This window comes from Rhodococcus sp. MurmanLake-1, from assembly GCF_056945715.1.
In genome coordinates, this window is record NZ_JBWZNF010000001.1 from 1267140 (window position 1) to 1349430 (window position 82291).

The window sequence follows — 82291 nt, forward strand, 5'->3', positions numbered from 1 at the left end:
TGGCTCATCCACACCGGCTGCGTCGCGGGAAGTCCGTCGTGCAGCAACCCACCGGATACCGCGATGTCGGTACGACCGTATTCGCGGGTACCGGTCTCGGCAACGGTGCCGCCGAGGGCGCCTGCCATTGCCTGGAATCCGTAGCAGATTCCGAAAACCGGGATGTCGTGATCAAAAAGTGCGGGATCGAGCTTGGGAGCACCGTCTGCGTAGACACTCGAGGGCCCGCCCGAGAGCACAACAGCCAAGGGGTTCTTGGCCACGATCTCCTCGACGGTCGTGGTGTGCGGAATCACCTCCGAGTAGACCTTGGCTTCGCGAACTCGCCGTGCGATCAACTGCGCGTACTGCGCTCCGAAGTCGACGACAAGAACTGGTCTCTGCTGCTCGATATCTGCCACAGGTGCAGTCTAATCGCCGCAGCCAGCGCTTCTGCGCATGCATGGACTCAGCCCGCTCCTCGGCCGAGTGAGCGCGAGGTACGTCACTACAAAGGCCGACCCTCCGGACTGCGCGGCGACCTCGGGGCGAACTAGACCACCGTCCAGGTCAACGATGCCCCAATCGCCAGCACCTTAGCTTCGGCAATCAAAACGGCGACATCATCGCAGGCCAGAGCCCGAAATGGACGGAGGGTGAATTTTCTGGACGTTTGACCGATTCGACTGAACCAAACGTCCAGTAAAGGTAATCTCGCCCGTCAAGTGATCAGGATCACGATCGCAAACGGCCGGCGCCGCCGAACGGCGCTCACCTCGAGGAGGACCTGTGCGTCGATTCATACGACGACTCGCCATACCTGTCGCGGCTGTGACGGCTGCCGCCGGACTTCTAGTCCTCGGCACGCCGGCCACTGCTGACGAAGCCCCGCCGACCACCTTCACCGGCACGACCGACAATCTGATCTTCACGAAGAGTGTCATCGGGAACGCGGCAGTTCACCCGGGTGACACCGTCACGTACAAGACCGAGATCAAGCACAACGAAAGCGGCATCGAACGGTCGATCGCAAAGATCCGTGACATCCCGCCCGCAGGATTCGTCCTCGTGCCGGGCAGCGCCAAGGCCACCTACCTGGGTGTGACCAACCGGGCGACGATCAGCAACGAATCAGATGGCGGAGTCTCAGCGAAGTGCTCGAGCGGCTGCACCTTCCTTGTCGGTGGATTCGTCGTCAAGAAGAACCAACCCGTCACGCTCGAAGCGACCTACACGGTCCCTGTCGGCACAGCGTTCGGGACGTACGACAGCGGCATGCTCTTCGACGTCAACGCCTTCAGCACGCAGCAGGGCCTCAACCCGATCAACGTCAACGTCCAGGTCGTCGACCCGTCTGTCGCCACCGGAACCACACTGGTTGCACCGGCAACGGCGAAGGTCGGCACGCCGGTCGACCTGACCGCGACGGTTGCGCCGTCCGACGCGAGCGGTACCGTCCAGTTCAAGGACGGCAGCAACGACATCGGCTCACCCGTCCCGGTCTCGGGCGGTAGCGCCACCCTCTCCCACACCTTCGACAGCGTCGGCGCCCACGACATCACAGCCGCGTACAACGCCGGTCCGGGATTCCACAGCTCGACCTCCGGAGTCCAGACCGTCGACGTCTCCGCGGACACCACCACCACGATCTCGGCTCCGAACGCCGCATTGGTCGGTGACAGCATCACCGTGAGCGCCGTCGTCACACCGGCGAACGCCGTGGGCACGGTGCAGTTCAAGGACGGCGACACCAACCTCGGCGCACCGGTGGCCGTGGTCGACGGAACGGCTTCCCTGACCCGTAGCTACGACGCCTCCGGCACGCACAGCTTCACCGCAGTGTTCACCGGAGAGGCCGGCTACGGCGATTCAGTGTCCACCGCAACCCAACTCGACGTCAGTGACCCGGACTGGGGAACCACCACCACCGTTGTCGAACCGCTCACAGCAGTCGTCGGTGAACCGACCAACCTCTCGGCCACCGTCTCCCCCATCCCGAGCAGCGGAACCGTGACGTTCAAGGTCGACGGCGCCGAGGTCGGTACCGCACCCGTCGGCACGGGTGACGGCGTCGCGATCCTCCCACACACCTTCGCATCAGCCGGTGCCGCAGCCGTGGTTGCCGAGTTCTCCGGCGGAACCGGATTCATCGCCTCCACGTCCACGTCGTTCACGGTGAACGTCACCGATCCCGAGCCCGCCCGCGCGGACACCACGACAGTCCTGACTGTCAGCGGCTCCGCTCAGGTCGGAAAGACATTGCAACTCAAGGCCACCGTTGCACCCGGAACAGCAAACGGAATGATCCAGTTCAAGTCCGGCACGACGCCCATCGGCGCACCCGTTGCCGTCGTCAACGGCGTCGCGACGCTCACGCACACCTTCGACGACGAGGGAACGTTCGGCCTCACTGCCAACTTCGTCGGCGACGCCGGCTGGAAGAACTCCGTCTCCGGCCCGACGGTCGTACAGGTCGGCACCGCGCCGACCGACGGCGGCGGCACCGGAAGCGTGGACACCGGTTCACTCAGTGGCATCATCCCACTCTTCGGAAGCTAGTCCCCCACATCAGCTTTGGACACCACTCCCGTACCCAGCTCAGGAGAATCCATGTTCGCGCATTCCAGACGCCGCATCGCGGCGCCGATAGCCGTCACGGCACTCGCCAGTGGCGTCATCCTCGCGGGAATCCCCGCGTCAGCGGCCCCGGTGACAACAACTTTCGGAACGAGTTGCCTCGCAACCCCGTCCGCCGTCGCCGGTCCGACCACGCAGTCCCAGTCCGGTTCGGTCATCGTCGACGCACCGGAGAGCGTCGGAGCGGGTGAGACCTTCGAGGTCACCATCCAACCCGGTCCCATCGCCTTCCCCGGATCGGCTTCGGGGGCGACCGTCCAGAACGTCTCCCGCATCAAGGTCGACGTCGACGTTCCCGCGAACGCCACCTTGGTGGAAGCCACCATCGTTCCCGGAACTTCGGCAGGGCTCAGCGGTGTCGCGCCGAACATCCTGCGTGTCAACGAGAACGGCAACGTCGATCCCAACGGAACGATTCTGCGTCTCTCCGGAAACAACCAGGTCATCGGCAACAGCCCCAGCTCGAGCATCAACTCCGAGGGCGGCATCGTCGTCAAGGCGACCGGCAAGAACGTCGACGGCTCCAACAATGCCGACGGCTACACCCAGTTCCAACTCCCCCAGGTCAAGGCCATTCTCAAGGCCGGCGATTCAGGGGACGTCGCGATGAAGGTACGCACCGGCGGTAGCGCAGGAGCATGGAACAACGATCGCAACTTCCTCACATTCCTCCCCAAGGCCACCCTGGTCATCACCGCTTGGGCGCCTACGCGGTGCACCCCTCGTGACGCTGAGAACGGTCCTCTCAACAGCGGCGCAGGCCCCCTCGCCACGACACGGATCATCGAGGCGGACAAGGCGACCACCACCACAGTCGTCGGACCGGCCAACGCCAAGAACGGAACTCCTGTCACTCTGTCGGCCAACGTGAGCGGCGGCGCAAACGGTGGAACCGTCCAGTTCTTCGACGGCGACAACCCCCTCGGGGACGCGGTGCCGGTCACCGGAGGGTCGGCAAGCATCTCCCCGACCTTCACCGAGGACGGACCGCACTCCATCACCGCGAGCTACAGCGGTGCACCCGGATTCCTGGCGTCGACGTCGGCGTCGGCCAAGATCGTGACCGTCACGACCGATGCGCCGCCTGACGCCGTGACCACTACCGCAACGGTTTCGCCGTCTACCGCGAAGGTCGGTCAGGACGTCAACCTCACCGCCAAGGTCGATCCGCAGGGCACCGGCGGCACCGTCGACTTCATCGTCGACGGCACCGAAACGCTGACTGCCACGGTCGGAACAGACGGAGTTGCCATCGCTCCGTACACCTTCACCTCGACAGGAACGCACAAGGTTGTCGCGAAGTTCACGGGTTCACCAGGATTCGCGCCGTCCGCTGCCCCGGCATTCCCGGTCAGTGTCACGACTCCGGCTCCCGCTGACGTCGAGACGTCCACGGTTCTCGACGCGGTCGGAACTGTCCAGAAGAACACCCCGGTGACACTCAAGGCAACGGTCGATCCGGCCGGGGCCACGGGCAAGGTCCAGTTCAAGGTCGGTGACACCCTCATCGGTGGACCGGTCGACGTGGTCAACGGTGTCGCAACGGTACCGGCCACGTTCTACAACTCGGGGACCTACAGTGTCACTGCCGAATTCGTGGGTGCTTCGGGCTACACGTCCTCGGCCTCCGCGCCGCAGACCCTGACCGTCCCCGGTGATACCGACGGCGGACCCGGTGGCGGAACCGGCAGCCTCGACCTCGGCACCCTCTTCGGGTCGCTGGGCGGCTGAGAAGGTGGGCTGACGATCTGAAACTGCAAAAGGGGCGTGCCGTCGAATCCTCGACGACACGCCCCTTTTCGGTTCGCGGTGAACTATCCGGCAGCAGGCTCCGCCGGAACGGCTGTAGCCGTCTTGCCGCCGGTGATCTTCACGATCGGCAGAACCAGCGCGGCTGGAGCCGACGCCGGCACCACGGGCGACTTGGGTGCAATCGGAGCCAAGCGTTCGTAGCCGCTGCCCTGGGCGGGACGCAGGTCGGTCTCTCCCTTGTTCGGCCACAGCGAGGCCGATCGCTCGGCCTGAGCGGCGATGGTCAGCGACGGATTCACGCCGAGATTGGCCGAGACCGCTGCGCCGTCGACGACGCTGAGCGTCGGGTAGCCGTACACGCGGTGGTACGGATCGATGACGCCGTGATCGGAATCCGACGCGATTGCGCAACCACCCAGGAAGTGCGCGGTCAAAGGAACGTTGAAGATCTCGCCCCATGTGCCGCCTGCGACGCCGTCGATCTTCGCGGCAACTCGACGCGTCGCCTCGTTGCCCTCGGGAATCCACGTCGGGTTCGGCTGACCGTGGCCCTGCTTGCTGGTGACCTTGCGTCGACCGAACAGGCCCTTCTTCGTGTACGTGGTGATCGAGTTGTCGAGGTTCTGCATGACCAACGCAATGATCGTGCGCTCGCTCCAGTCCTTGACAGTCAGCATGCGCAGCATCTGGTACGGGTTCTTCGCGACCACACCGAGGAACTTGATCCACCGCGGTGTCGAGCCACCGCCATCCGTCATCAAGGTCTGCAGCAGTCCCATCGCGTTGGAACCCTTGCCGTAGCGGACCGGCTCGATGTGGGTGTCACTACTCGGGTGGAACGACGACGTGATCGCCACTCCGCGGGTCAGGTCGAGTGCAGGATCGACCTTGTACTTTCCTGCGCCGACGATGGATTCGGAGTTTGTTCGAGTCAGCTCGCCGAGCTTGTCGGAGAGCTTGGGCAGAGCGCCGGTGTCCTTCATGTCGAAGAGCAGATGCTGAGTGCCCCACGTTCCGGCCGCGAGAATCACGTTCGCAGCCGTGTAGGTGCGGCGGTTCTTTCGCCCGAATGCACCGGTTCGCTCGGTGAACACATCCCACGAACCGTCGCGAGCCTCACGAAGTCCGGACACGGTTGTCATCGGAATGATCTCGGCGCCGGCTGTCTCGGCAAGGCCCAGGTAGTTCTTGAGGAGAGTGTTCTTCGCTCCGTGACGGCAACCCGTCATGCACTCGCCACACTCGATGCAACCGGTGCGCTCGGGTCCGACGCCACCGAAGTACGGGTCCTTCGCCTTCTTGCCCGGCTCACCGAAGTAGACGCCGACAGGGGTCTGGATGAACGTGTCGCCGACGCCCATGTCGTCGGCGACCGACTTCATGATCTCGTCAGCGGGCGTCATGTGCGGGTTCTGCACGACGCCGAGCATCTTCTGAGCCTGCTCGTAGTACGGGGTGAGCTCACTTCGCCAGTCGGTGATGTGCGCCCACTGCTTGTCCTGGAAGAACGGCTCCGGCGGCTGGTAGAGCGTATTGGCGTAGTTCAACGACCCCCCGCCGACGCCTGCGCCCGCAAGGATGAGGCAGTCGCGCAGCAGATGCACGCGCTGAATGCCGAAGCAACCCAGCTTCGGAGCCCAGAGGAACTTCTTGAGATCCCAGCTGGTCTTCGCGAAATCTTCGTCGGCATACCGTCGGCCGGCTTCGATGACGCCGACCTTGTAGCCCTTCTCCACGAGACGAAGCGCGCTCACGCTTCCGCCGAACCCGGATCCGACGATCAGTACGTCGTAGTCCGTTGCCCGTTGCTTGCCCATCAGGACACCTCCACCGTGAACCGTAGTTACCCGCCAGTATGCACCTATCCCTTGTGACTACCACCACAAGGGGCCCCATAAGCGTAACCGCAAGTATCAGGAACGGAAGAAAGTCCTGCACAACGAACTGTGGCCCCGGTTCACGAAGAACCGGGGCCACAGAAAGGTACAAACTACGCGCGGACCGTCAGCCCGACCTTCTGGAACTCCTTGAGGTCGGAGTACCCGGCCTTGGCCATCGACCGACGAAGACCGCCGACGAAGTTCAGAGAACCGTACGGATCGTCCGAAGGACCGCTCAGGACCTGATCCAGGCTCGGACGCTCGCCGTAGGAAACCGGAAGAAGCGCTCCACGCGGAACCGAAGGATGAGCCGCAGCGGACGGCCAGTACCAGCCGCCACCCGGCGCCTCGGCGGACACGGCCAGCGGCGTGCCCAGAACGGCAGCGTCGGCACCGCAGGCGATGGCCTTCGCCAGATCACCCGAAGTTGCGATGTCACCGTCGGCGATGACGTGGACGTAGCGTCCACCCGTCTCGTCGAGGTAGTCGCGCCTGGCTGCTGCAGCGTCGGCAATGGCCGTGGCCATCGGAACGCCGATACCCAGGACCTCACCGGTGGTGGTTGCACCCTCGGTGGAGCCGTACCCGACGATGACACCGGCAGCGCCGGTACGCATCAGGTGCAGCGCGGTGCGGTGGTCACTGACCCCACCAGCGACAACCGGAACGTCGAGTTCCGAGATGAACGTCTTGAGGTTCAGCGGTTCCTGCTCGGTGTGCACGACGTGCTCGGCCGAGATGATCGTCCCGTGGACGACCAGCAGGTCGATTCCGGCCTTGATCAGCTCGGGCGTCAGTGCGCGCGCATTCTGCGGACTGACCCGAACGGCAGTGGTGACCCCCGAATCACGGACCTGCGCCACCGCAGCAGCCAGAAGACCCGCCTGCAGCGGTGCCGCGTGCAGCTCCTGCAAGTAGCGGATGGCTGCGTCGACGCCACCGTCCTTCTCGGCGATCTCGACGAGACGCCGGAGCTTCTCCTCGACATCGGGGTGACGGCCCCACAGGCCTTCACCGTTGATGACACCGAGGCCGCCGCGCTTACCCAGCTCGATCGCGAAGGTCGGCGAGACCAACGCGTCGGTGGGATGTGCGAGGACTGGGATGTCGAACCTGTAAGCGTCGAGCTGCCAAGCAGTCGACACCTCCTTCGACGAACGGGTTCGCCGGGAGGGAACGATGTTCACATCGTCCAACTCGTAGGTACGTCGGGCCGTTCGACCCATGCCGATCTCAACGAGGTCGCGCACGCGCGCCCCTTTCTCGTGTACTGGTTGCTAACGAGCGGTGTAGTTGGGTGCTTCGACAGTCATCGTGATGTCGTGCGGATGGCTTTCCTTCAAACCGGCCGCCGTGATCTGGACGAACTGAGCGTTCTGCAGGTGCTCGATCGTCGCCGACCCCGTGTAACCCATGGCAGCGCGCAGACCACCGGTGAGCTGGTGCGTCACCTGGGAAAGCGGGCCACGGAACGGAACACGTCCTTCGATGCCTTCCGGAACCAACTTGTCCTCGGAAAGTACATCGTCCTGGAAGTACCGGTCCTTGGAGTACGACTTGGCCTCGCCACGCGATTGCATCGCGCCGAGCGAACCCATACCGCGGTAGCTCTTGAACTGCTTGCCGCCGACCAGGATCAGTTCGCCGGGCGATTCAGCGGTACCGGCCAGGAGCGAACCCAGCATGGCCGTCGAGGCACCCGCGGCAAGAGCCTTCGCGATGTCACCGGAGAACTGGAGTCCACCGTCAGCGATGACGGGCACACCCAGAGGCTTGCACGCGGCAACCGCTTCCAGGATGGCCGTGACCTGAGGGGCACCGACGCCGGCGATGACGCGGGTGGTGCAGATGGAACCAGGGCCGACTCCGACCTTGACGGCATCGACACCAGCTTCGACCAGTGCCAGAGCACCCGCGCGCGTAGCGACGTTGCCACCGATGATCTGAACCCGCTCACCCAGTTCACGCTTGAGCTTGGCGATCATGTCGAGAACGTTGGACGAATGACCGTGCGCACTGTCAACCACGAGTACGTCCACACCGGCATCGGTGAGCGCCATCGCACGCTGGAAGGCGTCGTCGCCTGCACCGACTGCAGCGCCGACGAGCAGTCGACCGTCACGGTCCTTGGTAGCGTCCGGATGCTGCTCGGTCTTGACGAAGTCCTTGACCGTGATCAGGCCGGTGAGCTTGCCGTTGCCGTCGACGATCGGCAGCTTCTCGATCTTGTGCCGACGAAGAAGGCCCAGTGCCACGTCTGCGGTGACGCCTTCCTGAGCGGTGATCAGCGGCATCTTGGTCATGATCTCGACGACCGGACGATTCTGGTCGACCTCGAAACGCATGTCACGGTTCGTGACGATGCCGACCAGCTGGCCGGCGTCGTCGGTGACCGGCAGACCCGAGATGCGGAAGCGAGCGCACTTCGCGTCGACCTCACCCATCGTGTCGGTCGGCTTACACGTGACGGGATCGGTCACCATGCCGGCCTCGGAGCGCTTGACGGTCTCGACCTGTCCTGCCTGAACCTCGACGGACGAGTTGCGGTGCAGAACACCCATGCCGCCGGCGCGTGCCATCGCAATTGCCATGCGCGACTCGGTGACGGTGTCCATCGCAGAACTGACCAACGGAATCCGCAGACGGATGTCGCGGGTCAGTTGACTGGACGTGTCGACCTGGCTCGGGATGACGTCGGACGCAGCAGGCAACAGCAGCACGTCGTCGTAAGTCAGTCCCAGCATTGCGACCTTGTTGGGGTCGTCTCCTCCGGTGTGTACATGTCCTGCAGAACTACTCATGCGGTCAGGACCCTCCATGGACCTAGATTCGCCCAGGGCGACCGCTGTAGCAGCCGCCTCGAAACGGATTACGAAAGCTGGATATCGGATAGAAGGCGCCTGCACGGAAAGAAATTCCTGGCACCTTTTCCCGGCGTTGCACACCATGGTATCGGCTCACTCAAAGGTCCGAACCATCCCACCCACGCTGCGGGTACGCGTAACAAGTGGCGCTGACCCCCCTGACCTGCGTACCGTGGTGCTGTGCGTGATCAACTGCCCCCCGGTCTGCCGCCAGATCCCTTCGCCGGCGACCCAGCTGACCCCTCCGCGGCTCTCGATGCCATCGAGCCGGGTCAACCACTCGACCCCCACGAACGCCAGGCGGTCGAGGAGGATCTCGCTGACCTCGCCGTCTACGAGGCACTCCTCGCTCACCGCGGCATCCGCGGTCTCGTAGTGTGCTGCGAAGACTGCCAACAAGATCACTACCACGACTGGGACATGCTGCGCGCAAACCTGCTGCAGCTCCTCGTGGACGGAACCGTCCGCCCCCACGAGCCTGCCTACGACCCGATGCCTGAGGCATATGTCACGTGGGACTACTGCCGTGGATACGCCGACGCGTCGATGAACGAGGCGATGCACGGCGACGGTTTCGACAGCTGAGCGAAACCCCACCAGGTTCATACGAAAGTGGCCGACAAGCAATTGCTTGTCGGCCACTTTCGTATGAACTTGGACCGCAACGATGCGATCAGAGCGGGAACCTCAGGGTGGGGGTGAAGAAGAATCACCCGACGGCGACGAGGCCGGGGCCAGTGACGTCGTTGTCGTGGTGGTCGTCGTGGTCGTGGTAGTCGTCGTGGGCGACGATGACGGTGTAGACGACGCCGCGCTTGGACCAGGCGCTTGCATGATTCCAGGGTCGGGCGTTGTCGTTGTGGTCACGCCGCCAGACAACTGAGGGTTGGCCGGATTGACTGAAGTCCCCGGAATCGCCGTGGGAGAGGTGGCAAGCGAGGATTGCTGATCGGACGTCAACGGCGGTACTGCGGGTGACGTGGTCTCCTGGACCTGCGTCATCAACTTGCCCCAACGCTCGACGAGATCCGTCTTGTCCTGCGAGTCCTTGACCGCATCGGCACGGTGAGCTGCGTTGTCCAGCACCATCTTTGCCGCGGGAATGTCCCCGGCGGCCAACAGACGCTCGGCCTTTTCCAGCTCGGATGTCGTGTCGATCTTCGCGACCGTCGAGTTGGCCTCGTCGGCGAAGACGACCTGCTTGACGCCCCAGAGGGCATCGCCGGGCTGGGCGTCGTACGCCATCGCTGTGGCACCACCGAAGACCACTGCTGCAACAGCTGCTGCGGCGGCGATCGGGCGGACCACACGCAATCGGGAACGGGAACGTGAACGCTGACGATCGGAGAAGCCGGACGGCGTCGCTGTGATTGCAGCGATGACATCGTCCAACAAAGGACCCTCGGGCATCGGAGTCGCAACGACATCGTCACGCCATTGCGAGAGAATCAACGCAAGTTCGTACTGTTCGGTGCTATCGGTTGCTACCGGCCCGCCACTCGAAATGGACTCGATCAGCGCATCGTCACGCCGAACCGCAGCCAAGTCCACTGGCGTACCGTCGTCGGCGAGATCACCGAGATTCGAAGCGTCACGCCCCTCGTCTCTAGCCAAAGCTCTCACCTGCTTTCGTTACTTCTTTTTTCAGTTTCGCGATCGCCCTGTGCTGAGCGACTCGTACAGCTCCGGCGGTACTACCGACGGCGACGGCCGTTTCCTCGGCCGACATCCCGACCACCAGGCGAAGTATCAAGATTTCTCGATGCTTCTCCGGAAGTGTGCCGAGAAGTTCATGCATCTGTCTGCTGGACTCCGAATCGAGTGCTCGCTGTTCGGGACCATCATCCAGTGCTATTACATCCGGTACTTCGGAAACGGGCTCCGACTTGTTACGGGCGGAACTTCTATGTGCGTCCGCAACCTTGTGCGCGGCAATTCCGTACACAAAGGCCATGAACGGGCGTCCCTGGTCTTGATAACGCGGCAGCGCGGTCATCACGGCCAGACACACTTCCTGCGCGACGTCGTCAGCGGACAGGTGTCCCCGCTCGGCCGCACCCACTCGACCGCGGCAGTAGCGCACCACCATCGGTCGGATGTTCTCCAGAACCAAAGCTAGAGCTGTACGGTCGCCCTGCGCAGCAGCGGCGACCGCGGTGTCCAACTCATCGCTCGTATTTGTCATCGTCAGCGAAAATCCTGGCGTTACAGTGGCACCTCCCGAGCGGGTGTGCTCCCGCTCTCAGCGGAACCCTCTAAGAGTAACCATCCGGACCGGCTGGTCTCCGCATGCCCGCCCAGCAGTCGCGATATCGAAACAGCCCTGTGGGAATCGTTCGCGAGAGACTTCGGGTGGATCGATTACGACAAAGGTAGGAGTGATCCACCGCGCATCGCAATCAGATCGCCGATCTCACGGGCACTCGGCGAGGCCCTCCCGCCGCTCACGCCCTCGATCAGCAGCGACGACGCCCAGGCCAGGGGCAGCAGGCCGTATTGCTGACACCGCGCCAGCACTTCCGCTGCCGACTCCACCGCCGAGCTCGGGTCTGTTCCGGTCAGCGCGGCGCTGCGCAGTAGATCCGACTTCACGCGGTGCCGGACGGACTCCGATTTCCCCGACAATTCGACGGCGCGTTCTGCGTGTCTGCGGGCGCGCGCGAAGTCACCTCCTGCCAGAGCCAGTTCCGCCGAGACCCATTCGATCCGAATTTCCTGCCGCCACAGCCCGCCCTCGCCGCCCAGACGGGTCCGACATTCCGCCAGCAGGCGCCAGCCGAGCGGAAGCCGGCCACAGCCGAGGGCGTCCGCGGCCAGACCGGTCAGAGCGTCACAGGCAGCCTCTGGATCGACTGGCAGACCGCCGACGATCGCCAGTGCGCGCCCGTCCCACGTCGACGCGAGTGCATGACGTCCACTCTGGCGAAGAAACGACGCCCTCGTACTGGCGGACAGAGAGGCAAGAACTCGATCCGAGTGCGTCGAGGACCCCGTCGTGAGCCGATCGAGGACATCCAATGCTGCCCGCGCCCTCGCGTAGTGCCCCTGACCACCCAGAATTACTGCCGTTGTCCACCAATCCCGGGTAGAGCACGGCGCCGGGAGACGGTCAAGGTCCGGATCCGCACCGAATGCGGCGGATTCGAGAGTCCCGGGACGGCCAGGTGACTCAGTGAACGAAGGCGATTCAGGGGGCTCAGGTGTCGACACAGGTAGATCATCGCAGCAGCGCCAGCAGACAAGCGCCTGACCGATGCCGTTTGCCGCACGGGAAGACGAAAAGGCAAGTTTGTCGGAGTTAATCAGATATTCAACTGAGATTTGCCGAATGTACTCGTAATGATATTTAACGGGCATATATCCGTGACGTTAACTGCGCACTACTTATTGGACAGATGTCCTAGTTGAAACTTGGGCACTAAGTCCCGAAATGGAGTACGACCCTGCCCGCGCAATATCGGACAAATGACGCAAACCGAGCCGACGGGCTGAGTGTTTTCGCCGGGCGATCAGCAGCAAACATATCCCTGATCTGTGGGTTTCGCATCTCGAGCAGCCAGGCTTGCCTGCCACCACCTCGATCGACCCGATTTCAACATCGGCGCAGCACAACGCATGAGAGACCCGAAATGTAAATATATACTTCGTTAACTCTCGCATTTCGATATATGCCGATCGCCACTGAACGAGCCTATTGACGCGATTTACTCAGCACCCTTACGGTTAGCAAGCGTGAACGATTCAGAAGGCCCGGATAACCTCCGGGCAACTTGGTCCGCTCGTTGATCAACGCGAGCTTGCAGTAAGGAGTCAACATGCCTGCACCGAATCACCTTCCAGGCCCCAACGCAGACATCTGGGACTGGCAGATGCACGGTCTGTGCCGCGGAGTCGACTCCTCCATGTTCTTCCATCCCGATGGCGAACGCGGTAGAGCACGTGCCCAGCGCGAAACCCGCGCAAAAGAGATGTGCCGTCAGTGCCCGGTACTGATGCAGTGCCGCAGCCACGCGCTGACCGTCGCCGAGCCGTACGGCATCTGGGGAGGAATGTCGGAAACCGAACGTGAACTACATGCGCGCCACCGTCGCACCACCCGCATAGCTTCCTGATACACGTAGGTCGAGTGCACAAGGCCCCCGAGAGTTTTCGGGGGCTTTTGCTTGTTTACATCAGCTCCTGAAAAGAATTTCCGACTCCGACCCATCCTGTCGACAACCGACTCCGAATGCCTTCTGACAGTGCACCTCAGCACATCCCTTCAGGAAGGCAGACCCATGAACACCTCTACTCGAGTTCTGGCAGTCACCGCAGCAGCCTCTTTCGCCGTCTTCGGCGTCGTCGGTTGCTCCTCCGACGACAACGATTCGTCGACCGACACGTCCAGCGCCGCCATGACGTCTTCTGCCATGGGATCGAGCATGTCTCCCAGCAGCGCGATGGCGGAGCCTGCTTCTGATCTGGTCGGTGCCGGTTGTGCCGACTATGCAGCCGCAGTGCCGAGCGGCGCCGGATCGGTCAGCGGAATGGCCCAGGATCCGGTTGCCACAGCGGCATCCAACAATCCGTTGCTCACCACCTTGACCGCGGCAGTCTCCGGCCAGCTCAACCCGGACGTCAATCTGGTCGACACTCTCAACGGCGGCGAGTTCACCGTCTTCGCGCCGATCGACTCGGCATTCGCCAAGATCGACCCCGCGACGATCGACAGCCTCAAGACGGACAGCGCCACGCTGACCAAGATCCTCACCTACCACGTGGTTCCCGGCCAGATCGCTCCTGACGCGATCGACGGAACGCACCCCACCGCCGAGGGCGGAACGGTCACCGTCACCGGATCCGGTGACAACATCAAGGTCAACGACGCAACTGTCGTCTGCGGTGGAGTCAAGACCGCAAACGCCACCGTCTACCTCATCGATTCGGTGCTGATGCCGCAGTAGTCCCCACCTGCTGTGCGCCTTTATTAACCCCCCGCGGTTAATAAAGGCGCACGGCGGCCAACGGCGGGCCGAGAGAAAAGAACCGGACATGCACGCTACGGTTGTACGCGATGAAGCGAGACAACTCTTCGTGAGCGAGCCAGACCATGCGTCGGATGCGGCCGACGCATGCCCGACGGACAATTCTGCGGCCCGCACCGCGCGAATCGTGGAATCACGCGAGCTGGCAGTGATCCTCGCGAACGTGGCCGGTGGCGACCAGAGCGCCTTTGCCGAGTTCTACGACCGAACCAGCTCCCGTGTCTACGGCATGGTTCTCCGTGTACTCCGTGATCCAGGCTTCTCCGAGGAAGCGGTCCAAGAGGTCTACCTCCAAGCCTGGAAATCGGCCGACAGCTTCGATCCTGCCAAGGGGTCCGCACTCTCCTGGCTTCTGACGCTTGCCCACCGCCGCGCGGTGGATCGCGTGCGCTCCGAACAGTCGAGTTCGGATCGACAGGCTCTCTACGACACCACCAATGCCACTCCCGAGTTCGACGTCGTCAGCGACGAAGTGACACGAAGAGACGAGCATCGTGCTGTCACCGACTGTCTCGAAACGCTGACGGACACTCAGCGCCAATCGGTGACTCTCGCCTATTACGGCGGCCGAACGTACCGCGAGGTGGCCGAAGATCTCGGCGTGGCGATTCCCACGATCAAGTCGCGAATTCGCGACGGACTACTGCGCCTACGTGGATGTTTGGGGGTGATGTGAGATGGACGAAGAGCTGATCGACTACGCGTACGCCTACGCGATCGATGCGTTGGACCTCGACGAGCGCCGTGAGGTCGACAGACGACTTGCCGCTTCGGACTCCGCGACCCGCGCCGAATTCGACGCCCAGGTCCGACTCACCTCCGAAACCATGGCCGCGATGACCGTCGTCGACGCCGTCGAGCCCCCGCCGTCACTGCGCAGCAGCGTCCTCGCCTCGATCGCAGAACAGACCGCGGCTCCCAACGCCCCGGTTTCGCTGGCCGAGCGTCGTAACCGTCGACGCCCGTGGACCATGGCTCTTGCGGCGGCCGCCGCAGTCGCAATCCTGGTCGGCGGCATCGGAATCGGACGCACGCTGTCCGACAACACGCCGCCGCAGAACCCCGCATCCGAAATCATGGCAGCACCCGACGTTCATGCCACGACGCGTGACATCCCGGGCGGCGGTAGTGCCACGACGCTGTTCTCGCCCTCCGAAGACGCCGCAGTCCTCGTGATGAACGATGTGACTCCCCCGAGTCCGGATACCGTCTACCAGATGTGGCTGGTGCCGGGCGACACCGACGACACCACGATGATCCCGATGGGGACGATGGCTCCGAGCGACGTCAAACCCACTACCCAGGTGGTGCTCGACGGCATCGGCCCGAACACGAAGTTGGCGTTCACGGTCGAACCGCCCGGCGGATCGCAGCAGCCCACCAGCGAGCCGTTCGCAACGATCCCGCTCATCTGATCGCCAGACGAAAGAAGAGATCCCCCACCGGAATCCGGTGGGGGATCTCTTCTTTGTCGAAACTACGAGCAGCGAGCTAGTGGCTGTGACCGTGTCCGGTGTCGGCAACTGCCTCGGTCGGCTTCTCGACGACAGCGCTCTCGGTCGTGAGGATCATGCGCGCGACGGAAGCGGCGTTGACCACTGCCGAGCGAGTGACCTTGACCGGGTCGACGACGCCGTCGGCAAGCAGGTTGCCGTAGGTGAGGGTGGCAGCGTTGAAGCCTTCGCCCTTGGTCATCTCGGCGACCTTGCTGACAACGACGGATCCGTCGATGCCTGCGTTGCTGGAGATCCAGAACAACGGAGCGTTGAGGGCTTCACGGACCACGGCAACGCCGGTGGCCTCGTCACCCGACAGGCCGAGGTTCCCGATCAGAGCCGTACCGGCCTGAACGAGAGCCGATCCGCCACCGGGGACGATGCCCTCGGCAACTGCTGCCTTGGCTGCGTTGACCGCATCCTCGACGCGGAACTTGCGTTCCTTGAGATCGGTTTCGGTGGCTGCGCCGACCTTGATGACGGCCACGCCGCCGGACAGCTTCGCCAGACGCTCTTCGAGCTTCTCGCGGTCCCAATCCGAATCGGTGTTCTCGATCTCGCGACGCAACTGCGCGACGCGGGTCGCGATGTCGTCAGCGGTGCCGGCACCGTCGACGATGACCGTCTCGTCCTTGGTGACGACAACGCGGCGAGCGCTGCCGAGCAGGTCGAGGCCGGCTTCCTTCAGGGAGAGGCCGACGTCGGTGTTGATGACGGTGCCTGCCGTGACGACTGCGAGGTCGTCGAGGAATGCCTTGCGACGATCACCGAAGAACGGCGCCTTGACGGCGACGGCCTTGATGGTCTTGCGGATGGAGTTGACCACCAGGGTGGAGAGAACTTCACCCTCGACGTCCTCGGCGATGATCAAGAGCGGCTTGCCAGATTCGGCAACCTTCTCGAGCAGCGGCAGGAAGTCGGGAAGTGAGCTGATCTTCTCGCGGAAGAGCAGGATCAACGCGTCTTCGTAGACGGCCTTCTGCGCATCGATGTCGGTGACGAAGTAGGGCGAGAGGTAGCCCTTGTCGAACTGAACGCCTTCGGTGACAACGAGTTCGGTTGCAACGGTGGAGGATTCCTCGACCGTCACGACGCCGTCGGTTCCGACACGGGTAAGTGCCTCGCCGACGAGCTTGCCGATCTCTTCGTCACGCGAGGAGACGGTGGCGACCTGGGCGATCGACTTCTCGCCCTCGACCGGGGTGGCCGCGGCGAGCAGTTCCTCGACGACCTTGTCGGCTGCGGCGTTGATGCCGACGCCGAGCGCCATCGGGTTCGCGCCCGCTGCGATGTTCTTGAGTCCGCCGCGGACGATGGCCTGGGCCAGAACGGTCGCGGTCGTGGTGCCGTCGCCGGCAACATCGTTGGTCTTGGTGGCGACGCTCTTGACGAGCTGCGCGCCGAGGTTCTCGAAGGGATCTTCGAGCTCGATCTCACGAGCGATGCTCACACCGTCGTTGGTGACGGTGGGGCCGCCGAATGCCTTGGCGAGCACGACGTGGCGTCCACGCGGGCCCAAGGTCACCTTGACGGCGTCGGCTAGCTTGTCGACTCCGGCTTCGAGAGCGCGGCGTGCGGTCTCGTTGAACGCAATTTGCTTGGACATCTGTTCTGTCAGCTCCTGAATCTTCGGGGCGTGAACGCATTCCGCCCCGGGATCCTGTGTGGACTCCGGGGCGGATCACGTGTGTCTTACTTGGAGACGACAGCCAGCACGTCGCGTGCCGACAGGATCAGGTATTCCTGGCCGGCGTACTTGATCTCGGTTCCGCCGTACTTGGAGTAGATGACCGTGTCACCCTCCTTGACGTCGACCGGGATGCGGTTGCCCTGCTCGTTGACGCGGCCTTCGCCGACTGCAACGACGGTGCCCTCCTGGGGCTTTTCCTTGGCTGTGTCAGGAATGACCAGGCCGGAAGCCGTCGTCGTTTCAGCCTCGTTGGCCTGGACGAGGATCTTGTCCTCGAGCGGCTTGATGTTGACGCTCGCCACGATGAGCCCTCCACTTTGGGGTATGTGCGTCCGAGGCGATCCTCGGACAGCTGTTTGGGTATGCCGTTTACGGCGCGTCACTGCAGTCCCGTCGTCGCGGGTGCCGGAACTCGATCAGCGCCAATTGGCACTCTATACGTGAGAGTGCCAACCCTCAAGGACTGGGCGCATTTTTCTCTTCGTCCAGAGCGAAACAGGACAGCCGTCCACCACGTTCACCTATTGTTCACTTCGTGACGAACATCAATCGCCGTAGTTTTCTGACCTTCGCCGGACTCGGCGCCGTCGGCGCGGTCAGCCTTGGCAAGCCGTGGGGCCTGCAATACGCAGGCGCGTCGACCATTCCGACGTCAGGTCCCGGCACCACTCTCGAGTCCGTGTCCACGCCCGTCAGCAGCAGCGGCTACACCAGGCTCACTGCCGGTCCCGGTTGGGCGAACATCGTGCGCAGCGAGTTGGCCGAGCCGAAGTCAGGACGCGAGGACCGACGCACCGCGCTCGCCTCACTCGTGCAGTTGACCGACGTCCACATCGTCGACGCCCAGTCCCCCATGCGCTTCGAATACGTCCATCAGATCACCGGCTCGGCGTTCCGCCCCCAGGAGACCTTGACGGCGCACGGGCTGATTTCGCTTGTCCGACGAGTCAATTCGATCGGAAGCGGCCCGCACACCTCGCGCCCCTTCGATGCCGTGGTCACCACCGGCGACAACACGGACAACAAGGAATTCGCCGAACTCGACTGGTTCCTCACCTCACTCAACGGCGGAACCGTCGTCGCCAACACCGGCGCCAAGGACCGCTACGAGGGTGTGCAGAACTCGGGTGCCGATCTGTACTGGAACCCCGAGTCACCGATGCTCGATATGTACAAGAAGGCCGGCTTCCCGGAGATTCCGGACTTCTTCGGGGCCGCGTTCACTCCCGTGTCGAGCCCCGGCCTGAACACCCCTTGGTACTGCGTGTTCGGCAACCACGACGATTCGGTGTCGGGGACGGTGCCAAGCGGCATCCCACCGCTCGAAGCGATGTACACGGGATCTCTCAAATTCGAGGTGCCCGGTTCACCGGAGCAGGCCAAGCAGATCGACATCGCCACCAAGTTCGATCCCAGTGCGATTCCCGGAATCCTGTCCGCCTTCACGACGCCGCCGCGCCAGGTCACCCCCGACCCGTCGCGCGCACCGTTCACACCCCGGCAGTTCATCGCCGCACACCTTGATCCCGCGCACACCGGCCCCGGCCCTGTCGGGCACGGTTTCGCCCCCGACGCCGGCGAAACCGGTATCGGCTACTACTCGTTCCAGATCGTACCGGGCGTCGTCGGCATCAGCATGGACTCCACCAACCGCGCAGGCCTTGTCGACGGTTCGCTGGGCGCCGCTCAGTTCCAGTGGATCGAGAACACCCTGCGCGCCGGCAGCAGCACCTACTACGACGCCGCGGGCTCTCGCGTCACCGAGTCGCGCAGTGACACCTATTTCGTGCTGTTCAGTCACCACACGAGCGACACGATGGACAATCTCATTCCCGACCCCGAGAACGTCCTCGAGCCGCGCCTGCGCGGTTCACAGCTTCTGGACTTGCTGCATCGTTTCCCGAACGTACTTGCCTGGGTGAACGGACACACCCACGAGAACAAGATCACCCCGTGGCCCGGCGCGACCCCCGAGCAGGGCTTCTGGGAGATCAACACCGCCTCTCACATCGACTACCCACAGCTCGGGCGCATCATCGAGATCGCGGACAATCACGACGGAACGGTGTCGTTGCTTGCGACGCTCTTCGAAGCGGAAAGTCCCAATTCAGTCGAGTACAGCGACAAGTCGGCAGCCGGGCTCGCCTCGCTGTACCGCGAACTGTCGTTCAACGACATCCACCGCGACCCGAAGTTGACGGGTACCGGCGTCGACCAGAACGTCGAATTGTTGGTCCACACCGGACGATGACTCCGATTGCCGCAGTGTCCTAGGTGATTTCAGGTCCGCTCGAAGGCGAGCGGTGCGCTTTCGCCCACGACACTGCGGCAACCACGAATCGAACGCCGAATCCGATCAACACCAGATTGCAGACGATCTGAAGGCTCACGAGTCCCCTGGCAAGGTCCGTCTGTGCAGCGATGTCGCCGAAGCCGACGGTCGAGAACACCGACAGCGAAAAGTACAGGGCCGCCATACGCGACAGCGGTTCGGTGAAACTGCCGGCACTCGCATGCTCGACCGAAAAATAGGTGATGGACACCAACAGCAAGTAGGTCGGCATCACGACCGCCACTGCTTCGACCGCTTGCAGAGAAGGCACATCGGAACGCAGAATTCGACGCACCTGCCAGGTCGTCACGGCAAGCACCGCGGCCCCTCCACCGATCAAGAGGAAAATCGCACCCACTGTGTGGACATCGATCCACGGCAGGAAGAAGTACGCACATCCGAAGGCGATCATCGTCAGCGTGGGTCGAAGCACCGCACCCCGGATCAGCGCGCGTCGTCGATCCCGGTCGATGTGGGGAGAATCGCCATTTTTCCGCATGAATCAATGATCGACAATTTCGCAGGTAAAACCACCCTTTCGGTCCGAAAAGGGTGTCATGGAGACAAAAAGCACTGAGCAATCCTCACGAACCTTCTGTAACGTTCATATAACGGCGGTCGATTGAACATTGACCGGTATTGACTGTGAGGAGGTGCGCGATGAGTTGTTCACTGGGAATTTCCACTGGATCTTCCGGTGTCTATTCAGCACTCGTCGACACCGATACCAGCACAAACGCGCCAGGAGCGGTGCCTGCCGAGACTCGCTTCGTCTCGGCGGATCAGGCCAATTCCAACGTCGGTGACCTCGTCAGGGCGTCCATCAAGCTGATGACGACGCAGGTAACGGACGGAACTGAAGCGCCGCGCTCGATCGGTGTCAGCTATCGCACGGACGACCAGCTCGCGAGCATCAGGTCATCTCTCTCGCGCTCGCCGAAGCAGGTCCGTGCCATCCCCGAACCTGCCGCCGTACACGCGTATCTCGCCGAGACCGGGAAAACCGAGCGGTACGACACGACAGCTCAGGTGGACGTCGGCGATCAGGGTCTGACGGTGTCCGTCGTCGATCACACCGGTGAAGTTCTGCATTCCGACCGTATCGACGCCCTCGCGGGGGCCGGAATCGACCGGGCATTGGTCGACTTCGTGACGGAGAAGGCGCCAGGGCACCTGCGCCGGTACACCGACGCGGAACTTCTTGCTGCCCGGTGCCACGTCGCGAAAGAGCAACTGTCCACCGCCGCCAAGGTGACCATCGACCTTCCCGTCGATGCAATGGCGATCACGCGCGACGAGTTCGAAGCCATCATCGCCCCGGATATCGAGCGCGCCGTCACCTTCATCCGGGAAGTCGTGAACGGCTCACCGCGGCCGGTCGGTGCCGTTGTGCTCATCGGCGGTGGCGCACACATTCCGGCCGTGCGGTCCGCCGTCGCCGCTGCCGTCGACCTCCCCTTGGTCGAGATCGTCGAGCCCGAGACTGCGGCAACCAAAGGTGCTGCACTCCTGGCAGATTCGATCACCGCAATTCGTTTCCCCTTGCTGGGCTCCGGAAGTGACCAGCGCTCGGGATCCACCGCCAAGGTCTCGGGAGCTTTGATCGGCGCGCTCGTGGTCGGCGGACTGGTACTCGGCTACGGCGCAAAGGAATTGGTGCCGACCGACGACACCGCGGTCTCGCCTGTCGGAACCGGTTCGACCACGACGACGGTGAGCCCCGAAGCGACGCCGAGCACCGGATCGACGATCATCCCCTCGCATGATCCTCTGCCTTCGGTAGTGGGCAGCACTTTCCCGCAGTACGGCTATCCCACAACGCCGTTCGACTCACAGCCGTTCGACACGCACTCGTACACAACGCATCAGTACACGCTTCCGCCGGCGCCGATACCGGACACGTCGACGACAACCACACCGCCGACGACGACCACGACCACGACCACCCCGAATTGGCCGACCATCCCCGGAATCACGCTGCCCGATCCACCGGCGTGGTGGCCGACGCTTCCGGACACCGAGGCGACTCCCCCGGTCGATCCGACCGAGGCAAACCCCGGCGGCGGTCTCGGCCCGGGTGAGAGCGGCGGCGAAAACCCGACGACGCCGGAAAATCCTGGATCCGGTTCTACCGAAACCGAACTCACCACCCCCGGTGGTGATCCGACGACAAAACCCGGTGAACCGAATACCTCGACGCCCGAACCCGGCCCCGCGACCACACCGGATCGGGAACCGGTCCCAGTCGGTTGATTCTCAGCGCATCAACTGGCTGACCGAGACCGACAGCCCCGGGTCCGTGGCAACACTCAATTCCGAAGGGCCTGCACCGTTTCCGATCAGGTGGGCAGCCAACGAAGCGATCATCACGCCGTTGTCCGTGCACAGTCGAGGTTTCGGAATGCGCAACGTGATGCCGGCTTCGGCGCAGCGCTGCTCGGCGAGTGAACGGATACGTGAATTGGCCGTGGCGCCGCCGCCGAGAACCAACGTGTCGACCCCGACGTCCTTGGCTGCACGCACTGCCTTCAGCGTCAGGACGTCGGCAACCGCTTCCTGGAACGAGGCAGCGATGTCCGGGATCGAAAAGGCCTCGCCTGCGCGCTCTTTCGATTCGACATAGCGGGCGACGGACGTCTTGAGTCCCGAGAACGAGAAGTCGTGCCGCGAATCGCGCGGGCCGGTCATGCCGCGGGGGAAGGCGATTGCGTTCCGATCTCCCTCTTGCGCAGCAGCATCGAGTGCCGGTCCGCCCGGAAAGCCGAGCCCGAGCAGTCTGGCCACCTTGTCGAAGGCCTCACCGGCGGCGTCGTCGACAGTCGTGCCCAGTTCGACAATGGGCTTGCCCAGATCTTCGACGTGAAGCAGGTGCGTGTGACCGCCGGAGACCAGCAATGCGACGCACGAGGGCAACGGACCGTGCTCGAGAGTGTCAACCGAGACGTGACCACCGAGATGATTGACCGCATAGAACGGGATGTTCCAGGCTGCGGCATAGGCTTTCGCGGCGGCGACACCGACCAGTAGCGCACCGGCCAGGCCGGGTCCGATGGTGACGGCAAGTGCGTCGGGCTTCTCGATACCGGCGGCAGCAAGGGCACGGCGCATCGTCGGCACTATCGCCTCGAGGTGAGCCCGCGAGGCTACTTCGGGAACCACTCCCCCGTACCTGGCGTGCTGATCCACGCTCGATGCCACCTCGTCGGCCAACAGGTCGCAGGTTCCGTCACCGTTCCAGCGAACGATACCGACACCTGTTTCGTCGCAAGAGCTTTCGACACCCATGACGATCATGCTTGCTGCTCCTCAATTTCGCGGACACCGAGCACGGCGGGCCGTCTCATCGTGTACGCATCTGCCCCACTGGGCTGGTAGTACTTCTTTCGTGTTCCGACGATCTCGAATCCTTCGCGCCGGTACAGCGCGATGGCAGGGTCGTTGTCGGTGCGCACTTCCAGGAACACCGGACACTGCCGTGAATCCGCCAGGGTCAGAAGCGCATCGAGCAACGCGCCGCCGATTCCCAGTCGCTGAGCCGAGGGATCGGTACCGATGGTGTGAACCTCGGCCTCCATGTTCGGCGACGCGCCCAACAACGCGACTCCGGCGTAGCCGAGGACGTGACCGTCGGGTTCCCTGGCAACGAAGTAATGATTATGTGCGCCCGCAAGTTCCGAGACGAACGCTTGCGCGCTCCAGGGTCCGTCGCCCGCGAACAACGCGCGCTCCAACTCCCCGCACCGTTCGGCGTCATCGACGTTCATCGGCTCGATGCTGTACTTCATCTGCTCGGTCTCACTTGCCACGTTCTGCGAGGGTCTTCGCATCCGGGCGTCGGAGGTACAGCGGCTCGAGCGGGGCCGGAACCGATCCGGCCAGAATCTCGCGAGCAGCGACTGTGACCAAGCCGGCCGGTGAGGGTGTCTCCGCCGGGTCGACGGGCAGATCGAAGAAGTCCACGTGCGAAGCAGATCCGGCAATCAGCGTCGAAGGCGAAGGATCGACGTCGCCGGCGGAATTCACAGCCGGCCCTTCAACGCGCACTCCGCCGTCGTAGCGCGCCCAGTAGATCTCGCGACGCCTCGCGTCAGTCACGACGAGCAGGCTCTGTGTGGTCGGTACCGCAGCCGCGATGGCGTCGAGGCTGCACACGCCGTACACGGGAACACCGAGTGCATCACCGAAGGCAGCGCCTGTCGCCATGCCGACACGCAGTCCGGTGTACGGCCCCGGCCCGACACCCACGACGACGGCGTTCAACTCTGCCGGCGTGAGCCCGGCCTCGGCGAGGCATTCGAGGACGTGAGGGGTCAAGACCTCGGCGTGCGCACGAGGATTGACCGTGACACGCACGGCAAGCGTCTCCACTGTGCCCGGTGACTCGGTGCCAGGCGACTCGGTGCCCGGTGACTCTGCGTCCGGTGACGGAGCAGACAGGGAGACGACACCGGCAGTGACTGCCGGAGTGGAGGTGTCAATTGCGAGAACAAGCACGATTTCTCAGGGTACCCGCACGTGAAGAACTACTTCCGGCCCGGGAGGGTCACGACGTCCATAACACCAAACGCCGTTTCACGACGTCTGCGACACAAAACGCCGTTTCACGACGTCCAGGACCAACTCGCAGTCCGCACATCCGATTCAGGTTCCCGATGAAGCTGCACTCGCAAGTGTCGTTCGACGAGCCTTTCCACGACGTCACCACCCCATTCGACCACCACCACTGCATCGGTGAGGTCGGTGTCGAGGTCGAGGGCATCGAGTTCGTCGAGCGCATGCGGTCCGCTGTCTCCCAGCCGGTATGCGTCGACGTGGATCATGCCGACGGGAACTCCGCCGCCGGGGCGGGTGCCCGGACGATGCTCACGAGCGATGACAAACGTCGGGGACGTCACCCGGCCCTGCACTCCGAGCCCGGCGCCGATTCCGCGCGTCAACGCGGTCTTGCCCGCCCCGAGTGGCCCGTCCAGCACCACCAGGTCGCCGGCAACAAGTCCCGCCGCCAACCGTCGGCCGAAAGCCTCGGTATCCTCGGCCGTTTCCAACCTGATCTGTCCGGATTCGGGAAGTCCCGTGGCGTTCTCAGCCGACATCGGACCGCTCTTCTACCTGTGCACGCTGCACCAGCTTGTCGATTGCGTCCGTCACGATCGCCGGGAACTCGAGCTGCACCAGATGGCCGGCCCCGTGAACTCTCACGAGTTCAGACTCGGGGAGATCGGCAGCGAGACGCTTGGAGCTGATGAACGGAATCATCATGTCTTGATCGCCGCAGATCACGACTGCCGGTGTGTGCGCGAGCACCTCGAGGGACGCGGACTCGTCGTGCAGTTCCAACGTCCGCAAGAAATTGACGATGGTCACGACCGAGGTCCGGTCGAGCATGCCGTCCGACAGCTCATGCAGTCGTGGGCTGACATCGGTGCCGTACGACGCTGCACGCAGGATCGGCGTGATCAGTACTCGCGCAGCGCCCCGGGCGTGCTGAACCACTCCTGGCGAGGTGCGCACTGCCAACCGGAACCCGTCGATGATCGGATTCTGCAGATTGCGGGTCAGACCGGTCTCGGCCAGCCCTGCCGCCGTCGTCGCGACCAGCCCGACGCCGATGACTCGGCCATCGAACCATTCGGGTCGCTGACCGGCAAGCGCGAGCACCGTCATGCCGCCCATCGAGTGGCCGACGAGAACTATCGGTCCCTTGGGCACTTTGGCCTCGACGACAGTCGCGAGGTCGCGGCCCAGCTGCGAGACCGTGCAACTCTTCGAACGCGGCATACCTGAATCTCCGTGTCCGCGCTGGTCGTAGAACACCATGCGAACCTTGTTGCCCCATCGCTCTTCGAGTTGGCGGCGCTGGAAATGCCAGGACAGCGCACTCAGGCAGTACCCGTGCACGAAAACGACTGTCAGCGGAGCGTCATCCGGTCCCACTTCGCGAACTGCCAGCTCGACGCCGTCCTCGGTGCGCACCGTGCTCTTGCGGTCGCGCGTCATGAGGTCGAAGTCCTCGTCCGCGTAGATTTCCCGGCCCGGACGCGTCGCGGTCTTGAATGCATTCACGCCGGCCATCGAGCCGAGCGCCACAGCACTGAGCAGGCCACCGAGAATGCTCATCTTTCCTGCAGTCTTCATGACGTCTCTCCCCCGATGTACGTACGCACAGTGCGTCCACGTATTCCGGTCACGACCTCGTAGTGAATGGTGTCGAGTACGTCGGCCCAGGCCTGCGCGTTGGGTTCGCCGTGATCGCCGTTGCCGAAGAAGATCGCGGTGTCGCCTTCGCGAACTCCGTCGCCGTCCGGCCCCAGGTCCACCAACACCTGGTCCATGCAGATCCGCCCGACGGCCTGGCGACGCTTGCCGCCCAACTGCACTTCGAACTTGCCGCTCAGTAAGCGAGTCAGACCGTCGGCGTAGCCGACGGGAAGCAGCGCAAGAGTGGTGTCGTGCGGTGCGACCCACTGATGCCCGTAGGAGACGCCCTCTCCGGCGGCCACCTTCTTCAACAGAATCACCTTCGCTCGCAGCGTCATCGCCGGTCGTAAACCGAAATCTCCGAGTTCGGGCACCGGAGACAATCCATATATCGCGATTCCGGGTCGAACCATGTCAAATTGCAGGTCAGGACGGGTGACTGTAGCGGCGGAGTTGGAAAGATGAACAACTTCGGGTTCGAATCCGCGAGCGCGGACGTCGGCAACCGCTTCGATCAAACGCTGCTTCTGCATGTCGATGACGTCATGATGCGGTTCGTCCGAGTGTGCAAGATGGGAGAACACTCCGCGCAGCCTGATCGTGCCCTCGTCCCGGGCAGTGGCGAGGTCGTCGAGCATCTGCGGCCACTCGGTTCTCGAGACGCCGTTGCGATTGAGACCGGTGTCCACCTTGAGCGTCACGGTCGCCTGTTGTCCCAGAACCCGTGCCGCGTCGACGACAGCAGCCAGGTGCCGCGGCGAGGACACGCCGATCTCGACGTCGGACCGGATCGCCGAGGAGAAATCGGCGTCGAGGCCGTGCAGCCAGGCCAGGACGGGAGCGGTGATGCCTGCCTCGCGAAGGACCAGTGCCTCCGCGATGGTGGTGACGCCGAGTTCCCGGGCTCCGGCCGACAGTGCCGTCCGCGCAACCGCAACTGCGCCGTGGTTGTATCCGTCCGCCTTGATGACCGCCATCAACGCTGCATCACCGGCAAATTCACGCAGGACACGCACGTTGTGCGCGATCGCGTCCAGATCGACGACTGCCTCCGTCTGCGGCCCTACTGCGTCGTCGAGTCGGCTCGCCTTCCCCTCCGCAGGCTCCTTCGGTGCTCTTCCCTGGGCAAGCGTCATGGCGACAATCCTGCCACCCGCGCAGAATCGGACACGTGTTCGGGTTTGAACACCCTCAATCAAGGGCAAAAGAGCGAAGCACACGCACCGACTCGCGCAGACCTCCCAGCAGCGGCGAAGCCGAAATCGGTGCTCCGGCGACATCGCTCTGACCGCCGGCAGCGGCGATGTTCGCAGCCAACGCGTGAGCCCGCGCCCCGACGGCCCCGGCTTCGAGAGGGCTCAGACCCGCCGCCAGCAACGCGCCGATCACACCGGAGAGGATGTCACCCGAGCCTGCGGTCGACGCCCAGGAGCCGCCGGCGTCGTTGACCAGGACCTCACCGCCGGGATCCGAGATCACCGTCGTATGGCCTTTCAGCAGAATCGTGACTCCGAGGCGTTCGGCGAGAGCACGCGTGGCCGCGATTCTGTCGTCGCTGAGTGGTGTGAATCGTGCGAACTCGCCGGCGTGGGGCGTCAGAAGAGTCGGCGCGGTCCGGGCTGCGACAAGTTCGGGACGTTGAGCGAGGAGGGTAAGTCCGTCCGCATCGACGACAACGGGTACATCGGTAGCCAGTACCGACGCCAGAAGCCGCGCGGCGTCGTCGTCGGTACCCATACCGGGTCCGACCACCCAGGCCTGAACCCGCCCGGCGGCTTGGAACGTCTCACTCGCAATCACCTCCGGGAACCGGGCGAGCACCTCGGCGGCGCCGTGCCCGGCGTAGCGAACCAGTCCGGAGGTCGCGGTCACCGCGGCGCCGGTGCAGAGCACTCCCGCGCCGGGATACTGCTCACTTCCCGCAACGATGCCCACCACACCCTGCGAGTACTTGTCGTCCTCCGCGCCTGGCACCGGCCACAGCGCACCGACCTCGGCCGGATCGAGCGAACCGAACGCCGGTTCGCCGACGCTCAGTCCGATATCCACGAGTTCGACACGACCGCACAGCGGAGCCGCGAGTACGTGTACCGGCTTGAGCGCACCGAATGTGACCGTCACATCAGCGGAAACCGACGGGCCGTCCACTGCGCCGGTGTTCGCGTCGACGCCGCTCGGAAGATCGACCGCCACGATCGGTGCTTCCACCTGGCCGACGAGCTCGGCTGCGTCAGGCCTCAGACCGCCGTGCCCGGAAATCCCGACGATGCCGTCGATCACCAGATCCGGCGACCCGACTTCGGCAGCGACTCGGCCACCGGCCTTCAGGAGAGCGTCGAGGCCCGACCGATGAGCGCGCGCCGGATCGAGCAACACGGCCCGAACACTCACACCTCGTTTGCGGAGCAACGCACCCGCCCACAGGGCATCACCGCCGTTGTCGCCGGTACCGACCAGAAGCGTCACCGACCGATGCGCGACCGATCCTGTACGGGAACGTAATTCGTCCGCGACGACTCGCGCGAGACCGTACGCCGCTCGACGCATCAGCACTCCGTCGGGCAGCTTGTCGAGCAGCGGCGCCTCCGCTGCTCGCACCTGATCGGCTGTGTAGTACCCACGCATGTCGGAACCCTTCAGTTGCCGTCGCTACCCTCGAAACCATGAAATCACGTCTTCGCCCGGCAATCGCGGGACTCGTCCTCGCTCTCGGCCTGGTCGGGTGCAGTTCCGGCACCGACTCCACACCATCTGCGGCCGAAACGACGGCGAGCGGACCCGTGGTGACCATCTCCGGGATGGCGTACTCCCCCGCTTCCATCACCGTGAACGTCGGCGACACCGTCACGTGGGTATTCGACGACAACGGAATGGCCCACGACGTCAACGGCCTCGGAGACGCCAAGGGCAAACTCCGCAGCCCACTCAAGAAATCGGGAACTTACACCTACACGTTCACCGAACCCGGAACCTACGACTACACCTGTACACCGCATCCCGAGATGCGCGGAACCGTCGTCGTCGAGACGCCGTAACGCACTCGGGCCCCACAGTCTTTCGACTGCGGGGCCCGAATTTCACTACGAAAACTACTCGACCGTAACCGATTTCGCCAGGTTACGCGGCTTGTCGACGTCGTATCCGCGCGCCGCGGCAACCTCGGCCGCAAAGATCTGCAACGGAACCGTGGACAGCAACGGCTGCAGCAGAGTCGGTGACGCGGGAATCTCGATCAGGTGATCCGCGTGCGCCGCGGCGACGGTATCGCCTTCCTCCGCGATGACGATAGTCGTTGCCCCGCGCGCCTTGATCTCCTGAATGTTGGACACCAACTTCGAGTGCAGGACAGCGCGACCCTGCGGCGACGGCATGACGATGATGACCGGAAGGTCCTCCTCGATCAGCGCGATCGGGCCGTGCTTGAGCTCACCGGCGGCAAAGCCCTCGGCGTGCATGTATGCAAGCTCCTTGAGCTTGAGCGCACCCTCGAGCGCCACCGGGTAGCCGACGTGACGCCCCAGGAACAGCACGGTCGACGCGTGCGCGAACTGGCGTGCCAACGCGCGCACCGGTTCTGCCGTCTCGAGCACCTTGCTGACCAACGCGGGCATAGCTTCGAGGTCGGCGTACTCGCGCGCAACCTCGTCCGGATACTTGGTGCCGCGAGCCTGCGCCAAAGCCAAACCGACGAGGTAGTTCGCGGTCACCTGCGCCAGGAAGGCCTTGGTCGACGCAACCGCGATTTCCGGTCCTGCCCGCGTGTAGAGAACGGCGTCGGCTTCGCGCGGGATCTGTGCACCGTTGGTGTTGCAGATCGCCAGGACGCGTGCCTTCTGATCCTTGGCGTGCTTGACAGCTTCGAGTGTGTCCGCCGTCTCCCCCGACTGCGAGATCGCGACAACAAGCGTCGAGCGATCCAGAACCGGGTCGCGGTAACGGAATTCGCTGGCGAGTTCGACCTCGACAGGTAGACGCGTCCAATGCTCGATCGCGTACTTCGCCAACAGTCCGGAGTGGTAGGCACTACCGCAGGCGACGACAAACACCTTGTCGACGTCGCGCAGTTCCTGATCGGACAACCGCTGCTCGTCGAGGACGATCTTCCCGTTCTCGAAGTGGCCGAGGAGCGTGTCGGCGACAGCGGTCGGCTGCTCTTCGATCTCCTTGAGCATGAAGTAGTCGTGACCACCCTTTTCGGCGGCCGCGAGATCCCAGTCGATGCGGAACGGGCGCCCCTCTGCCTCGTTGCCCGCGAAGTCGGAGATCCGATAGCTGTCCGCAGTGATCACCACTGCCTGATCCTGTCCGAGTTCAACCGCATCGCGTGTGTGCTCGATGAACGCAGCGACGTCGGAGCCGAGGAACATCTCGCCCTCACCGACACCGACGACGAGCGGCGTCGAGCGTCGGGCGGCGACAATCGTGTCCGCGTGGTCGGCGTGCGTGAAGACGAGCGTGAACGCACCTTCCAACCGACGAACCACCGACAGCGCACTCTCGATGAAATCACCTGCCGTCGGCCCCTGGGCGTACGCCCGGGCTACCAGGTGAACTGCCACCTCGGAATCCGTGTCGCTCTGAAGCTCGACGCCTGCAGCCTCGAGCTCCGCACGCAGCGGGGCGAAATTCTCGATGATTCCGTTGTGAACGACAGCCAGCTTGCCCGACGCATCACGATGCGGATGCGCATTACGGTCGGTCGGACGCCCATGCGTCGCCCACCGGGTATGACCCATACCCGACGTACCGACAAAGTGATCCGCGCCGTACTCGCCGAGCTCCGCCTCGAGGTTGGCCAACTTACCGGCCTTACGCTCGATCTCGACCCCACCGGTTCCGTCGAGAATCGCGATTCCCGACGAGTCGTACCCGCGATACTCCATTCGCCGTAAAGCCTCCACCACAACGCCCAGAGCTGGGCGGTGGCCGACGTATCCCACGATTCCGCACATGGTGACTCAGGGTACTTGGACATCGGCGGTGGGCGCATTTTGCGGTTCCACAGACATCCCCCAGCCGGTTGCAGCGTCGGCTCCGCATACACGAGACGGCTCATCGGATAACGTCTTCAACCGTGGCACCGAAACTGAAGACACTGACCCGTGAGCTGTCCAAGCGCGGCCCGCACCGAGTTCTCCGCGGCAACCTCGCCCTGGCCGGACAGCCGGGTGTCGTGTACACGCCGGAAACCGGTTTCAATCTCCCCGCCGTTGCCTTCGCGCACGGGTGGATGGTCGGGTCCCACAAGTACGAGCAGACACTCCAGCACCTCGCTTCCTGGGGAATTGTCGCAGCGGCGCCCGACAGCGAACGCGGTCCGGTCCCGTCCCATCTCGGCTTGGCTGCAGATCTTCGAGCGACGCTCGACATCTGCGTCGGCGTACGACTCGGCCCTGGCCAGATCAGCGTCCACCCCGATCGAGTCGCCTTTGCCGGTCACGGCATGGGCGCTGGCGCGGCGGTACTGGCCGCAGCGCAGCGCGGGGATGTCGGTGCGGTAGCCGCGCTGTTCCCGGCCCCGACAGCACCCAAGGCGGAGAACTACGCGTCGAAGATCACAGCGCCCGGATTGATCCTTGCCGGCCAAGACGACGTCGATTCCTTGACCAGCAATGCGCGCCCGCTGAGCGTGGAGTGGGGCGGTCCCGTCGTCGCACGCACCGTGAACGACGGCCAAGACGCCGGACTGATCGAAGGCCGCCGACTCCTCGGAGCCCTGGGCCTCGGTGGATCCGAGCGCAAGACACAGTCCGCCACACGGTGCCTGCTCACGGGCTTCCTGTTGTTCCATCTGACCGGCGACAAGAAGTACCAGGACTTTGCTGATCCTGATGTCGAGATTCCACACACGGCGCCGTTGCTCCCGGTTGAACCTCACTCCGACGCGCGGGCCAGCCAGCTGTTGCGTAAGTAGGAGTCCGTGCCCGCCCCCGACTCCGGCGGCGAGCACGGCTTCGTCGGCGTCGTCGTCGGCTCTGACGCGGATCGCAGATACGGGCCGGATCTGACCGACCCTTCCGTGTCGTTATCGGCAGACGTCGTTTCGGACGGCGGCTCCTGGCGCGATTCCTCGCTCGCCACTGCCGCTCTGCGCTCACGGAAGTCGTCGAGTTGAGAATCGAGAGTTCGACGGATCTCTTCGAAGGGCGCGTGAACGGACTTCACAGCGGACCAGCTCCGGCCAGCTCAGCGCCCGTCTCTCCGTCGGGGCCGGCGATCGACTCGTCCGGGACTGTGACAGGCGGCTCCGGGTCCGGCGCGGGCGAGACTTCGGCGGTGGTTTCAACCGGTATCTCGGGCTGGGGAATATCGGGCTGGGGAATTTCGGGTTGGGGAATTTCGGGTTGAAGTGTCGCGGGCTGGGACGCTTCTTGCGGGTATGTCTCCTGCATGACCGCGTCCTGACCGGCATCAAAAACTATTCTCGGCCAACCGTTTTCGTCCAACTCCACGGCGACCGACACAGAGTTCCCGTCAGCACCGGCGACATCGAGACTCACCCCACGACCGTCGGGCGCAATCGAGAAGCCCCATGTGTTGCCGCCGATCGAGAAAGAGATCGGCGCAGCCGCGGCACCGGATTCGATCGTCTCGGCGACCGGCAAGGTCGACGGGAAGGCGTCTGTCACCCACTGAGTCGCGGCATCAAAAGCATCGCCTACCGCGCTCGCACACTGCGCGCACGCCCTGTCGAATTCGTCGCGGGCATCCAGATACGCCGAGCGAAAAACGGTGTCCAGCCATGGCGCCGCGCCACGACCGCTGGAAGCGACGTGAGCCAGCTGATCGATCTCCCCCGCACCCAGACCGCCGATGGTCGCCCGGTCGAGGCTGGCCACCTTGAAAGCTTTGTCTGCCAAAGCCGTTCGAACAGTCCGCGCAAGTTCGTCGGCTAGCGTGATCAACAGTGGCGCCGAATCCGCATCGGACCGAGCTTCGCGCCGCGCGGCGAAGACCTGATCGACGACCGCATCCACGCCGGAAACATTCCACACTGCGGGAAGATTCTCGGCCAGGACCGTCAGCATCGCGATCTCCGCGACCGAACCGTCCACCGCCGCAGCCATGTCCGACATGTCTCGCGTCAGTGCCGCGATATCGATGCCCGCCTCTGCGCGATATGCATCCTCATAGGAGGTAAGCATCCGTTCTTCGAAACCCAACCGAGTGGCCAGGTCGTGAAATCGGCCGAAGAACTGCAGTCCGCTAGCGCCCGCTTCCAGAATTTCGTCGGGATGAGCATGTGAATCACGCAGTGCAAGAATATCTTCGAAAGAACACGGGCCGTTCGGTACTGCCTGGGCTGTAAGGCTGTTCGGTATCACGAGGCCGACCCGCCGGAGTCCCGCACCCGCCGCGCACCCTCGCGATCCGCCTCAGTGATTGCCTCAGCCGAAGAGGAAAGCCGGCGCGCCAACGTATCGAGAAGATCCGCACGGCCAGTCAAGCGAGAATTCAGGACCGCCAATGCCGACGCCAACGCGGCTCCGTGCTCGGCGTAGTCACGGCCCGAAGCGGCACCGCCCCATCGCAAACGCTTGATCGGCTCGGCAGAATCGCGCAGACCCTGGGCCACCGACACCGCATGACGTGCCAATTCATCTGTTCCAGCGCGGTCGACATCCACGAGCGCCCCCAAGTTTCAACGGAACCACTCGCACGTCGAGCGGCCTTTGACTCCTTGGACGCAGCGGGGCGCAATTGCGTTCCCTCTAAACGCGAACGCGTAATGAGGGGGCTACACCGAACCGACGATCTCGGCCAACTCGTCAGCCAGCTTCTGCGCGAGCGGAAGTTCAGTGGCCTCGACCATGACGCGGACCAGTTGCTCTGTCCCGGACGGGCGCAGGAGCACTCGACCACCGTCACCGAGAACGCGCTCGGCGTCCGCGACTGCTGCAAGTACCGACGGCGACGCTGCGACTGCCGCCTTGTCCCCGACCTTCACGTTGATCAGCACTTGCGGGAGGGTGGTCATCGTTGCAGCCAGTACGGATGCCGACTTACGCGTACGAGCCATGCGTCCGAGCAGCCTGAGACCGGTGAGAATTCCGTCGCCCGTGGTGCCGAACGCCGGCAACACAACATGGCCTGACTGCTCGCCACCGAGGCTGTACCCGCCCGCGCGCAATTCCTCCAAGACGTAGCGGTCGCCTACCGCAGCAGTCACGATGTTGATGCCTGCCTCGCGCATCGCGATGTGCAAACCGAGATTGCTCATGACAGTCGCGACGAGAGTGTTCTCGACCAACTCCCCGGCCTCGTTCATCGCGATCGCCAGAACAGCCATGATCGCGTCACCGTCGACCACCGCGCCGGTCTCGTCGACGGCCAAGCAACGGTCGGCGTCGCCGTCGTGCGCGAGGCCTAGGTCCGCCCCGTGATCGACTACGGCTTTCTGAAGATTCTCCAGGTGCGTCGATCCGCAGCCGTCGTTGATGTTGAGGCCGTCGGGATCTGCGCTGATCGCGATGACGCGAGCGCCCGCTGCTGCGTAGGCAACCGGTGCGAGCGCGGAAGCAGCGCCGTTGGCGCAGTCGACGACAACGGTAAGTCCAGCGAGTGGCTCGCTCGCCGCGCTCGCCAGATGCGCAAGGTACAGCTGAGCGGCGTCGTCGACCGCACGGACTCGGCCGATGCCGGCACCTGTCGGAAGGACCGGCGGCGCAGTGCCGTCGAGTGCAGCCTCGATCGCCACCTCGACAGCGTCATCCAACTTGTGCCCACCGGCCGCGAAAATCTTGATTCCGTTGTCCGGCATGGGATTATGCGATGCAGAAATCATGACACCGAGACTGGCGTCGAGCTTTGCCGTCAAGTATGCAACTGCCGGAGTCGGAAGGATACCCACGTCGAGCACGTCGACGCCTGCGGAACTCAACCCGGCCGTCACCGCGGCTTGAAGCATCTCACCGCTGGCGCGAGGATCGCGGCCGATCACGGCGGTCGGACGGGCATCCGAAGTGCCGGCTGTCAGTACGCTCGCCGCGGCAGCCGCCAATCTCAATGCAAGATCTGCAGTCAGATCCGAATTGGCAAGTCCACGAACACCGTCAGTACCGAACAACCGACCCATAGAATGACTCCTGAATCCTGTGAACCTCGAGAATGAAACTCGAGAATGGAATTTCTCCGAGAAACACAAGAGCGAGCGTCCGGTAACGATGGACGCCCGCTCTTGTGGTGAACAGGTGCCGAAGCAGACCCGTCGGGTCAACCTCGGCAAAGCATCAGCGCTTGGAGTACTGCGATGCCTTACGGGCCTTCTTCAGGCCGTACTTCTTACGCTCGACCGCGCGGGCGTCACGCGTCAGGAAGCCTGCACGCTTGAGGGCCGGACGATCATCAGGGGTTACCTCGATGAGTGCGCGCGCGATAGCCAGACGCAGTGCGCCTGCCTGACCGGACGGGCCGCCACCGTGCAGCAGTGCAATGATGTCGAAAGACTCGGGACGCTCGACGAGCACCAGCGGAGCCTTGATCAGCTGCTGGTGAACCTTGTTGGGGAAGTAATCCTCCAACGTACGGCCGTTGAGCTTGAACTGACCGGTACCGGGAGTCATCCGGACGCGAACGACAGCCTCCTTGCGGCGACCGACGGTCTGGACCGGGCGATCGAGGACGATCGGTGCGAGCGTAGCTGCAGCAACCTCTTCGACGACCTCGACTGCGTCAGCGGCGACAAGCTCTTCCACTGCTTCGATGTTCTCTTCGGACACGTTCTGCTCTTCCGGCGATGTCACTGTGCGACCTGCTTGATCTCGAACGGCACCGGCTGCTGCGCGGTGTGGGGGTGATTCGGGCCCGCGTAGACCTTGAGCTTGCTGCTCATTGCGCGGCCGAGCTTCGTCTTGGGGAGCATGCCGACAATGGCCTTCTCGACGAGACGATCGGGAGTCCTGTCGAGGACCTCACCGACAGTGCGGGACTTCAGGCCACCCGGGAATCCGGAGTGGTGGTAAACGTTCTTGCCCTGCAGCTTGTTGCCGCTGATGGCAACCTTCTCAGCGTTGATGATGACAACGAAGTCACCACCGTCGATGTGCGGCGCGTAGGTGGGCTTGTGCTTGCCACGCAGCAAGTTCGCTGCCTGAACGGCAAGACGGCCGAGCACCACGTCAGTGGCGTCGATGACGTGCCACGAGTGGGTCACATCTCCGGCCTTCGGGGTGTACGTAGACACAGATCTTCCTCGTCTTAATTCATTCCACTGCTGACCATGTGCGTATCGCGTAAACGATCCTCGGCGGCCAGTTGAGACCCGAGAACCGCCGGTCTCCACGCATTTCTGCCGGAGCCCTACGGCACGCCACCGATAGACGATACCGGTCTACCCGCTGCCAGGTCAAAGCGCAGCCATCTCCGCCGACAATGCCCTCGTCCGGAACCAGCAGGTAAGCGATCGACATGCGACTGCCCCGGCAACCTGACGGTACCGGGGCAGTCGGGGTGTCGTCACGACATGAATGTTGTCAGCGACCGAACCCGTTTGCGGCGATCCGGTCAGCTTCCTGCATCTTCTCCGAGCCGCTCGCCGTCGCTCCGGCGATCTGCGCGAGAACCATGTTCAGTTCTTCGGACGCCTGGGCCCAGCGGCGCTGTGCGTCGTTCCAGGCTTCGGAACCTGCCCCTTCCCAGCCTGCTTGCAGCTTGTCGACGACAACCTTGATGTCGCCCTGCTTGTCGTTGATCGCTTTTGCCTGCTGTTTCATCTGATCGGACAGCATTGCGAGGCCGCCGAAGTCGTACTTGATCCTGTCGGACATAACTGCTCCCGGTTCGGTGTGACTGGAGAGAACTTTGTGAGAACTACTGGCTGAGGACTGCTTGATCGAACGGCGAAGAACTGACGGTCAGGACATGTTCACCGTCGCGCCGCGAAGCGAGCTGACGTTGTCGTCTTCGGTCGAGTCGAAGGTTCCCGCAGCCTGTTTGATCTGCTCGCAGATGTCGGTCAGAGCAGTGTCCAACTTCAGGGCCGCGCTGTTGTATCGCTCCATGATTCCTGCGTATTCGACCTGCGCCGCACCGTTCCACGAATTGTGCGAAGCGTCGGCCTCCGACCGAACAGCGTTGACCAGTCCCCTGATGTCACCGAGATGTCCGTCGATGGTCCCCGCCGAATCGATCAATTCAGCGGTAGTTGCGGTAAAGCCCATGTCGTCCCCCTGGATTCGGTGAGTACCGTTCGGTATCGGCGACCACCCACGACGGCTTGTCCGTCGGATGTGCACCGGGGTCGAGCGGAACTCCCTGATGTGCGCTACACATACTTTGACGCGACCTCCGTGCCAACGGTTCCGGCCCGATCGAAGAATGTTTGCAGAACCGACCGATCCGGTCAGGGCGTGAATTCGAGTGACTGCCACATCCGCAGGCAGTCCGCTTCGAGACTGTCCCACTCACCGACCAGATACTGGCAGCCGATACTCACTTGCCGACCGTTGTCGACGTACACGCGCCAACGCACCTCGGAGAAATCGTCCGGAAACTCGACGTACACCACTGCCTGTTTTCCTGCGGCATCGTCGATCACAGAAAACTCTCCGAACCGCAATGGGTCCTCGAACGCCGAAAACTGCTGACGCAAAGCGGCTTCGACGGAATCGAATCCAGCACCTTCCGCAAGACGTTTCTCGATGACCACGATCTTGCGATCAGCGCCGGAACTGGGTATCAAATCGGTGCGCCCGCTCGAGGTCCCTCGTGACAGAAGCTTCCAATCGGAAGGCAGCTCTGCTGCAACGCTCCCCACCTCCACACGCGTGAGTTCCGGCGTGACACCGGACTCGATCGACGGAATCGAAGTCTTCGGCGCAGGCTTTTCCTGCTCTTTCGACGCCTCCACGATCTCGACTTTGTCTTCCGCCGCAGCTGCGACCGAGTCCGCCAACCGAGAATCGCCTCGGTCGCGAGTGGACACCACGACCGTTGCCGCGACCGCAGCGACGACGGCGAGCACCGCAAGCGCCGCCGCGAACCATCGACGGCCTCCGTGCCACCCGCCGACTCGACGGGGCGAGGAGGCAGTCGAGTCCACGGAAGGAATCGACATCGCGCCATCCGGATCGCCTACCCACCCGGCGCCAAAAGCTGAATTGTCGACGATTCGACCGGAACTGTCCCGCGCAGTTGTCTGGCGAACGAGCGTCCGAGGATCCGCCAGAGACGACGCCACCCGACTCTCGTCCAGAATTCGAATGCTCGCATGGCCGTGGGCATTCGTCGACCCACGTTCGAGCGAAGCCGCAACGGCATGGGAGCGCGGCCCGACCAACACCACAGCGTCCCGAACCGACAAGTCCCCGATTCCGGAAAACAACCCCGCAACGTCTGCGATCGCCGAGCTTTGTGCCCCGTCGATTCGGAGTTCACCGTCGACCTCAACGACAACAGAAGCGACCACCATTCCGCCACGCAGTTCGAGGACGACACACCGTGATCGCCAGGCTGTACGAGCCGACCTCGCCGCCGCGACCGACGTCGGAACGAGGACGACGTCGTGCGCCACTCGCCGTGCGGCATCGAGCAATCGCCGCCTGCGTGGGGCACCCCAGTCCGAGGGATGACTGAGATAGAGGATGTCTGCATCGACGATTCCGCACCCGTCCATCGCACTGGAGATCAGCCTGGCCAGCTCCAAGACGGTGGGGACAATCCGACCATCTACGTCGACATAATCGTCGTCGACGTAATCGATCGCATTTTCACCGGTCGTACCGGGACCCGACGCCGGTTCGCGTCTGAGGGCTGCACTGCAACAGAATTCGCGTTGACCCGAGACGACCCAGATATTGGATGCACCCCAATGTAGCGAGACCGACACCAAGGACGGAACGGTCACAGCGGTGGCATCCACGGAACTTGGACAAGTTGGGTTTGCGACCGAGAAACGTAGACCCCACGACCTTCCGGCAATGCCGACGCGCGGACGGTGCCGACGAGATTTCCCTCGTCGCGACTTCCGCTCATGATCAATCCGGCCGGTGCCATGTCGCGAATTCTCGCAATGACCGGCTCGTAGAGTGCTCTGGCCGCGCCACCGGAACGGCGGGCAATCACGAGGTGTAAACCGATGTCCTTGGAATGCGGAATGTACTCGAGCAACGGCGCCACCGGATTACCACTCGGTGTGGCCACAAGGTCGTAGTCGTCGATCAGTACATAAATCTCCGGCCCACTCCACCACGACCTTTCCCGCAATTGCTGCTGTGTTGTTTCGGCGTTCGGCATTCTGGCGGCGACGATCCGAGCCAAGTCGACCATCAACTCACCGAAGGTCGTCGACGACGCCGAGTAACCGCCGAGGTGATTCCCTTCGACCACTCCGAGTAGGGAATGCCGATAGTCACCGATAATCAGCTTGGCCTGCGCCGGTGTGTTCGACGCGATGATCCCTTCCGCTATTCCGCGCAGAAGAGATGTCTTGCCACACGCGGTGTCGCCGAATATCAAGAGGTGCGGGTGTTCCCGGAAGTCCATGTACACCGGGGCGAGGTCGGTCTCACCGAGCCCGATCGGCACGGTGAGGCACCGACCGTCGGCCGCACTCGGTGAGGGCCACCGGGTTCCGACAGCTTCGAGAAGTTCTGCCCGCGAGTACGAATCCGGAAGCATCCGCACGGTGGGCGCCGGGCGCGAATTCGACATGGCTGCAATATGTTCGACCGTCGACGCCACAGACCCACCGGAATTCTCACTACCTGGCGAACCGTCGATTCGAGGTAGTCCGGTGAGAAGATGAAGTCCGTCGCGGGTGATGCCACGACCCGGTCGACCTTCCGGCACCAGGCTGGCTTTCTGGCGACCCGCATCCGAATCTCCCGGATCACCCAATCGAAGTTCGATGCGAGTACCCAGTTGATCCTTGAGTGCCGGCCGGATCTCGGCCCACCTCGACGTCGTGACGATCACGTGCACACCGAAGGACAAACCTTGACCGGCGAGCATGTTGATCTGAGGCTCGAGTGATTCGAAATCCGAACGAACGCTGGGCCAACCATCGACGACGAGGAAGACGTCACCGTACGGGTCATCTCGGAGTCCCGCCGCCACACCTTCCCCGGCAGGATCAGCTGTTCGCAATCCTCGGAAATCAGCCATGGAGTCGATGCCGAGGTCACGAAACAGTCGCTCTCGTTTCGCGACCACACCGAGTACCTCGGCAACCGTGCGGCGGACGCGGTCGGAATCCAAGCGGTTTGCCACCGATCCGACGTGCGGCAGATCTTTCAATCCGAGGAGCGTTCCACCGCCGAAGTCGAGGCAGTAGAACTGAATCTGTTCCGGCGTGTGCGTCATGCTCAGAGACAAGATCAACGTGCGCAAGGCCGTCGACTTTCCCGACTGCGGGCCGCCGACGATCGCGAGGTTGCCCGTTGATCCGTTCAGATCGGCGACGAGAAGATCGCGGCGCTGATCGAACGGCCTGTCGACTACGCCGAAGGGTGCGCTCAGATTTCCGCGAGGTTGATCACCGGCCGCCCACCGCGGCAACAACTGGTCAAGCGTCGGGGATGCCTCGAGCGGCGGTAACCACACCTCGTGCGCGCGTGGACCGTGAGAGCGCATTCGGTCGACGAGGACTCCCATGAGAGTACGTGCATCGTCACCGATTTCACCCATGTCGATGACATCGGGCTCGACGGGAACGACAACAGCCTCTGGCCCGACCACGGGCGTCGCGGTAAACGGCAGCGGCGCGAGTTCGACGGGGGAATCTACCGAGAATCGAGTGGGCACTGTCCGCTCGCCCTCGTACGGGCCTGACACGTATGCACCTTGGAAGCGAACGATCTCGGCAGAATCGGACTTCAGGTATCCCGCACCGGGTGTGCCCGGCAGGTGATAAGCATCGGGAACGCCGAGAACGGAACGAGACTCGTTCGCCGAGAAAGTTTTCAAACCGACGCGATACGAAAGATGGCTGTCGAGACCCCGAAGCTTTCCTTCGTCGAGCCGCTGACTGGCCAGCAGCAGGTGAATATGAAGTGACCTGCCCAATCGCCCGATGGCCACGAACAATTCGGCAAATTCCGGCTGTTGACTGAGCAGTTCGGAAAACTCGTCGACAACCACGAAGAGTGCAGGCAACGGATCGAGTGCAGCGCCGGCCAGCCTCGCCTTCTCGTAGTCAGACACGTTTGCGAAGTTTCCTGCCGCACGCAGCAGTTCCTGTCGACGATTCATTTCGCCGGCGAGCGCGTCCTTCATACGATCGACCATCGCCAATTCCTCGGCAAGGTTGGTGATGATCGCAGCAACGTGCGGCGCCTCCTCCAGGCCGAGAAAGGTTGCACCACCTTTGAAGTCGATCAGGACGAGGTTCAGTGCGTTGGGTGAGTGCGTCGCGATCAGGCCGAGTACCAAGGTTCGCAGGAACTCCGACTTACCAGAACCGGTGGCTCCGATACACAGCCCGTGCGGACCCATACCGTTCTCGGCCGACTCCTTCAGATCCAGTTCGACAGGGTTTCCATCTTGTCCGACACCGATCGGCACGCGGAGTCGGTCGCGCCCCTGACGTGGCAGCCAGCCATGCTCAGGATTGAACCTCGCAACATTTCCTATCCCCAACATCTGGCTCCAGGTCCGAAGGGATCGGTCGTCGTCAGTTGCGTCCACGGCGTTCTGCGATGCCGCACGGAACGGTGCGATGCGACGTCCGAACGACTGCGCCAGGCTCGTCGTCGCGGCGTCAGGCGTCGCAAAGTTCTCGACTCCTGCGCTGCTCACCGCGCCGATCTGATCGCTACCGACGACCAGTCGCAAACCACGCGCCGCCGCCAGCCGCGGGCAGAACCCGCACAGGTCGAGGACGGTCACCGAGTCGAGCCCGGTTTCGGACAACAGGCCGGTGTCACCTTCGAGCAAGCCACCGTCCACGACCAACACGAGATGCGGAACGCCCGCACTCGCTGGAGTGTTGCGAGCAAATCGAGCACGCATCGAAAGCGTTTCCCCGAGGGAACTTTCGAACTCGAGATACGAACCGAACACCATGCGTGAAGTGCCGGCGCCGTCCTGAGATTCCGGGTGTTGCACGTGTGGGAGCCACTTGACCCACTCCCACTCGGCTTCGGTATCGGGACCGCACACCACTGCAACTTGGACGGTGTCCGGACCGTGGAAAGTGCACAGCTGCATCAACATCGAGCGGACGAGCGCTCGAGCGGAATCCCTCTGCCCCTCAATGGACATCGCAGCAAATCCGCGAAGCGAGACGGCGGTCGGCAGGTCTTTTACAACCGAATGCGCACGGACGAATCGCCGAAGTGAGACAGCAGCGACGGGTTCGAGATCCTCGACCGGCCCCGTCTCCGGAGATACAAGCCTGGTGGCCAATCGCTGTGTACCCAGACCGACCCGAACGTGGCAGTAGTCCGAGTCGGTGATCTGACGTTCCCACATCCGCACAGTCCCGGCCAGTGTCCAAAGCTGCGACGGCTCGGGATTGCTCCACTCGAGAGCAGCACGCTGCGCACCAGACGTCGCAGCAACATCGCTGCGCATCTGATCCAGGTACCGCAGGTAGTCCTTGCGGTCCTCGTTCGCTTCGGACGCTCGTGCCCCACCGCTACGACCGCCCCCGGCGAGCATCCCGAGCATCGACACCATCATCATGACCGGAAACAGCAGAGACATCGGATTGCGCGCCATGCCGGAAGAGAACATCAGCGCCACCATGCCGATCATGGCAACCACCATGATCACCGGAAGTAGTTTGGTCAGTAGGTTTCCCGGCGTGACGCGAGGAATCTCCGGTGGGGCCTGAAGCGTCACCTCGCCGCCCGGTGTACGCGGCGATTCACGGCGCGCTCGACGCCCAAATCTGACAGTGCTCAATTCACCCACCCCCATCGGTGCTGCAGCTGTTGCCGCCACGCGCCTCGTCCGACTACCGCCGGCCCGCCCCCCCAAGGCGTAGTCACGCAATTGCAAGAGAGTAGATCACAACACCGACACTCGGGTCGGTGCCACCTGTTGTCTGCGCTGTCGCCGACACAGGCGCACAGTTCATGTCGTATTGTTCGGGTGAACTGGGGTGACGTGACAGGGGAATCGCGTCATGGGAGGGGACAGATCTTGACCAGCACCACTGAAACCAGCGCTGCGCACACCGCAAACGGACGACGCGCGACCCATTCTGCCGAACTGTGCAGGTTGACGGTACTTTCAGCCCATTCGCAGGTGGATCTTGCGGTGCCGCTTCGTGTTCCACTCGCGGTGGTCATTCCGGGCATTGTGGACACAATTGTCAACCACAGCAATTTCAACGAGTTCGACCACAGCGCCGAACAATTCGAGCCCGTCGACTGGACTCTGTCGAAAGTCGGCAGGGCACCGCTGGCACCGACGCTGTCGCTGCACGAGCATGGAATCCGCGATGGGGAATTGCTCGTACTCGAGGCCGCGGACACCGCTGCCCCGCCCCCACTCTTCGACGACATCATGTACACCGTCGCGGCGACGGATGCAGACATCTACCGACGGTGGACTCCGATCACCGCGCGCATTGTCGGCTCGTCCGCCGCCCTCGTCGCTGCGCTCGTCGCGGCCCTCGCCCTGGTCCTCGGCGATACAGGTCTGATCGGCGCTGTCTGCGGTGGAGTGACGTCTTTGGTGCTCACCGTCGCCGCCGTCGTGGCAGCGCGGGTGTACGGAGACACGGCAAGCTCCATCACGCTCGGATGCACAGCGGTGCCACTGGCGTTCGTCTCCGGCGCACTCTGCGTACCCGGCACTGTTCTTTCTGCTCATCTCCTTCTCGGTTCGGCATTCGCAGCCGCGGTGAGTCTGATCTGCCTCCGTTTGTGCGGTGCCGGATTAGCCGTCTTCACCGCACTTCTCGTCGTCCTCCTTGCTGCGGTGGGCACCTTCGCCGTCGCGACGACGCTTCCCGAGGCGCGCACCGCGACCGTCAGCAGCGCGGTGATTGCTGCAGATTTGATCGTTCTCACGTTCACCGCTCGACTGTCGATGCTGTTCGCGCGACTACCGCTTCCCCCGGTTCCGACGCCGAGTAATCCCCTCGACGACGATCGCGACGGACTGCCCGAGCCCGAACTGCCCGGGCTGACCGAGTTGACTGAAAGGGCAGGGCGGGCTCGTAGCTACCTGACCGGACTGATCGTGGCCACGTCAGTGGTCGCGCTCACTGCCGCAGTCGCGCTCGCGTGGTCCTGGACCGGTCAGGGAATCGTCTGGGCGAACCTTGCTCTCGCATTCGCGACGGCCGCCGTGCTGATGTTTCGCGGGCGCACCTACGCGGGCGCACATCAGGCGGTCCCACTCATCTCGGCAGGCATCTCGGTGGTTCTCGCTCTCCTGGGCGGCATGGCATGGACCCATCGCGACCATGCATTGGTCGTCTTCGCCATCACGATGACTGTTCTCCTCCTGTCACTGATTCTGGGAATCCTCGCCCCCCAGAACACATTCAGCCCCGTGATGCGACGCGTGGCCGAACTGTTGGACCTCGCTGCGATTGCAGCAATCGTTCCGCTGATCTGCTGGGTCAGTGGGCTCTTCGCGCTCATGCGCGGTCTCTGAGCGATCGGATCTCGATGGTGATTCGACGCGCGACGAACATCTGTGCCGCACTCGTGATCGTTGTCTTCACAGTTCTCGCCGGGGCGGGTGGCGCATCGAGTGCGGTTCCTTCCCCCATCGATCCTGCAATGCTGCCGGAGGACGGTCCACCCACACCTCCCCAACCCACCGAACAACGAACCCTGTGCGTCCCCGCCGTAGCGGGTGGTGACGGCGCGGATATTCCACGTTCTCAACAGGATCTCGGATTCGATTCGGTGTGGTCGATCACCCGAGGGGCAGGGCAGCGAATTGCTGTCATCGACACCGGCGTCAGCAGACATCCCCGGCTACCGGCCCTCGAAGGCGGCGGTGACTATGTCGGGACCTCCGACGGCACCGACGATTGTGACTCACACGGAACAGTCGTCGCCGGTCTCATCGCCGCCGAGCAGGTCGACGGTTCCGGATTTTCCGGAGCTGCGCCGGACGCACAGATCATCTCGATCAGGCAGTCCAGTGCCGCTTTCTCGGTGGCCGGCCAACGCGAAGACCCTGCCGTAGCCGAGAATTCGTCTGGCTACGGAAACGTCGACACCATGGCACTGGCCGTACGTCACGCTGCTGACTTGGGTGCAAGCGTTATCAACATCTCCGAGGTCGCTTGCAAGCCCGCCGGCGACGGGATCAACGACCAACGACTGGGCGCTGCAATCGAATACGCCACGATCGCGAAGAACGCCGTAGTCGTCGCTGCTGCAGGGAACGTCGGATCCGGAGGTTGCAAGAACCAGAATCCACCGCCGGATCCCCTCGATCCCCAAGCCGATCCATGGAACTCGGTTACGACTATTGCCAGTCCTGCCTGGTACGACGACTATGTCCTCACCGTCGGGTCGGTCGACCCCAATGGCACCGCCAGCTCCTTCAGCCTCGGCGGTCCATGGGTAGACGTTGCGGCGCCCGGCACCGGAATCATCTCACTTCACCCGACGTCGCCTGGTCTGACCAACGGAGTCTACGGTTCCGACGGCGCCGTACAGTCGTTCAACGGGACCAGTTTCGCTGCGCCCTATGTCGCGGCAACCGCCGCGCTGGTCCGATCGGTTCACCCGGAACTGACTGCACTTCAGGTCATGCAACGTATCGAAGCCACCGCCCACGCCCCGGCGCAGGGTTGGAATCCCTACGTCGGTCACGGCGTCATCGATCCACTCGCCGCGGTAACGGGCGAATTGGCACCGGGGGAACGCGTCAAGGTCAATCATCAGTCGGTAACGATCGATCCCCTACCCACGCCGCCGACCCCCGACAACCGATCTCGCGACGCGGCACTCGTCGGAGCCGGAACGGTCGGCACCCTAGCCCTACTGACGCTATTGGCGTCGATGCCCATTTGTCGAGTAATTCGTCGGAGACTTCCCGAACGACGGGACGTCGATCTCTGAACCGTCAACGGTGTTCAGTTCACTGGAGCGGCCGGCGTTGAATCGGGGGCGACTCCGTCGTGAGCTATCAGTGCATTGCTCTTCTCGAGCGCCGGACCTGATGCAAGTAGATCGAGCATCTGCCAAGGCGCACGATCAGGCGTTCGCGTCAATCCGAGCGCGCGAGCAGAGGTTTCGTCCGGCACTCCGTATTTCACACCGGTATCCGCTACGTAGAACACTCCGTCGTGTCTGGTGCTGTTCGTCTCGATTCCAGTCGCTTGAACAAAACCGCCGAAGCCCTGTTCGACGTGGACGCTGTCGAGATTGTCGCCCGATCCGTCCGCCTGCGCCAAGGACACCAACTTGCCACCCTCCGGGATCGGAACCTGCAATCCAGCGACGAGTTTCAATGTTGCAGAACTACTTTCGCCGCCGTCGACCGCAGGTGAGGGAGCCCATTCCAGACATCCGACAGGTGCGCCATGATCATCGACGATCTCCGGAACCACCTGCGGCAAAGAGTCGACGGCCAGCTCCCTCACCGAGGGAATACGACTGATGGCATCAGGGGTGACGCTCGCGATCCCGGTGGCGCCCTGCGAATCCGAGAAGTAGATCAGTTGGGCGAGCGCCGCACCGACCTTCTGGATACCGTTCTCGAGCACCACGTAGTACTGCAGGTCCGCGCCCACCGAAACCTGAACGACGGAGCCGACAGTCTTGTTCTGCAGCGGGAACCGGGGCGCTGATCCCAGTTCGCGGATTCGCGGAGCCTCGATGCGCGGAACTTCGGGGATCGAATTGAGAAATCCGGCACTGATCGGTCGCGCCTGTGCTCCTTCCAGCCCCAAAGCCCGCATGATCGCCGGATTGTCCACATCGATTTTCGCTCGCTTCCCGTCGTATACGAGAAAGTGATCGGAACCCGACTTCACCAGGAATGCACGGTCCCTCGTCAGATATGTCGTGTTTTCACCGACATTGGACGAGCCGACCAGGACCGAAGTCGTCAACGATTTTCTCCCGTCGGATCCGACGGAATCGCATACCGTCCACAAGGCGTTGCTCGGGTCGGCTGATTCCGGCAGCGCGGACGGTGCGCCGGGAATGCCGACGAGCGCGCCCCTCGGTTTCGCCTCGACCTCAGACGCCTTGACAATTGCCGGTTTTCCTGGCGAACCCAGAATCAGTCGGGCGGAGGCCAAGTTCAGCACAGGGCGAAAAGTACCCTCCATGGCGACGAACATTGCGCCAGATTCCTTTGCAACAACGATTTCTGCATCGCCGATTTTATCCTGAGGTCGAAACAGAGCGAGTACCGCGCAACCCGCCAATCCCAGTGCAGCGAGGACTATTCCGACGGTGAAGGCGCGGGACTGTGACCGCATCGGATCGTGAAGCATCCGCACGTCTCGTCTGACCAGCGCATGTTCCATCCGCCTGACCAAGAATCGGTACCCGTTGACCTGCCAGCGCGTGGTAGGTGTTGCAGCCATCATTCCCCCCGTGCCTTACATCCCCTTGCGAAGACACAGTACAGTTTGGCTGGGGCGGAAATTTTCGGGTAGTTCGCAGGTCAGGTATCGGGGAGGAACCGTGGACCGATCGCGGTTGAAGCATTGGCCGTCGTCACACAGGATTTCGACGCACGAATTCGTGTCGGCACAGATTCTCGGAATCAGTGCAGGCGGAATCGCGATGGCCAGTGGGCTGGATTGGCTCTGGGCGCTGGCAATCGGTTGTGTGGTTGCCGGATCAATGCTCCTCCATGTGGGCGGTTGGTCGGTAATGTCCTGGATTGTCAAGTACTTTCGCTATTTGCGCCGCAAGGACGTCGACGGCAGCACGATCGTCAGTTTTCACACTCCCTCCGAACAGTCGATCGGGCTCCGAGTGGACGGATCTTCACTCGTCGCCGTCGTCGAGATCGCTCCCCCACGCGACTACCTGACCAGGATCGGGCGTCATTCATTCGACGCTTCCCACCTTCTGCCCACGGCAGCCCTGGTCAATTGTCTGTATCAGCACGACATCTCACTCACCGGCATCGACATTGTCAGTCATGGATACCGCGCCGCATCAGGAACGCCGGCCACCGAAGTCTACGAACGTCTCATCGGGCCACTACCAGCCACCGCCACCAGAAGTGTTTGGCTTGCACTACGTTTCGACGCTTTGGAGGGTGGTGCGGCAGTCGAACGCCGAGGCGGGGGCGAACAGGGCGCGGGCCGCGCGATCGCTGTTGCCGCCAATCGTGTCATCCGGGTGCTCGATTCGGCGGGATGCAAGGCGCGGATCCTGACCGCACCGGAGATCGCGTCGTCCACTGCCCAGGTCACAAGAGGAGTCGCCAGCCACGAGGTCACCGAAACGTGGCGAAGTACCCCCTTGCCTGGTGTGTCCAACGTCGGATACGGAATCGAACCCCGTTTCATCACCACCTCGACCCTGACCCGAGTATGGGCAGTGGCAACGGTCGGGACGTCCGTGACAATTCGGTTGCGCCCCACGGGCGAACGCGGAGAAGCGAAGGTCAGTGCGACATGTCGCTTCACCACGCGCAATCCACCTGAGAACGCACCGCTGGCCGGTTTGGTCTCGCTTCGTGGGCGCCAGCGCGACGGATTGCTGACCAACCTGCCAACCGCATTGGCCGCGCTGGACCGCATCACGCCGCACATTCGCATGGACGGGGGCACACTCGACTCACTCGCTCTACCTCTTGCCGGGTGCGGCCAGCTCATCGGCTCGGACCGAAACGGGCACGGTGTCGCGGCCAGAATTTCGGGGCCGGGCGTCAACACCGTTTTTGTCGCCGGCGAACTCTATCTGGCTCAGCAATTGATCTTTCGAGCCATCGCGACCGGCGCACTGGTACTCATCCACACCGATCGACCGGAAGCATGGACCGCGCTCACCGACTCCATGGGAGTGCCTGACCGACTCCGCGTGTCCGGGCAGGGTGGTGGGCTCGAGGGCGCTTTCAACACTGTCGTGTTCGACGGAGTCGAGGGGTTACCGCCGCGTGCCGGCGTGACCGCGATCTACGTGTACGGACATCCACGCCAATGGCCTCGGATCGACCCTGAAATCTCGATAGTCCAGCCATTCGCACTCGGTGACAAGATCACAGTCGAAACCGGCCGCACGCGCGTCGAACTGACTCTGGTAACCATTGCTTCCGAGACCTCGTTCATCGGCCGTCCTCGAGCCGGCGACGCTCACCAGATGGCGTGATCGCGTATGTCCAAGATCAGCCAGGATAGGGATCACTCGCACGCTGCATCCGCAATCCGCTCCCCCACCAATGCAATTCACGAATCATCTTCTCGCTCGCATCGATCGCGATCGAATCGACGCCGTACGGCTCGTGTCCGAATTGCTTGCGTACCCGGTGAATGGTCACGCTTTGACGCACCGAGACCATGTGCAGCTCCGCCACTACTTGCCTCAGTTGTTCGACGGCCCGAACACCACCTGAAATCCCGCCGTAGGACACGAATCCGATCGGCTTGGCACGCCACTCGTGTTTCACGGAATCGAATGCGGTCTTGAGGGCAGCCGGGTACCCGTGGTTGTATTCGGAGGTCACAGCAACAACCGCGTCGGCTCGTCCGATTCGCTGGCGGAAAACCTCCGTGGCAGGTGAATCCGAGAAATCCTGGGGCAACGACAGCTCTCTGAGGTCGATCACCGATACGTTCCACGACGGGTTCGCGGTTGCGCGCTCGACAAACCAATCCGCCACTGCTCGTCCTATTCGCCCCTCGCGGACCGAACCTACGATGACTTCGACCTTCAAAGGTGCCATGAACGTCGATGCTAGCGACTCGTCACGCAGTGATCCCGTCCGTGATGAGTGCGGCCAGTTCCCGATACGCGCTGGCATCGTCCAACCCGGTAGCCCGATAGACCGCGCGTTGCTGGATCCGAACCATTGTCGCTGCGGCCGCATCAGCGACAAATGACGCGTGTACCCGCCGGAATGCGCCCGAATCCACCCCCTCGACGATGAGCGCTCGCACACGATCCGCGGCGATCGACGTGTTCTTCTCGTAAACCTGACTCGCCGACACCGATTCAGCCAGGTCTTCCATGAATTGACGGGACGCCGCGGTCAGTTGATCACCGACTGCTTCGAGATACACCGCGACTCGACGAGTCGGTGCCGCTTCGGCAGCGACGGCACTCTCCACCGCATCGGTCGCCGCACGGAAGAAGTGCACCGTCACAGCCCGCACCAGATCCTCTTTGCCGGCCGCCACGGTGTACAAGGTGCTCTTGGAGCAGTGCAGACGAGCTGAGATCTCGTCGAGCGTGAGGTGGGCGAAACCCTCGCTCAAGAACAGTTCGACCAATTGATCGAACAACTCTGCCCTGCGCGCAGTCGTCTTGTGAACCAGCCTTGCCATACGCAAGACAGTACTGCAGTATCGTTCTCAGTACTACTACCTAGCTAGGAGCCGACCGTGCCCGTCGAACGCCTGATGCCCAGCCAAGAAGCTCGCGATCTCATCGAACTGACGCGTGATGTCGCGGACAAGGTACTCGCGCCCAAGGTCAACGAATACGAGAAGGCCGAGAAGTATCCCGAAGGCGTATTCCCCGCACTCGGACAGGCAGGCCTGCTGAGCCTTCCGTATCCCGAGGAATTCGGTGGCGGCGATCAGCCGTACGAGGTGTACCTCCAAGTCCTCGAAGAAATCGCCTCGCGCTGGGCAGCGGTTGCAGTGGCGGTGAGCGTGCACAGCCTCTCATGCTTCCCACTGTTCACCTTCGGCACCGACGAACAGAAGGCCCGCTGGCTGCCGGACATGCTGGGCGGCAACACCATCGGCGCATACAGCCTTTCCGAAGCGCAGGCCGGATCCGACGCCGCCGCATTGTCGTGCAAGGCGACGGCCACCGACGGTGGCTATCGCATCAACGGCTCGAAGGCCTGGATCACCAACGGCGGCAAGGCAGACTTCTACAACCTCTTCGCCCGCACCAGTGACGACGGCTCTCGCGGCATCTCCTGCCTCCTGGTGGACAAGGACACCGAAGGCCTCAGCTTCGGCAAGCCCGAGGAGAAGATGGGACTGCGCGCGGTCCCCACTGCATCCGCGAATTACGACGACGCCTTCGTCCCTGACGAGCGGTTGATCGGTCAGCGCGGCCAGGGATTGCCGATCGCCTTCAGCGCGCTCGACTCCGGCCGGCTCGGAATCGCTGCTGTTGCCGTCGGAATCGCTCAGGGCGCACTCGACGACGCGGTCGCTTACGCGAAGGAGCGCAAGGCATTCGGCAAGCGGATCATCGATCACCAGGGCCTCGGATTCGTCCTCGCGGACATGGCGGCCGCAGTTGACTCCGCGCGAGCCACTTACCTCGATGCAGCCCGCCGCCGCGACGCCGGAGTTCCGTATTCGCGCAACGCCAGCGTCGCCAAGCTCGTTGCCACCGACGCAGCAATGAAGGTCACCACCGACGCCGTTCAAGTATTCGGTGGGTATGGCTACACCCAGGACTTCCCCGTCGAGCGCTACATGCGCGAGGCCAAGATCACGCAGATCTTCGAGGGCACCAATCAGATTCAGCGTCTGGTCATCGCGCGCCAATTGGCGGGATAGTCGTCTACGTGAAATGCCCTCCCACGCAGAGTGGGAGGGCATTTTCTATCAAGGCGGTCAGTCGCCGCAGCACCCGCCCGAAGACGGAATCTCGCGAGTTTCACGGGTAATCGCGTTGCGGGCAGCCAGTTCCGAGTAGTCGGGGTAGTCCACGCGAACCAACGAAAGTCCGTGCGCCGGCGCAACGAGGATCGAACTCGACCGCGACGTTTCGTCGAGCAAACCTGCCAACCAGTCGGCGGTGCGGCGTCCCTCACCGACCGAGAGGACTGCCCCGACAAGACTCCGGACCATCGACCAGCAGAACGCATCGGCATTCACGTACGCCGTGAACACCGTGCCCTCCTGCGCCCAGTCGAAGCGTTGCAGCTCCCGCACCGTCGTAGCGCCTTCTCGACGCTTGCAGAATGCCGCGAAGTTGTGCAGGCCCAGAAGCCGATTCGACGCTTCTTGCATCGCTGTGAGATCGAGTGGTTTGGGGTACGACACCGTATCGCGCGCGCGTAGGGGTTCCACTCCGAATGCCGCGTTGGTCACCCGGTACTCGTAGTAGCGTCGCATCGCCGAGAAGCGCGCATCGAAGTCACCCGGAACCACCGAGATCTGTTTGACCCGAACGTCCTTGGGCAGGAAGCGTGCAAGTCTGCGCACGAGTCGCGACGGATCGTCGGGGAGCAACTCGCCCTGGACGTCGACGTGCGCTACCTGCCCCGTGGCGTGAACGCCGGCGTCCGTGCGACCGGCAACAGTCAGCTGAACCGGTTGCCGTAGTACCGTTCCCAACTTGTCTTCGATCTCACCGCACACGGTGCGCAGATCGGTTTGACGGGCCCAGCCCGAGAAGTCGGTGCCGTCGTAGGAGATGTCCAGCCGCAATCGAACGAGCCCGCCGTCCCCGATGGGGGCGGCGGGCTCGTTCGATTCAGCGTGTGCCGAAACCAAGGGAGACTAGTCCTTCTTGGCCTCTTCGGCCTCGGGAGCGTCGGCCGCAGTTGCGGTCTCGTCCTCGATAGCCTCGACGACTGCGTCAGCGTTCTCGACCTCAGCCTCGGTCGCGTCGGCCTCTACGGCCTCGACGACGTTCTCTGCGGCGGGAGCTTCCTGCGAGGACTTGACGCGACGAGCGCGGTCAGCCTCGGAGGTGACGGTCTTTTCCTTGACGAGCTCGATGATTGCCATCGGAGCGTTGTCGCCCTTGCGGGGGATCGTCTTGATGATGCGGGTGTATCCACCGTTACGGTCCGCGTAGAACGGGCCGATCTCGGCGAACAGGGTGTGAACGACATCCTTGTTGCGGATGACCTTCAGCACCTCACGACGGTGAGCCAGCGTGCCGGCCTTCGCGTGCGTGACGAGCTTCTCGGCGTAGGGGCGCAGTGCCTTGGCCTTGGACTCGGTGGTGGTGATGCGACCGTGCTCGAAGAGCGCGGTAGCCAGATTGGCGAAAATCGCCTTCTGGTGGGAAGCCGACCCGCCGAAGCGGGCACCCTTCTTGGGCTTGGGCATGATGATCTCCTAGTAAAGGACCTGAGCTGCTACAGCTGTTCGGTCTCGGCGTAGTCCTCGGTACCTTCGGCATCGCCGAAGGAACCGGCATCAGTGTCACTCCACGTTCCGGTGGCGGCGTCGTAGCCGGCAACGGTGGTGGGATCGAAGGATGCGGGGCTGTCCTTGAGGGACAGGCCGAGCGAATGCAGCTTGACCTTGACCTCGTCGATGGACTTCTGTCCGAAGTTGCGGATGTCGAGCAGATCGGACTCGGTACGGCCGACAAGCTCACCGACGGTGTGAACACCTTCGCGCTTGAGGCAGTTGTAGGAGCGGACCGTGAGGTCCAGATCCTCGATGGGGAGTCCGAAGGAAGCGATGTGATCGGCCTCGGCGGGCGAGGGTCCGATCTCGATTCCTTCTGCTTCGACGTTCAGCTCACGGGCCAGGCCGAAGAGCTCAACCAGGGTCTTGCCCGCCGAAGCGAGCGCGTCCCGTGCGGTGATGGAGTTCTTCGTTTCCACGTCGAGAACGAGCCGATCGAAGTCGGTGCGCTGTTCGACGCGAGTGGCCTCCACCTTGTAGGTGACCTTGAGCACCGGCGAGTAGATCGAGTCGACCGGGATACGGCCGATCTCTGCGCCGGACGCCTTGTTCTGGACGGCGGGGACGTAGCCACGACCGCGCTCGACAACGAGCTCGATCTCCAGCTTTCCCTTGTCGTTCAGGGTGGCGATGTGCAGATCAGGGTTGTTCACGGTGACGCCTGCCGGGGGCACGATGTCGCCTGCAGTAACAGCGCCGGGGCCCTGCTTGCGGACGTACATGGTGACCGGCTCGTCCTCTTCGGAGTTCACGACGAGGCCCTTGAGGTTCAGGATGATGTCGGTGACATCTTCCTTCACTCCCGGGACGGTGGTGAACTCGTGGAGAACGCCGTCGATACGGATGCTGGTGACAGCAGCGCCGGGGATCGACGAGAGCAGCGTGCGGCGCAGCGAATTGCCGAGCGTGTACCCGAAACCTGGCTCCAGGGGCTCGATGACGAACTTCGAGCGGTTATCAGCGATGACCTCTTCGGTCAGCGTGGGTCGCTGAGAAATGAGCATTGGTATTTCCTCCTGTACGGACGTCCACTATTTGACGCCCACGATGGGAAAGGGCCTGCGGCCCTGTGAGTGGTTGAGGAGTCCGGAGACTCCTCAACCACTCACGGGGTGCGAAGCGCCTTACTTCGAGTAGTACTCGACGATGAGCTGTTCCTGCAGAGCGATGTCGATCTGCGCGCGCTCGGGAAGCTGGTGAACCAGGATCCGCAGACGCGAGCCGACAACCTGCAGCCACCCGGGAACCGGGCGATCGCCGACGGTCTCACGCGCAACCTGGAACGGAAGCGTGGAGAGCGACTTCTCCTTGACATCGATGATGTCGTACTGCGATACGCGGTAGCTCGGGATGTCGACCTTCTTGTTGTTCACGAGAAGGTGACCGTGCGTGACCAGCTGACGTGCCTGACGGCGCGTGCGAGCGAGGCCTGCGCGGTACACGACGTTGTCGAGACGCGACTCGAGGATGCGAAGCAGGTTCTCGCCGGTCTTGCCGGGGCGGTTGTTCGCCTCCTTGTAGTACAGGCGGAACTGCTTCTCCATGACGCCGTAGGTGAAGCGAGCCTTCTGCTTCTCCTGCAGCTGGAGCAGGTACTCGCTCTCCTTGATACGCGCGCGGCCGTGCTGTCCGGGCGGGTACGGGCGACGCTCGAATGCCTGGTCGCCTCCAACGAGGTCGACGCGCAGACGACGCGACTTGCGGGTGATGGGTCCGGTATAACGTGCCATTTTCTTCTACCTATCCTTCCCGCTATACCCGACGCCGCTTGGGCGGACGGCAGCCGTTGTGCGGCTGGGGGGTTACATCGGAAATGGTGCCGACCTCGAGGCCAGCAGCCTGGAGGGAACGGATTGCGGTCTCGCGACCGGATCCCGGTCCCTTGACGAAGACGTCAACCTTCTTGACACCGTGCTCCTGCGCCTTACGGGCAGCGCTCTCAGCAGCAAGCTGAGCGGCGAAGGGAGTCGACTTACGCGAACCCTTGAAGCCGACGTGTCCCGAAGACGCCCAGGAAATAACATTTCCGGCGGGGTCCGTGATGGACACGATGGTGTTGTTGAAGGTGCTCTTGATGTGAGCGGCGCCGTGCGGGATGTTCTTCTTATCCCTGCGACGCGTCTTCTGGGTCTTCTTCGGACCGGTGCTACGTGACTTCGGGGGCATTACTTCGCCTTCTTCTTGCCGGCAATGGTGCGCTTCGGACCCTTACGGGTACGGGCGTTGGTCTTGGTGCGCTGACCACGCACGGGCAGACCACGACGGTGGCGCAGGCCCTGGTAGCAGCCGATCTCGATCTTGCGACGGATGTCGGCCTGAACCTCGCGGCGAAGGTCACCCTCGACCTTGAGCGACTCCTCGATGTACTCGCGGAGCTTTGCCAGGTCCTCGTCCGAGAGGTCCTTGCTCCGGAGATCCGGGCTGACGCCGGTGGCGTCAAGGATTTCCTTGGAGCGGGTACGGCCGATGCCGTAGATGTATGTCAGTGCGATCTCCATGCGCTTTTCGCGAGGAAGATCAACACCAGAGAGACGTGCCATGGTGGCATTTCCTTATCGGTGTGCGGAGGTCTGCTCCCAGCCCTTCCCCTGTGCCTCTTGCCGAGTACCGACGCCCGAAGGCGCAGATGATCTCATCAACTAACTCAGTGGGGCCCCGGCCTCCGTGCCGGGGGTGAACCATTGTCCGACCTTGGCGATCGGTGAACGATCGCGTGGGGTCTCGTCAACAATGGCTGGTACTGGGAGGTCTTCTTTGCTTGTTGCCAAGCAGATCTTCGAAAAGCTAGATCTAGCCCTGACGCTGCTTGTGACGCAGGTTCTCGCAGATCACCATGACTCGACCGTTACGGCGAATCACTTTGCACTTCTCGCAGATCTTCTTGACGCTCGGCTGAACCTTCACGTCTTCTGATCTCCTGTTTTGTCGCAGCCCGCCGCGATGAACCGCGGCAGACATACTTCTCCCTGACCCAGGTCAGGTCCGGGAAGTTCGTTACTTGTAGCGGTAAACGATGCGTCCGCGCGACAAATCGTAGGGCGAGAGCTCCACGACAACGCGATCTTCCGGGAGGATGCGAATGTAGTGCTGACGCATCTTTCCGCTGATGTGGGCGAGGACCTTGTGGCCATTCTCGAGCTCAATGCGGAACATCGCATTGGGCAGCGGCTCGACTACTCGTCCTTCGACCTCGATGGCCCCGTCTTTCTTAGCCATATCCTCCGCGATCCGTTTGGTTTGGCATGCTTCGTGCATCGGCTTCCGTTACATTGGCACGCAATGGAAAGATCGTCGGCACTTCGGGGGCCCGATCCCGGAGCGATCCGGGCGTAAGCACACGAACTATCGACGCGCATAGCGCACCGCCTAGCCATGTTACGCGATGTAAACGACCAGGCCAAATGCGCCTCCGGTCAGGGTGACGACGCACACCGCTCCCCCATCGAAAAAGTCCCAGCCTCGACATGAGGCTGGGACTTCTCGAACGTGAATCATGCTCGCTGCCAACACTTGTCAGCAACGGCGTCAACTACTCCGGCCGGAGTGTGAGAATCCGCGGACCGTCCTCGGTCACAGCGACAGTGTGTTCCCAGTGCGCCGCACGGGACCCGTCAGTCGTCACAACGGTCCAGTCATCGTCGAGAATCACCGTGTCGGTGGTGCCGAGCGTCAGCATCGGCTCGATCGCGAGGCACGATCCGACAACCAGTTCAGGACCCTTACCCGGGGCACCTTCATTGGCGAGGAACGGATCCATGTGCATTTCCCGACCGATTCCGTGTCCACCGTATCCGTCGACGATGCCGTAGGAACGACCGTGCAACTTCTCGGCGGCATGAGTACCGACCTCGATCGCGTGCGAAACATCCGTCAGACGGTTACCGGCGATCATCGCCGCGATCCCGGCTTCCATCGAAAGCCGAGTGGCTTCGCTGAGTTCCTGATCGGCGACGCTGATCTCACCGACACCGAACGTCCAGGCAGAGTCACCGTGCCAACCGTCGAGGATCGCGCCACAGTCGATGGAAACGAGGTCGCCTTCAGCCAGGATGTCCTGGGCTGAGGGGATCCCGTGAACGACGCGATCGTTGACCGAAGAGCAGATCGAACCGGTGAAGCCGTGGTACCCGAGGAACGAGGGCACGGCGCCGGCGTCACGAATGACCGATTCTGCGACCGCGTTCAATTCCAAAGTGCTGACACCGGGCTTTGCCGCAGCGCGCACCGCCACCAGGGCCGAACCCACGATCGCACCGGCAGCAGCCATCGCGTCGAGTTCGCCCGCGGAGCGGAACGGAACAACCTTGCGTTTACGCCCGAAGACCATTACTTACCCAACGCTGCCAGTGCGCGTGCGTTGACTTCTTCGACCTCGCCGATCGCGTCGACGGAGACGATGCTGTCCTTGTAGTAATCGAACAGCGGTGACGTCTCGTCGCGGTAGACCCGGAGTCGGTTGCGAATGACGTCCTCGGTGTCGTCTGCACGACCGCGGGCGAGCATGCGCTCGACCACGATGTCCTCGTCGACGACAAAAGAGAGAACACCGTCGAGCTTGGTGTCGAGATCCTTCAAGATTCCCTCGAGTGCCTGAGCCTGTTCGACCGAGCGCGGAAATCCGTCGAGAAGGAAACCGTTTGCTGCGTCCGGTTCTGCGACGCGAGCCTTCACCATGTCGTTGGTGATCGAACTCGGTACGAGTTCGCCGGCGTCGATGTACTTCTTTGCTTCCACACCGAGAGCGGTGGCCTGACCGATGTTCGCGCGGAAGAGATCACCCGTGGAGATATGGGGAACGCCGAACTTCTCGGACAAGATAGCGGCCTGGGTGCCCTTGCCGGCACCGGGAGGACCAAGGAGGACAAGTCTCACTTGAGGAACCCTTCATAGTTACGCTGCATTAGCTGACTCTCGATCTGCTTCACGGTGTCCAGGCCGACGCTGACCATGATCAGCACCGCGGTGCCACCGAACGGCAGGTTCTGCGCGCCGCCGCCATTCCCGATGTCGAGGAACAGGTTGGGCAGAACAGCAATGGTGCCGAGGTAAATCGCACCCGGAAGGGTGATGCGACTCAGCACGTAGTTGAGGTAGTCCGCGGTCGGCTGACCTGGTCGGATACCGGGGATGAAGCCGCCGAACTTCTTCATCTCGTCGGCGCGCTCTTCGGGATTGAAGGTGATGGCGACGTAGAAGTACGTGAAGAAGACGATCAGGCCGAAGTAGATCGCGATGTACACCGGGTTGGCCGGGTTCACCAGGTAGGTGTTGATGAGGCGCTGCCACCAACTGGGGTCGACCGCTGTACTGGCCGAAGTCAGCTGTGCGATCAAGTTCGGGAGGTACAGCAGTGAAGACGCGAAGATCACCGGGATGACGCCGGCCTGGTTCACCTTCAGAGGCAGGTACGTCGAGGATCCGCCGTACATCTTGCGTCCGACCATCCGCTTTGCGTACTGAACCGGGATCCGGCGCTGACCCTGCTCGACGAAGACGACACCGGCGATGATCAACAGCGCTGCGAGGCAGACGAAGGCGAAGACCAGTGGACCGCGGCTGTCGAGAATCGACTTGCCCTCGCTCGGGATACGCGATGCGATACCGGCGAAGATGAGGAGCGACATACCGTTACCCACGCCACGTTCGGTGATGACCTCGCCGAACCACATGACCATGGCAGCACCGGCAGTCATGACCAGCACGATGATGGCAAGACCGAAGATCGACTTGTCGGCGATGATGTCGTCACAGCCCTGGAGCAACTGTCCGCGTGCCGCAAGAGCGACGATGCCGGTCGACTGCAGGATTGCCAGAGCGATGGACAGGTAACGCGTGTACTGCGTCATCTTGGCCTGACCGGACTGGCCTTCTTTTCGAAGTTCCTCGAACTTCGGGATCACCACGGTCAGCAGCTGCACGATGATGCTTGCCGTGATGTACGGCATGATGCCGATCGCAAAGATCGACATCTGCAGCAGAGCGCCACCGGAGAACAGGTTGATCAGCGAGTAGATACCTGCTGAGTCACCGGAGTTGGCGATATCGATGCACTGACGCACGCGGCCGTAGTCGACACCTGGGGACGGAATGAGAGCGCCGACCCGATACAGAGCCACCAAGCCGAGGGTGAAGAGGATCTTCCGCCTCAGGTCTGGGGTCCTGAGGGCCGAGACGAAGGCGGAAAGCAAAGATCCTCCTGGCACGACGGTAGGGAGACAGATCGTTTGACCTGTCGAACTTTTGAACTCTAACAGTGAGCATTTGGGAACTAAGCGGGCAGACCACGAAAACCGGGTAAGCCGAAGATACATTTGCCACTCGGTGACCAGAATACTGGCCCATCCGAGGCATGCACGACCAATCTGTGACAAGACCTGGTAGACGCCGATGGCCGCAGCGCAGCAAACGCTGCGCTGCGGCCATCGGACTAGCTACGCGTGATTACTCACAGCTCGGTGGCGGAACCACCGGCAGCAGCAATCTTTTCCTTGGCGGAACCGGTGAACTTGTCGACGGTCACCTGAACGGCAACTGTCAGTTCGCCGTCGCCCAGAACCTTGACGAGCTGGTTCTTGCGGACTGCGCCCTTGGCAACGAGATCCTCGACCGTGATTGCTCCACCTTCGGGGAACAGACGGGCGATGTCGCCGACATTGACGACCTGGTACTCGGTGCGGAACGGGTTCGTGAAGCCCTTGAGCTTGGGCAGACGCATGTGAAGCGGCATCTGTCCACCCTCGAAGCCCACGCGCACGGTGTTACGTGCCTTGGTGCCCTTGGTACCGCGACCTGCGGTCTTACCACGCTTGCCGCCCTCACCGCGTCCAACACGAATCTTGTTGGACTTGGATCCCGGAGCGGGGCGCAGGTGGTGCAGTTTGATGGTCATGGTTAGACCTCCTCAACTGTTACGAGGTGGCGCACCACGTTGATCAGACCGCGGTTCTGTGCGTTGTCCTCACGAACAACGGCCTGACGGATGCCCTTGAGACCGAGCGTGCGCAGAGAATCCTTCTGGTTCTGCTTGGTCCCGATGATGCTCTTGATCTGAGTGACCTTGAGATCTGCCATTACTTCACACTCCCAGCAGCCTGTGCGCGAGCGCGAAGCATGCCGGCGGGTGCAACCTCTTCGAGGGTGAGGCCGCGGCGAGCCGCAACTTCCTCGGGACGCTGCAGACCCTTGAGCGCAGCAACGGTCGCATGCACGACGTTGATGGCGTTGTCGCTACCGAGCGACTTCGACAGGATGTCCGCGATACCAGCGCACTCCAGCACGGCGCGCACAGCGCCACCGGCGATAACACCGGTACCGGGGCTTGCCGGGCGAAGCATGACGATGCCGGCAGCAGCCTCACCCTGAACGGGGTGAGTGATGGTGTTGGCGATCATCGGGACGCGGAAGAAGCTCTTGCGAGCCTCCTCGACACCCTTCTGGATGGCCGCGGGAACTTCCTTGGCCTTTCCGTAGCCGACGCCGACCAGTCCGTTGCCGTCTCCGACGATCACCAGAGCGGTGAAGCTGAAGCGACGACCACCCTTGACGACCTTGGAAACGCGGTTGATCGTGACAACGCGCTCGATGAACTGTGACTTCTCCGCAGCGTTTCCGCCACGGCCACCGTCGCGACGGTCACGGCCGCCACCACGGTTGTCCCCACGAGCGTTGCTGTTGTCACCGCTGTTGGGGCCATTCTGTCCGGCGGGTCCGCTTCCGCCGTCACGCCTTTGACGTCCCGGCATCAGGCTGTCCTTCCGTTGAAAATGTTGGTCATCAGAACTTCAACCCGCCTTCGCGAGCCGCGTCTGCCAGGGCCGCGATGCGACCGTGGTAGCCGTGTCCGCCGTGGTCGAAGACAACTGCTTCCACGCCGGCAGCCTTGGCGCGCTCGGCGATCAGCTGACCGACCTTCGCGCTCGCAGCCTTCTTGTCGCCTTCTGCCACGCGCACGTCTGCTTCGATGGTCGACGCGGAGGCCAGGGTGTGGCCGGCCAGGTCGTCCACGAGCTGGACGTGGATGTGGCGCGAGGACCGGTTGACGACCAAGCGGGGACGCTCGGGCGTGCCGGAGACCTTCTTGCGGAGACGGAAGTGACGACGCGTCTTCGAGAGACGACGCTTGGTGGACGCATCCTTGCCCAGCGGAATCCGCTTGGCTTTCTGGTTTGCAGTCTGGCTCATATCACTTACCCGTCTTTCCGACCTTGCGGCGGATCTGCTCACCCTCGTAACGCACGCCCTTACCCTTGTACGGGTCCGGACGACGGAGACGACGGATGTTGGCCGAGATCTGCCCGACCTTCTGCTTGTCGATGCCGGACACCGAGAACCGGGTGGGCGACTCGACGACGAAGGTGATGCCTTCAGGAGCCTCGATCGGCACCGGGTGGCTGAAGCCGAGCGCGAACTCGAGGTCCTTGCCCTTCAGTGCCACACGGTAACCAACACCGTGGATCTCCATCTTCTTCGTGTAACCCTCGGTGACACCGGTGATGATGTTCGCAACCAGGGTCCGCGACAGACCGTGCAGCGCGCGGCTACGACGCTCGTCGTCGGGGCGCGTGACGCTCAGCGAGCCGTCCTCTGCCTTTTCGATTGCGATGGGCTCGGAGATGGTCAGCGCGAGGGTGCCCTTGGGACCCTTGACGGTGACATCCTGGCCGCTGATCGTGACGTCAACGCCCGCGGGGACGGTGACCGGAATCTTTCCAATACGCGACATTGTGGTGGCCTCCCTTACCAGACGTAGGCGAGGACTTCCCCGCCTACTCCTTGATTGGCCGCCTGGCGATCGGTGAGCAGACCGGACGACGTGGAGATGATGGCCACGCCGAGGCCTCCGAGGACCTTGGGCAGGTTGGTGGACTTCGCGTAAACCCGGAGACCGGGCTTGGAAACGCGACGCACGCCGGCGAGGCTACGCTCGCGGCTGGGACCGTACTTCAGATCGACGATGAGGGTCTTGCCGACCTCTGCGTCTTCGGTACGGAAATCGGAGATGTAGCCCTCGCGCTTGAGGATCTCGGCGATGTTCGCCTTGATCTTCGAGTGGGGAAGCTTCACCTCATCGTGGTACGCCGTGTTGGCGTTGCGCAGACGCGTCAAGAAGTCTGCGATGGGGTCAGTCATGGTCATAGGTCGACCTCGACACCTTTCTCGCTGTGGTTCCCATGCAACACCGGACGAATCCGATCGTGGGCCTCCAGCAATTCGGCTGGGCCGTCCGACTTGTGTCAGACGGCGTAAGTTACCGCACCGAGCTGAACGCATGCGTCAGCCACGGCAACCGCTCTAGTGTAGGGAACTTTGGCGCAGGTGTCCACCGGGATGCCACGTCGGCTCCCCCACCGCCACCCGAAGGTCGCTGATCGGGAAGGTATCGACGCACCCCGAAATCTGAACTGCTCGTTCGTCACCGAAGAACGACATCGACGAACGATGATCGCTTTCAACCAGAGTCGCAGCGCGACAGTTCTTTTCAGGATCGGCGCGATACACAACTCGATGGAAACCACGAATGGACGTGGGTTCCAAAGGAACCCACGTCCATTCACATGCGTGGTGTGACGAAGCCCGAGGGCCTCAGATCACCAAGAGCTCTTGCGAACTCCGGGAAGCTCGCCGGCGTGAGCCATCTCGCGAACGCAGATACGGCACAAGCCGAACTTGCGGAACACCGAGTGCGGGCGACCGCACCGCTGGCAGCGGGTGTAGGCGCGAACCGCGAACTTGGGCTTCTTGTTGGCCTTGTTGACCAATGCCTTCTTAGCCATGCGCTCAGTTCTCCTTGAACGGGAAGCCGAGGTGCTTGAGCAGTGCACGGCCTTCTTCGTTGTTGGTTGCGGTGGTCACGACGGTGATGTCCATACCGCGGGGGCGATCGATCTTGTCCACGTCGATCTCGTGGAACATCGACTGCTCGTTGAGGCCGAACGTGTAGTTGCCGTTGCCGTCGAACTGGTTGCCCGAGAGACCGCGGAAGTCGCGGATACGGGGCAGAGCGACAGACACGAGGCGGTCCAGGAACTCCCACATGCGGTCACCACGGAGGGTGACGCGTGCGCCGATGGGCATACCTTCGCGGAGCTTGAACTGCGCGATGGACTTACGTGCCTTGCGGATCTCGGGCTTCTGGCCCGTGATCAGCGACAGGTCATGGACAGCGCCGTTGATCAGCTTGGCGTCACGGGCAGCGTCGCCGACGCCCATGTTGACGACAACCTTGACCACGCCGGGGATCTGCATGACGTTCGAGTAGTCGAACTCGCTGTTGAGCGCGTCCTTGATCTCAGCGCGGTAGCGTGCCTTGAGGCGCGGCTGGACCTTGTTTTCGGTGGAGGTCATGTCAGATGTCCTTCCCGTTCTTCCGGGAAATCCGAACGCGCTTGCCGGACTCTTCGTCGGTGCGGTAGCCCACGCGGGTGGGGTTTCCGTCCGAGTCGACGACTGCAACGTTGGAAACGTGGATCGGGGCTTCCTGCGTGACGATGCCGCCGGAGGATGCTCCGCGCTCGTTCGCGGAAACCGCGGTGTGCTTCTTGATTCGGTTCACGCCTTCGACGAGGACCTTGTCGGTCGCGGGGTAGGCCTGAATGACCTTGCCCTTCGCGCCCTTGTCCTTGCCGGCGATGACCAGAACGGTGTCACCCTTGTGCACCTTCATCACAGCACCTCCGGGGCAAGCGAAACGATCTTCATGAACTTCTTCTCGCGCAGCTCACGGCCGACGGGTCCGAAGATGCGGGTTCCACGGGGATCACTGTCAGCCTTGATGAGCACTGCAGCGTTCTCGTCGAACTTGATGTAGGAACCGTCCGGACGACGGCGCTCCTTGGTCGTGCGAACGATGACGGCCTTGACGACCTCACCCTTCTTGATGTTTCCACCGGGGATTGCGTCCTTGACGGTGGCGACGATGACGTCACCGATCCCGGCGTAGCGACGTGACGAACCGCCGAGAACGCGGATGCAAAGGATTTCCTTGGCACCCGTGTTATCAGCGACGCGAACTCGCGACTCCTGCTGAATCACTTGATCTCCCTAGACCTGGAATTTCGTGCGCAACGGATTACCGACCCGGTGCGCGCGGTCATTGTTGCCACCTGCGTCGTGTCTGAGCTGCAGTCCCACCGACTGACGTCGGGAGACGATCACTGCAAGCACCGTTCGAGCTGCGCACGTGAAGACACACCTCTGCCACAGGCAACCGTTCTATTGTAGGGAAGGGTTCACCGAATACCAAATCAGCCGTACTCGACGCAACTCGAACCCTTCGCCCGGAAAGCCCCTGGAAAGCCCCTGGAAAGCCGAATGGCCCACTCCCCCAAGGGGAAGCGGGCCATTCGGTGATACTCGATCAGCTCGAGGATTCGATCAGGCTTACTTGGCCTTTTCGAGGACCTCGACCAGACGCCAGTGCTTCGTCGCGGACAGCGGACGGGTTTCCATCAGCTGAACGCGGTCGCCGACGCCGGCAACGCCGTTCTCGTCGTGCGCCTTCACCTTGGTCGTACGGCGGATGATCTTGCCGTAGAGCTTGTGCTTGACGCGGTCTTCGAGCTCGACCACGATCGTCTTTTCCATCTTGTCGGACACTACGTATCCGACACGGACCTTACGGCTCGCGCGCTCTTCTGTGCTCACTGCTTTTTCCTCACTCATGCCGCGTCACCTGCATCCGGACCCACAGCGAGTCCGAGCTCACGCTCACGCAGGACGGTGTAGATGCGCGCGATCTCGTGACGAACGGTGCGCAGTCGTCGGTTGTTGTCCATCTGGCCGGTAGCCATCTGGAAACGAAGGTTGAAAAGCTCTTCCTTCGACTCACGGAGCCGGGTGACCAGCTCGTCTTCACTGAGCTCGCGGAGCTCTGCTGCTGGGGTTCCAGTAGCCATCAGAACTGCTCCTCTCTGGTCACGATCCGGCACTTGCACGGGAGCTTGTGCATCGCGCGGCGCAGGGCCTCACGAGCAATCTCCTCGTTGGGGTATGTCATCTCGAACAGAACGCGTCCGGGCTTGACGTTGGCAATCCACCACTCGGGCGAACCCTTACCGGAACCCATTCGGGTTTCGGCCGGCTTCTTCGTGAGGGGGCGATCCGGGAAGATGTTGATCCAGATCTTGCCGCCACGCTTGATGTGCCGAGTCATGGCGATACGAGCGGACTCGATCTGCCGGTTGGTGATGTAGGCAGGCTCGAGAGCCTGGATGCCGTAGTCACCGAAGGTCACCTGGGTACCGCCCTTGGCGGCACCCGAACGGCTCGGGTGGTGCTGCTTGCGGTGCTTGACCCGCCGTGGGATCAACATGCGTCAGCCCTCCTGATTCTGTTCAGTTGCGGGAGCATCGGCGGTTGCGGTCGCTGCGCGGCCGGCCTCGGTGCTGGTCGCAGTGGTACCGGTGGCACCGGAACGACGCGGACGGCTCGGACGCTCACGACGCGGGCGATCCCCGGCCGGTGCGGCCGTGTTGGCGGCGAGCTCACGCTTGCCACCGACGATGTCGCCCTTGTAGATCCAGACCTTGACGCCGATGCGACCGAAGGTGGTCTTGGCCTCGTAGAGGCCGTAGTCGATGTCCGCACGAAGCGTGTGCAGCGGCACACGGCCTTCGCGGTAGAACTCCGACCGGGACATCTCGGCGCCGCCGAGACGACCGGAGCACTGAACGCGGATTCCCTTGACGTTGGGCTGACGCATGGCCGACTGGATGGCCTTGCGCATTGCACGACGGAAGGCAACGCGGTTCGAGAGCTGCTCGGCCACACCCTGTGCGACGAGCTGTGCTTCAGCTTCTGCGTTCTTGACCTCGAGGATGTTCAGCTGAACCTGCTTGCCGGTCAGCTTCTCGAGCTCGGAGCGGATGCGATCGGCTTCGGCGCCGCGGCGGCCGATGACGATGCCCGGACGTGCAGTGTGGATGTCCACGCGAACACGGTCACGGGTGCGCTCGATTTCGACCTTCGCGATTCCTGCGCGCTCCATGCCGGTGGCGAGGAGCTTACGGATCGCGACGTCTTCCTTGACGTACTCCGCGTACTGCTTGTCTGCGTACCAGCGAGACTTCCAGTCGGTGGTGATGCCGAGACGGAAGCCGTGCGGGTTGATTTTCTGGCCCACTACTGAGCACTTCCCTTCCGGCGATTACGGGTCGATGTTCCGGTCTTCGGCAGGCTCTCCACGATCACGGTGATGTGACTGGTGCGCTTGCGAATACGGAACGCACGTCCCTGTGCACGCGGCTGGAACCGCTTGAGGGTCGCGCCCTCGTCCACGAACGCCGTAGCAACGACAAGCGTGCTGGGGTCGAGGTCGAGGTTGTTCTCGGCGTTGGCTGCTGCGGAGGCGATCACCTTGGCGACCGGCTCGCTCGCTGCCTGCGGCGCGAACTTCAGGATGTTCAGGGCGTCTTCAACCGAGCGCCCGCGGACCAGGTCCACAACTCGACGTGCCTTCATCGGCGTAACGCGAACGTGCTTCGCTACAGCCTTGGCAGTCGGGTTGGCGGTTTCGGTGTTGCTCATCGCCTCTTCGCCTTCCGATCATCCTTGATGTGACCCTTGAACGTGCGGGTCGGTGCAAACTCTCCGAGCTTGTGTCCGACCATGGAGTCGGAAACGAACACGGGGACGTGCTTGCGGCCGTCGTGAACTGCAAACGTGTGGCCGATGAAGTCCGGGATGATTGTCGAACGACGGGACCAGGTCTTGATGACCTGCTTGGTTCCCTTTTCGTTCTGTACATCCACCTTCGCGAGGAGGTGGTCATCGACGAACGGGCCCTTCTTAAGGCTGCGTGGCATCCTTCACTCCCTCCTAGCGCTTGTTCTTGCCGGTGCGGCGGCGACGGACGATCATCTTGTCGCTTGCCTTGTTCTTGCGGGTACGGCCTTCAGGCTTACCCCACGGGCTGACCGGGTGGCGTCCACCTGAGGTCTTGCCCTCGCCGCCACCGTGCGGGTGGTCGACCGGGTTCATCACGACACCACGAACGGTCGGGCGCTTGCCCTTCCAACGCATACGGCCGGCCTTGCCCCAGTTGATGTTCGACTGCTCGGCGTTGCCGACCTCGCCGACGGATGCGCGGCAGCGCACGTCGACGCGACGGATTTCACCGGAAGGCATACGCAGCGTGGCGTAGCTGCCTTCCTTACCGAGGAGCTGGATGCTGGCGCCTGCGGAACGAGCCATCTTGGCTCCGCCGCCGGGACGCAGTTCCACACCGTGGATGGTGGTACCAGTCGGGATGTTGCGCAGCGGCAGGTTGTTGCCCGGCTTGATGTCGGCGCCTGCACCGGACTCGACCGGTGAACCCTGCACCAGGCCCTTGGGGGCGATGATGTAGCGCTTCTCACCGTCTGCGTAATGCAGGAGTGCGATGTTTGCTGTGCGGTTGGGGTCGTACTCGATGTGAGCGACCTTTGCCGGGATGCCGTCCTTGTCGTTGCGACGGAAATCGATCAGTCGGTATGCACGCTTGTGTCCGCCACCCTTGTGACGGGTGGTGATACGACCGTGTGCGTTACGTCCACCGCGACCGTGCAGCGGGCGAACCAGCGACTTCTCGGGGGTTGACCGAGTGATCTCGGCGAAGTCCGAGACGCTCGAGCCACGACGGCCCGGTGTTGTCGGCTTGTACTTACGGATTGCCATGAGTCTTCTCGTCCTCTATGTCTCGTCAAGTCCCGGCGCTTACGCGACCGGTCCTCCGAAGATCTCGATGGGCTTGCTGTCAGCGGACAGGGTCACGAGCGCGCGCTTGGTGTCCTTGCGCTTGCCGTAACCGAATCGGGTCCGCTTACGCTTGCCCTGACGGTTGGCGGTGTTGACGCTGGTCACCTTGACGCCGAAGACCTTCTCGACGGCAATCTTGATCTGCGTCTTGTTCGAGTCCGGGTGCACCAGGAAGGTGTAGGTGCCTTCCTCGATCAGTCCGTAGGACTTCTCGGAGATGACCGGAGCGAGCAGGATGTCGCGGGGGTCAGCGATGGTGCTCACTTGGCGTCCTCCTTGTTCTGAGCGCTCTCTGCGGGCCCGTGGATGAACGCGTTGAGTGCCTCGACGCTGAACACGACATCGTCTGCATTGAGCACGTCGTAGGTGTTGAGCTGGTCGGGTGCAATGGGATGCACGCCTTCCAGGTTCTGCACGCTCTTCCAAGCGGCTACATCCTGGCGACCCACGACGAGCAGCAGCTTCTTGCGATCCGAAATCTCACCGAGGAACGCGATTGCGCCCTTGGTCGAAGGCGTCTGCCCTGCAACCAGTTCGGTGATGACGTGGATGCGCTCGTTGCGTGCGCGGTCAGAGAGGGCTCCGCGAAGAGCGGCTGCCTTCATCTTCTTGGGGGTGCGCTGGCTGTAGTCACGCGGCTGCGGGCCGTGAACGGTTCCGCCGCCGACGAACTGCGGTGCGCGAGTCGAGCCCTGGCGTGCGCGGCCGGTGCCCTTCTGGCGGTACGGCTTCTTGCCACCGCCGCGGACGTCGCCGCGGGTCTTGGTGGAGTGGGTTCCCTGACGAGCAGCTGCGAGCTGCGCGACGACAACCTGATGGAGAAGCGCGATGTTGGCCGGAGCGTCGAAGATCTCAGCGGGGAGATCGACGGTGCCGTTGGTCTTGCCGCCGGCGACCTTGACGTCCAGGGTCAACTTGGTCTCGGTGCTGGTCATGCCCGTGCACCACCCTTCACTGCACTCTTGACGATCACGAGGCCGCCCTTGCGGCCGGGGATCGCACCCTTGATCAGCAGCAGGCCGTTCTCGGCATCCACCTTGTGGACCGAGAGGTTCTGCGTCGTGATGCGGTCGCTACCCATGCGTCCGGACATGCGCATGCCCTTGAACACGCGGCCGGGAGTTGCACAGCCACCGATGGAGCCCGGGCGGCGGTGAACAGCCTGGGTACCGTGCGACGCGCCCTGTCCCTTGAAGCCGTGACGCTTCATGGTTCCGGCGAAGCCCTTGCCCTTGCTGGTTCCGGTGACGTCGACGTATGCGCCGTCCTCGAAGACCTCGGCGGTGAGCTCCTGGCCGACCTCGTAGTCGGAGGTGTCCGCAACGCGGAGCTCCACTACGTGGCGACGCGGGGTCACACCAGCCTTGGTGAACTGGCCGGAAGTCGGCTTGTTCACCTTGCGCGGGTCGATGGCGCCGAACGCGAGCTGAACGGCGCTGTAGCCGTCACGCTCTTCGGTACGGATCTGGGTTACGACGTTCGGCCCAGCCTTCACGACGGTGACCGGGACAACCCGGTTGTTCTCGTCGAAGACCTGGGTCATGCCGAGCTTGGTGCCCAGGATTCCCTTGATCTTGGTATCAGTCATTGTTTTTGTCTCCGCCGTCACTGAATGTTCACGTCGACACTGGCCGGAAGGTCGATGCGCATGAGCGCGTCAACCGTCTTCGGCGTCGGGTCGAGAATGTCGATCAGCCGCTTGTGAGTACGCATCTCGAAGTGCTCGCGCGAGTCCTTGTACTTGTGCGGCGAGCGGATGACGCAATATACGTTCTTCTCGGTCGGCAACGGCACAGGTCCAACGACGCGGGCACCCGTACGGGTTACCGTCTCGACGATCTTGCGCGCTGACGCGTCGATCGCCTCGTGGTCGTAGGCCTTGAGCCTGATGCGGATCTTTTGTCCCGCCACGCTTAGTGTCCTTTTCTTGCCGCGTTTCGTAGCCCGCCTGGTCAGGCTCGAGCTACCTCGTCTGCACAGTCCTTGCCTGGACGATGACACGACGAACACTGAAGCGATCGGGACCAAGTCCGAAAGTTCGGAAGACCGTGTTAGCGGTAAACCGAGCATCGGATCAGATCAGGATCTGCTGCCGCTGTTCGTTTGTCATTGTTCTCCGGTACACGCGGTCGGGCGTGTCGCCTTCTCACTCATCCTGCGCCGGACAATCTTTCGATCATCTGGCGCGTGATGCGTACCGGACGTGTTCGATGTCGAACACAAAGTAGGTACTGCTTCCGTCCTGCATTACTTCTCGTCTTGCATGTCTTGCATGGTCACAGTCGTTGACCCGATTACCCTGACGGGATCTGCGATCGATCGTCTGTGACGTCTTACCCTTACCCGATCACGGCCGCAAACGACCGCGTCCCGGACAAGGCAACCCGACCAGTATGCCGTACCTGGCCCGATTCCTCAACTCCCCCGAACCAGCCTTTCCGAGTGAGCTGCGCGACAACAACCTTACTCAGAAGTAAGATAGGCCGATGACTACTTCCAGCCCCACCTATCGCGGATGGCAGAAATTGCCGGACAACGCCCTCGGACATGCAGTTTTCTCGGCGGCGATGTCCATTCGCGTGCCCTACTTCGCCTCCGTTCTCCCCCAGGTGACCAATTTGGAACCAGGGCTCTGCGAGGTCCGCTCCCCCAAATGGTGGGGCGTCCAAAACCATCTCGGCACTTTTCACGCGATCGCAGCCTGCAACCTCGCGGAGGTCGCGATGGGCATGCTGAGCGAAGCGACGGTTCCGAACTCGCACCGCTGGATCCCCAAGTCGATGAAGGTCGACTACCTCGCCAAGGCCGAGACCGGCCTGCGGGCGGTCGCCCGACTCGAGACTTTGCCGGACTTCGCGGCGATCGAGAGTGGCACGGAACTTCTCGTTCCCATCTCGATCTTCGACCGGGGCGGCAAGGAAGTAGTCCACGCCGAAATCACCACCTGGGTCTCCCCCAAGTAGGCACTCACGAACCCGCCTGCATCGCAACCTGATTCGCCCGCCAATCAGGTTTCGCAGAATTAGGCACCACCGCAGGTTTCGGCGAATGACGATCGTGGAACACCTCCCCGAACGGCGATGGTCGGTCGGGGTGCCGGTGTCCGGAGGTGGGTTGCGTTCCGGGCACCACATTGTCGACCTCGCGTCACGCCGAGCACCGGGAGGCCTCGTGGAAGAGTTGTCGACCTCGCGTCACGCCGAGCACCGGGAGGCCTCGTGGAAGAGTTCTTGACCACAACGAGTTCCGAAGCAGGCACGCAGACCTCGTCGTATCCGGACGAGGCCGAGGGATTGGACAGCTTCCGGCGCGACCTCGACGCCATCGACGCTCTACTTCTCGAGACGGTGCGGCAGCGGCTGGAACTCTGCCTGCGTATCGGTGAGTGGAAGCGCTCCCGCGAGGTTCCGATGATGCAACCCGGCCGCGTGCGCGTCGTGAAGGAGCGGGCGCGTGAATTCGCTCGTAGACACGACCTCTCTCCTGACTTCTTCAACGCCCTGTACGAGCTGATGATTGCCGAGACCTGTCGACTCGAAGACCTGGTGATCAACGCACCTGTTGAGGAGGAGGACACTGTTCGGGAATCCGTCGGACCGAGATCAGGATCATCGACATGAGTTCCCGCACCCTTCTGGTGGACAATTACGACTCGTTCACCTACAACCTGTTCACCCTGTTGACCGAGGTCAACGGGGTTGTGCCGACCGTGGTCCGCAACGACGCGGATTGGGATTCCCTCGATCTCGCGTCGTACGACAACGTGGTCATCTCCCCAGGTCCCGGCCGGCCGGATCGCGACCGTGATTTCGGAATCAGCCGCCGTTTCATCGAAGAAGCGCCTCTCCCACTTCTCGGTGTCTGTCTCGGCCACCAGGGCCTGTGCGAGTTGTTCGGCGCGGACGTGGTCGTTGCGCCCGTACCGATGCACGGCCGAATTTCACTGATCGATCACGACGGCTCGGGCATCTTTGCCGGACTTCCGTCGCCGTTCCGAGCTGTTCGCTACCACTCGTTGACCGTCGAGAATCTGCCGAACGCCTTCGTTCGCACCGCGTGGACGTCCGACGGACTGCTCATGGGTGTCCGGCACCGGACCAAGCCGATGTGGGGCGTTCAGTTCCATCCGGAGTCCATCAGTACCGAGTTCGGCATAGATTTGCTCGCGAACTTCCGCGATCTGTCCGTCGGACGCACTCTGGATTCGGTGATCCGACCCGAACCGACTTCGCAAACACCCGACCTGCGGCCGGCGATCAACTACGACGTCGACGACGTGATTCTCGATTTTGCAGTGGACCCGTCGGCGGCCTATGCAGCACTGTTCGCCGACGGTCCGAACGCGTTCTGGCTGGACCGCGCGGCAACCGCAGAGCCGAGTGCGCGCTTTTCGATACTCGGCGATTCGTCGGGGCCGCTGGCCGAGTTCATCACGTACGACGTGCAAGCCGAGGTACTGACTGTCAGCCGAAAAGGCTTGTCCGACGAGCACATTCGAGTCCCGTTCTTCGATTACTTGGACGCACAGCTCGCGACGCGCTTCGTGCCCTCACATCCGGAACTCGACTTCAACCTCGGCTACGTGGGCTACCTCGGCTACGAACTGAAAGCACAGACCGGAGGAAGGGCAGTCCATCCGGCACCCACTCCTGATGCCGCTCTGGTGTTTGCCGACCGCGCCGTCGTCATCGATCACACCGCGGGCCGCACTCACGTTTTGAGGTTGCGCGAGAAAGTCCGGGACGCCGGCTATGACGATTGGCTCGAATCGACCGTCGACACCTTGGCGCGGATCGGCGCGGACCTTCCGGAACGCACCCCGGTTCCGCTGATCAGTGACACCGTCTGGACGCAGGCTCGCCTGCGGCATGATCGCGATCAGTACCTGTCGTTGATCGGAACGGCCCTCTCGGAGATCCGGGCAGGTGAGTCCTACGAGGTGTGTCTGACCAACATGGCGAGCGTCGACGAGACGATCGATGCACAGCAGGCGTTCGAGTATCTGCGCTCGATCAATCCGACGCCGTACAGCGCACTTCTCGACTTCACCGGCATCTCGGTGGTCTCGGCCTCGCCTGAGCGGTTCCTTCGTGTCGACTCGGACGGCAACGTCGAGTCCAAGCCGATCAAAGGGACCCGTCCGCGCGGCGTCACCCGAGCGCGTGATGCTGCGCTACGGCAGGACCTGCTCGATAGCGAGAAGGACCGCGCCGAGAACCTGATGATCGTGGACCTCACTCGCAACGACCTCACCAAGGTCTGCGTTCCGGGAAGTGTCCACGTTCCGAGGCTGTTCGCGATCGAGTCGTACTCGTCCGTTCACCAAATGGTGTCGACGGTGCGTGGACATCTGAGCCCGGGGTCGTCGGCGGTGGACTGTGTCCGCGCCGCGTTCCCCGGCGGATCGATGACCGGCGCCCCGAAGGTACGGACGATGGAGATCATCGACCGCCTCGAATCAGGCCCACGTGGGGTCTACTCGGGATCGATCGGGTACTTCGCCCTCGGTGGCGCCGCAGACCTCTCGATCGTGATCCGGTCGCTGGTCTGCACCGAGAGCGGCGTGACCTTCGGAATCGGTGGTGCCATTACAGCGTTGTCCGACCCGGAAGAAGAATTCGACGAGACCACGGTCAAGGCGTCCACTCTGCTCCGTGCACTCGATGCGGTGTCCTCGCGGGTCCTCGAGTACGGCGGGTAGATCCAGCCATGACGCCGGCATCAGGCACCGCGACGGTTGTCGGCGGGCTGGGTGCCGTCGGATCCATGTTCGTCGAACTGCTTCGCGCCGGGGGGTCGACGGTCACCGTCGTCGACCCAGCAGGCAGCGATCCTGACGGAGATGTAGTCGTCGGAGACATCACGAAACCCAGTGACCGGGTCCTCGCACACGTGGAGTCCTCGAGCGTCATCGTGCTCGCCGTTCCCGAACAGGTCGCTCTAGCCGCACTACCGAGCCTTCGAACATCCGGCGCTCTCGTTGTGGACACGCTGTCGGTCAAATCGCGGATGGACGCGGCAATCGCCGACGCCGGCCGAGAAGGGGAGTTCCTCGGACTCAACCCCATGTTCCGTCCGTCGCTCGGCCCACGCGGTCGGGCCGTCATCGCAGTGCCGTACGTCGACGGTCCGCAGTCCGCCGGATTCCTCGACGTCGTGCGCTCGTGGGGCGCGTCGGTCGCGGTGATGGACGCCGATCGTCACGACCGGTTGGCCGCAGCTACCCAGGTTCTGACACACGCGTCGGTGCTGGCTTTCGGCGTTGCCCTGGCCGAACTCGGAGTTTCCGCGGACGATCTCCTCGCGGTAGCCCCTCCCCCACATCGGACCTTGCTCGCGCTCCTGGCGCGTGTAGCCGGCGGCGAACCGGAGGTGTACTGGGACGTACAAGCGGGCAATCCGTATGCAGGTGCGACACGAAAAGCACTGTTTGATGCCACCTCACAGGTGGACACGGCGGCCGAGACGCTCGGCGACTTCACGACGCTGATGAAAACCGCCGAGGCAGCGCTCGACGATCGCTCCGGCGAATTGAACGCGGAGTGCCAGAGCTTGTTCGATCGCATTGCCGAGGGGCACAGAGAAATCGCCGAAGGGCACAGAGAGTAGGGCACGATGAGACCTGGAGTGAGTCCGCCCAGCCTCCCGGAGTACGACGCCTCGGATCCGGTCGAGAGTGCAATCGTCAGTCGGCTTGCGAGCAATTGGGCGCGCCGGGCAACCGTGAAGAAGGCGGAGCCGGAACTGGACGATCTCTTCGATTCGTCGTTGTCCGACTACCCCGAAGCACTTCTCCCGTTCGCGGAGCATCCGACCTACCTGGCATTGAGTCCCGAGCAGAAGCAACGCCTGCAAGCCTGGGCATGGATCGCGTTCAACAAGAACGTCATGGACATCGAGAAGTATGTCGTCAATCCCGGCTTCGACGTTCTCGCCGAAGACCGACTCGGCGTCGGACTCGGAGATTGGGCTGCAGTGGCCGTCAATCAGGCGATGGTCGACGAGCAATATCACACGCTCATGCACTTCAATGCCAGTTCAGCGACCCGTCGAGGCAGGGGCTGGGCGCTTCCGGCCAAGGCACTGCCAGACGTCCTGACGGTCCACACGCGGGCGCAAGCCCTCGACGCAGCCGAGGGGTCTCGCAAGATTGCCCTGACACAGTTGGCGTTCATGACCGTCGCCGAGGTGTCGATCACCGCATACCTCGACCTGATCTCGGACGATCCGGGCGTGCAGTCGATCAACCGCGCGACGATCCGGTTGCACGCTCGCGACGAGTACTGCCATGCCTCGATTGCCGGGGAACTGGCCGTGTCGGTCTGGGATTCCCTGGATCGTGGAGATCGCAGCTATCTATTGGAAGGCTTCGAGGGCGCCATGCGCGCTTTCAGCGGAACCGACTTCGGCGCTTGGCGCGCAATCATGGAGATCGAAGCCGTAACCGGCGGACAGAAGATGCTCGACGACATCGAATCGGGACGGCGCAACAACCTGTTCGTCCAGGACTACAGCGGTATCGAGAGGTTGTACAAAACCTTGAATCTGGACAGGATGTAGCCGACTCTCACGAATCCACGGGCATAGTGCGGGCTCCGGAACCTGACAGCAGTTTCCGCCATGACAACCGATCGGTTTGCCGGTCGTACATTCGGTACGCCGGCCACAACAGAGCATGCAGAATTGACGTCTTGAGAATCATCAAACGAAGTCGTGTAGTCATAGCCTGGTGATACTCGAGCGTTGTCACCGAAGCCTTGTTGTATGACAGAAACTCGATGGGTCCAGTCTCTCCCCTTCGACCGGAGATTTCGCTCCGCATGTCCAGGTCAGTGCCGAACTGCATCCCTGCCTTCACCAGGCACAGCGACAGATCCACGTCTTCGTGAATGTCGGTGCGATCACTGACCTTGTCGCGGATCGAGCGCCACGACGTCGCCCGAATCGCCATATTCGAACCAGTCAGTGCGTGCGCCGGTTTGATTCCGTGGAAATCGCCACGGGCCTCGGCTTTCTTCACCGCTGCTCGCTGAAGACCTGAAAACGGTGACTCGTAAAACAACGAGAAACCGGTAACGGCATCAAGATCATGAGAAGCGAAGGAACTTCGAACCGCTCGCGCCCACCCTGGTGCGACACGCGAATCCGCATCGACCCTGCCGATGAATTCACCCACTGCGATGTCGAACCCGGCATTACGTGCATGAACAACGCCTTGACGCGGTTCTACAAGATATCGAATTCGAGAATCCCGCTGCTCGAAAGAACGCGCGATTTCAGGGGTGCGGTCGGTGGAATTGTTGTCGATAACAATTATCTCGAGGATTTCGTCCCCTTGACGAGCGAGGGACTCCAAACACCCGGCGATGTAGTCCTCCTCGTTGTACACGGGAACCACCACTGACAACGTGCCGATATCCATGAGGAGTAGGTTACCTCGCCAGAGGGAGTCGACTTGATGATCGAGTCAGGGGTACCCGTCGATCGAGTACGAACTCGTAGTATTCGACGAGCATTCAGCACTCGCGAATACGGTTCACACCTGTCGGTGACCCGAAATCAGGCCCGGTACCGGACACTGTGCGATATCGCACATTCCCGTCGGTCGACCTGACCTCGGCTTCTCGCCAAGCTGCACATTTGCATTGCTCCGCACCGCGCGAAGGCCGGACCGAGGTTGTCCCTCCGGTAACATCCACTGTGCATCCGGAGATAGACGTACAAGGTTCCCGCAACCACTGGGGTCCTTACCAGTGACTCCGGCTCGGGCTACGACTTGCTCGAGAAAGGACACGGCCGAGAAGCCGTGTCCAAGCACAGCTCGGCCCGAACATCCATGTAGACAGCGGAGAATTGATGCCCTTATCGACGGACGCGGCGGTAGTCGTGGAGGACGTTCACAAGTCCTTCAAGGATGTGCACGCTCTGCGCGGTATCAACTTTCAGGCCCCCAAAGGTTCGGTTCTCGGCATTCTGGGACCCAACGGGGCAGGCAAGACCACCACGGTCAAGGTGCTGTCGACGCTGATCCGTCCCGACAGCGGACGCGCGATGATCGCCGGATACGACGCGGTACGAAATGCCCCGGAGGTTCGTCGTTCGATCATGATGACGGGGCAGTTCGCTGCACTCGACAACGCACTGACCGGCCGCGAGAACATCGAACTTTTTGCACAGTTGATGGGCTTGGATCGTGCATCGGCGAAGCAACGGGCCGTTGACCTCCTGGAAGAGTTCGACCTAGTCGAGGCCGGCGCTCGCACCGTGGCAAACTACTCGGGCGGTATGCGTCGTCGCATCGACATCGCGTGCGGGCTCGTCGTTCGCCCCGAAGTCGTGTTTCTCGACGAACCGACCACCGGATTGGATCCGCGCAGCCGTCAGAGCGTGTGGAATCTCGTCCAAACCCTGAAAGAACAAGGCATCACGGTTCTGCTGACCACGCAGTACCTCGAGGAAGCCGACCTTCTCAGCGACAACATCATTGTGATCGACAAGGGATCGGTCATCGCCGAAGGAACCGCAGATCAGCTCAAGGCCCGTACCGGAGCTAGCTTCTGCGAAATCGTTCCGATGTCCTCCGAGTTGCTCGGTCCGGCAGCCAACGCTCTGGGCAACCTACTTCCGCCGGACTTTCGTTTCGATATTGCCAAGGACAACGGAAAGATCGCGATCCCGGCACCCCGTGGATCCGCGACGCTTGCCGAGGCCTTGCGCCGCCTCGACCACGCGAGAATTCCGCTTGCCGACATCGCGCTGCGGCGCCCGTCTCTCGACGATGTCTTCCTCTCGTTGACTGGACGCCCTCAGGCTGCCGAACCCGGTGAGGTCGGTGAGCCTGCGTGACCACTACGACCAAGTACCAAACCCCGAACCTGACGCTGCAGAAGACCGGTCGCCGCGAAATCTCGGTTCCTGCGGCCACTCGAGTAGGACGTCACCGTCGCCCGAATCCGTCGGCGATAATGCAGTGGTGGGTTCTCACGGGTCGCACGTTGCGGGCGATGATCCGACGCTACGAACTGGTCATAGCCGTCATCGCTCCGTTGATATTCACAGTGGGCTTCTACTTGCCGTTGAAGTTCGTGATGCAGCTCCAAGGCATCGACTACGCGCAGTTCCTGATGCCGATCATCGTGTTGCAGGCCATGGCCTTCACGTCGATTTCAGCCGCGCAGATGTCGGCAAGGGAGAAAATCACCGGGTTCAGCTCGCGCATGCAGACCATGCCGGTCTATGGGCCCGTCCCCTTGTTGTCCCGGATGAGCAGCGGATTCGTCCGTTCAGTGGTGTCGTTGACGGCCGCACTCGTCTACGGACACGCGATCGGCTTTCGATTCACCGAAGGTGTTGGCCAGGCAGCGCTCTTCTGCGGCTTGGCCTTGGTGTTCAGCACCTGCTTGTCGCTGGGCGCCGACGCTATCGGCTCACTCTCGAAGAGCCCGCAGGCAACCAGCCAGGCCCTTACCCTTCCCCAGCTGATCTTGGGCATGCTTTCGTGCGGCTTCGTTCCCGAGACGGGCTTTCCCGAGTGGATCCGCCCCTTCGTGCGTAATCAGCCAGTCTCACAATTCTCCTTCGCGATGCGCGATCTCGCGCACGGCGGTGTCACGTCGCACACGATGTTCCCGGTTGTGATGTGGTCGTTGGGACTGCTTGTCGTCTGCGCTCCCCTTGCCTACTGGGCAAGTACAAGGCGGGCATGATGACAAGCACTGACAAGTCACTCGACCAGAACGAGCTACGACGGGGCCGGACGCTGAACTTCCCGGAACCTAACGCCGCGCTTCCGGAAAACTCTGCAAAAGCTCTGTGGACGCACAGCCTGATTCAAGCTCGGCGTCTACTAGTCAGTTGGGCTCGTGATCCGTCCACCGCAATCCAAGCGTTGTTGTACCCGGCCCTGACTCTCATCATGTTCCGAGTTGTACTCGGGAACTCGATCAGTGCAGCCACCGGTCAGCCGAGTATCTACGGCACTGTTCCGCTGATCATTCTGGTCGGCGCGATGTTCGGTTCCATTGCGAGTGCTGTCGGGCTTCGGACGGAGAAGACCAGCGGACTGCTCAGCCGATTCTGGACGCTTCCAGCCCACCGCGCGTCGGGGTTGGTCGGGCGAATGATCGCCGAAGCCGTCCGTGTCCTCGTGACGACGATCGTGATCATCGGAGTCGGTTTCATCGCCGGATTCCGTTTCAACCAAGGCCCGGTTGCCGCGATCGGAATGCTTCTTCTGCCGATTGTGTTCGGTATCGGCTTTGCGGTGATGGTGACGGCCCTGGCTACGGTGTCCGACAATCTTCCACTCGTAGAAATCGTCTCCATCGGCTGCACGCTGCTGATGTTCTTCAACAGTGGTTTTGTGCCCACGATGGCGTATCCCGTTTGGTTGCAGCCGGTGATCGCCGCGCAGCCGATGTCGGTGGCCGTCGAAGCGATGCGAGGAATGTCGCTCGGTGGGCCAGTTCTCGTACCCGTGCTCAAAACATTTGCATGGTCCTTCGGAATGATCGCTGTATTCCTGTATCCGGCGATTAAGGGATACCGGCGGGCCGCCTCGGACTAACGCCTGTGTCCAAATCTCGACCTACCGAATCGGTCGCTCCGTAACGTATCCGACGATCCGGTCGACATATCCAATCGGGAAGCTATAGACAGTCGCTTTTCCGAGAACCGTTTCAACCGAGAGGTAAGAAGTCTTGACGCGAAACTCTACGACCTGGCGACGCACCGTGCAGATCGGCGTGTTGGCTGTCGCCGGTTCACTGTTCACTGCAGGTATCGCGCAGGCCGTCCCCGCGCGCGTCGGTGGCGACTCATCCGAAACAGCGTCGACGGGCTCTTACGTCAAGTCCGTCGAGAAGGTCAATGACCGTCAACTCGTAGTCAATGTTTATGCGGCGTCGATGGACAAGGTCATTCCGATCCAGGTCATCACTCCCGCTGACAATTCCGAGCCTCGCCCGATCGTGTATCTACTGAACGGTGCCGGCGGCGGGGAAGACGCTGCTACGTGGGAGAGGCAAACCGACGTAGTCGAGTTCTTTGCCGACAAGAACGTGAACGTCGCCACTCCTGTCGGCGGTCGACTCTCGTACTACACGGACTGGGAGAAAGACGACCCCAAGGCTGGACGCAATAAGTGGTCGACCTTCCTGGGCAAAGAATTGCCTCCGTTGTTGAACGAAGAGTTGGGGAGCAACGGCAAGCAAGCCATCTCCGCCATCTCGATGTCCGGTACATCGGTACTGAACCTGGCGATCGAGTACCCCGGTTTCTACAGTTCTGTTGCCGCTTACAGTGGCTGCGCACAGACCAGCGATCCCCTCGGACAAGCATTCGTCCGGACGACCACGGAATGGATCGGCGGAGTCGACGACATCACCAATATGTGGGGACCATTGGACGGACCGGGATGGGTCGAACACGATCCGCTCGTCAACGCCGAGAAGCTGCGTGGGACACCGATCTACATGAGCACGGGCAACGGACTTCCTGGAATTCCGAACGACACCTTTCTCAACCCACGCCTGAGCGATGGTCGCGCGTACACCGAGAACCAGATCATCATCGGCGGCCCAATCGAAGCAGCGACCAACCTTTGCACTTCGAACATGGCCAAGCGCCTGTATGAATTGAATATTCCGGCAGTTGTCGATTTCCAGCCGGTAGGGACCCACTCGTGGGGCTACTGGCAGGATCAGCTGCACAAATCGTGGCCGTTCATCGCCGGGTCGCTCGGAATCTGATCAACTCCTGATCTGCCTCGAAGGCCACCTGATCGCTACACGCCCGACGCAGCGTGTCCGTACAGGTGGCCTTCGTCGTAGTGTGCTGTTTCACTTACCGAGCGCACGAAGTTAAACATGTATTGCTGCACAACCTGCGGCTGCGCCGATTCGTTCGACGCCTCGACGCATGCCTGACACACAGTCATGAGTACGACAGCGGAATCGGTTCATGTATCCGGATCTAGGCATATACCGACGTCGGTTATTGCCCGCCCTGGCCCGGGACCTGACCCGACAAACACGCAGAACGTCGGCTTCTCGCTCAGATTCGTCCCGACGTCCTCTAACGGTCCGATCAGCTCCTGAAGAACGCCGACAATCGCGGACCGATCAGCTCGAGCTGATCGGTTTCCATCATCGAGTGATGCGAACTCTCGACCGTTGTCTCAGCCAGGGTTCCGTTGACGTAAGGCTTCCAGGCCGCGGCAAGTTCGATTATCGAACCGACTCCCACGGTGGCGCTGAGAAGTACAGCGTCACCGTCGAAGACGCTCGGCTCGTATCCGTCGATCATCGAGGCCGCTGAGATCGCAAAATCGTACAGAGATCCGAGTTGATCGTCGGAGAGGAACGACAGGGAATCGAGTGACCGACCGAGAGCGAGGATCTCTTCCCGACCCAACGCACTGAGATCCAGGGTGTCCCCGACGTCGACCCCCCATCCCGCGGCCAGTTCGGAGACGTTGTCCCGGGCCTGGTTTTCCCCGACTTCGGTAGTGCCGCGAGGATCGATCATTGCCAGCTTCACGTCGAACCCCTTCGAGCGCAATAGAACTGCACACGCGTGTCCGATGAACCCGCCGAGCGAGTAGCCGACGATGTGGAACGGGCCGCTCGCATTCACACTCAGCATCTCGCGAACGTACCGCTCGGCTAATGCGTCGACTGATGTGGGCAGATGCCACGATTCCGTCATCACCGGTGCCTGCAGTCCGTAGAGCGGCGTCTGCGCGTCGAGGTGAGGAACCAGGCCGGAGGCTTTCCATGCCAGCCCGCTCATCGGGTGGATGAAGAATACCGGTACCGACGATCCAGCATCCCGGATCGGCAATAGAACATCGAGCGCCTGACTCGACGACGGCGCGCTGCCACGAAGTGTGTCTTCGATTCGGGCAGAGAGGGATTCAACTGTCGATGCACCGAACAGCATGCGCACGGGGACGTCGGCACCAACAGATGCACTCAGTTCGGACGCCAACTTCATCGCGATGAGGGAGTTGCCACCCAACTCGAAGAAATCATCATCCAACCCCACCCGATCAACACCCAACACACCCACAAACGCCGACGCCACCACCAACTCCACCGACGACACCGGAGCCCGAAACACCCGAGCCTCGAACACCGGCTCCGGCAACAACGCCCGATCCAACTTCCCCGACGAATTAAGTGGGAACGCATCCAACACCACCACAGCAGCCGGAACCATATAACCCGGAACCCGATCCCCCACAAACCCCCGCAACACACTCACATCCACAACCGACCCCACCGCCGGCACCACATACCCCACCAACTGATCACCCATCGCCGACCCACGCACCACCACCGCAGCCGACAACACCGACCCATGCGACACCAACGCCGCCTCGATCTCCCCCAACTCGATCCGCTGACCACGGAACTTCACCTGAAAATCAGTACGACCGATGTACTCCAACTCACCAATCGAGTTCCAACGGACCAAATCACCCGTCCGATACATCCGCTCCCCACCCGAACCGAACGGCGACGCCACAAACCGATCCG

Annotated in this window: 90 protein-coding genes (1 of these 90 running past the window's edge); 26 read left to right on the forward strand and 64 right to left on the reverse strand. The window is 62.6% G+C overall.

Annotated elements, in window-relative coordinates; genetic code table 11:
• On the reverse strand, positions 1-401 hold the start of the coding sequence (guaA, locus tag AC2ETI_RS05850; protein ID WP_019747593.1) for a glutamine-hydrolyzing GMP synthase. It extends 1171 nt beyond the left edge of the window; only the first 401 of its 1572 coding nucleotides appear in the window; the start codon lies at positions 399-401; its stop codon lies beyond the left edge, outside the window.
• A gap of 367 nt (positions 402-768) precedes the next feature.
• Between guaA and AC2ETI_RS05855 the strand changes: the two genes are divergently transcribed.
• Together AC2ETI_RS05855 and AC2ETI_RS05860 are read left to right on the forward strand one after the other, a co-directional pair.
• Complete coding sequence (locus AC2ETI_RS05855) at positions 769-2538, forward strand: Ig-like domain-containing protein (RefSeq protein WP_428690536.1); 1770 nt, start codon at positions 769-771, stop codon at positions 2536-2538.
• 51 nt (positions 2539-2589) lie between these two features.
• Entirely contained in the window at positions 2590-4347 is a 1758-nt protein-coding gene (locus AC2ETI_RS05860; protein ID WP_172933411.1) for an Ig-like domain-containing protein, read from the forward strand.
• Between the two features lie 83 nt (positions 4348-4430).
• Here AC2ETI_RS05860 and AC2ETI_RS05865 read toward each other — a convergent pair whose 3' ends face one another.
• The 3 genes from AC2ETI_RS05865 to guaB form a co-directional block, all read right to left on the reverse strand.
• Positions 4431-6185: a GMC oxidoreductase gene (locus tag AC2ETI_RS05865; RefSeq protein WP_020906934.1), complete on the reverse strand. Its 1755-nt coding sequence runs from the start codon at positions 6183-6185 to the stop codon at positions 4431-4433.
• A gap of 173 nt (positions 6186-6358) precedes the next feature.
• The gene (locus AC2ETI_RS05870) at positions 6359-7498 is read right to left on the reverse strand and encodes a GuaB3 family IMP dehydrogenase-related protein (protein WP_003940976.1); all 1140 of its coding nucleotides are present in this window, start codon (positions 7496-7498) and stop codon (positions 6359-6361) included.
• A gap of 27 nt (positions 7499-7525) precedes the next feature.
• Positions 7526-9049 (reverse strand): IMP dehydrogenase, encoded by a 1524-nt coding sequence (gene guaB, locus AC2ETI_RS05875; protein ID WP_020723641.1) that lies wholly within the window; start codon positions 9047-9049, stop codon positions 7526-7528.
• Positions 9050-9292: 243 nt separating this feature from the next.
• On the opposite strand from guaB, the gene AC2ETI_RS05880 reads away from it, so the two are divergent.
• A complete protein-coding gene (locus AC2ETI_RS05880; protein WP_003940777.1) occupies positions 9293-9697 on the forward strand; it encodes a DUF5319 domain-containing protein in 405 nt (134 codons plus the stop codon).
• 102 nt (positions 9698-9799) lie between these two features.
• Here AC2ETI_RS05880 and AC2ETI_RS05885 read toward each other — a convergent pair whose 3' ends face one another.
• From AC2ETI_RS05885 to AC2ETI_RS05895, 3 genes are all read right to left on the reverse strand, one after another.
• A complete protein-coding gene (locus tag AC2ETI_RS05885; protein ID WP_223257858.1) occupies positions 9800-10735 on the reverse strand; it encodes an anti-sigma-D factor RsdA in 936 nt (311 codons plus the stop codon).
• The gene (locus tag AC2ETI_RS05890) at positions 10719-11297 is read right to left on the reverse strand and encodes a sigma-70 family RNA polymerase sigma factor (RefSeq protein WP_003940953.1); all 579 of its coding nucleotides are present in this window, start codon (positions 11295-11297) and stop codon (positions 10719-10721) included. Before AC2ETI_RS05890 ends, AC2ETI_RS05885 begins: the two co-directional genes overlap by 17 nt.
• A 176-nt stretch (positions 11298-11473) precedes the next feature.
• A complete protein-coding gene (locus tag AC2ETI_RS05895) occupies positions 11474-12172 on the reverse strand; it encodes a hypothetical protein (protein ID WP_483633671.1) in 699 nt (232 codons plus the stop codon).
• Between the two features lie 755 nt (positions 12173-12927).
• Here AC2ETI_RS05895 and AC2ETI_RS05900 point away from each other — a divergent pair.
• The 4 genes from AC2ETI_RS05900 (at position 12928) to AC2ETI_RS05915 (ending at position 15551) form a co-directional block, all read left to right on the forward strand.
• Positions 12928-13224, forward strand: coding sequence for a WhiB family transcriptional regulator (locus AC2ETI_RS05900; RefSeq protein WP_003940939.1), 297 nt, complete (start codon positions 12928-12930; stop codon positions 13222-13224).
• 165 nt (positions 13225-13389) lie between these two features.
• A complete protein-coding gene (locus AC2ETI_RS05905) occupies positions 13390-14055 on the forward strand; it encodes a fasciclin domain-containing protein (RefSeq protein WP_007728616.1) in 666 nt (221 codons plus the stop codon).
• A gap of 88 nt (positions 14056-14143) precedes the next feature.
• A complete protein-coding gene (locus tag AC2ETI_RS05910) occupies positions 14144-14812 on the forward strand; it encodes a sigma-70 family RNA polymerase sigma factor (RefSeq protein WP_019747585.1) in 669 nt (222 codons plus the stop codon).
• A 1-nt stretch (position 14813) separates the two neighbouring features.
• Positions 14814-15551 (forward strand): anti-sigma factor, encoded by a 738-nt coding sequence (locus AC2ETI_RS05915; protein WP_019747584.1) that lies wholly within the window; start codon positions 14814-14816, stop codon positions 15549-15551.
• Positions 15552-15627: 76 nt separating this feature from the next.
• Here the strand turns inward: AC2ETI_RS05915 and groL are convergent, their stop codons facing one another.
• Positions 15628-17238, reverse strand: a complete 1611-nt coding sequence (groL, locus tag AC2ETI_RS05920) for a chaperonin GroEL (protein ID WP_019747583.1) — start codon at positions 17236-17238, stop codon at positions 15628-15630.
• A gap of 86 nt (positions 17239-17324) precedes the next feature.
• Positions 17325-17624: a co-chaperone GroES gene (groES, locus tag AC2ETI_RS05925; RefSeq protein ID WP_003940763.1), complete on the reverse strand. Its 300-nt coding sequence runs from the start codon at positions 17622-17624 to the stop codon at positions 17325-17327.
• Between the two features lie 233 nt (positions 17625-17857).
• On the opposite strand from groES, the gene AC2ETI_RS05930 reads away from it, so the two are divergent.
• Positions 17858-19573 (forward strand): TIGR03767 family metallophosphoesterase, encoded by a 1716-nt coding sequence (locus AC2ETI_RS05930; RefSeq protein ID WP_483633652.1) that lies wholly within the window; start codon positions 17858-17860, stop codon positions 19571-19573.
• A gap of 19 nt (positions 19574-19592) precedes the next feature.
• Here the strand turns inward: AC2ETI_RS05930 and AC2ETI_RS05935 are convergent, their stop codons facing one another.
• The gene (locus AC2ETI_RS05935; protein WP_133728670.1) at positions 19593-20153 is read right to left on the reverse strand and encodes a potassium channel family protein; all 561 of its coding nucleotides are present in this window, start codon (positions 20151-20153) and stop codon (positions 19593-19595) included.
• A 161-nt stretch (positions 20154-20314) separates the two neighbouring features.
• On the opposite strand from AC2ETI_RS05935, the gene AC2ETI_RS05940 reads away from it, so the two are divergent.
• Positions 20315-21907, forward strand: coding sequence for an Hsp70 family protein (locus tag AC2ETI_RS05940; RefSeq protein WP_483633653.1), 1593 nt, complete (start codon positions 20315-20317; stop codon positions 21905-21907).
• A 3-nt stretch (positions 21908-21910) separates the two neighbouring features.
• Here AC2ETI_RS05940 and tsaD read toward each other — a convergent pair whose 3' ends face one another.
• From tsaD to AC2ETI_RS05975, 7 genes are all read right to left on the reverse strand, one after another.
• On the reverse strand, positions 21911-22948 hold the full coding sequence (gene tsaD, locus AC2ETI_RS05945) for a tRNA (adenosine(37)-N6)-threonylcarbamoyltransferase complex transferase subunit TsaD (protein ID WP_019747579.1): 1038 nt from the start codon (positions 22946-22948) through the stop codon (positions 21911-21913).
• Positions 22945-23439, reverse strand: coding sequence for a ribosomal protein S18-alanine N-acetyltransferase (rimI, locus tag AC2ETI_RS05950; RefSeq protein ID WP_020906927.1), 495 nt, complete (start codon positions 23437-23439; stop codon positions 22945-22947). Before rimI ends, tsaD begins: the two co-directional genes overlap by 4 nt.
• Before the next feature lie 10 nt (positions 23440-23449).
• The gene (gene tsaB, locus AC2ETI_RS05955) at positions 23450-24148 is read right to left on the reverse strand and encodes a tRNA (adenosine(37)-N6)-threonylcarbamoyltransferase complex dimerization subunit type 1 TsaB (protein WP_020906926.1); all 699 of its coding nucleotides are present in this window, start codon (positions 24146-24148) and stop codon (positions 23450-23452) included.
• Between the two features lie 107 nt (positions 24149-24255).
• Positions 24256-24747, reverse strand: a complete 492-nt coding sequence (gene tsaE / locus AC2ETI_RS05960) for a tRNA (adenosine(37)-N6)-threonylcarbamoyltransferase complex ATPase subunit type 1 TsaE (protein ID WP_080909677.1) — start codon at positions 24745-24747, stop codon at positions 24256-24258.
• Positions 24737-25789 carry an alpha/beta fold hydrolase gene (locus AC2ETI_RS05965; RefSeq protein ID WP_047888576.1) on the reverse strand — a complete coding sequence of 351 codons (1053 nt, stop codon included), beginning with the start codon at positions 25787-25789 and terminating at the stop codon, positions 24737-24739. The genes tsaE and AC2ETI_RS05965 overlap by 11 nt, the downstream gene beginning before the upstream one ends.
• On the reverse strand, positions 25786-26988 hold the full coding sequence (gene alr, locus AC2ETI_RS05970) for an alanine racemase (protein ID WP_483633654.1): 1203 nt from the start codon (positions 26986-26988) through the stop codon (positions 25786-25788). The genes AC2ETI_RS05965 and alr overlap by 4 nt, the downstream gene beginning before the upstream one ends.
• Before the next feature lie 55 nt (positions 26989-27043).
• Positions 27044-28477 (reverse strand): NAD(P)H-hydrate dehydratase, encoded by a 1434-nt coding sequence (locus AC2ETI_RS05975; protein WP_483633655.1) that lies wholly within the window; start codon positions 28475-28477, stop codon positions 27044-27046.
• 38 nt (positions 28478-28515) lie between these two features.
• Between AC2ETI_RS05975 and AC2ETI_RS05980 the strand changes: the two genes are divergently transcribed.
• Entirely contained in the window at positions 28516-28887 is a 372-nt protein-coding gene (locus tag AC2ETI_RS05980; protein ID WP_019747573.1) for a cupredoxin domain-containing protein, read from the forward strand.
• 54 nt (positions 28888-28941) lie between these two features.
• Here the strand turns inward: AC2ETI_RS05980 and glmS are convergent, their stop codons facing one another.
• A complete protein-coding gene (glmS, locus tag AC2ETI_RS05985) occupies positions 28942-30804 on the reverse strand; it encodes a glutamine--fructose-6-phosphate transaminase (isomerizing) (protein WP_003940837.1) in 1863 nt (620 codons plus the stop codon).
• 122 nt (positions 30805-30926) lie between these two features.
• Here glmS and AC2ETI_RS05990 point away from each other — a divergent pair, with 122 nt between their 5' ends.
• Complete coding sequence (locus tag AC2ETI_RS05990; protein ID WP_020969056.1) at positions 30927-31766, forward strand: poly(ethylene terephthalate) hydrolase family protein; 840 nt, start codon at positions 30927-30929, stop codon at positions 31764-31766.
• A gap of 6 nt (positions 31767-31772) precedes the next feature.
• The gene (locus tag AC2ETI_RS05995) at positions 31773-31967 is read left to right on the forward strand and encodes a hypothetical protein (RefSeq protein WP_154606640.1); all 195 of its coding nucleotides are present in this window, start codon (positions 31773-31775) and stop codon (positions 31965-31967) included.
• A gap of 46 nt (positions 31968-32013) precedes the next feature.
• On the opposite strand, the gene AC2ETI_RS06000 is transcribed toward AC2ETI_RS05995, so the two are convergent.
• The 9 genes from AC2ETI_RS06000 to eccCa form a co-directional block, all read right to left on the reverse strand.
• On the reverse strand, positions 32014-32997 hold the full coding sequence (locus tag AC2ETI_RS06000) for a hypothetical protein (RefSeq protein ID WP_483633656.1): 984 nt from the start codon (positions 32995-32997) through the stop codon (positions 32014-32016).
• Between the two features lie 176 nt (positions 32998-33173).
• Positions 33174-33479 carry a hypothetical protein gene (locus tag AC2ETI_RS06005; protein WP_019747569.1) on the reverse strand — a complete coding sequence of 102 codons (306 nt, stop codon included), beginning with the start codon at positions 33477-33479 and terminating at the stop codon, positions 33174-33176.
• 111 nt (positions 33480-33590) lie between these two features.
• Positions 33591-34928 carry a phosphoglucosamine mutase gene (gene glmM / locus AC2ETI_RS06010; RefSeq protein WP_029254922.1) on the reverse strand — a complete coding sequence of 446 codons (1338 nt, stop codon included), beginning with the start codon at positions 34926-34928 and terminating at the stop codon, positions 33591-33593.
• 154 nt (positions 34929-35082) lie between these two features.
• Entirely contained in the window at positions 35083-35595 is a 513-nt protein-coding gene (gene rpsI, locus AC2ETI_RS06015) for a 30S ribosomal protein S9 (protein ID WP_019747567.1), read from the reverse strand.
• Positions 35592-36035 carry a 50S ribosomal protein L13 gene (rplM, locus tag AC2ETI_RS06020; protein ID WP_019747566.1) on the reverse strand — a complete coding sequence of 148 codons (444 nt, stop codon included), beginning with the start codon at positions 36033-36035 and terminating at the stop codon, positions 35592-35594. The genes rpsI and rplM overlap by 4 nt, the downstream gene beginning before the upstream one ends.
• Positions 36036-36324: 289 nt before the next feature.
• Positions 36325-36618 carry a WXG100 family type VII secretion target gene (locus tag AC2ETI_RS06025; RefSeq protein WP_003940975.1) on the reverse strand — a complete coding sequence of 98 codons (294 nt, stop codon included), beginning with the start codon at positions 36616-36618 and terminating at the stop codon, positions 36325-36327.
• An 87-nt stretch (positions 36619-36705) separates the two neighbouring features.
• Positions 36706-37011, reverse strand: coding sequence for a WXG100 family type VII secretion target (locus AC2ETI_RS06030; RefSeq protein ID WP_003940986.1), 306 nt, complete (start codon positions 37009-37011; stop codon positions 36706-36708).
• Between the two features lie 182 nt (positions 37012-37193).
• The gene (locus AC2ETI_RS06035) at positions 37194-38696 is read right to left on the reverse strand and encodes a type VII secretion-associated protein (protein WP_050768662.1); all 1503 of its coding nucleotides are present in this window, start codon (positions 38694-38696) and stop codon (positions 37194-37196) included.
• Positions 38693-42712: a type VII secretion protein EccCa gene (eccCa, locus tag AC2ETI_RS06040; RefSeq protein ID WP_483633672.1), complete on the reverse strand. Its 4020-nt coding sequence runs from the start codon at positions 42710-42712 to the stop codon at positions 38693-38695. Before eccCa ends, AC2ETI_RS06035 begins: the two co-directional genes overlap by 4 nt.
• 225 nt (positions 42713-42937) lie before the next feature.
• On the opposite strand from eccCa, the gene eccD reads away from it, so the two are divergent.
• Both eccD and mycP read left to right on the forward strand, forming a co-directional pair.
• Positions 42938-44404: a type VII secretion integral membrane protein EccD gene (eccD, locus tag AC2ETI_RS06045; RefSeq protein WP_483633657.1), complete on the forward strand. Its 1467-nt coding sequence runs from the start codon at positions 42938-42940 to the stop codon at positions 44402-44404.
• 14 nt (positions 44405-44418) lie between these two features.
• The gene (gene mycP, locus AC2ETI_RS06050; protein WP_483633658.1) at positions 44419-45831 is read left to right on the forward strand and encodes a type VII secretion-associated serine protease mycosin; all 1413 of its coding nucleotides are present in this window, start codon (positions 44419-44421) and stop codon (positions 45829-45831) included.
• 14 nt (positions 45832-45845) lie between these two features.
• On the opposite strand, the gene eccB is transcribed toward mycP, so the two are convergent.
• Positions 45846-47312, reverse strand: a complete 1467-nt coding sequence (gene eccB / locus AC2ETI_RS06055; RefSeq protein WP_483633659.1) for a type VII secretion protein EccB — start codon at positions 47310-47312, stop codon at positions 45846-45848.
• Between the two features lie 97 nt (positions 47313-47409).
• Here eccB and eccE point away from each other — a divergent pair, with 97 nt between their 5' ends.
• On the forward strand, positions 47410-49050 hold the full coding sequence (gene eccE / locus AC2ETI_RS06060) for a type VII secretion protein EccE (RefSeq protein WP_483633660.1): 1641 nt from the start codon (positions 47410-47412) through the stop codon (positions 49048-49050).
• A 16-nt stretch (positions 49051-49066) separates the two neighbouring features.
• On the opposite strand, the gene AC2ETI_RS06065 is transcribed toward eccE, so the two are convergent.
• The gene (locus AC2ETI_RS06065; RefSeq protein WP_020906901.1) at positions 49067-49624 is read right to left on the reverse strand and encodes an NADPH-dependent FMN reductase; all 558 of its coding nucleotides are present in this window, start codon (positions 49622-49624) and stop codon (positions 49067-49069) included.
• Between the two features lie 22 nt (positions 49625-49646).
• Positions 49647-50225, reverse strand: coding sequence for a TetR/AcrR family transcriptional regulator (locus tag AC2ETI_RS06070; RefSeq protein WP_021343562.1), 579 nt, complete (start codon positions 50223-50225; stop codon positions 49647-49649).
• A 57-nt stretch (positions 50226-50282) separates the two neighbouring features.
• Here AC2ETI_RS06070 and AC2ETI_RS06075 point away from each other — a divergent pair, with 57 nt between their 5' ends.
• On the forward strand, positions 50283-51425 hold the full coding sequence (locus AC2ETI_RS06075; RefSeq protein WP_020906899.1) for an acyl-CoA dehydrogenase family protein: 1143 nt from the start codon (positions 50283-50285) through the stop codon (positions 51423-51425).
• A 57-nt stretch (positions 51426-51482) separates the two neighbouring features.
• On the opposite strand, the gene truA is transcribed toward AC2ETI_RS06075, so the two are convergent.
• The 32 genes from truA to rpsJ form a co-directional block, all read right to left on the reverse strand.
• The gene (truA, locus tag AC2ETI_RS06080) at positions 51483-52367 is read right to left on the reverse strand and encodes a tRNA pseudouridine(38-40) synthase TruA (protein ID WP_047888525.1); all 885 of its coding nucleotides are present in this window, start codon (positions 52365-52367) and stop codon (positions 51483-51485) included.
• Positions 52368-52373: 6 nt separating this feature from the next.
• Positions 52374-52931, reverse strand: a complete 558-nt coding sequence (gene rplQ, locus AC2ETI_RS06085) for a 50S ribosomal protein L17 (RefSeq protein ID WP_020906897.1) — start codon at positions 52929-52931, stop codon at positions 52374-52376.
• Between the two features lie 29 nt (positions 52932-52960).
• A complete protein-coding gene (locus AC2ETI_RS06090; protein ID WP_003941016.1) occupies positions 52961-54022 on the reverse strand; it encodes a DNA-directed RNA polymerase subunit alpha in 1062 nt (353 codons plus the stop codon).
• A gap of 120 nt (positions 54023-54142) precedes the next feature.
• Positions 54143-54748, reverse strand: a complete 606-nt coding sequence (rpsD, locus tag AC2ETI_RS06095) for a 30S ribosomal protein S4 (protein WP_003940769.1) — start codon at positions 54746-54748, stop codon at positions 54143-54145.
• A 22-nt stretch (positions 54749-54770) separates the two neighbouring features.
• A complete protein-coding gene (gene rpsK, locus AC2ETI_RS06100) occupies positions 54771-55184 on the reverse strand; it encodes a 30S ribosomal protein S11 (RefSeq protein WP_003940683.1) in 414 nt (137 codons plus the stop codon).
• Positions 55184-55558, reverse strand: a complete 375-nt coding sequence (gene rpsM, locus AC2ETI_RS06105) for a 30S ribosomal protein S13 (RefSeq protein ID WP_003940834.1) — start codon at positions 55556-55558, stop codon at positions 55184-55186. The genes rpsK and rpsM overlap by 1 nt, the downstream gene beginning before the upstream one ends.
• Before the next feature lie 250 nt (positions 55559-55808).
• Entirely contained in the window at positions 55809-55922 is a 114-nt protein-coding gene (rpmJ, locus tag AC2ETI_RS06110; RefSeq protein WP_003938068.1) for a 50S ribosomal protein L36, read from the reverse strand.
• Between the two features lie 90 nt (positions 55923-56012).
• Entirely contained in the window at positions 56013-56234 is a 222-nt protein-coding gene (gene infA / locus AC2ETI_RS06115; protein WP_003418601.1) for a translation initiation factor IF-1, read from the reverse strand.
• Positions 56235-56547: 313 nt separating this feature from the next.
• Positions 56548-57345: a type I methionyl aminopeptidase gene (map, locus tag AC2ETI_RS06120; protein WP_003940806.1), complete on the reverse strand. Its 798-nt coding sequence runs from the start codon at positions 57343-57345 to the stop codon at positions 56548-56550.
• On the reverse strand, positions 57345-57890 hold the full coding sequence (locus AC2ETI_RS06125) for an adenylate kinase (RefSeq protein WP_003940868.1): 546 nt from the start codon (positions 57888-57890) through the stop codon (positions 57345-57347). The genes map and AC2ETI_RS06125 overlap by 1 nt, the downstream gene beginning before the upstream one ends.
• Positions 57887-59206 carry a preprotein translocase subunit SecY gene (secY, locus tag AC2ETI_RS06130; RefSeq protein WP_020906895.1) on the reverse strand — a complete coding sequence of 440 codons (1320 nt, stop codon included), beginning with the start codon at positions 59204-59206 and terminating at the stop codon, positions 57887-57889. The genes AC2ETI_RS06125 and secY overlap by 4 nt, the downstream gene beginning before the upstream one ends.
• A 257-nt stretch (positions 59207-59463) precedes the next feature.
• Positions 59464-59907, reverse strand: a complete 444-nt coding sequence (gene rplO / locus AC2ETI_RS06135; RefSeq protein WP_019747555.1) for a 50S ribosomal protein L15 — start codon at positions 59905-59907, stop codon at positions 59464-59466.
• Between the two features lie 2 nt (positions 59908-59909).
• Positions 59910-60089 (reverse strand): 50S ribosomal protein L30, encoded by a 180-nt coding sequence (gene rpmD / locus AC2ETI_RS06140; protein ID WP_483633661.1) that lies wholly within the window; start codon positions 60087-60089, stop codon positions 59910-59912.
• On the reverse strand, positions 60089-60760 hold the full coding sequence (rpsE, locus tag AC2ETI_RS06145) for a 30S ribosomal protein S5 (RefSeq protein ID WP_003940718.1): 672 nt from the start codon (positions 60758-60760) through the stop codon (positions 60089-60091). Before rpsE ends, rpmD begins: the two co-directional genes overlap by 1 nt.
• Positions 60761-60791: 31 nt before the next feature.
• Positions 60792-61199: a 50S ribosomal protein L18 gene (gene rplR, locus AC2ETI_RS06150; protein WP_003940996.1), complete on the reverse strand. Its 408-nt coding sequence runs from the start codon at positions 61197-61199 to the stop codon at positions 60792-60794.
• Position 61200: 1 nt separating this feature from the next.
• A complete protein-coding gene (gene rplF, locus AC2ETI_RS06155) occupies positions 61201-61740 on the reverse strand; it encodes a 50S ribosomal protein L6 (protein ID WP_003940970.1) in 540 nt (179 codons plus the stop codon).
• 14 nt (positions 61741-61754) lie between these two features.
• Entirely contained in the window at positions 61755-62153 is a 399-nt protein-coding gene (gene rpsH / locus AC2ETI_RS06160) for a 30S ribosomal protein S8 (protein WP_003940873.1), read from the reverse strand.
• A 452-nt stretch (positions 62154-62605) separates the two neighbouring features.
• Positions 62606-62791: a type Z 30S ribosomal protein S14 gene (locus tag AC2ETI_RS06165; protein WP_003940698.1), complete on the reverse strand. Its 186-nt coding sequence runs from the start codon at positions 62789-62791 to the stop codon at positions 62606-62608.
• Between the two features lie 4 nt (positions 62792-62795).
• Positions 62796-63362 (reverse strand): 50S ribosomal protein L5, encoded by a 567-nt coding sequence (gene rplE / locus AC2ETI_RS06170; RefSeq protein ID WP_003940924.1) that lies wholly within the window; start codon positions 63360-63362, stop codon positions 62796-62798.
• Between the two features lies 1 nt (position 63363).
• Positions 63364-63681 (reverse strand): 50S ribosomal protein L24, encoded by a 318-nt coding sequence (gene rplX, locus AC2ETI_RS06175; RefSeq protein ID WP_003941019.1) that lies wholly within the window; start codon positions 63679-63681, stop codon positions 63364-63366.
• A complete protein-coding gene (rplN, locus tag AC2ETI_RS06180) occupies positions 63681-64049 on the reverse strand; it encodes a 50S ribosomal protein L14 (protein WP_003940951.1) in 369 nt (122 codons plus the stop codon). Before rplN ends, rplX begins: the two co-directional genes overlap by 1 nt.
• A 348-nt stretch (positions 64050-64397) precedes the next feature.
• Positions 64398-64679 carry a 30S ribosomal protein S17 gene (rpsQ, locus tag AC2ETI_RS06185; protein ID WP_003941020.1) on the reverse strand — a complete coding sequence of 94 codons (282 nt, stop codon included), beginning with the start codon at positions 64677-64679 and terminating at the stop codon, positions 64398-64400.
• Positions 64676-64912 (reverse strand): 50S ribosomal protein L29, encoded by a 237-nt coding sequence (rpmC, locus tag AC2ETI_RS06190; protein ID WP_003940734.1) that lies wholly within the window; start codon positions 64910-64912, stop codon positions 64676-64678. Before rpmC ends, rpsQ begins: the two co-directional genes overlap by 4 nt.
• Positions 64912-65328, reverse strand: a complete 417-nt coding sequence (rplP, locus tag AC2ETI_RS06195) for a 50S ribosomal protein L16 (protein ID WP_003940899.1) — start codon at positions 65326-65328, stop codon at positions 64912-64914. Before rplP ends, rpmC begins: the two co-directional genes overlap by 1 nt.
• 3 nt (positions 65329-65331) lie before the next feature.
• On the reverse strand, positions 65332-66138 hold the full coding sequence (gene rpsC / locus AC2ETI_RS06200) for a 30S ribosomal protein S3 (protein WP_003941003.1): 807 nt from the start codon (positions 66136-66138) through the stop codon (positions 65332-65334).
• Positions 66138-66542 (reverse strand): 50S ribosomal protein L22, encoded by a 405-nt coding sequence (gene rplV, locus AC2ETI_RS06205; RefSeq protein WP_003940717.1) that lies wholly within the window; start codon positions 66540-66542, stop codon positions 66138-66140. The genes rpsC and rplV overlap by 1 nt, the downstream gene beginning before the upstream one ends.
• Complete coding sequence (gene rpsS, locus AC2ETI_RS06210) at positions 66539-66820, reverse strand: 30S ribosomal protein S19 (protein WP_003940820.1); 282 nt, start codon at positions 66818-66820, stop codon at positions 66539-66541. Before rpsS ends, rplV begins: the two co-directional genes overlap by 4 nt.
• A 13-nt stretch (positions 66821-66833) precedes the next feature.
• On the reverse strand, positions 66834-67670 hold the full coding sequence (rplB, locus tag AC2ETI_RS06215) for a 50S ribosomal protein L2 (RefSeq protein ID WP_003940895.1): 837 nt from the start codon (positions 67668-67670) through the stop codon (positions 66834-66836).
• A 39-nt stretch (positions 67671-67709) separates the two neighbouring features.
• Positions 67710-68015, reverse strand: a complete 306-nt coding sequence (gene rplW / locus AC2ETI_RS06220) for a 50S ribosomal protein L23 (protein WP_003940990.1) — start codon at positions 68013-68015, stop codon at positions 67710-67712.
• Positions 68012-68686, reverse strand: coding sequence for a 50S ribosomal protein L4 (rplD, locus tag AC2ETI_RS06225; protein WP_003940723.1), 675 nt, complete (start codon positions 68684-68686; stop codon positions 68012-68014). The genes rplW and rplD overlap by 4 nt, the downstream gene beginning before the upstream one ends.
• Positions 68683-69339, reverse strand: a complete 657-nt coding sequence (gene rplC / locus AC2ETI_RS06230; RefSeq protein WP_003940826.1) for a 50S ribosomal protein L3 — start codon at positions 69337-69339, stop codon at positions 68683-68685. Before rplC ends, rplD begins: the two co-directional genes overlap by 4 nt.
• 17 nt (positions 69340-69356) lie before the next feature.
• Entirely contained in the window at positions 69357-69662 is a 306-nt protein-coding gene (gene rpsJ, locus AC2ETI_RS06235; RefSeq protein ID WP_003938093.1) for a 30S ribosomal protein S10, read from the reverse strand.
• Positions 69663-70237: 575 nt separating this feature from the next.
• Between rpsJ and AC2ETI_RS06240 the strand changes: the two genes are divergently transcribed.
• From AC2ETI_RS06240 to AC2ETI_RS06265, 6 genes are all read left to right on the forward strand, one after another.
• Positions 70238-70714, forward strand: coding sequence for a hotdog fold domain-containing protein (locus tag AC2ETI_RS06240; RefSeq protein WP_483633662.1), 477 nt, complete (start codon positions 70238-70240; stop codon positions 70712-70714).
• Positions 70715-70799: 85 nt separating this feature from the next.
• Entirely contained in the window at positions 70800-70985 is a 186-nt protein-coding gene (locus AC2ETI_RS06245; RefSeq protein ID WP_228118197.1) for a hypothetical protein, read from the forward strand.
• The gene (locus AC2ETI_RS06250; RefSeq protein WP_483633663.1) at positions 70982-71371 is read left to right on the forward strand and encodes a chorismate mutase family protein; all 390 of its coding nucleotides are present in this window, start codon (positions 70982-70984) and stop codon (positions 71369-71371) included. The genes AC2ETI_RS06245 and AC2ETI_RS06250 overlap by 4 nt, the downstream gene beginning before the upstream one ends.
• A complete protein-coding gene (gene pabB / locus AC2ETI_RS06255; RefSeq protein WP_483633664.1) occupies positions 71368-73452 on the forward strand; it encodes an aminodeoxychorismate synthase component I in 2085 nt (694 codons plus the stop codon). The genes AC2ETI_RS06250 and pabB overlap by 4 nt, the downstream gene beginning before the upstream one ends.
• An 8-nt stretch (positions 73453-73460) precedes the next feature.
• Positions 73461-74360: a prephenate dehydrogenase dimerization domain-containing protein gene (locus AC2ETI_RS06260; protein WP_483633665.1), complete on the forward strand. Its 900-nt coding sequence runs from the start codon at positions 73461-73463 to the stop codon at positions 74358-74360.
• A 6-nt stretch (positions 74361-74366) separates the two neighbouring features.
• Positions 74367-75311, forward strand: coding sequence for a diiron oxygenase (locus AC2ETI_RS06265; RefSeq protein WP_279219696.1), 945 nt, complete (start codon positions 74367-74369; stop codon positions 75309-75311).
• A gap of 7 nt (positions 75312-75318) precedes the next feature.
• On the opposite strand, the gene AC2ETI_RS06270 is transcribed toward AC2ETI_RS06265, so the two are convergent.
• Positions 75319-76173, reverse strand: a complete 855-nt coding sequence (locus AC2ETI_RS06270; protein WP_387404276.1) for a glycosyltransferase family 2 protein — start codon at positions 76171-76173, stop codon at positions 75319-75321.
• A 434-nt stretch (positions 76174-76607) separates the two neighbouring features.
• Between AC2ETI_RS06270 and AC2ETI_RS06275 the strand changes: the two genes are divergently transcribed.
• From AC2ETI_RS06275 to AC2ETI_RS06290, 4 genes are all read left to right on the forward strand, one after another.
• Positions 76608-77597: a daunorubicin resistance protein DrrA family ABC transporter ATP-binding protein gene (locus tag AC2ETI_RS06275; RefSeq protein WP_029537835.1), complete on the forward strand. Its 990-nt coding sequence runs from the start codon at positions 76608-76610 to the stop codon at positions 77595-77597.
• A gap of 29 nt (positions 77598-77626) precedes the next feature.
• A complete protein-coding gene (locus AC2ETI_RS06280) occupies positions 77627-78457 on the forward strand; it encodes an ABC transporter permease (RefSeq protein ID WP_051119122.1) in 831 nt (276 codons plus the stop codon).
• Complete coding sequence (locus tag AC2ETI_RS06285) at positions 78454-79317, forward strand: ABC transporter permease (RefSeq protein WP_019747544.1); 864 nt, start codon at positions 78454-78456, stop codon at positions 79315-79317. The genes AC2ETI_RS06280 and AC2ETI_RS06285 overlap by 4 nt, the downstream gene beginning before the upstream one ends.
• A gap of 133 nt (positions 79318-79450) precedes the next feature.
• Positions 79451-80500, forward strand: a complete 1050-nt coding sequence (locus tag AC2ETI_RS06290) for an alpha/beta hydrolase (protein WP_230359667.1) — start codon at positions 79451-79453, stop codon at positions 80498-80500.
• 337 nt (positions 80501-80837) lie between these two features.
• Here the strand turns inward: AC2ETI_RS06290 and AC2ETI_RS06295 are convergent.
• A partial coding sequence (locus AC2ETI_RS06295; RefSeq protein WP_483633666.1) for a phosphopantetheine-binding protein occupies positions 80838-82291 on the reverse strand: 1454 nt, incomplete at its 5' end.

What these genes read in the sequence shown, in the direction of transcription:
- AC2ETI_RS06065 (WP_020906901.1), bottom strand. Translation starts at nt 49,624, where the DNA reads ATGGCACCTTTGAAGGTCGAAGTCATCGTAGGTTCGGTCCGCGAGGGG.
- rplR (WP_003940996.1), bottom strand. Translation starts at nt 61,199, where the DNA reads ATGAGCCAGACTGCAAACCAGAAAGCCAAGCGGATTCCGCTGGGCAAG.
- rpmC (WP_003940734.1), bottom strand. Translation starts at nt 64,912, where the DNA reads ATGGCTACTGGAACCCCAGCAGCAGAGCTCCGCGAGCTCAGTGAAGAC.
- glmS (WP_003940837.1), bottom strand. Translation starts at nt 30,804, where the DNA reads ATGTGCGGAATCGTGGGATACGTCGGCCACCGCCCAGCTCTGGGCGTT.
- AC2ETI_RS05910 (WP_019747585.1), top strand. Translation starts at nt 14,144, where the DNA reads ATGCACGCTACGGTTGTACGCGATGAAGCGAGACAACTCTTCGTGAGC.
- AC2ETI_RS06260 (WP_483633665.1), top strand. Translation starts at nt 73,461, where the DNA reads ATGACGCCGGCATCAGGCACCGCGACGGTTGTCGGCGGGCTGGGTGCC.
- AC2ETI_RS06165 (WP_003940698.1), bottom strand. Translation starts at nt 62,791, where the DNA reads ATGGCTAAGAAGGCATTGGTCAACAAGGCCAACAAGAAGCCCAAGTTC.
- AC2ETI_RS05935 (WP_133728670.1), bottom strand. Translation starts at nt 20,153, where the DNA reads ATGCGGAAAAATGGCGATTCTCCCCACATCGACCGGGATCGACGACGC.
- rplX (WP_003941019.1), bottom strand. Translation starts at nt 63,681, where the DNA reads ATGAAGGTGCACAAGGGTGACACCGTTCTGGTCATCGCCGGCAAGGAC.
- rpsH (WP_003940873.1), bottom strand. Translation starts at nt 62,153, where the DNA reads ATGACCATGACTGACCCCATCGCAGACTTCTTGACGCGTCTGCGCAAC.
- AC2ETI_RS05865 (WP_020906934.1), bottom strand. Translation starts at nt 6,185, where the DNA reads ATGGGCAAGCAACGGGCAACGGACTACGACGTACTGATCGTCGGATCC.
- rpmD (WP_483633661.1), bottom strand. Translation starts at nt 60,089, where the DNA reads ATGGCAGATCTCAAGGTCACTCAGATCAAGAGCATCATCGGGACCAAG.
- AC2ETI_RS05975 (WP_483633655.1), bottom strand. Translation starts at nt 28,477, where the DNA reads ATGCGTGGGTACTACACAGCCGATCAGGTGCGAGCAGCGGAGGCGCCG.
- rplC (WP_003940826.1), bottom strand. Translation starts at nt 69,339, where the DNA reads ATGACTGATACCAAGATCAAGGGAATCCTGGGCACCAAGCTCGGCATG.
- rplQ (WP_020906897.1), bottom strand. Translation starts at nt 52,931, where the DNA reads ATGCCCAAGCCCAAGAAGGGTGCCCGCTTCGGCGGGTCGGCTTCCCAC.
- eccB (WP_483633659.1), bottom strand. Translation starts at nt 47,312, where the DNA reads ATGATGGCTGCAACACCTACCACGCGCTGGCAGGTCAACGGGTACCGA.
- eccCa (WP_483633672.1), bottom strand. Translation starts at nt 42,712, where the DNA reads ATGGGGGTGGGTGAATTGAGCACTGTCAGATTTGGGCGTCGAGCGCGC.
- AC2ETI_RS06070 (WP_021343562.1), bottom strand. Translation starts at nt 50,225, where the DNA reads ATGGCAAGGCTGGTTCACAAGACGACTGCGCGCAGGGCAGAGTTGTTC.
- AC2ETI_RS06000 (WP_483633656.1), bottom strand. Translation starts at nt 32,997, where the DNA reads ATGCTTACCTCCTATGAGGATGCATATCGCGCAGAGGCGGGCATCGAT.
- alr (WP_483633654.1), bottom strand. Translation starts at nt 26,988, where the DNA reads ATGACGCTTGCCCAGGGAAGAGCACCGAAGGAGCCTGCGGAGGGGAAG.
- rpsK (WP_003940683.1), bottom strand. Translation starts at nt 55,184, where the DNA reads ATGCCCCCGAAGTCACGTAGCACCGGTCCGAAGAAGACCCAGAAGACG.
- AC2ETI_RS05860 (WP_172933411.1), top strand. Translation starts at nt 2,590, where the DNA reads ATGTTCGCGCATTCCAGACGCCGCATCGCGGCGCCGATAGCCGTCACG.
- AC2ETI_RS05905 (WP_007728616.1), top strand. Translation starts at nt 13,390, where the DNA reads ATGAACACCTCTACTCGAGTTCTGGCAGTCACCGCAGCAGCCTCTTTC.
- guaB (WP_020723641.1), bottom strand. Translation starts at nt 9,049, where the DNA reads ATGAGTAGTTCTGCAGGACATGTACACACCGGAGGAGACGACCCCAAC.
- rpsQ (WP_003941020.1), bottom strand. Translation starts at nt 64,679, where the DNA reads ATGAGTGAGGAAAAAGCAGTGAGCACAGAAGAGCGCGCGAGCCGTAAG.
- AC2ETI_RS05915 (WP_019747584.1), top strand. Translation starts at nt 14,814, where the DNA reads ATGGACGAAGAGCTGATCGACTACGCGTACGCCTACGCGATCGATGCG.
- rimI (WP_020906927.1), bottom strand. Translation starts at nt 23,439, where the DNA reads ATGAAGTACAGCATCGAGCCGATGAACGTCGATGACGCCGAACGGTGC.
- AC2ETI_RS05965 (WP_047888576.1), bottom strand. Translation starts at nt 25,789, where the DNA reads ATGAAGACTGCAGGAAAGATGAGCATTCTCGGTGGCCTGCTCAGTGCT.
- AC2ETI_RS06265 (WP_279219696.1), top strand. Translation starts at nt 74,367, where the DNA reads ATGAGACCTGGAGTGAGTCCGCCCAGCCTCCCGGAGTACGACGCCTCG.
- AC2ETI_RS05980 (WP_019747573.1), top strand. Translation starts at nt 28,516, where the DNA reads ATGAAATCACGTCTTCGCCCGGCAATCGCGGGACTCGTCCTCGCTCTC.
- rplD (WP_003940723.1), bottom strand. Translation starts at nt 68,686, where the DNA reads ATGACCAGCACCGAGACCAAGTTGACCCTGGACGTCAAGGTCGCCGGC.
- mycP (WP_483633658.1), top strand. Translation starts at nt 44,419, where the DNA reads ATGGTGATTCGACGCGCGACGAACATCTGTGCCGCACTCGTGATCGTT.
- AC2ETI_RS06245 (WP_228118197.1), top strand. Translation starts at nt 70,800, where the DNA reads ATGACGATCGTGGAACACCTCCCCGAACGGCGATGGTCGGTCGGGGTG.
- rplP (WP_003940899.1), bottom strand. Translation starts at nt 65,328, where the DNA reads ATGTTGATCCCACGGCGGGTCAAGCACCGCAAGCAGCACCACCCGAGC.
- groL (WP_019747583.1), bottom strand. Translation starts at nt 17,238, where the DNA reads ATGTCCAAGCAAATTGCGTTCAACGAGACCGCACGCCGCGCTCTCGAA.
- rplB (WP_003940895.1), bottom strand. Translation starts at nt 67,670, where the DNA reads ATGGCAATCCGTAAGTACAAGCCGACAACACCGGGCCGTCGTGGCTCG.
- rpsE (WP_003940718.1), bottom strand. Translation starts at nt 60,760, where the DNA reads ATGCCGGGACGTCAAAGGCGTGACGGCGGAAGCGGACCCGCCGGACAG.
- infA (WP_003418601.1), bottom strand. Translation starts at nt 56,234, where the DNA reads ATGGCTAAGAAAGACGGGGCCATCGAGGTCGAAGGACGAGTAGTCGAG.
- rplE (WP_003940924.1), bottom strand. Translation starts at nt 63,362, where the DNA reads ATGACCTCCACCGAAAACAAGGTCCAGCCGCGCCTCAAGGCACGCTAC.
- pabB (WP_483633664.1), top strand. Translation starts at nt 71,368, where the DNA reads ATGAGTTCCCGCACCCTTCTGGTGGACAATTACGACTCGTTCACCTAC.
- tsaE (WP_080909677.1), bottom strand. Translation starts at nt 24,747, where the DNA reads ATGTCGGCTGAGAACGCCACGGGACTTCCCGAATCCGGACAGATCAGG.
- AC2ETI_RS06285 (WP_019747544.1), top strand. Translation starts at nt 78,454, where the DNA reads ATGATGACAAGCACTGACAAGTCACTCGACCAGAACGAGCTACGACGG.
- AC2ETI_RS06025 (WP_003940975.1), bottom strand. Translation starts at nt 36,618, where the DNA reads ATGTCCGACAGGATCAAGTACGACTTCGGCGGCCTCGCAATGCTGTCC.
- AC2ETI_RS05900 (WP_003940939.1), top strand. Translation starts at nt 12,928, where the DNA reads ATGCCTGCACCGAATCACCTTCCAGGCCCCAACGCAGACATCTGGGAC.
- AC2ETI_RS06240 (WP_483633662.1), top strand. Translation starts at nt 70,238, where the DNA reads ATGACTACTTCCAGCCCCACCTATCGCGGATGGCAGAAATTGCCGGAC.
- glmM (WP_029254922.1), bottom strand. Translation starts at nt 34,928, where the DNA reads ATGGGTCGGTTGTTCGGTACTGACGGTGTTCGTGGACTTGCCAATTCG.
- AC2ETI_RS05890 (WP_003940953.1), bottom strand. Translation starts at nt 11,297, where the DNA reads ATGACAAATACGAGCGATGAGTTGGACACCGCGGTCGCCGCTGCTGCG.
- AC2ETI_RS06030 (WP_003940986.1), bottom strand. Translation starts at nt 37,011, where the DNA reads ATGGGCTTTACCGCAACTACCGCTGAATTGATCGATTCGGCGGGGACC.
- AC2ETI_RS06270 (WP_387404276.1), bottom strand. Translation starts at nt 76,173, where the DNA reads ATGGATATCGGCACGTTGTCAGTGGTGGTTCCCGTGTACAACGAGGAG.
- rplO (WP_019747555.1), bottom strand. Translation starts at nt 59,907, where the DNA reads ATGACCATCAAACTGCACCACCTGCGCCCCGCTCCGGGATCCAAGTCC.
- AC2ETI_RS06090 (WP_003941016.1), bottom strand. Translation starts at nt 54,022, where the DNA reads ATGCTCATTTCTCAGCGACCCACGCTGACCGAAGAGGTCATCGCTGAT.
- tsaD (WP_019747579.1), bottom strand. Translation starts at nt 22,948, where the DNA reads ATGATCGTCATGGGTGTCGAAAGCTCTTGCGACGAAACAGGTGTCGGT.
- rplF (WP_003940970.1), bottom strand. Translation starts at nt 61,740, where the DNA reads ATGTCGCGTATTGGAAAGATTCCGGTCACCGTCCCCGCGGGCGTTGAC.
- AC2ETI_RS06275 (WP_029537835.1), top strand. Translation starts at nt 76,608, where the DNA reads ATGCCCTTATCGACGGACGCGGCGGTAGTCGTGGAGGACGTTCACAAG.
- rpsM (WP_003940834.1), bottom strand. Translation starts at nt 55,558, where the DNA reads ATGGCACGTCTCTCTGGTGTTGATCTTCCTCGCGAAAAGCGCATGGAG.
- AC2ETI_RS05940 (WP_483633653.1), top strand. Translation starts at nt 20,315, where the DNA reads ATGAGTTGTTCACTGGGAATTTCCACTGGATCTTCCGGTGTCTATTCA.
- rpsD (WP_003940769.1), bottom strand. Translation starts at nt 54,748, where the DNA reads ATGGCACGTTATACCGGACCCATCACCCGCAAGTCGCGTCGTCTGCGC.
- rpsS (WP_003940820.1), bottom strand. Translation starts at nt 66,820, where the DNA reads ATGCCACGCAGCCTTAAGAAGGGCCCGTTCGTCGATGACCACCTCCTC.
- rplV (WP_003940717.1), bottom strand. Translation starts at nt 66,542, where the DNA reads ATGAGCAACACCGAAACCGCCAACCCGACTGCCAAGGCTGTAGCGAAG.
- map (WP_003940806.1), bottom strand. Translation starts at nt 57,345, where the DNA reads ATGGTCTTCGGGCGTAAACGCAAGGTTGTTCCGTTCCGCTCCGCGGGC.